Source organism: Paraburkholderia lebeckiae (genome assembly GCF_050436225.1).
Classification (GTDB): domain Bacteria; phylum Pseudomonadota; class Gammaproteobacteria; order Burkholderiales; family Burkholderiaceae; genus Paraburkholderia; species Paraburkholderia tuberum.
The window spans coordinates 4,018,617-4,131,795 of the sequence record NZ_JBNDLU010000002.1; the positions used below are offsets into that span (position 1 = coordinate 4,018,617).

Here is a 113,179-nt window from a genome sequence, read left to right on the forward strand (position 1 = left end):
ACATCCGCCAAAAGATCGCCGAATACGGTCTGACCGCGCAGGATCTCGGTTTTGCGGTCGCCGCCAAGCGCGGCCGCCCGCCCAAGAAGACGCCGCTGCCGGCGAAATATCAGGACCCGAAGTCGGGCAATACATGGAGCGGGCGCGGCAAGCCGCCCAAATGGATCGTCGGCAAGAATCGCGAGCGCTTTTTGATTGGCTCGGCGTGACGCCCGCCCGACCTGATGTGAGACCGGGTGAAGGCGGTTTGAAGGTTTCTTTGCTGTTTGGCTTATTCGCCGCGCGCTAATCCACCGTGGAAGCGCAACCATCCCTGTATTAAAAAAGCCGCCCATACAGGGCGGCTTTTTCGCGTCCGGCAGCCAAAAGACTTCGTTTTTAGCTCGCGCAAACGATTCCGATGCCCGACTCGCCGCTATTGGGCGTTATAGACGAAGGTTCACTGCGCCGCTTCAAAGCGTACCGAAAACGGCCAGCCGTAAAAGCGCCGGCCGTTTTCACGCGCGCCTAGCCGACCGCGACCTGGCGCAATACCGGGCGCCGCGACGTTTCAATCAAGGCGGAATAGCCGTCGACATAGTTCTGCGCCATCGTTTTCGAACTGAAGCGGCGTTCGAACTGGGCGCGGATTTCGGTGCGCGACAGCTCGTCGAGACGCTGCAGAGCCGCTACTGCGCCTTGCACGTCCTCGACGATATAGCCGGTCACGCCGTGGTCGATCACCTCAGGCACGGAGCCGCGGTTGAACGCGATAACCGGCGTGCCGCAGGCCATCGACTCGATCATCACGAGGCCGAACGGCTCGGACCAGTCGATCGGGAACAGCAGCGCCTTCGCGCCCGACAGAAACTCGGGTTTCTGCGCCTCGTTGATCTCGCCGACGAACTCGACATGCGCCATCGACAGCAGCGGCTCGATCTCGCGCTTGAAGTACTCCATGTCGACCTTGTCCACCTTGGCGGCGATCTTCAGCGGCAGACCGCTTTGCGCGGCGATCCTGATAGCTGTATCGACGCGTTTTTCCGGACAGATGCGGCCGAGGAACGCGAGATATTCGGGCTTCTTGTGCGGCTGCGGCGTCAGCAACTGGTCAGGTAGACCGTGATAGATCGTGTTGAGCCAGTTGGCCTGCTGCAGCGGCAGACGCTGCGAATCCGAAATCGACACGACCGGCACATGCGAGAACGCGTCGAACACCGGCTGTAATTCCGGCAGGTCGAGACGACCGTGCAGCGTGGTCACGAACGGCGTGTCGATCGTCGTGAACAGGGGGAACGGCATGTAGTCGAGATGGAAGTGCAGCACGTCGAACTCGTGTGCGATCTTGCGGACCTTTTCCATCATCAGCACGTGCGGCGCCAATGCATCGCGAATCGTCGGATCGAGGCGCAGCGCGCGCGGCCAGCATGCCTCCAGATTGGCGGACGTGACCGAGTCGCCGCTCGCGAACAGCGTGACGTCATGGCCGAGTTCGACAAGCGCTTCGGTCAGATACGACACGACACGTTCGGTGCCGCCATAGAGTTTCGGTGGGACAGCTTCGTAGAGCGGCGCGATTTGTGCGATTCGCATGCGTTTTCTCCTGTGTCGATCGAAGTTGGCGCTGTGGCGCCGACCCAGATCCCATGCGGATTTTTGATACTTACCGGGGCTTCGCACGACGGCTGAATGGCGCGTGGTGCGTATGCCGAACCGGACGGTTGGGCGCGGTTTGCCCCGCCCGAGCGGGCTCCGAAATGACTATCGGGTAATCCCTTAGCCTTCATTATCGGGATCGACGGCGGTAATTCGAGCTATTTTTCAAACGCTTAATGTTGTTACAGCGCGAAACATCGACCGTTACAGCTGCCGCGCAAGGTCGAGCCGCAAACCGTCCCCATAATCGGGAAGCGTAATTCCACCGGCTCAATCAAGGCTCGACAGGCGAAATGCACCATAGCAAACGGCGGGCCCGAGGGTCGGGGCCGAAAAAGGTCTATAACCGAGCCAGATTGCAGCCGGGTGAAAACGTCTTATAATTCTTTGCCACCGTTTAACGGTGCGGCGGTGAGGTTCTGAAAACTCACCATCCGGTACACGCCGCAGCCGTATAAATTCCCAGCGCGCATCGTCAGTCCCGCGCCGCGCATCAATTCATCCCAATTCGTGGCTCGCCGCAACCCGAGTTGTAGGAATAATTCCTACACAAATGACGGATTAATCCGTCACCCAGCTGGGGTGTCTCTCCGATTTTCGGCTGTGCCCCCTTTCGAGACAATGCTTGCAAGACCAGAGACGAGCGGATTCGCGCGGATTCAGCGCGCGCGTTCGAGCAAACGTTTCCGCAAAAAATCGGCCTGACCAGCCGGGCATACGAACGGGGGAAATCATGAGCACGACTAGCCATATGCTCAGTGAGATCAGGGAAGTCAATCTTTCCTATCTGCTGCTCGCCCAGCGTCTGCTGCGCGAAGACAAGCCGATGGGCATGTTCCGCATGGGTATTTCGGACCAGCTGGCCGACGTGCTCGCCAATCTGTCGTTGGCGCAGACCGTCAAGCTCGCGGCGTCCAACCAGATGCTGTGCCGCTTCCGCTTCGACGATCACGCGGTGCTGTCCGCCCTCGCGGACAAGGACAAGTCCAGCGCGATCGCGCAGGCTCATTCGGCGATCCTGATGGCGAGCCAGCCGGTCGAGCAGATCGGCTGATGGCCAGTAAGAGCGTCGTACTCGAAGTCCGGGAAATCACCCTCGCGATCGAGCTGGTCGAACTGGGTGCGCGTCTGCAATTGCTGGAGGCGGAAACCAGCCTGTCGCGCGACCGGCTCGTCAAGCTGTACAAGGAATTGAAAGGGGTGTCGCCGCCCAAGGGCATGCTGCCGTTTTCGACCGACTGGTTCATGACCTGGCAGCCGAACTTTCATTCGTCGCTGTTCTACAACATCTACCGTTTCATGGCCGGTCACGGCGGCTGCCGCGCGATCGAATCGATCGTCAAGAGCTACCGGCTGTATCTCGAGCACGTGCAGTTGCACGACGACGAGCCGGTGCTCAGTCTCACGCGCGCGTGGACGCTGGTGCGCTTCTTCGACTCGGGCATGCTGCAGATGAGCGCCTGCCGCCGCTGCGGCGGCCACTTCGTCGCGCACGCGCACGATCCGCAGCACGGTTTCGTTTGCGGGCTGTGTCAGCCGCCGTCGCGCGCGGGCAAGACGAAGAAGGCGGCGCAAACGCGGGCCGAGCGGCAAATCGCCGTCGCCGGAAGCCCGGCCGAGGTGCCGCAAGTGACCGACGCGCGAGCTCACGAGGCCCGCTGCCCCGCCCCCACGCTCGATACCCCCGTCAACGCCGAAGTCTGAGCAGCACATGCTGAGGCAGAGCAAGCCTCTGGTTTACACCGGACTCGAGCGCCGTCTTTTTCCCCAAAGTTTTCCGCCTCGGTGCCGTAAACCTGACTAACGACGGTAACCGTCGCTTTTTTGTGAGGGCTCGGCAGTGCTGATTTTCGTGGGAACACTCGTGACGCTGTTGTCCGTTTTCGGCGGTTACGCGCTGGAAGGCGGCCATCTCGGCGCGCTGCTGCAACCCGTTGAAGTGCTGATGATCGTCGGCGCCGGACTCGGCGCATTCATTCTCGGTAACGGGATGAAGACGATCCGGGCGACACTGCGCGTCATTCCGACCCTGTTCAAGGGCGCGAAGTACAACAAGGACGTCTACATGGAGCTGATGGGGCTCCTGTACGTGCTGCTCGCGAAAGCACGCAAGGAAGGCACGCTGACGCTCGAAGCCGACATCGACGATCCGTCGAAGAGCCCGATCTTCACGCAGTACCCGAAGATCCTCGCCGACAAGCACATCATCGAGTTCCTGACCGACTACCTGCGGCTGATGGTCGGCGGCAACATGAACGCGTTCGAGATCGAAAGCCTGATGGACGAGGAGATCGAGACGCACCACCAGGAAGGCGAGGCGCCCGCGCACGCGCTGACCAAGGTCGGCGACGCGATGCCGGCGTTCGGTATCGTCGCCGCGGTGATGGGCGTCGTGCACACGATGGCCTCGGCCGACAAGCCGCCCGCGGTGCTCGGTGAAATGATCGCGCAGGCGCTCGTTGGCACGTTCCTCGGCATTCTGCTTTCGTACGGGCTGATCGGGCCGCTCGCCAGCGTCGCCGAGCAGCGCGTGACCGAGTCGACCAAGATGTTCCAGTGCATCAAGGTGACGATCCTCGCGAGCCTGAACGGCTACGCGCCGGCGATCGCGGTCGAGTTCGGCCGCAAGGTGCTGTTCTCGACCGAGCGCCCGTCGTTCGCCGAGCTCGAAGAGCACGTGCGCCGCGTCAAGGCGAAATAAGACGGCGACGGGAACCGAATCGATGAGCAGCAAGGACAAAGACCGCGCAATCGTCGTCAAGCGCAGCGCGCCGAAAAAGTCCGGTCATCACGGCGGCGCGTGGAAGCTCGCGTACGCGGACTTCATGACCGCGATGATGGCGTTCTTCCTGCTGATGTGGCTGCTGAGTTCGGCCTCCACCGTGCAGCTGAAAGGTATCGCCGACTACTTCAACCAGCCGTTGAAGATCACACTGTGGGGCGGCGATCGCAGCGCCGAAGACTCGAGCATCCTGAAGGGCGGCGGTCGCGACATCTCGACCGACGCGCAGGGCGTGACCCGCTCGACCGACGGCAGCAGCAGCCGCGCCGAGCGCACCGCGTCGCACAACGACGACGACTCCGTGAAGCAGCTGACGGGCGCGCTCGAACGCCAGGAACAGGTGCGCCTGCACGACCTGCAGGTCAAGCTGATGGCCGCGATCGAGGCGAACCCGGTGCTGCGCCAGTTCAAGCAGCAGATCCGCATCGACTCGACGCTGACCGGCCTGCGCATCGAGATCGTCGACTCGCAGAAGCGGCCGATGTTCGCAACCGCGCGCGACGTCGTCGAGCCGTACATGCGCGACATTCTGCGCGAGATCGGCCACACGCTGAACGACGTGCCGAACCGCATCATCGTGCAAGGTCACACCGACGCCGTGCCGTACGCGGGCGGCGAGAAGGGCTATAGCAACTGGGAGCTGTCGGCCGACCGCGCCAACGCATCGCGGCGCGAACTGGTCGCGGGCGGCATGGACGAAGCGAAGGTGATGCGCGTGCTCGGTCTCGCGTCGACGCAGAACCTGAACAAGGCGGACCCGCTCGATCCGGAGAACCGTCGCATCAGCATCATCGTGTTGAACAGGAAGTCCGAGGAGGCGCTCGATCACGACGACTCCACGACGACGACCCTGTCGGACGACGCAGCCGGCTCGAAGCCGCTGCTGCAAAAACTTGCGCAGCCGGTGACGGCTGCACCGAAGTTGCCGGCGGCGGCGCCACCGGCCCAGTAACAGACCGCGGCCGCCGGGCCGCGGCGCGCGCCCGACCGGCGCGCACCGCCCGGCGGCCCAGTGTTAAGCGCAGCGAGGTTTTCATGATCAGGCACATCCTGGCAATCGACGATTCGGCATCGATGCGGCAGATCCTCGCCGCGACGCTGACGGGCGCCGGCTATGAAGTCACGCTCGCGGCGGACGGCAACGAAGGGCTCGAAAACGCGCTCGCGATGGCGTTCGATCTCGTGTTGACCGACCAGCACATGCCCGGCAAGACCGGTCTCGATCTGATCACCGCGTTGCGCGGAAATCCAGCCTATCAGGCGACGCCCATCCTCGTCCTCACGACGGAATCGGGCGAACCCTTCAAAGAGGCTGCGCGCGCGGCGGGCGCGACCGGCTGGATCGAAAAGCCGCTCGACCCGGACATGCTGACCGAGCTGGTGGCGGCGCTGGCCGAACCGGACCCGGCTTGATCCGCGCAATCAGCACCTTTAGACACAGTACAGATAGCTCTCGACGCGCCTCTACGGCAGCTCACGCCAGAACAGGCACTCTCGCGGTGAACCAGGCATGACACTCGACATCACACAGTTCTATCAGACGTTCTTCGACGAAGCGGACGAACTGCTCGCGCAGATGGAGCAATTGCTGCTCAATCTCGACGTGGCCCACCCGGACCCCGAAGACCTCGCGGCGATCTTTCGCGCCGCGCATTCGATCAAGGGCGGCGCGGCGACGTTCGGTTTCACCGCGCTCACCGAGACCACGCACATTCTCGAGTCGCTGCTCGATCGCGCGCGCAACAACGAGCTGGTGCTGCGCAAGGACATGATCGACACGTTCCTCGAAACCAAGGACGTGCTGTCCGGCCAGCTCGCCGACTATCGCGCGAGCGCCGAGCCCGATGCGGCGGTGGCGCGTGCGATCTGCGCGAAGCTGGAGCAACTGCACGCGGAAAGCCGCATGGGCGGCGCGCCGGCAGCGGCGGCGAGCGCCGAAACGGCGCCGGCCGTGAGCGCACCCGCGCCCGCAGCAGCGCAGGCGACGGCAACCCAAACAACAACACAAGCAACCGCGCAACAGCAGCAAGGCGGCACCCCGCCCGAGCACGTCGTCGAACAGGCGGTGCAGGCGGCGGGCGAATGGATCGACGGCGAACCGGCACAGACCGGACAAGCCGCGGGCACGGCCGACAGCGCCGGCCCACATATGAAAATTACGCTACGGGGCGTGGGAGAGAAAGACCAGGAACTGCTCACCGAAGAGCTGGGCAACCTGGGCAACATCGTCGGGCAGGTCAAGAGCGGCAGCGATCTGATGCTGTGGCTCTCGAGCGACGTATCTTCCGACGACATCATCGCCGTGTGCTGCTTCGTGATCGACGAAAGTCAGATCACGATCGGCCGTGGCACCGCGCCGGTGGACGACGCGCAGCAGGGCGAACCTGGAACGCCCGACGCTGCCGCTCCGACACCGGCGCAAACTGCGCAGGTCGCGCCCGCCGCTCCCGCGGCGCAAGCGCAGGCGCAGCCGGTCCTTCACAGGGAGCCCGCAGCATCGTCGACCCCGGCGGCCCTCACCGCTGCGGCCGCAAGCGCGCCCGGTCAGGCGGACAGCATCGAGCCGCCGCCAGCGGCACCCGCGGCGGCTCAGGCGGCGGCCAAACCGGCTTCGGCCGCGTCCGCCGATCAGGACCGCAAGGCGGCCCGTCCGGCCGCCGCGGCGGCCGGCGCCGAAGGCAGCTCGATTCGCGTCGGCGTCGAGAAGGTCGATCAGCTAATCAATCTGGTCGGCGAGCTGGTGATCACCCAGGCGATGCTCGCGGAGACCACCAGCACGTTCGATCCGGCGCTGCACGACCGGCTCTTCAACGGCATGGCGCAACTCGAGCGCAACGCGCGCGATCTGCAGGAAGCGGTGATGTCGATCCGCATGATGCCGATGGATTACGTGTTCAGCCGCTTCCCGCGTCTGGTGCGCGATCTCGCGGCGAAACTCGGCAAGGAGGTCGAACTCGTCACCTTCGGTCAGGCGACCGAACTCGACAAGAGCCTCATCGAACGGATCATCGACCCGTTGACGCACCTCGTGCGCAACAGTCTCGACCACGGCATCGAAACCGTCGAGGCGCGGCGCGCGGCGGGCAAGGATTCGACCGGTCAGCTGGTGCTGTCGGCGGCGCACCACGGCGGCAACATCGTCATTGAGGTCAGCGACGACGGCGCGGGCTTGCGCCGCGACAAGATTCTCGCGAAGGCGGCCAAGCAGGGCATGCAGGTCAGCGACACGATGAGCGACGAGGAAGTCTGGAACCTGATCTTCCTGCCGGGCTTCTCGACCGCGGAGCAGGTCACCGACGTGTCCGGCCGCGGCGTCGGCATGGACGTGGTGAAGCGCAACATCCAGTCGATGGGCGGTCACGTCGAGATCACGTCGCACGCGGGCAAGGGCAGCACCACGCGGATCGTGCTGCCGCTCACGCTCGCGATCCTCGACGGCATGTCGGTGAAGGTCGGCAACGAAATCTTCATCCTGCCACTGAACTTCGTGATGGAGTCGCTGCAACCGCGAGCCGAAGACATTTACACGGTCGCCAACGGCGAGCGCGTGGTGCGCGTGCGCGGCGAATACCTGCCGCTGGTCGCGCTGCACGAGGTGTTCAACGTGTCGGATGCGAAGCGGGAGCCGACGCAGGGCATCGTCACGATCATGCAGACCGAGGGACGGCGCTTCGCGATGCTGATCGATGAACTCGTCGGCCAGCAGCAGGTGGTCGTGAAGAATCTGGAAACGAACTACCGCAAGGTGCACGGCATTTCCGCGGCGACCATTCTGGGCGACGGCAGCGTCGCGCTGATCGTGGACGTCGCGGCGCTGAACCGCGAATCGCGTCATGCGCATGGGCATGCGCAGGCGATGAGCCTCGCGTAACGCGCGCAGCAAACGCGGCACTGACAGACATACGCAACACAACTTCAACTCAATTCATCCCAACCGTTTGGGGGCTAACGTGGCAGAAGTCCAATCCATCAATTCGAGCGTCGCAAACGCGAGCGGTACGAATGGCCGCCGCGACGCGCAGGCGGACGCCGGCGGTCAGGAATTCCTCGTCTTCACGCTCGGCGCGGAAGAGTACGGCATCGACATCCTCAAGGTGCAGGAAATCCGCGGCTACGACAACGTGACGCGCATCGCCAACGCGCCCGAGTTCATCAAGGGCGTGATCAACCTGCGCGGCATCATCGTGCCGATCGTCGACATGCGGATCAAGTTCCATCTCGGCCGCGTCGAGTACGACCATCAGACCGTCGTGATCATCCTGAACGTCGCGCATCGCGTGGTCGGCATGGTCGTGGACGGCGTGTCGGACGTGCTGACGCTCGCGGTCGATCAGATCATGCCGGCGCCGGAATTCGGCGCGACGCTGACGACCGAATACCTGACCGGTCTCGGCACGGTCGACGGCCGCATGCTGATCCTGATGGACATCGAGAAGCTGATGACCAGCTCCGAGATGTCGCTGATCGAAACGCTCGGCGCCTGAGCGCAGGCAGTAACGGAACCCGGCACAAGGAGCATCAACATGCTGAGCAGGTGGTCGATCCGCACGTCGCTGACGATGGTGGGGATTCTTCTGGTGACGCTGACCGTGGTAGTCGGCGCGCTCGGGCTGTCCGCGCTGAATCGCGCGAGCGGCTCGCTCGATCGCATCGCGCGCGGCGAACTGGTCGCGATTCATGCGCTCGACGATGCGTCGGCGTATCTGTTGCGTTCGCGCATCGCGATCGATCGCTTCAACACGCTGACGGCCGCCGGTAACGCGGACGAGGCGAAGAAGGCGCTCGACCGCGCGCAGGAGCTGCTCGGCAAGAGCAAGCAGAGCTGGCAGGCGTATCTCGACGCGCCGAAGCACGGTGTCGAGCAGCCGTTGCTCGACGATGTGCTCGCGAAGCACACGACTGTGATGCACGACGGCGTCGACGTCGAATTCGCCGCGTTGAACGCGAACAATCTCGACGCGTATCACGCGGTCGCGGACACGAAGATCAGCCCGATGTTCATCGCCTACGACGCGGCCGCCGCCGCGGTGATCCAGGCGCTGCAGCAGAGCGTGGCCGATCAGGAAACGAGCGCGCAGTCGAACGCGTCGCTGATGATCATGCTGATCGGCGTGACCACGGCGTTCGCGCTGCTGGTGGTGGTCGGCATCCGTTTCGCGCTGCGCGGGCTCATCGTGCAGCCGCTGAACGACGCGACCGCCTGTTTCGAGCGGATCGCCGGGGGCGACCTGTCCAGCCCCGTCGAGGTGTTCAGCAACAATGAAATCGGTCGTCTGTTCGCGGGCATCAAGCGGATGCAGGAAAGCCTCGCGACGATGGTGCGCGCGGTCCGCAGCGGCACCGAATCGATCGACACCGGCGCGCGCGAAATCGCGATGGGCAACACTGATCTGTCACAGCGCACCGAGCAGCAAGCGGCGTCGCTGCAGGAAACCGCATCGAGCATGGATCAGCTGACCGGCACCGTGCGGCAGAACACCGAGAACGCGCGCCAGGCGAGCCAGCTCGCCGTCAACGCGTCGGACATCGCGACGCGCGGCGGCGACGTGGTGAGCCAGGTCGTCACGACGATGCAGGAAATCGCGACCAGTTCGAACAAGGTCGTCGACATCATCGGCGTGATCGAGGGCATCGCGTTCCAGACCAACATCCTCGCGCTGAACGCGGCGGTCGAAGCCGCACGCGCCGGCGAACAGGGCCGCGGATTCGCGGTCGTCGCGGGCGAAGTGCGCAGCCTCGCGCAGCGCAGCGCGAGCGCCGCGAAGGAAATCAAGGAGCTGATCGGCGATTCGGCCGACAAGGTCAAGAGCGGCTCCGAGCTGGTCGGCCGCGCGGGCACGACGATGGACGAAATCGTGCAGGCGGTGCGTCGCGTGACCGACATCATGGGCGAGATCAGCGCGGCGTCGGAAGAGCAGTCGGGCGGCATCGAGCAGGTGAACCGCGCGGTCGTGCAGATGGATTCGGTCACGCAGCAGAACGCGGCGCTGGTCGAACAGGCGGCGGCCGCGGCGGCGTCGCTCGAAGATCAGACGCGGCAGTTGCAGGCGGTGCTGGGCGGCTGGAAGGTAACCGGCACGCCGGCGCGTCAGAGCGCTCCGGCGACGCGTGCGCAGACGCCCGCGCGGCTCGGCAAGGCTGCACCGCAAGCGGCGAGCGCGGCGACTCCGGTGAACCCGGTGGGCGCGAGCAAGGAATCGAAGGCAACCGCGGCGAGCGCGGCGACCCCGACGCAGCACGACGCGGCCGCACGCGTCGAACCGGCATTGAAGCCCCGGCCGGCCGCAGCCGCGGCTCGCGTCACGACCGACCTGGCCACGCGCGCCGCTCCGCCGAGCACGGCGAAGGCGAGCTCGGACGCGGACTGGGAAACGTTTTAGGCAACGGCAGAGTGACATGTGGTCAACCGGCATCGCGCGCGCGGATGGGCGAAGCATCGAAACACGCGCAGCAGCACGCGTGTCGCGAGCCGGCCATACGTCGATGGTACTCGCGGGAGGGCGCGACCCCGCGACGACAATTCCTACCTCCCGGGCAGTCCGGCTGGGAGGCGAGCGTGACGGCTCATATCGCAGACAGGAATTTTGATGATGGCAACGCGCGCAACACAACGCCCCGCGCGGGCAGCACCTGACGGCACAGAGCCGGCCAGGTCCGTCGAGACGGGCCGCGACTTCGAATTTACGGCGGAGGATTTCGCCCGCATCCGCGACCTGATTCATCGCGGGGCGGGCATCTCGCTGTCGGACCACAAGCGCGACATGGCGTATAGCCGCCTCGCGCGCCGCTTGCGGGCGCGCGGCATCGATACGTTCCGGCAGTATCTCGATCTGCTCGAAGCGGAAAACGATCCGGCCGAGTGGGAAGCGTTCACCAATGCCCTGACCACCAACCTCACGGCGTTTTTCCGGGAAGCCCATCACTTTCCGATCCTCGCCGAGTTCGTGCCGCGCCGTGCGCAACCGGTGTCCGTGTGGTGCTCGGCGGCATCGACGGGCGAGGAGCCGTACTCGATCGCGATGACGCTGCTCGAAGCGCTCGGCGACAGCGGCGCGCGCCAGGCGTCGGTGCTCGCGACCGACATCGACACCCAGGTGCTCGCGAAGGCCGAGGCCGGTGTCTACCAGTTCGACCAGGTCAAGCACCTGTCGCCCGAGCGGTTGAAGCGCTTCTTCCTGAAGGGCACCGGCGCGCATGCGGGGATGGTCAAGGTGCGTCCCGAAGTGCGCGCGCTCGTGCGCTTCGAGCAACTGAACCTGACCAATCGCGATTACCAGTTGCGCACGCAGTTCGACGCGATCTTCTGCCGCAACGTGATGATCTATTTCGACAAGCCGACGCAGGCGCAGGTGCTGTCGCGCTTCGAGCCGCTGATGAAATCGGGCGGCCTGTTGTTCGCCGGCCATTCCGAAAACTTCACGTACGTGACGCAAGCGTTCCGGCTGCGCGGCCAGACCGTCTACGAACTGACGCGCGACGCGGGCGGTGCGCGCGCGCCCTCGCGCGCCGACGCGCATGACGCGCATCAATCGAGCGGGGTGGCCGCATGAGCAGCACGCTGCCGATCGCTTCGAACCTGTACTACGACAACCACTTCCAGCGCCCCGGCGTGAAGCTGTTGCCCAACGAGTTCTACACGACGAGCGAAGACATGGTGCTCGTGACCGTGCTCGGCTCGTGCGTCGCGGCCTGCATCCAGGACCGCACCGCGGGCATCGGCGGCATGAATCACTTCATGCTGCCCGACGACGGCGCCGACGTCGCGCAGGCCGCGTCGGACTCGATGCGCTACGGCGCGTACGCGATGGAAGTGCTGATCAACGAACTGATCAAGGCCGGCGGGCGGCGCGAGCGCTTCGAGGCCAAGGTGTTCGGCGGCGGCGCGGTGCTCGCGGGCATGACGACGATGAACATCGGCGATCGCAACTCGGAGTTCGTGCGCCGCTATCTGGCCACCGAAAAGATCCGCATCGTCGCCGAGGACCTGCAGGGCTCGCACCCGCGCAAGGTCGCGTTCATGCCGCGCACCGGTCAGGTGATGGTGAAGAAATTGCGCTTGCAACAGGAAGCGGGCGTCGCCGAGCGCGAACAGGCGCTCGTGCGACAAAGCGCCGAAGCGCGCGCCGAGCGGCTCGCCGCCGCGCGCAAGCGGGTCGAGCTGTTCGCGAAGCCGGCGGCCGCCGCCGCGCGGCCGAGAATCGAACTGTTCGGCGCGAGCCCGCGCCCGACTCATTCCAACAACGCCAGAACTACAGAGGAGGCGTGAGCGCTGTGCAAAAGATCAAGGTATTGTGCGTCGACGATTCGGCGCTGATCCGCAGCCTGATGACCGAAATCATCAATGGCCAGCCGGACATGACGGTGGTCGCGACGGCACCCGATCCGCTCGTCGCGCGCGAGCTCATCAAGCAGCACCACCCGGACGTGTTGACGCTCGACGTCGAAATGCCGCGCATGGACGGCCTCGACTTTCTCGAGAAGCTGATGCGTCTGCGGCCGATGCCGGTCGTGATGGTGTCGTCGCTGACCGAGCGCGGCAACGAAATCACGCTGCGCGCGCTCGAACTCGGCGCGGTCGATTTCGTGACCAAGCCGAAGGTCGGCATTCGCGACGGCATGCTCGACTACTCGGAAAAGCTCGCCGACAAGATTCGCGCGGCAGCCCGCGCGCGCGTGCGCCAGGCCGCGCCCGCGCAGCATGCGGCCACGCAGGCCGCGAATGCGCCGGTCGGCTCCGCGCCGCTCTTCAACAACCCGCTGCTGAGTACCGAGAAGCTTGTCATCGTCGGCGCCTCGACGGGCGGCACCGAAGCGATCCGCGAAGTGCTGGTGCCGCTGCCGCCCGACGCGCCCGCGGTGCTGATCGCGCAGCACATGCCGCCGGGCTTTACGAAATCTTTCGCGCAACGCCTCAATGGTTTGTGCCGGATTACCGTTAAAGAAGCGGAGCACGGCGAGCGTGTGCTGCCGGGGCACGCGTACATCGCGCCGGGCCATGCGCATCTGTTACTCGCGCGGAGCGGTGCGAACTATATTGCGCATCTGTCCGACGACCCGCCGGTGAACCGGCATCGTCCGTCGGTCGATGTGCTGTTCCGTTCGGCCGCGCAACATGCGGGCAAGAACGCGGTCGGCGTGATTCTGACCGGCATGGGGCGCGACGGCGCAGCCGGGCTGCTGGAGATGAAAAAGGCCGGTGCCTACACGCTGGCGCAGGACGAGGCGAGTTGCATCGTGTTCGGCATGCCGCGCGAGGCGATCGCGCTCGGCGCGGCCGACGAAATCGCCGCGCTGCCGGAAATGAGCCGGCGCGTGATGGCGCGTTTGTCGTCGATGGGTGACCGCGTTCAGCGGGTATGATGCGTGCCGGATGGAATGACGTGGCCGAGCGCCGCAACATGGATCAAGCAAAGGGAAAGAAATGGACAAGGGAATGAAGATTCTGGTGGTTGACGATTTTCCGACGATGCGCCGGATCGTCCGCAACCTGCTGAAGGAACTGGGCTACTCGAACGTCGACGAGGCGGAAGACGGCGCGGCCGGTCTCGCGCGTCTGCGCAGCGGCAGCTACGAGTTCGTGATCTCGGACTGGAACATGCCGAACCTCGACGGTCTCGCGATGCTGAAGGAAATCCGCGCCGATGCGAGCCTCGCGCACCTGCCGGTATTGATGGTGACGGCCGAGTCGAAGAAGGAAAACATCATCGCGGCGGCGCAGGCCGGCGCGAGTGGTTACGTCGTCAAGCCGTTCACGGCCGCGACGCTCGACGAGAAGCTCAACAAGATCCTCGAGAAGATGGCGAAAGCCGGGAGCTGATGTGACGCCGCCGACCCAAACGCCTGGCGCCGAAGCGGGCAACGACAGCGGCGACTTCGCGTCGGACCGCATCCTTGCCCGCATCGGACAACTGACGCGCACGCTGCGCGATTCGATGCGCGAACTCGGGCTCGACAAGCACGTCGAGCGCGCGGCCGAAGCCGTGCCCGATGCCCGCGATCGTCTGAAGTACATCGCCAACATGACCGAGCAGGCCGCCGAGCGCGTACTGTCGGCGATCGACGTCGCGAAGCCGATCCAGGAGCAGCTGCAGAAAGACGCGGGCACGCTCGACGCGCGCTGGGAGCAGTGGTACGCGGCGCCGATCGAGCGCGAGGAAGTGCGCGCGCTGATGAACGACACGCGCACCTTCCTGCGCGGCGTGCCCGAGGCGACCGGCGCGACCAACTCGCAGCTGATGGAGATCATGCTCGCGCAGGACTTCCAGGATCTGACCGGCCAGGTGATCAAGAAGATCACCGACGTCGTCTATCTGATCGAGCAGCAGCTGCTCGGCGTGCTGGTCGAGAACATCGCGCTCGAGCGGCGCGAGCAGTTCGCGGCGAACGCCGCGGCTCTCAAGGCGGAGGTGTCGTCGACGGGCAGCCCCGAGCATCTGCTCAACGGTCCGCAGATCAATCCGGAAGGCAAGACGGATGTGGTGCAGGATCAATCGCAGGTCGACGATCTGCTCGCGAGCCTCGGTTTCTGATCGACTGATTCGGCCCGGCAGGCGTGCCGGGCTGCTGGCTTCTCCGCGATTCGCGCCAAACACGCGTTCAATGCGCGCCGAATACCCATCTTCCGTCCGGTTTCCTGTTAGTAATAGGCGGGTAAGTCGCGCGCGCGGGCGCGACTTGCGCCGGCTGAAAGAATCCGCAGGCATACTACGAGGTCAAAGCGGTACGGCACCCGGCTAGCGCGACGCCGGGCGGTCGCGCGGTGAGGCGGACCCCCTCAGCGTTGCGGCCGCGGCGGTGCCGTATCATCTGCCTATAAGCGGCCGCTTCGCCCAATCGGCGAAGCATGCCGCGGCTCGGGAGGAGCTTCTCATGTGGAGTCGTATTGGTCGCGCCGGAGTCACGGCGCTCTTGTTGCCGTGTTCGTTGTTGGCCCTGACGGCCGCGCAGTCCGCCCATGCGGCGCTGGGCAGCGCGCCGCTTACCCCCCCATCCGACGCCTCGGTGTCGTCCCGCGTGGTGCAGCCCGCCAGCGGCGCGGCGCAAAGTGTCATGCGTTCTGAATCGAGCGCGGCATCGTCCACATCCACCACATCCGCTTCCTACACGGTACGCGAGACCACGTTCGGCAACGGCACCGTGGTGCGCGAATATCTGAGCACGAGCGGCGCGGTATTCGGCATTTCGTGGCATGGTCCGCAAATGCCCGATCTCAGTGATCTGCTCGGCAGTTATTTTCCGCAGTACGTGGCCGGCGTGAAGGCAGTTCGGGCCGCGCGCGGCAATGCGCGGGGGCCGGTCGCCGTCGACGACAGCGGGCTGGTGGTGCGTTCGGGCGGCCACATGGGCGCGTTCAGCGGCGTCGCGTGGCTGCCGTCCGCGCTGCCGGCCGGCGTCAGCGGTTCCGACATCCAGTAACGGCGAGGATCACGATGCGAACCATGCTCACGACCGCGAATATCAAAAGCTGGATGCAGGCCGCGCTTGCCGTGCTGCTCACGGCGACGCTCGTCGCCTGCGGCGGAGGCGGAGGCGGCAGTAGTGACAACAACTCAAGCTCCAGCAGTGGCGGCAGCACCTCGAACGGACTGAACGGCGGTTCGCTGCCGGCCAGCCCGACCCAGCAGCCGATCTCCGCGAACGCGTCGAACACCGTGCCGATCACGGTCGGCCGGGGCGCGGCCGGTGTCATCAACATCCCGACCGTCAGCGTGACGATCTGCGCGCCGGGCTCGACCAGCAACTGCCAGACGATCGACAATATCCAGATCGACACCGGCTCGTTCGGCTTGCGCGTGGTCAGCTCCACGCTCAATTCGACGGTGCTCGGCGCACTGCCGGTCAGCACGATTGGCAGCAACGGCGCGCAGCTCGCCGAGTGCGCGACCTTCGCGGACGGTTACACGTGGGGCTCGGTGCGCACCGCGATCGTGACGATCGGCGGTGAAACGACGACCAGCAGCATCCCGCTGCAGATCATCGGCGACAAGTCGGCGAGCACGGTGCCCACGAGCGGCTGCGGCAGCGGCATGGCCGAAAACACGGTCGGCGATCTCGGCGCGAACGGCATTCTCGGCATCGGCACCGCGCTGACCGATTGCGGCAAGACGTGCGAGAACGCGGCGACCTACAGCAACTACTTCGCCTGTCCGAACGGCACGTCGTGCACGCGCACCGCGGTGCCGCTGACGCAACAGGTCGCCAACCCTGTCGCGAACTTCCCGCTCGACAACAACGGCGTGATCGTGCAGATGGCGCCGGTCTCGAACACCGGCCAGGCGTCGGCGACCGGCACGCTGGTGTTCGGCATCGGCACGCAGGGGAACAACCCGCTTGGCGCTGCGCAGGTCTTCACGACCGACGCAGTCGGCGACCTCAACAACAGCACCTTCAACGGCAAGACCGTCCAGGCGTTCCTCGATTCCGGCTCGAACGCGTACTTCTTCAGCGATAGCACGCTCTCGCTGTGCGCCAGCCAATTCGCGGGCTTCTATTGTCCGTCGTCGGCGCAGACCCGCACGGTCACGCTGGTCGGGTTGAACAACGTGTCGGCGGTCGCGAGCATCGGCATCGTGAACGCGCAGACGCTGTTCGCCAACGGCAGCAACTACGCGTTCAACACTCTCGCCGGCCAGATCGGCGCCAATACCAGCTTCGACCTCGGTCTGCCGTTCTTTTACGGCCGCCACGTGTACTACCACCTCGATCAGACCGCGAGCGGCGCGCCTCCTTACGTCGCCTTCTGACGCGACACGTCGATCCAATGCCGGACGGCGCGCGCGTGACAAACGCGCGAGCCGTCCGCTCATCCGTCGAAATACCCCGGTTTCTCCGCCCTTATCCGCCGATCGGCGCTTGCGTCGAGCAGGAATAATCGCTCTCACTGGAAAGAGGCGCCGTGCCTCGGCCGACTGGAGAGCTTTGTGGCAGAGGACAGCGACCTCGAAAAAACCGAATCCGCCACTCCTCGGCGCCTGCAGAAGGCGCGCGAGGAGGGGCAGATCGTGCGTTCGCGGGAACTGTCGACCTTCGCGCTGCTCGCGGCCGGGTTCTACGGCGTATGGGGCATGTCGGGCAGCATCGGCGAGCATTTGCAGAACATGCTGCGTGCGTCGCTCACCTTCAACCACGCGAGCGCGTTCGACACCAGCCGCATGCTGATCGGCGCGGGCACAGCGGGTCGCGAAGGACTCTACGCGCTCGTGCCGATACTCGGCGTCACCGGACTTGCCGCGCTGCTCGCACCGATGGCGCTGGGCGGCTGGCAGCTGTCGGGGAAAGCGCTCGAGCCGAAGTTCAACCGGCTGAACCCGATCGAGGGCCTCGGCCGCATGTTTTCGATCAACGGACCGATCCAGCTCGGCATGTCGCTCGCGAAGACGCTGGTGGTGGGGTTGATCGGCGGCACGGCGATCTGGAATCGCCACGAGCAATTCCTCGCGCTCGCGACGCAGCCGCTCAATCTCGCGCTCGCCAACTCCGTGCATCTGATCGCGGTGTGCTGCGGCATGACGGTGGCCGGCATGTTCGCGGTGGCCGCGCTCGACGTGCCGTACCAGCTGTGGTCGTTCCACAAGAAGCTGCGCATGACGAAGGAAGAGGTGAAGCGTGAGCATCGCGAGAGCGAAGGAGATCCGCACATCAAGGGCAAGATTCGCCAGCAGCAGCGCGCGATCGCGCGGCGCCGCATGATGGCCCAAGTGCCGAAGGCCGACGTGGTCGTGACGAACCCGACGCACTTCGCGGTCGCGCTGCAATACACGGATGGCGAGATGCGCGCGCCGAAGGTGGTCGCGAAGGGCGTGAACCTCGTGGCCGCGCGGATTCGCGAGATCGCCGCCGAAAACAACGTGCCGCTGCTCGAAGCGCCGCCGCTCGCGCGTGCGCTCTATCACAACGTCGATCTGAATCGCGAGATTCCGGGGCCACTCTATGGCGCGGTCGCGGAAGTGCTCGCGTGGGTCTATCAGCTGCGCCGCTTCAAGGCCGAAGGCGGCGACGTGCCGGTCGCGCCGACCGAACTCGACGTACCGCCCGAACTCGACAAGGGCGGCGTATCGGACGAGGACGCCGCCGAGGAAGCCGCCAACACGCTGAACCCGACCGACGACAACCCCAAAGACGCCGCAAGCGACGACAACAACGGAGCCTCCGCATGAACGCTCGCGCCGGTTTCCTCGCCCGACGGCCGGATGCGCTGAGCAGCACCAACCTGCGCGCCCTCGCCGGGCCGGTGCTGATCTGCATGATCCTCGGCATGATGATTCTGCCGTTGCCGCCGTTCCTGCTGGATCTGCTGTTCACGTTCAACATCGCGCTGTCGGTGATGGTGCTGCTCGTCAGCATGTACACGATGAAGCCGCTCGACTTCGCCGCGTTCCCGAGCGTGCTGCTGTTCTCGACGCTGCTGCGGCTGTCGCTGAACGTCGCCTCGACGCGGGTCGTGCTGCTCGAAGGCCATACCGGTCCCGATGCGGCCGGTCAGGTGATCGAGTCGTTCGGCCACTTCCTCGTGGGCGGCAACTTCGCGGTTGGTATCGTCGTATTCGTGATCCTGATGGTGATCAACTTCATGGTGATCACCAAGGGCGCGGGGCGGATCGCCGAAGTGTCCGCGCGCTTCACGCTCGACGCGATGCCCGGCAAGCAGATGGCGATCGACGCCGATCTGAACGCCGGCCTCATCAACGAAGAGCAGGCTCGCACGCGGCGCAAGGAGATCTCGCAGGAAGCCGAGTTCTACGGCTCGATGGACGGTGCGAGCAAGTTCGTGCGAGGCGATGCGGTCGCCGGCCTTCTGATCATGGTGATCAACATCATCGGCGGGCTGATCGTCGGGATGGTCCAGCACGACATGAGCTTTGCCGCGGCGGGCAAGAACTACACGCTGCTGACGATCGGCGACGGCCTCGTCGCGCAGATTCCGTCGCTGGTGATTTCGACGGCGGCCGGCGTGATCGTCTCGCGCGTCGCGACCAACGAGGACATCGGCACGCAGCTGACCGGCCAACTGTTCACGAACCCGCGCGTGCTGATGATCACCGGCTGCATTCTCGTGCTGATGGGCCTGATCCCGGGCATGCCGCACTTCGCGTTCCTGATTCTCGGCGGCGGCCTGATCCAGCTCGGCCGCACGATAAAGAAGCGCACCGAGGAGCGCAAGAACGCACCGGCGCTCGTCGACGTCGCGCCGGCCGCGCTGGCGCCGGTCGAAAACGCCGAGGCGAGCTGGGACGACGTGACGATGATCGACACGCTCGGCCTCGAAGTCGGCTACCGGCTGATTCCGCTCGTCGACAAGAACTCGGACGGCGAGCTGCTCAAGCGGATCAAGAGCATCCGCAAGAAGTTCGCGCAGGAAATCGGCTTCTTGCCGCCGGTCATTCATATCCGCGACAACCTCGAATTGCGGCCGAACGGCTATCGGATCGCGTTGAAGGGCGTCGAGGTCGGCTCGGGCGAGGCGTATCCGGGCCAGTGGCTCGCGATCAACCCGGGCCAGGTATCGGCCGCGCTGCCGGGCACGCCGACCCAGGACCCGGCGTTCGGCCTGCCCGCCATCTGGATCGACACGAATCTGCGCGAACAGGCGCAGGTATACGGCTACACGGTCGTCGATTCGAGCACGGTGGTCGCGACGCACCTGAATCACCTCGTCGTCACGCACGCGTCGGAGCTGCTCGGCCGCCGCGAGGTGCAGTCGCTGGTCGAGCGGATGCAGAAGGACACGGCGTCGCTCGTCGACGATCTGGTGCCGAAGATGCTGCCGCTCACCACGCTGCAAAAGGTGCTGCAGAACCTGCTCGAAGAAGGCGTGCCGATTCGCGACATGCGCACGATCCTCGAAGCGCTCGCCGAACACGCGACCAAGCTCACCGACCCGCACGACCTCACCGCCGCGGTGCGGCTCGCGCTGGGCCGCGCGATCACGCAGCAGTGGTTCCCCGGCACCGCCGACATGCAGGTGATGGGCCTCGACGCGAACCTCGAACGGGTGCTGTCGCAGGCGCTATCGACCGGACCGAACCCGGGCCTCGAACCGGGTCTCGCGAACACGCTGCTCACCGAAACGCAGAAAGCGATGACGCGTCAGCAGAACCTGGGCCTCGCTCCGGTGCTGCTGGTGCAGCACGCACTGCGGCCAATGCTCGCGCGCTTCCTGCGCCGCAGCCTGCCGCAGCTGAAGGTGCTCTCGTATGCGGAAGTGCCCGATACGCGCAACGTCAAGGTGGTCAATCTGATCGGCGCGCACGGCTGACGAAGGTCGCTCGCTCGCGGCTGTCGATACAACGCAAACCGGCGCTCCAATGGGGCGCCGGTTTGCGTTTGCACGGCTCTCCCAGGCTCGTCGAACGATGCGTCTGCCGTGTGTCCATCGCGCGAATTACCCACCTTTAACGGTCTTTATCCATCGATCGTCGCCCGACGCCTTTCGCAATAATTGGTCGCAATGGGAAGCGGTGTATTGCCGGTCCGTCAGTCCGTATACCTCATCGGGGGTCCAGCTTGAACATTCGTAAATTTGTCGGTGCTACCAGTCGCGATGCGTTGCGTCTCGTTCGCGAAGCACTTGGCCCCGATGCGGTCGTGCTGTCGAATCGCACGATGGACGACGGCAGCGTCGAAATCGTCGCGCTCGCCGATAGCGATCTCGCCGCGATCACGCCGAAAGCGCGCGAAGGCGCGCAGGCCGCGGCGCTCGGCACGGGCTCAGGTGCGGCATCGACGTTAGCGCCGCGCGGCTTGTTCGCGGCGCCGACGAATCCGTACGCGAGCGCAATGCCGGACGTGTTTTCGTCGGTGTTCGGCGCGAGCCCGGAAGCGGGTGGTGAAGCGACGCCGGCGATCGAGCCGGCGAATGCGGCTGCGGATTTCATGGCCGCCGCGTTGCCCGGCAATCCGCCAATCGGCCCGGCGATGCTGGGCACGACCGGCGCGTCCGCGGCCATCGCGACAGGCGCCGCGCCCGCCGTGAGCCAGTCGGCCTCCAGCGCGGCCACATCGTTCAACGCACCGGCCACGGGCGCCGCTGCCGCCACGCCTTCCGGCGCAAGCGCCCGCGCCGCGGCCGCGCGCCTGTCGAAAGACATCCGCGCGGATTTGCTGAAAGCTGCCGGCGGGCCGGTACCGCCGGCTATCGCATCGAGCGAAGCCGCCGCGCCGCGCACGATGGCGGAGTCGAATCCGTGGCTCATCGATCACGCGCGCCGCATCGCGGCCGAGCAGCAGCAACAGAGCGGCCAATACAGCGCGCGTCCCGCCGCGATGACGCCCGCCGTCGCGACCGCCAAAGGCCTCGGCAGCGCGGTCGACGCGCGGCCGGCCGCCGTGCCGCCGCTGATCGACACGCCCGACTGGGCGCGCGAAGCCGCCGAAGTCGCCGCGCGCCGCGCCGCTCAGAAGATCGCACCCGTGCCGTCCGCTACTGACGAAAGCCGCACGCCGTCCGCCGTCGCCGAAGCGATCAAGGGGCGCATGGAGCAGGTCGTCAAGGACACCGTGATGAACGAGCTGTCGTCGATGCGCGACATGATGGAAGAGCACTTCGCGGGTCTGCTGTGGGGCGATCGACAGCGCCGCAGTCCCGCACGCGCCGCGCTCACCAAGCATCTGTTCGCCGCCGGCTTTTCCGCGCAGCTCGTGCAGATGCTGGTCGATAACCTGCCCGAAGATGTCGACACAATGGACGGCGGCATGGACTGGGTGCGCTCGGTGCTCGAGTCGAACCTGCCGGTGATGGAGGACGAAGACGCGCTGATGGAGCGCGGCGGCGTATTCGCGCTGATGGGGCCGACCGGCGTCGGCAAGACGACGACCACCGCGAAGCTCGCAGCGCGCTGCGTGATGCGCTTCGGCGCGAGCAAGGTGGCGCTGCTGACGACCGACAGCTACCGCATCGGCGGTCATGAACAGCTGCGCATCTTCGGCAAGATTCTCGGCGTGTCGGTGCATGCGGTGAAGGACAGCGCCGATCTGCAGCTCGCGCTCTCGGAGTTGCGCAACAAGCACATCGTGCTGATCGACACGATCGGTATGAGCCAGCGCGACCGGCTCGTGTCCGACCAGATCGCGATGCTAAGCCGCGCCGGCCAGCCGGTACAGCGTCTGTTGCTGCTCAACGCGACGAGCCACGGCGACACGCTGAACGAAGTCGTGCAGGCGTATCAGCGCGCGCCGGACCAGCAGCCGCTCGCCGGCTGCATTCTGACCAAGCTCGACGAAGCGACCAACCTCGGCGGCGTGCTCGATACGGTGATCCGCTACAAGCTGCCGGTGCATTACGTATCGACCGGACAGAAGGTGCCGGAGAACCTTTACGTCGCGACGAAAAAATTCCTGATCAAGAGCACCTTCTGCATTCCGCGCGACAACTCGCCGTTCGTGCCGCACGACGACGACATCCCCGCTTTGCTGTCCTCGCTGTCCGCACGTTCGACGGCCGAGCTGCACGAGGTTCGCTTTGGATAAGTTCATTTCAGATCAAGCCGAAGGGTTGCGGCGGCTCCTCGCGCGCGGCGGCGCGCGCGTGATCGCGTTGGCGGCTGCGTCGTCGGGCGTCGGCAATACGACCGTGGCGGTCAACCTCGCCGCGGCGCTCGCACAGCAGGGCAAGGACGTGCTGGTGATCGACGAATGCGTCGGTGAGAAATCGGTGAGCGCGATGCTTGGCGGCTTGCGCGGCGCGGGCAACTTCGCGGCGGTGATGCGCGGCGAGAGCCCGGTCGATTTCGCCGCCGCGCGTCACGCGCTCGGCTTTTCGGTGCTGTCCGCCTCGCGCAACAACCGCGAGGGGCATACGGAGGCCGAACTCAGTGCGCTGCTCGGCGGCTCGGCCGATATCGTGCTGATCGACGCGCAGCTCGACGACGAAGGGCATCTGTCGCCGCTCGCGAAGCAGGCGCATGACGTGATGATCGTCGCGCGCATGTCGGGCGAAGCGATCACCGAGGCCTATGCGTGCATCAAGCGTTTGCATTACGCGCACGCGATCGCGCAGTTGCGCGTGCTCGCGAATCACGTGCAAAGCGCCAACGACGCGCAAGCCGCGTTCGCGAATCTCGCCGGCGTGGCCGGCCGTTACCTGACCGTCGCGTTGGAAAACGCCGGCTGCATTGCGGCCGACGTGCGCATCGCACGGGCACTCGAGCTGTCGCGCTGCGTGGTCGACGCGTTTCCGTCGACACCGGCCGCGCGCGACTTCCGCCATCTCGCCGCCGAATTGCAGTACTGGCCGATGCGGCCAGCGATGTCGTCGCAAACGCCCTGGCGGGCGCCTGCGACAGTTACAGCGGCGCACCACGCCGACCAACCGTCCGCGCATCACGCTTAAAACGCGTGCACGAAGGACAAGGGGAGCACGATGTACAACGCTCAGGGAAAGATTTCTCAGGCCGAAGTTTTGACGAAGTACGCACCGCTCGTGCGTCGACTCGGCTTGCAGCTTGTCGCGAAAATGCCGGCGAGCGTCGATCTCGACGACCTGATCCAGGCCGGCATGATCGGTTTGCTGGATGCCGCCGGCCGCTACAAGGAAGACCAGGGCGCGCAGTTCGAGACCTATGCCAGCCAGCGGATTCGCGGCGCGATGCTCGACGAGCTGCGCAGCAACGACTGGCTGCCGCGCAGCCTGCGCCGCACCTCGCGCGAAGTGGAATCAGCGGTGCACAAGGTGGAGCAGAACCTCGGCCGCTCGGCGAGCGAGGCGGAGGTCGCCGAGCACCTGCAAATGCCGCTCGAGGAATATCAGTCGATGCTGCAGGACCTGCATGGCAGCCAGCTGATCTACTACGAAGACTTCGACCGCTCCGCCGACGACGAACCTTTTCTGGACCGCTACTGCGTCGATCATTCCGATCCGCTCTCGGCGCTGCTCGACGACAGCCTGCGCTCAGCGCTCATCGAAGCGATCGACCGCTTGCCGGAGCGCGAGAAGCTGCTGATGTCGCTGTACTACGAGCGCGGCATGAATCTGCGCGAAATCGGCGCGGTGATGGAAGTCAGCGAATCGCGCGTGTGTCAGTTGCATAGCCAGGCCGTGGCACGCCTGCGCACCCGACTGCGCGAAATGGCCTGGGCGAACGCCGAAACGAACTGACGCCACCGCGGCGCAGCACGCCGTCTTTCAAGCGCTGCTTTCAAATGCGGCGGTGCGCCGATGCCGATGCGCGCCTGTGCCGCCTACCGTTGCTCAGGCGTTCGCCATCTCATGCTCGGCGGCGAGCGCGAGAAACGCCGAGCGCGACATACCGCGCGCCTGCGCATACGCGTCGATCTCCTGCACCAGCACTTCGGGCAGCGAGATGTTGATGCGAACCGCCTTCTTCAACGCCGGAATATTGCGCGTCGTCACGAAACCCCATGTGAACCCCGCGAACTCGGGATCGCGCCGATGCTCGCCTAGCGTGAGAGGCTCGGGCAGTGGCAGCCCTTCGTCGAGCAAGGTTTCGAGATGCGATTCGATTGCCTCTTTCGCGTTCACATACGCTTGTTCGAGTGTGTCGCCCGCGGAGTAGCAGCCTGGAATATCGGGCACCACGACGCCGAACGCGTGCGTGTTGTCTCCGGGTTCGATGGCGATCGGAAAGATCAGATGCTTCATTTGAGCCCCGCCTGTTTCAGAATGCTGTTCAGCGTGCCGGCCGGCAAATCTTTTTTCGGATGCGGGACGGTCACGAGCCCCCGTTTTCCCGGGTGCCTGAAATGATGGTGACTGCCCGCTATGCGAACGAGCTGCCAGCCGTTCGCTTGAATCAATTTGACGACCTCGGCACTGTTCATACATCATACCCTCCATTATACACACGCCTACACAAACTAACGAGCAAACAAGATTCCACCCGCCGGATTGCGGCCACGTCGAAGCCGCGGCGTTGGCGAAAGCTCGAACGAAGTCACCATTTCAACGTGACGAGGCGGACTAGCGCCAGCTAGCCGAACGGCTAACGCAGCGCGGAACGGACAAGGAAGTGGGTGGAAAAGCGGCGGGGGAAAACGAAAAAGCCCGTCATCGACGGGCTTTTTCATTCATTTCGTAGATTGCTCCGATTGCAGGCCGGCAGGCGGGCCGATCAAAGTCCCGAATAAGCCGGAACTCGTCCATCCGGCCCGTACAGATTCGTCTTGCGCGGCACGTTGACTTGCAGCGCCTTTAGCGCACGCTCGTTGTAGTCCATCCGCACGCGGATCAGCTCGCCGTTGTTGGTATTGACGCGCCGCGCGCGATCCGCGGCTTTCTGCAGCAGCTTCCATTGCGTCGCGACGCGCGCGTCGGTGCTGGCCGCGAGCTCCATGCCGGACCAGCCGGTCGGAAAGCCGAGTTCGGCCAGATGCGAGTCGCGCGCGGCTTCGAGCCTCGCGAGCACGCCGATCAGCTCGGTTTTCTTCTCCACGATCGCGGGCAACTGCTCCAGCGGCGAGACCGCCGTCAGCGCTTTGGTTTCGAGAGTGAGGATGGAGGCGAATGCCTCGACGGTCGAATATTCTTCGATCAGGGTAGCAACGAGGGCGTCTTTCATATCAACAACTCGCTACGCAGACTGGCTCGCGAACAGCGCGCGAACCGGGTTGGTCGGACGCCGCCCGGCAGATCACCGCGCGGCGAAATGCCGATCAGTTGCCGGTCGACGAGGTTTTGTTCTGCAACAGGTCGCGCGCCGTCTGCAGCACGCCGTCGGCGATCTTGCCGGAGTCGATCTGCAGTGTGCCGTCCTTGATCGCCTGTTTGATCGACTCGACGTGCGCCGTGTCGATGTCGGCCGAGCCGGAGGCCGCGAGGCTGCGCAAATGCTGCGACAGACCCGACAGGCTCACGCTCGTGTCGCCCGACGCGCTGCTCGCGGCCGGCGCGGCCGTGCTCGTCGCGCCCTGCGTGGTGCTGGCTGCCGGCGTGGCTTCGTCGCCCTGCTGCGAACGGGACAAAGCGTCTTTCAACGACGGTAGATTTGAAGAGGTGGTGGGATCGACTTTCACGATTGGCTTCCCTAACGATTTGATCCTGATAACGGCAACCGCTGATCAAAACTTTAGCGCAATCGCTCGACACCCGGCTCGCCGCCAGGTGGCCATCTACCCCTTTCAATCCCCGTCCGTCTGGCCTGGCCACCGGGGGGCCGACCGTTTCGACGGTGCTCGTTGCCGCCAGCCCGCTCACATCTGGATCTCCACCGTGCCGCCGTCCTTGACGATGCCGGAGATGATCTGGCCGTTGGCGGTCTTCACGCGCACCTGCTGGCCCGGCGACGCGTTGTTCATCGCGCTGCCCTCGGACGAGATCGAGAAACCGTCGCCGGCCGCGATGACCCGCACGGTCTGGCCGAACACCACTGCCGACGCGCTCTTCAGCATGTCGCGGCGCAGCGGCATGCCGCCCGCGATCCGCGCGAGCGAGACCGAGCCGACCGCCTGCGACGGGTCGGTGACGATCGCCTGCGGCAGGCCGGTCAGGTCGCCTTCGCGCGCGACGAGGTCGGCGGCCGTGAGCACTTCGCCCGGCGCCATCGCGCGGGCGGCGAGGTAGTAGGTCGCATGCAGCGAGATGCGCGCCTGCAGATAGATGGTCCACGGCCGCTCGCCCGAGCAGCGCACGCCGACCGTCAGCCGGCCCCACAGGCGCGCGCCGGTCGGCATGAACGGTTCGAGCGACGTGCACGCGGCGAGGCCGCGCGGAAACGCGGGCGCGACAGTGATGTCGGCTTTGCCGGGCAGGCCGACGGCCTGCTGTTGCAGGAACGCGAGCGCGCTCGCGTGAATCGCTTCCGGGTCCTGCTGGCCCGGCAGCGGCGCGGCTTGCGCAGCCGCCGCGGCGGTAGCGGTCTGCGGCGTTCTCTGTGCAATGACGGCCGCCGGTTGGCGCGAGCCAGGCGACGCCGCAGGCGCTCTCGCGATGCCGGGATGCGCCGCCTGCGCCGCAGCGGCCGCGATCGGCTTGCCATTCGCGCCGAACACGGGTGGCTCGCCGCGCGCGGCGAGACTGTCGAAACCGTCGCCTTGCGGCGCACTGGCCGCGACCACGCGCTGATTCGCGACGCTGGCGACCGGGCCCGCTTCGACATTGACACGCGCGACGCCCGACGCCCCAGTGCTGGCCGCCGGCGGAATCGTCACGACGCCGGTGGCGTCCGGTTTGAAGTTGGTGCGGATGATTGCAGGCGCGGCGGCAGCGGGCTCGCCCGCGCCCGGAATGACGATCGCGCCGCTTGCGCTCGCGGCGCGCCCGAACGTATCGGTGTCGCGCGATCCGCTCGCGCGGCCGAGCGACTGTGCGGTCGCCGCAGCGAGCGACGCCGCCGACGCGCTGCGCTGCGCCGGCGTCTGAATCCGTTGCGCGAGATCGTTCAGCGCGGCGGGATTTTTCTCGGCGGGCCCGGCAATCACGATCGGGCCGCCCGCATCCTGCGCCTGGGTCGTAGCCGGCAGCAACACGATACCGCCCGCAACCCATACCGCGACGTTGACGGCCACCCGCGTCAGGCAATGCGCAAGGCAACGCGAGAAAGAGCGCGGCACCGGCTGGGCGAGCGCGCCCTCCGAACCATCGACCCGGCCACCTCCCACGCGACGCATCGTCGTGCCGCTCGCCGGCTGCGGCAAGGTGTTGGTGGGCTGGTCCATCGCGGGTCTCCATCGAATGCATCGGTACGCCTTGCATTCTAGTGAGCCCCCCTTTCGCGCAAACGTTGAATAGAAGCCCCCTTTCCCGGTTATTCGTCCGATTGCCGCTTGCGCGCGGCCCATAAGATGCATCACATGCAAAAAGGCCTTCGCACCCGCCGCGTGTCTCTCACGATGCGCACACGGGACGGCCTTGGAAACGTTCTCGGGAGATTCCGATGCTGGACAAGCTCGATGCCGAATTCGCATTCGGCCGGCAGGCGATGGATGTGCGCGCATACCGGCAGGAACTGCTGTCGTCGAATATCGCGAACGCCGACACGCCCGGCTACAAGGCGCGCGATATCGACTTCGCGTCGTCGCTGGCCGGCGCGCTGAAGAAGACGGGCGGCAGCACCGCGGGCCAAGGCGCATCGAACAGCTCGACGCTCGCGATGACGCAACCCGCGGGCGTGACGAGCGGCATGTCGATGAACACGACCGAGGCCGGCCACATGAGCGGCAAGGCCAGCCTGACGGCGACGGGCGGTAGCCCCGACGATTACGGCAACCTGCAATACCGGATCCCGGTGCAGCCGGCGCTCGATGGCAACACGGTCGACGTCGACACCGAGCGCGTGCAGTTCGCCGACAACACGGTGCACTTCGAGTCGGGTATGACGGTCGTGTCGAACCAGATCAAGACGATGCTGTCGGCGATCACGTCGGGCTCGTCGTAAGCCCGGCCCGCCGCACGGCAGGCAAGCAGAGCGCACAGCAGCTGAATAAAGGCAGCACGCACGCACGAACAGAAACGCTACGGGACTTAACGTAAAGCCGGTGCGAACCGGCAGGAGAGGTCAGGAAACATGCCATCCCTGATGAATATTTTTGGTGTCGCGGGCTCCGCGATGTCGGCGCAGTCGGAGCGGCTCAACGTGACGGCGTCGAACCTCGCCAACGCGGACAGCACGACGGGCCCCGACGGTCAGCCGTACAAGGCCAAGCAGGTCGTGTTCGCGGTGAGCCCGCTCGGCGGCGCGCGCACACGCTCCGGCCAGCAGGTCGGCGGCGTGCAGGTGACCGGCGTGGTCGACGATCCGTCGCCGATGAAGACCGCGTACGAGCCCGGCAATCCGGCCGCCGACGCGAACGGCTACGTGACGCTGCCCAACGTCGACCCGGTGCAGGAGATGGTCAACATGATCTCGGCCTCGCGCTCGTACCAGGCCAACGTCGAAACGCTGAACACCGCCAAAACCCTGATGCTGAAAACGCTCACGATCGGAACCTGAGGAGAGAGCCTTGACCACCAACACCACGATCGGCGGCAGCGGCACGACCGTTTCGCAGACGCTGCTCGACACGATGAACGGCACGAGCAGCAGCTCGAGCGCGACCAGCTCGACGAGCAGCACGTCGAGCAGTTCGTCGGGCACTTCGGCGGCGGACCTGCAGAACACCTTTCTGGAGCTGCTCGTCGCGCAAATGAAGAACCAGGACCCGACCAATCCGATGGACAGCTCGCAGATGACCTCGCAGCTCGCCCAGATCAGCACGGTGCAGGGCATCAGCCAGCTCAATACGTCGCTCACCTCGCTGTCGACGCAGCTGTCGGCGGGCCAGCAGTCGCAGGCCGCGCTGCTGATCGGTTCGACCGTGCTGGCACCGGGCAACTCGATCACCGTGGCGAGCGGCAAGACGAACGAGTTCGGCGTCACGCTCGCGAACTCCGTCAGCGACCTGCAGATCGTCGTGAAGAACTCGGCCGGCACGATCGTCAACACGCTCGATCTCGGCAAGCAGTCGGCCGGCACGATTCCGGTTGGCTGGACGCCGACCGATTCCGCGGGCAACACGCTCCCCGACGGCACCTACACGATCACCGCGACAGGCACGATCAACGGCCAGCAGGCGACGGCTACCACGCTCACCGGCGCGACGGTGGAAAGCGTCGTCCAGCAGAGCAGCGGCACGCCGGGCCTCGTGCTGTCGAACGGCTCGACGGTCGACCTGACCGGCGTCGCGGCGATCCTGTAGTCCGGGTCCATTCAGTTACGACTTTACAGATACGGAGTACGTCATGAGTTACCAAACAGGTTTGAGCGGTCTGTCGGCGTCGTCGAGCGATCTCGACGTGATCGGCAACAACATCGCCAACGCCAACACCGTCGGCTTCAAGAGCGGCACCGCGGAATTCGCCGACATGTACGCCAATTCGGTCGCGACCGCGACGAGCCAGCAGATCGGTATCGGTACGCAACTGTCCGAAGTGCAGCAGCAATTCTCGCAAGGCACGCTCACGACGACGAACCAGGCACTGAACGTCGCGATCAACGGCAACGGCTTCTTCCAGATGTCGAACAACGGCACGCTGACCTATTCGCGCAACGGCGTGTTCCAGCTCGACAAGAACGGCTTCATCACGAACGCGCAGGGCCTCGATCTGATGGGCTACGCGGCCAATGGCTCGGGCATCATCAACACCGCGCAGACCGTGCCGCTGCAGGTGCCAACCGCGAACATCGCGCCGCAGGCGACCACCTCGATCACCGCGGGCCTGAACCTGAACGCGCAGGACAACATCATGCTGAGCGCGCCGACGGTGACCAACACCGGCGGCACGGCGCTGACAACGACTGGCGCGACGATCACCGACGCGACTGCGAACACCAACAACGACACCTACTCGATCACCTTCGACGGCGCCGGTGGTTACACGGTTACCGACACGACGGCTGGCACCGCTCCGGTTTCCGGCACCTACACGGCCGGCACGGCGATCACGCTCGGCAATGGCCAGAGCGTGACGTTCACCGGCACACCGTCGGCTACCACTACCTACACCGTCGCGCCAACGCCGACTGCGTTCAACCAGAACGACTCGACGACCTACAACTACTCGACCAGCACGACGGCCTACGATTCGCTCGGCGGCTCGCAGACGGTCAACATGTATTTCGCCAAGACCGGTGCCGGCACGTGGAACGTCTACGCGGGCACCTCGACCGGCACGGCGTCGCTGGTCGGCCAGGCGAGCTTCAATTCGTCGGGCAAGCTGGTCAGCACGACCCAGCCCGTCGTTCCGGCCACCACGCCCGCGACGTACGTTGCCACCCCTACGCTCGGCGGCTTCACCTTCTCGATCCCGACCGCCGATGGTTCGTCGACGCCGCAGAACCTCACGCTGAACATCGGCACGACGACGCAGTACGGCGGCAAGGACGGCGTGAACAACCTGCAGACCGACGGCTACGCGGCCGGCCAGCTCACCGGCTTCACAGTCGGCTCCGACGGCACGCTGACCGGCAACTACTCGAACGGCGAAACCGCGGCGCTTGGCCAGATCGTGCTCGCGAACTTCTCGAACCAGAACGGCCTCGTCGATCTCGGCAACAACGAGTACGGCCAGACGGCTGCCTCGGGCGTCGCGCAGATCTCGACGCCGGGATCGACCAATCACGGCGTGCTGCAAGGCGGCGCGGTCGAGAACTCGAACGTCGATCTGACGAGCGAGCTGGTCAACCTGATCACCGCGCAGCGCAACTATCAGGCGAACGCGCAGACGATCAAGACCCAGCAGGCCGTCGACCAAACCCTGATCAACCTGTAAGCGAACGGGACCTCTTCATGGATCGGCTGATCTACACCGCGATGTCGGGCAGCGCCCAGGCGCTCGAACAGCAGGCGATCGTCGCGAACAACCTCGCGAACGCATCGACCACGGGCTTTCGCGCGCAGCTCGAAACCTACCGCGCCGTGCCGATGTCGTTCGGCGACGGCAGCACGATCAACGACGACACGACCCGCACCTTCGTGCTGTCGTCGACACCGGGCGCCGACTACACGCCGGGGCCGATCCAGCAGACGGGCAATCCGCTCGACGTCGCGATTCAGGGGCCGGGCTGGCTGTCGGTGCAGACCGCCGACGGCAACGAGGCCTACACGCGCGCGGGCAATCTGCACATCGACGAAAACGGCCAGCTCGTGAACGCGACCAATCAGGTCGTGCTCGGCAACGGCGGGCCGGTATCGGTGCCGCCGGGCGCACAGATCACGATCGGCAAGGACGGCACGGTGTCGGCATTGACGCCGGGCGATCCGCCCACCGCTGTGGTCACCGTCGATCAGCTGAAGCTCGTCAATCCCGATCCGCAGTCGCTCACGCGTGGCGATGACGGTCTGTTTCGCACCGCCGACGGCAACCCCGCCGACGCCGATCCGACCGTGACGGTCGCGCCGGCGTCGCTCGAAGGCAGCAATGTGAATCCGGTCAGCGCGATGGTCTCGATGATCACCAACGCGCGCCAGTTCCAGATGCAGACGCAGTTGCTGGAAAACGCCGACAAGAACGATCAGTCCGCCAACCAGCTGCTCAGCTTCAGCTAACGGATTGCCGCGCGGGGCGCCCTACGAGGCGCGCTCCGAGACAGCTTTGCATGGGGCCGGAGCAAGCGCTAAAGCGCCAACTCCGCCCGACATTGGAGAACCATAAGTGAACCGCTCACTGTATATCGCCGCCACCGGCATGAATGCGCAGCAGGCGCAGATGGACGTGATCTCGAACAACCTCGCGAACGTCAGCACCAACGGCTTCAAGGGCTCGCGCGCGGTGTTCGAGGATCTGCTGTACCAGACCATCCGCCAGCCGGGCGCGAACTCGACGCAGCAAACCGAACTGCCGTCCGGCATCCAGCTCGGCACCGGCGTGCAACAGGTCGCGACCGAGCGTCTGTACACGCAGGGCAACCTGCAGCAGACCGGCAACTCGAAGGACGTCGCGATCAATGGCGCGGGCTTCTTCCAGGTGCAGATGCCCGACGGCACGACGGCCTACACGCGCGACGGCTCGTTCCAGACCAACGCGCAGGGTCAGCTCGTCACGTCGAGCGGCTATCAGGTGATTCCGGCGATCACGATCCCGACCAATGCGACCTCGCTGACGATCGGCAGCGACGGCGCGGTGTCGATCACCGTGGCCGGCTCGAGCAATACGCAGCAGCTCGGCACGATGCAGCTCGCGACCTTCATCAACCCGGCCGGCCTCGACTCGAAGGGCGAGAATCTGTTCGCGGAGACCGCGTCGTCTGGTGCGCCGAACGTGTCGCAACCGGGCCTGAACGCCGCGGGCACGCTCAACCAGGGTTACGTGGAAGCGTCGAACGTGAACGTCGTACAGGAGCTGGTGAACATGATCCAGACGCAGCGCGCGTACGAAATCAACAGCAAGGCCGTGACGACCTCCGACCAGATGCTGCAGACCTTGAGCCAGATGCAGGTTTGAGGACTGGAAATTTAAGGCGGTAAACGATGATGTCGCACTCCACTCGCACTCCGGTTCATTCGCGCACGGCCGAGGCGCTCGTGCAGCTCACGCTGCTCGCCGCGCTCGGCGGCTGCGCACTCGTGCCGAAGCAACCGATCACGCAGCAGCCGATGAGCGCGCTGCCGCCGGTGCCGCCGCAGGCGCAGGCGCCGGGCTCGATCTACAACCCGGGCTACGCGGGCCGTCCGCTGTTCGAAGATCAGCGGCCGCGCAACGTGGGCGACATCATCACGATCGTGATCGCCGAGAACATCAACGCGACGAAGTCGTCGGGCGCGAATGCGAACCGCAACGGCAACACGAACCTCAACGTGCCGACCGCGGGCTTCCTCGGCGGACTGTTCGCCAAGACCAACCTCAGCGCGACCGGCAGCAACGGCTTTGCCGGCACCGGCGGGGCGAACGCGTCGAATACGTTCAACGGCACGATCACGGTGACCGTGACCGGCGTGCAGGCGAACGGCAACCTGATCGTGAGCGGTGAGAAGCAGATGCTGATCAATCAGGGCAACGAGTTCGTGCGCTTCTCAGGCGTCGTCAATCCCAACACGATTTCGAGCCTGAATGCCGTGTACTCGACCCAGGTCGCCGACGCGAAAATCGAATACTCCGCGAAGGGCTACATAGACGAAGCGGAGACCATGGGCTGGCTGCAGCGGTTCTTCCTCAACGTGTCGCCGTGGTGATCATGGGTACCGTCTTCAACACGCTGTCGCGCGCGGGCCGCGCACTGATGTTCGTCGCGCTCGCCTGCGCGGCGCTGCCGGCCGCGACGCCAGCGCACGCGGAGCGGCTGAAGGACCTCGTGCAGATCCAGGGCGTGCGCGACAACCCGCTGATCGGCTACGGCCTCGTGGTCGGCCTCGACGGCACCGGCGACCAGACCACGCAGACACCGTTCACGACGCAGACGCTCGCGAACATGCTCGCGAACCTCGGCATCTCGATCAACAACCAGGCGGCGGGCTCCAGCAACTCGCAGTCGTCGCTGTCGAACATCCAGCTGAAGAACGTCGCCGCGGTGATGGTGACCGCGGTGCTGCCGCCGTTCGCGCGGCCGGGCGAAGCGATCGACATCACGGTGTCGTCGCTCGGCAATGCGAAAAGCCTGCGCGGCGGCACGCTGCTGCTCACGCCGCTGAAGGGCGCCGACGGCCAGGTGTATGCGCTCGGCCAGGGCAACGTCGCCGTGGGCGGCGCGGGCGCGAGCGCGAACGGCAGCAGGGTGCAGGTCAACCAGCTCGCCGCGGGGCGCATCACCAGCGGCGCGATCGTCGAGCGCTCGGTGCCGACGGCGGTGTCGCAGGCGGGCACCATGCAGCTCGACCTGAACGACATGGACTACGACACCACGCAGCGCGTCGTCGCGGCGATCGACAACGCGTTCGGCAGCGGCACCGCGACCGCGCTCGACGGCCGCACGATCCAGCTGCGCGCGCCGGCCGATCCGCAGCAGCAGGTCTCGTTCATGGCGCAATTGCAGAACCTCGAAGTGCGGCCCGGGCAGGCCGCCGCGAAGGTCATCCTGAACGCCCGCACCGGCTCGATCGTGATGAACCAGATGGTCACGCTGCAGAACTGCGCGGTCGCGCACGGCAATCTGTCGGTCGTGATCAATACGCAGCCGGTGGTGAGCCAGCCGGGCGCGTTCTCGAACGGCCGCACGGTGGTCGCGCAGCAGTCGCAGATCCAGATGAAGCAGGACAACGGCTCGCTGAAACTCGTGAATGCCGGTGCGAACCTCGCCGAAGTAGTGAAGGCGCTCAACGCGCTCGGCGCGACGCCCGCGGATCTGATGTCGATCCTGCAGGCCATGAAAGCAGCCGGTGCATTGCGCGCCGACCTTGAAATCATCTAAGGAGCACGCGAGATGAATTCGGATACGACCAATAGCGTCAACTCCGCCAACGATCTGACCAGCCGGTTCGCGCTCGACGTGCAGGGCTTCGGCGCACTCAGCGCGCAGGCAAAAGCCTCGCCGCAAGCCGGCATGAAGATGGCCGCGCAGCAGTTCGACGCCGTGTTCACGCAGATGATGTTGAAGAGCATGCGCGATGCGACGCCGCAGGACGGTCCGTTCGATTCGCACGACACGGCGACGTTCACGTCGATGATGGATCAGCAGATGGCGCAGCAGCTGTCGAAGAAGGGCATCGGCGTCGCCGACGCGATGCTCAAGCAGCTGATGCGCAACCAGGGCATGCAGGTGGGTGGCACGAACGGCGCGGGCGCGGCGGGCGGTCTCGCCGGCATGGCCAACGCGCTCGGCGGCGGTAGCGGCGGCGACGAAGGCCAGAGCGCGGCGCTCAACGCGCTCGCGCGTGCCTACGGCAACGCCCAGTCCAACGGCCAGCTCGCGCTCGGCCGCGCCTACTCGGCCAATAGCGCGCTGACGCCGCCGGTGCGCGGCGACGGCAGCTCGTCGAAGGTCGACGCCTTCGTCGACAAGCTCGCCGCGCCGGCGCAGGCCGCGAGCGCGGCGACCGGCATTCCGGCGCGCTTCATCATCGGTCAGGCCGCGCTCGAATCGGGCTGGGGCAAGAGCGAGATCAAGAAAGCCGACGGCTCGGCGAGCCACAACGTGTTCGGCATCAAGGCGGGCAACGACTGGACCGGCAAGACTGTGTCGACGGTCACGACCGAATACGTGAACGGCAAGCCGCATCGCACGGTCGAGAAATTCCGCGCATACGACTCGTACGAGGAAGCGATGACCGATTACGCGAGCATGTTGAAGAGCAATCCGCGTTACGCGCAGGTGATCAATTCGTCGCGCGACGTGAACGGTTTTGCGAACGGCATGCAGCGCGCCGGTTATGCAACCGATCCGCATTACGCGAAAAAGCTGCTGTCGATCATGCACAAAATGAGCTGATTAAAAATAACGCACGCGACGGGCATTAAAGCGGTTTTAAAGGTGTCGGTAAAATCGGCGATAAAGGCAGCAGGAATACCGGCATCGGTAAAAAGCTCCGGCATGGTCCGGGGCGAGCAAGGTCGCGGGAAATAGGGCGGATACGCTTTTAACGTTTGCGCGAAATTTTCCGGCGAATATTTAAATTGCGCCCCTAAATTTTGGCTCGATGTTGCCGCTAACGAGTTAGACCCGATACCGGAATAGCGCTGTAAGGTCCGGTCGAACGCGTGTGTTGCGGCTTTGCATGAAGACCTTCAGAGTCCATGGCTAGGCCCTGGCACGTGCCCGCAAGAACATGCTTACCGGCAAGCCCATGGATATGAACCAGTCGAACGGCCTGACTGACACGGACGGTCAGCCGCACGTCCCGCAAAACGAGAGCGGTTCCGATTTCGGCCGCCGCAATCCGCTGGAAATCGGCGTGCAGCTGCGCAATATCGTCAATCGCGGCGATTTCCTCACCGTCGAATATGCGGGCGGCCAGATCGTCACGCGCCTGCTCGACGTCGACGTGCGCGAGCGCACCTTCACCTTCGATTGGGGCGCGCTTGCCGATCAGAACAAGGAGCTGCTCAACGCGCCGCGCTGCCAGTTCCACGCGTCGCCCGACGGCGTGCGCGTCGAGTTCACGACGCCGACGCCACGCGAGACGCGCTTCGAGGGAATGCCGGCGTTCGAGGCCGACTTCCCCGAGGTGCTGTTCTACGTGCAGCGCCGCGAGTACTTCCGCGTCGCCGCGCCGATTCTCGACCCGTTCATGTGTACGGGCCGCCTGCCCGACGGCGACACGTTCCGCTTCGAGGTGCACGACCTGTCGCTCGGCGGCGTCGGGATGCGCACGACCGACCTGCGAGTCGCCGAGCTGCCAATGGGCGCGCGCCTGATGGACTGCGAGCTCACGCTCGGCGCGCTCGGCCGTCTGTCGCTCGATCTGCAACTCGTGTCGCATCGCTCGCTCGCGCTGCCGAACGGCACGCAGCGCTATCAGCTCGGCTTCCGTTTCCTGTCGCTGCCGGGCAGCGCGGAAAACACGCTGCAGCGGCTGATCACGCAGCTCGAAATGAAGCGCCGCTCGCTGGCGCGCTGAGCGGCGAGCCAATGCGCGGTGCCGTGCGCTTGACGCCTGGCACTGCGCGAACGCTTTGGCCGACGAAGCAAACGTTGCACTCGCGTCGGAGGCAATAGCGCGGCAACGTCGCGCAAACGAAGTGGAATGGCCCTCAATTTTTCGCACGGTGGGCCGTTAAAGAGGATGTTCCACTAACGCGGTGGCATGTCTGCGATGCCGCCATTCAGGATGACGCATGTCCAGCAATCTGTTGAATATCGGCCTTAGCGGACTCAACGCGGCCCAATGGGGTTTGACGACGACTGGTGAGAACATCAGCAACGCGTCGACACCCGGCTATACGATGGAAACCCCGGTGTATTCGGAGACAGGCGGCACGTATACCGGCTCCGGCTACCTGCCGATGGGCGTCTCCACCGACACCGTGACGCGCGCGTACAGCCAGTACCTGACGACCCAGCTGAACGACGCGCAGTCGTCGAGCAGCGCGCTCACCGCGTACAACACGATGATCACCCAGCTCAACAACCTCGTCGGCAGTCCGACCGCCGGGATTGCGAGCGCGATCAGCGGTTACTTCACGGGGCTGCAGAACGTCGCCAACAACGCGTCGAGCGTGTCGACGCGGCAGACCGCGATCAGCGACGCGCAGACGCTCGCGAACCAGATCAACGCGGCGGGCCAGCAGTACGACCAGTTGCGCTCGAGCGTCAACACGCAACTGAGCAACTCTGTTACGCAGATCAACACCTACACCGCGCAGATCGCGTCGCTGAATACGCAGATCACGCAGGCGAGCAACCAGGGCCAGCCGCCGAACCAGCTGCTCGACGAACGCGACCAGGCGGTGTCGAACCTGTCCCAGCTGATCGGCGTGTCGGTCGTGCAGGACAACGGCAGCTATAGCCTGTTCATGTCGAGCGGACAGCCGCTCGTGCTGGCCGGCAACAGCTTCAATCTCGGCACGGCGACTTCGTCGGGTGATCCGAGCGAGCTGTCGGTCCAGTATCTCGGCCAGGCCGGGGCAAAGCCGACACCGACGCCGCAGACGCTGTCCGACACGAGCGTGTCCGGCGGCACGCTGGGCGGACTGCTGCAATTCCGCTCGCAAACGCTCGATCCGGCCGAGGCGCAACTCGGTGCGATCGCGACCAGCTTCGCCGCGCAGGTCAATGCGCAGAACGAACTCGGCCTGACGCTTAACGGCACCGCGGGCGGCGCGCTGTTCACGGTCGGCTCGCCGACCGTGTACGCGAACTCGCAGAACACCGGCAACGCTACGCTCGGTGTCTCGTTCGCCGACGCGACCCAGCCGACCACGGGCGACTACACGCTGTCGTACGACGGCAGCAGCTACACGCTGACCGACAACCAGACCGGCAGCATCGTCGGTTCGGCGGCGAACCTGACCAACCCGATCGGCGGCCTGCAGTTCTCGGTCGCGAGCGGCACGATGAAGGCCGGCGACTCGTTCTCGGTCGAACCGACCCGCGGCGCGCTCGACGGCTTCGCGCTGACCACCACGTCGGCGTCGGCAATCGCGGCCGCCGCGCCGGTGCTCGCGTCGGCGTCGACGTCCAACACCGGCACCGGGACGATCACGCAAGGCACGGTATCTGCCGGCTACAGCGCGCCGACCAGCACCTCGACGATCACTTACACCGCGGGCACCGGCCTGACCGGCTTCCCGGTCGGCTCGGTGGTGACAGTCGCCGGCTCGCCGTCCACGCAGTACACGATCAGCGCGGCGACGACCGCGGTGCCGTACTCGCCGAGCTCGGGCGCGACACTGACGATCACCAACCCGAGCAATTCGGCGAGCGCGGGCGTGATGAACAACGTGACGGTCACGATCAGCGGCACGCCCGCCAACGGCGACTCGTTCACGATCGGACCGAACACCGGCGCGACCAACGACGGCCGCAACGCGCAACTGCTGTCGAACCTGACTTCGGCGCAGGTGCTCAACGGCGGCACCTCGACGCTGACGGGCGCGTACGCGAGCTACGTCAACAACATCGGCAACCAGACCACGCAGATCCAGACGTCGGCGACCGCGCAAAGCACGCTCGTCACGCAGATCACGTCGGCGCAGCAGTCGGTGTCGGGCGTCAATATCAATGAGGAAGCGGCCAACCTGCTTCAGTACCAGCAGCTCTATCAGGCCAACAGCAAGGTCATCCAGACGGCGCAGACGCTGTTCCAGACTTTGCTTGGCATCTTCTCGTAAGGCGTTGAACCATGCGAATTTCGACCCAGCAGTACTTCAGCATGAACGTCGCGAACATGAGCGATCAGCAGGCTCAGTTGTCGCAGATCTATCAGGAAATCTCGAGCGGCCAAAGCCTGACCACGCCCGCCGACAATCCGCTCGGCGCCGCGCAGGCCGTGCAGCTCAGCTCGACGGCGTCCGCGCTGTCGCAGTACACGACGAACCAGAACGCGGCGCTCACGTCGTTGCAGGCCGAGGACTCGACGCTCTCCACCGTCATCACGACGTTGCAAAGCGCGAACACGTTAGGTCTGCGCGCCGGCGACGGCGGTTTGAACGACGCCGACCGCACGGCGATCGCCGCGCAGCTGACCACCCTGCGCGACCAGCTCGTCACCTACGCGAATTCGACCGACAGCTCCGGCAATGCGCTGTTCGCCGGTTTCCAGAATTCGACCCAGGCCTTCACGACCGATGCTGCCGGCAATGTCACCTATACGGGCGACACGGGCACGCGCACCGTGCAGGTCACCGATAGCAACGCGGTCTCGACCGGTGACAACGGGTTGTCGGTGTTCATGAGCGTCGGCGCGACCAATGCGCAGCCGATCGCCTCGGGCGACCCGGCCAATACCGGCAGCGGCGTGATCGGCGCGGTGTCGGTCAACGATCCGACCAACGCGGGGAACGCCGACTCGTACCAGATCCAGTTCACCGGTAGCGGCAGCTCCCTCACCTACACGGTCACTGACACGACGACCGGCGTCGCGGGTACGGTGCAGCCGTACACGGCGGGCTCGAGCATCACGATCGCGGGCCAGACCGTCGAAATCACAGGCACGCCGGCCGCCAACGACAAATTCACGGTGCAGCCGGCCAACCAGGCGGGCACCAACGTGTTCGCGAACCTGAACGCGATGATCGCCGCGCTCCAGCAGCCGGTGAGCGGCAACCCCGCGGCCTCGGCGAAGCTGCAGAACTCGTTGAATACGGGCCTGTCGCAGCTTGGCAACACGCTGAACAACGTCACCGCGGTGCAGGCATCGGTCGGCGGCCGCGAGCAGGAAGTCAAGGCGCTGCAAACGGTTACGGAGACCAACTCACTGCAAACGCAAAGCGATCTCGCGGACCTGACTCAGACCGACATGGTCTCGACGATCAGCAAGTACACGATGGAGCAGGCGGCCTTGCAGGCTTCGCAGCAAGCTTTCGTGCAGATCCAGAACATGTCGCTGTTCCAGTACATCAACAGCTGATGCCGCTCCGGCGGCGCAATAAAGAAACCGGCGCGAGCCGGTTTTTTTATGTCCGCGATTTTCGGCGTTATCCCAGCGCCGCCGCGACCCGTCCCATCTCATCGATGCCGCTATCGAACAAGTGCACGAAGAACGGGATCATGTTCGGCAGCATCAGCTGCACGAGCAGCAGGCCGACCAGCATCGTCAGCGGAAAGCCGATCTGGAACACGCCGATCTGCGGCGCCGCGCGATTGAGAATGCCGAGCGCGAGGTTCGCGATCAGCAGTGCGACGACGACCGGCAACGCAAGCAGCAGCCCCGCCGAGAAGATCGAGCCGCCCCAGTTCGCGAGCGTCTGCCAACCGTGCGGCGCAAGCAGGTTCGCCGACACCGGCACCGACTGGAACGTCGTCACGAGCGCGGCGATCATCTGCAGATGACCATCGACGGCGAGAAACACCAGCGTCGCGATCGTCGTCATGTAGCGTGAGATCACGACGCCCGAGCCGGTCGCCTGCGGGTCGAAGAAGGTCGCGAAGCCAAGGCCCATGCCGAGGCCGATGAAGTAGCCGGTCGCGTCGATCGCCTGGAACACGACCTGCATCGTCACGCCGAGCGCGATGCCGATCAGGAACTGGTTGACGAGAATCCACACGCCGGCCGCGGAAAACACGGTGACCTGCGGCAGCGCGCCGATCGTCGGGGCGACGATGATCGTCGTGAACGCGGCGAGACCGATTTTCACGCGCGAGGGCAGCGACGTGTTGCCGAGCACCGGCGCGGTCGCGATCAGCGCGGCGATGCGCGCGAACGGCCACAGGAACGCGGTCAGCCAGACGTTCAGTTGCGCGTAGGTGACCGTGAACATGGAGTGGGGAGAGCGGACGTGCCAGCGGCGCTCAGTTGACGAGCGTCGGAATGCTGGTGATCGTGTGGCGCAGATAGTCGAGCATCGTGGTCAGCATCCATGGTCCGGCGATCACCAGCGTGAGCGCGATCGCGAGCAGCTTCGGGATGAACGACAGCGTGCTTTCGTTGATCTGCGTGGCCGCCTGGAACAGGCTCACGACCAGACCGACGACGAGCGCGACGAGCAGCAGCGGGGCGGCCAGCACGAGGCTGACGTACATGGCCTGGTGGGCCAGCGTCATGACTGCTTCGGGTGTCATCGTGAGTGCCTGAAGAACAAGGAGTGGAAAAAATATCAGACGAAGCTCTGCGCGAGCGAGCCGAGCAGCAACTGCCAGCCGTCGACGAGCACGAACAGCATCAGCTTGAACGGCAGCGAAATCGTCGCCGGCGACACCATCATCATGCCCATCGACATCAGCACGCTCGCGACCACCATGTCGATGATCAGGAACGGAATGAAGATCGTGAAGCCGATCGTGAAGCCGGTCTTCAGCTCGCTCGTCACGAACGACGGCACCAGCAGCGATAGCGGCACGTCTTCGGGCCCCTGCATCGGCGCCGCGTGCGAGATGCGCGCGAACAGCGCAAGGTCGCTTTCGCGGGTTTGACGCAGCATGAAGGTCTTGAACGGCGCGACGCCGCGCGCCACCGCCTGATCCATCGACATCGTGCCTTCGGAGAACGGCTTGTAACCTTCGTTATAGGCTTTATCGAGCACCGGCGACATCACGAACAGCGTCAGAAACAGCGCGAGACCGACGAGCACCTGGTTCGGCGGCGTCGTGGTCGTGCCGAGCGCCTGGCGCAGCAGCGACAACACGATCACGATGCGCGTGAAGCTCGTCATCATCAGCACCGTCGCGGGCAGGAACGACAGCATCGTGAGCAGCAGCATCGTCTGCACGCTCAGCGAGTAGGTCGTGCCGCCGTTGGGGCCGGGGCTCGTCGTGAACGCCGGCAGGCCGGCGGTCTGCGCGAAAGACAGCGTCGGCAGCGCGAACAGCAGTGCCGGAAGCGCGAGTTGAAGCGCTGCGGGGAGCGCCCGCCCCGCACGGCGCGTAAGCGTGAAGAACCAACCTGACTGCCTGAAACTGACCTGCATTACCGATCCCCGCCGCCGTGCGCGTTGAAACGTTTGCCCACTTCGCTTTTCAGGGCGTCGCGAAAGCGTTGACCAAAGGTGCCGGAAAGCGGTGCTGGCGAAGCGGCAACCGTATCGGCCGAGACGGAACCCGCCGGCATCGTATGCAGCAGCCGCACGTTGCCGGGCGCGGCGCCGAGCACGAGCCACGTATCGCCGATCTCGACGACCGCGACGCGTTCCTTGCCACCGAGCGAAGCGCCGCCGACCGTCTTCACGAGGCCGCCGCGCTGGCCCGGTTGCAGGCCGAAGCGTCGCGCGAGCTAGGCGCAGCCGAACACGAGGCCGATCACGACCGCCAGCCCGACGAAGGTTTGCAGGACCGCGCCGACGCCGAGCGCCGGCACCGCGCTACCCGCGCCGACACCCGAGGCGATCTTCGCGGCGTTGTTGACCGCGTTCATATCGGCGGCGTGCGCGACGGTGGACGCGAAAAGCGACGCGAGCAGCACGCCGCGACCTGCCAAACGGTTCATCGATTGAGTTTCCGGATGCGTTCGGACGGCGTGATGATGTCGGTCAGCCGGATACCGAACTTGTCGTTGACGACCACCACCTCGCCCTGCGCGATCAGGCAGCCGTTGACGAGCACGTCCATCGGCTCGCCGGCCATGCCGTCGAGTTCGACGACCGAGCCCTGCGCGAGCTGCAGCAGATTGCGGATCGCGATCTTGGTGCGGCCGAGTTCGACCGTCATCTGGACGGGAATGTCCAGGATCATGTCGATGTCGTTGTGCGTCGAGGTCGGCGCGGCCTTCGACAGCGGCTGGAACACGGCGCCCGCGGCCGGGTTGATTTCGTCGTTGCCGTTCTGCTCGGCGAGCGCACTTGCCCAGTCGGCCATCGCCGCGTCGTCTTCCGCGGCGGACAGCTCGCCGGCGGCGAGTTGCTCGGCTGCCGCGAGATCGGTCTCGGGCTTTGCGTTCAGGTCACTCATATCCACCTTCCTTCATCGTGTCGGCTGCGCTGATCATCTTCTGGACCCGCAACGCGTACTGACCATTGAAAATTCCGTAGCCGCATTCCATCACCGGCACGCCGTCTACTTTCGCGGTGATGTGCTCGGGGATGTTGATCGGCAGAACATCGCCTTTGCGCATGTTCAGGATCTGTTCGAACGTGACCGGCACCTGCGCGAGATCGGCGCTCAGCTGCACTTCGGCGGCTTGCACCTGCTGCGACAGCACGCGCACCCAGCGTCGGTCGACGTCCACCGCCTCGCCCTGGATCGGCGACGAGAGAATGTCGCGGATCGGCTCGATCATCGAGTAGGGCATGCAGATGTGCAGCGTGCCGCCCGTCGAGCCGAACTCGATCGAGAACTGCGTGACGATGACGATTTCGTTCGGCGTCGCGACGTTGGCGAACTGCGTGTGCATTTCCGAGCGCACGTATTCGAACTGCAGCGGACGCACGCTCTTCCACGACGCCGCGTAGTGCTCGAACGTCAGATTGAGCAGCTTCGTGATGATGCGCTGCTCGGTCTGCGTGAAATCGCGTCCTTCGACGCGCGTATGGAAGCGGCCGTCGCCGCCGAACAGGTTGTCGACCACGAAGAACACGAGGTTCGGGTCGAACACGAACAGCGACGTGCCGCGCAGCGGCTTCACGTGGACCAGGTTCAGATTGGTCGGGATCGGCAGGTTGCGCGTGAACTCGCTGTACTTCTGCACCTTCACCGGGCCGACGGAAATCTCCGCCGAGCGCCGCATGAAGTTGAAAATGCCGACGCGCAACAGGCGCGCGAAGCGGTCGTTGATGATTTCGAGGCCCGGCATCCGGCCGCGGACGATACGTTCCTGCGTCGCGATGTTGTACGGGCGCACGCCCGTACGGTCGTTTTGCTCGGATTCCGTGTCGGATTCGCCGGTGACGCCCTTCAGAAGGGCATCGACCTCCTCCTGGGACATGAACTCTTCGTGGCCCATTTCTTATTCCTCGTGCGTCCCTTGGCGATTGATGATGGCAGCGCTAAACAACGTCACGTCACTGCACGACGAATTCAGTGAACAGCACGTCCTGCACGCGGATCGGTGCGACGCCCTTGTCGATCGGCTCGGTGATCAGCGTCTTCAGCTCTTCGGCGAGCGCGCGCTTGCCTTCGAGCGGCGCGAGTTCTTCGGGGTGCTTGTTCGACAGCGCGAGCAGGATGCGGCTGCGCACTTCCGGCATGTGATCGGTGAGCGCCTGCTGGGTGACGGCGTCGCCGAGCTTCAGCGTGAGGCCGATGCGCAGGAAGTGTTGCTGGCCGTCGTCCGATTGCAGGTTGACGGTCATCGATTCGAGCGGGAAGAACAGCGGCACGGCGGATTGCGCCGGCGCGGCTTCGGCCGATACGGCGACGGGTGCGCGCTTCGACAGGAAGAACCACACGCCGGCACCGGCAGCGCCCGCGGCGATCAGCGCAATGAGGACGATCAGGATGATGCGCTTCAGGGGGCCCGGCGAGGCGGGCGCGGCTTGTTGCGGGGCGGTCGTGGTTGCCATTTGGGTTGCCAGCTTGTTGCTGGCCTAGTAAGGGTTAGGGTGATTGTTGTTGATTTGCCTGCGGCGCTATGGGTCGAAAAGAAGGGCTATTTCTGGCTATTTCTGGCCGTTTCTGGTTTTTGGGTTTTTTTTTGTCGTTGTTCTGGCTTTGTTGGCCTTTCCTTGCTGACTTATCGGTCTATTAGCGTTGCCCCTGTGCGGGGCGGCACCTACTTTCTTTGCTGCTGCAAAGAAAGTAGGCAAAGAAGACAGCTCAAACCGCCAACTCTTAAGCGGGTCCCTCGGTCTGCATCAGGTAGTGGTGCATCTGGAATCCGTGCTCCCGCACATTCGGCGCCAGTGACAAGGCTGTCATTCTTCCGGCGGCGCTACGCGCGCCGAAACCCCGCTCAAAAACCACTGGTTGTTTCGGCGCATCGCCGAGGCGCAGCCGAGGGTCCCCGCTGCGCGGGCAAAACCATTGGTTTCCCAGGTAGACCCGTCCGCGACGCACGTAGTGCGGAGTGGGAGGGATGACGGCTTTGTCACGAACGGGGAATGTGCGGCGGCCCGGATTCCAGATGCACCACTACCCCTTCCAAGCCAGGGGACCCGCTTAAGAGTTAGCGGTTTGAGCTGTCTTCTTTGCCTACTTTCTTTGCAGCAGCAAAGAAAGTAGGTGCCGCCCCGCACAGGGGCAACGCTAATAGACCGACAAGACAACAAGGAAAGGCCAAAAAAGCCAGAACAACGACAAAAAAAGCGCCCCGCCTCGCTTCAGGCAAACGTATCGACCAGTCCAACCTGCTGCCGCACGGCAACACTCCCGATGGCATCGCTGGAGCCGTCCCCTGCAAAGGCGCCCCCACCACTGCCCCTCTTCCCATTCCCCCCACCCGCGCCAGCGCCCTGCTGTTGTTGCCCGCTTTGCCGCGCAAACCCATCACTCACACTCGCACTGCCAAGCCCAATCCCATTCGACTCCATCGCCTCGCGAAGCTTCGGCAACGCCGCCTCGACCGCCTCCCGCACCGACTGGTGCTGCGAAACGAACAGCGCATGCGCATGGTTATCCGCCACCTGCAACACGACCTGCAACGGCCCCAGATCCTTCGGATTGAGCGTCAGCTCAGCACTCTGCGAATGCGCATTCGACAAAAACACCACCTTCTGGCTCAGCGCGTCTTCCCAGTCGCTCGTGCCGACTTGCGGCGTCAACGCATTGGCGGCGGCGGCCGCGCTCGCATTGCCCGTACTCTGCGCTGCCGCCGTCGTGCCCGCGGCGTTCGCTGCCGCCTGCGTCGCGGCCAGCGCGGCGTTCGCCGCCTCGGACGCGCTGCGCGCCGATGCGAGGTTGTCCGCCTGGCCGCTCGTCGCGGCCGCGGCGCTCAACGCATCGGCGGCCGACTTCGCGGCCGACGGATCGGCCAGCGCGGTCGCGGCGGCCGTCGCCGTCGACGTCGTGTGGGTCGTCGAGGCGCCCTTGCCGTTGCCGAACAGGCCGCTCGCGAGTGTCTTGTCGTCCGTCGTGCCGTTCAGGCCGTTTTTCGTGTTGCCCAGGCCGCCCGCCGCGCTCGCGGCTTTTGCGGCCGCGCCGGCAGCAAGCGCGGCCGCGGGCACCGCGCCCTGGCCGCTCGACAGCGCGGACAGCGCACTCTGCAACGCATCCTGCAGCGACTTCGGATCGACCGCGCCTTTCCTGCTTGCCGCGGTGGCCGCGAGCGCGCCCGTGGCCGTGCCGGCCAGCGCGCTCACCGCATCGGCGGCGGAGCTTGCGGCATCGGTCGTGGTGGTGGCGCTCGAGTCGGCGTTATTGGCGACGGCTTGTGCCTGCGCTTGCGCCTGAGCCTGGGCGGTAGCCGCAGCGGCGGCGAGCGCGCCAGCGTCGGTTTGCGCCTTGGTGTCTTTCTGCCTGGCTTGCGTCGCGGTCGTCTGGCTGTTCGATGCCTGCTGCGTTGGTGTCGTCGACGCCGTGGACGACGGCGATGACGCGCTGCTGCTGGCCGCGTTGCTCGCTGTGCCGTTGCCGTTCTGGCTACCGCTCGCGCTTTGCTGCGAGGAAGCGGGAGCGGGTGGCGGCGCACTGGGCGCGCTCGACGCCGAGGCATGCGACGCCGTCGCTGAACTGGTCTGCTGTTGATTCGCGCTGTTCTGCTGGTCGATGCTTTGCTGCAAGGTCTGCGCGAACGGGCTCGAGCCCGCGGCGTTCGCGGCCGCGCTGCTCGACCCATTGCCGCTCGTGTCGAGCAGCGTGCTCAGTTGGGAGCCGATCTGTGAAAGAAGCGACATAACGAATCCTGTGAATCGGTCGAACGGGTGTGCCGTAGGGCGTTAGCCGCGAGGCAAGGCCTCACGCGCCGTCGGCTCGCATGCGCAGACTCCGCGCGGCATATTCGTCGGCGTCGCGCTGTTCGCGCCGCGCCGCAACCTTCGCCTCGGCCGCCTCGCCGCGCGCCTGCAGCACTTCGTACGAGCCGAGCTTCTGCTTGTGGCGCTGCCAGTCGGGCTTCGCCGCCTCGAGGCGCGCGCTCGCCGCCGCCAGCAGGCTGCGCTGCTGCTCGATCGCGGCATCGAGCGTGTCGATGAACGCCTGGAAGTTGCGCATGTTGCCGGCCGGCATGCCCGACTGCGCGCTCTCCATGAAGCGTGCGTAGTATTCGTCGCGGTACTGCACGAGCGCATCGAGTTGCGCCTGTACGTCGTTGCGCTCGCGCTGCGCGCGGCCGAGCCGCTGCGCGGCGGCGTCCACGTCGTCCTGCGCGAGACCGATCAGCGTCTTGATCGGAAAATGTTTCGACATCGTCAGCCTCCTCGGCCCTAGGCAAACAGCGCGTTCAGCATGTCGATGCTCGGCTGGAAGTTCGCGCACTCGCGAAAGCCTTGCTGCAGGAACGCTTCCATCCGCGGATACAGCGCGATCGCGCGATCGAGCACCGCGTCGCGCCCGCTCGAATACGCGCCGACGTTGATCAGATCGCGGTTACGCTGATAGCGCGACAGCATCTGCTTGAACATACGCGTTTTATTCAAATGGTTATCGTCGATCAGCGCGGTCATTGCCCTGCTAATCGACGCTTCGATATCGATCGCAGGGTAGTGGCCGGCTTCGGCGAGCGAGCGCGACAGCACGATGTGGCCGTCGAGAATCGCGCGCGCCGAGTCGGCGATCGGGTCCTGCTGGTCGTCGCCTTCGGTGAGCACCGTGTAGAAGGCGGTGATCGAGCCGCCGCCCGCCGGTCCGTTGCCGGTGCGCTCGACGAGCGCGGGCAGCTTCGCGAACACCGACGGCGGATAACCCTTGGTCGCGGGCGGCTCGCCGATCGCGAGCGCGATCTCGCGCTGCGCCATCGCGTAACGCGTCAGCGAATCCATTAGCAGCAGCACGTGCTTGCCCTGATCGCGGAAGTATTCGGCGAGCGAGGTCGAGTACGCGGCGGCCTGCATCCGCAACAGCGGCGACACGTCGGCCGGCGCGGCGATCACGACCGAGCGCGCCAAACCTTCCTCGCCGAGAATCTGTTCGATGAACTCCTTCACTTCGCGGCCACGTTCGCCGATCAGGCCGATCACGATCACCTCGGCGCTGGTGTAGCGCGCCATCGTGCCGAGCAGCACCGATTTACCGACGCCCGAACCCGCGAACAGCCCCATCCGTTGACCACGACCGACGGTCAACAGCGAGTTGATCGCGCGCACGCCGACGTCGAGCACCTTGTGAATCGGCTCGCGATTGAGTGGATTGATGACCGGCGCGGACAGCGGCGCGTCCTTTTGCGTGCCGAGCGGCCCGAGCCCGTCGAGCGGACGGCCGGATGCGTCGAGCACGCGGCCGAGCAATTCCCAGCCGACCGGTAGACGCTTCGCGCCCGCGAGCGGGTCGGCGATCGGCGCGCTTTCGAGCGGAAAGACGCGCGCGCCGGGCAACAGGCCGATCACTTCGGTGGTCGGCATCAGGAACAGCTTGTCGCCGGAGAAGCCGACCACTTCGGCTTCGGCCATCGGCAGCGAACTGCCGGGCGGCAACTCGATCATCACTTCGGCGCCGACCGACAGACGCAGGCCGACCGCTTCGAGCACGAGACCGGCCGCGCGTGTGAGACGCCCGCACGCGCGCAGCGGCTTCGCGATCGCGTTGCGCGCGCGCAGCGCGTCGAGCTGGCCGCGCCATGCCTGCATGTGCGGATTGATGTCGAGCGCGGGATCGTAGGAAGGCGCGTGCGGAGCGTGAGCGGCGGAAGCACTGCGCGCGGCGTGGTCCGTCGTGGCGGACTCGCGGCTCGCCGCCGCGCCTGTCGCTGGATGTGCGCTCGCAGGAGCGAGCCATGCCGCATCCGGGGGCTCCGGAATACCAGCCGACTCGACATCGGCCAGCGCCTCGGCGCCGAACGACGCCAAGGCGAGCTCGCGTTCGAGCGGCGTCAGATCGCTCGCGCGGATCTCGTCGAGCGTCGGCTTCACCACGTGCTCACCTTGCCGAGCGCGGCGGCGACGCGCTGCCAGCGCGTGTCGATGCCCGCGTCGACCTCACCGGTGCCGGCCTGCGCGCGGCAACCGCCACGCTCGACCGATGCATCGGTGCGCACGGTCCAGCCGCGCGTTTGCAATTCTTCGAGCAGATACGCCTCGACGACAGGCAGATCGGCGGGACTCACGATCAGCGCCGGCGCGCCGGCGAGCGCGGGCTCGGCCGCGAGTACCTCGCGCGCGGCCGCGATCAGTGCGGTCGGGTCGTGCTGCACGTGCTGGCGCACGACCTGCTGCGCGATGTCGAGCGCGAGTGCGATCAGCGTTTCGGAGATCGCGTGCTGCGCGCCATCGAGCGCGCGCTTGAAGGTTTCGGCGAGCGCGGCGAGCCGCATCGCTTCCTCGCGCGCCTCGGTCTGGCCTTGCGCGAAACCCTGCGCATGCCCCTGGTCATAGCCCGCCTGATAGCCGAGCGCCTGGCCGGCCACATGACCGGACGCGACGCCCTGTACATGGGCGGCTTCGCGGCGGTGCTCGAGTTCGGCTTCGAACGCGCGCTCGTCGAACTCGGGTTCGGCCGGCGGCGGCGCCGGCGGAGCCGGGTCGAACGACGCCATCTCCCAGCGCTGGTAGGCCGAGAGGCTTTCCTTTGCCGGGGCGTTCGGATCAGACATAGGCGTCTTCCGCCTTGCCGCCTAGAACGATCTGCCCGCTCTCGGCCAGGTTGCGCACGATCTGCAGGATGCGGCGCTGCTGCGTCTCGACTTCGGACACGCGTACCGGGCCGCGCGCGTCGAGGTCTTCGGCGAGCAACTCGGCCGCGCGCTGCGACATGTTCGACAGGAACTTCTGACGCAGCGCGGGCGCCGCGCCCTTCAGCGAGATGATCAGCGCTTCGGATTCGACTTCCTTCAGCAGCAGCTGGATCGCGCGGTCTTCGAGGTCGAGCAGGTTCTCGAACACGAACATCTGGTCGATGATCTTCTGCGCGAGCTCGGCGTCGTACTGGCGCACGTTTTCGATGACGCCTTCCTCGTGGTTGCTCGACATGAAGTTCAGAATCTCGGCCGCCGTGCGGATACCGCCCATCGGGCTGCGCTTCAGGTTGTCGCTGCCGGACAAGAGGCCGGTCAGCACGTCGTCGAGCTCGCGCAGCGCGGCCGGCTGGATGCCGTCGAGCGTCGCGATCCGCAGCAGCACGTCGTTGCGCAGCCGGTCCGTGAAACAGCCGACGATCTCCGAAGCCTGATCGCGGTCCAGATGCACGAGGATCGTCGCGATGATCTGCGGATGCTCGTTCTTGATCAGTTCCGCGACCGCCGCCGAATCCATCCACTTCAGGCCTTCGATGCCGCTCGTGTCGCTGCCCTGCAGGATCCGGTCGATGATCGCGCCGGCCTTGTCGTCGCCGAGCGCCTTGGTCAGCACGGAGCGGATGTAATCGCTCGAATCGAGCGACATGCCGGTGTGCTGCTCGGCCTCGCGCACGAACTCCTGCAGCACCTCGTCGACCTGCTCGCGGGTGACGTTCTTCAGCGCGGCCATCGCGACGCCGATTTTCTGAACCTCACGGGGGCCCAGAAACTTGAACACTTGCGCCGCCTCTTCCTCGCCGATCGACATCAGCAGCAGCGCGCTCTTCACTACGCCTTCAGCGCTCATCGGACACCCAGTTCTTGACGACGGTTGCTACGATCTTCGGATCCTGACGCGCGATGCTGCGCGCGAACTCCAGGTTCCGCTCGTATTTGTGCTTCGCGTTTTCGAGCGCGAGCTTCTCGCTATCCGCTTCGATTTCGACCACCGCGCCATCGCGCTCCTCGGCCGGGATGCCGTCGAGCAGCACCGGTTCGTCGGGCGCCATCAGCGCGGCGACCGGCTCGGGCGGCGGCGGGAAGGCGCGGCGCAACGCCGGCTTCACCATCACGAAGTAGAGGAACAGGGCCACCGCGCCGATGCCGAGGTACGTCGCGATCTGCTTGTACAGCGCGAGCATGTCGGGCGTGCGCCACCACGGCAGGTCGGCGTTCGGGTCGAGCTCGGTGGTAAACGCGCTGTTGACCACGTTGACCGAGTCGCCGCGCGACGCGTCGAAGCCCATCGCGTCCTTCACGAGCTGAGTGATCTGCGCGAGCTTGTCGGCGCTGACCGGCTGCATCGTCACGTGACCCTTCGGATCGACGACCCGCAGATAATTGACGACCACCGCGACCGACAGCCGGCGGATGCCGCCCATCGGCTGGTCGACGTGGCGCACGGTCTTGTCGAGCTCGTAGTTGGTGGTCGAATCCTTGCGGTCGCTGACCGGCGTCGTGGTGACCGAGCTCGCGCCGTTGCCGGCCACGATCGGCGCGGAGGCCGGCTGCGGCGGCTGGTTCGACAGCGCGCCCGGCACCCCCGAGGCGCCGCCTTGCGACATTTCAGTGGCGCTGCTCGACTGCTGGCTGCGGATCGCGGCCTGCCGCGGATTGCCGTTCGGGCCGTAGTTCTCGGAGGTCTGCTCGCTGTGCGAGAAATCGATATCGGCGCTGACCTGCGAGCGCGCGTTGCCGGCGCCGAACAGCGGCGCGAGGATCGTGTCGATGCGCTGCTGGGTGTTGCGCTCGATCTGCTGGCGGAACTTCAGCTGGGTCGCATCGAGCCCGCTGCCATTGGCGGGCTGCGTGAGCAGGTTGCCGTCCTGGTCGAGGATCGTCACGCCGCGCACCGGCATTTCCGGCACCGCCGAGGCCACCATGTGCGTAATCGCGACGACCTGCCCTTCGTCGAGCACGCGGCCCGGGTACAGGTTCACGAGCACCGCCGCCGACGGCGCTTCCTTGTCGCGCACGAACACGCTCGGCTTCGGAATCGCGAGATGCACGCGCGCCGATTTGACGCTCGAGATCGCTTCGATCGTGCGTTCGAGTTCGCCTTCGAGCGCGCGCTGATAGTTGATCTGCTCGTCGAACTGGCTGATGCCGAATTTCTGGTTGTCCATCAGCTCGAAGCCAACCGAGCCACTCTTCGGCAGCCCCTGCGATGCGAGGCGCAGGCGCATCTCGTGGACCTGCTCGGCCGGCACGAGGATCGCGCTGCCGCTTTCGGACAGCTTGTACGGAATATTGGCCTGCTGCAGCGCGGTGATGATCGAGCCGCCGTCGCGGTCGGACAGATTGCTGTAGAGCACCTTGTAGCTGGGCGCGCGCGACCACAGGAACAGGCCGGCGACGACCGCCACCAGCAGCGCGACCGCGAACACGAGCGGCGCGCGCGGGTTGCCGCGCATCTGCGCGAGTCCGGACAGACGCTGGCCGAAATTGCCGCCGATACCTCCCAGGCCGCCGAGGCCACCGAGGTCGGCCGTGCCGCCGGCCTGGCCGCTACTGGCCTGACCGGCAGCGGACTGCGCGCCGGCGAGCCCCATACGGGCGTCGGGGTTGATCAACGAGTTGGCTGACGAATCCATGCGTCGGGTTTCTCCGGGAAATGCCTTGGCGTTCTGCCGTGATGCCGCGCCGGGGCTCGGCGGACGGACAGAGACTTTCACTTTTGAAATTATCCGCAGCGCCGCTCAACCCGATTGCTTGAATAGAGCCGGGTTTTCCCTCTAGTTTCGGGACTTTCCGCGAGGAGCCGCTGCTATGCTTTCGTCCAGATCGGTACACCGTCCGGCGGTCCGATCGCACATCCAACGGAGATAACATGACCATGCCCGTGAACGCGCTATCGTCGGCGCTGCAGCAGATGCAGGCGATGGCGGCGCAGGCGGCCGGCGACGCGACCCCGGCGGCGGAGCAATCCGGCGCGGCGACGCCCACCAACTTCGCGGCGGCGCTGAAGGCCTCGCTCGACAAGATCAGCGGCGACCAGCAGAAGGCGATGGGCGAGTCGCAGGCGTTCGAGCTCGGTGCGTCGAACGTGTCGCTGAACGACGTGATGGTCGACATGCAGAAGGCCAATATCGGTTTCCAGTTCGGCCTGCAGGTGCGCAACAAGCTGGTCGCCGCGTACAACGACATCGCGCAGTTGTCGATCTGAGCGGGATCGCGCAGGTCTGCCTGAAAGACTGAATGAAGGTCCACACGAGTCCGGTCCGACGATCCGGCACGCCGCTGCCGGCGCTTGCGCCGGCGGCTTCGTGCCGTGTTTCCCGTGCCCGCCCAGCGGCGCCTTCGATCCTCCTTACACCGGACTAAAGCTTTGTCGTCGCGCATCCGATAACCCAAGTACAGGTCAGCAACCGGCGCGGCGACGCGCCGCGCGGCCACGCCACGACATAACCGCAGCCAGTATCAGAGGAGGAGCGCCGATGTTTTCCCAAGGACACGCTGGAGCCAACGCGTATGCGCGTGTCGGCATCGAGACATCCGTGATGGGCGCAAGTCCGCATCGTCTGATCGTGTTGCTGTACCAGGGCGCACGTCAGGCGATCGCGCAAAGCCGCATGCATTTGCAGCAGGGCAACGTGGCCGAGCGTGGCATGGCGATCAGCAAGGCGATCCGGATCATCGAAAGCGGGCTGCAGCAGTCGCTCAACCTCGAGGTGGGCGGCGAAATCGCCGAACGGCTCAATGCTTTGTACGACTATATGGCGCGTCGACTGTTGCAAGCCAATATCAATCAGAGCGAGGCGATGCTCGTGGAGGTGGACCATCTGCTCGCGACGCTTGAAGAGGCATGGATCGGGATAGCCCCGCAGATCGCGCGGATGGCAGCACAGCCAGCCGCGGAAAGCCTGAGATGACATCGAACGCAGAATATTTTGCCCGCTACGAGGCGGTTGCCGCGCTGTCCTGCCGCATGCTGATCGCGGCCCGTCGCGCACTGTGGAACGACCTGGCGCGCTTGCAGGAAGAGTATCGGCAGCTCGTCGAAGCGCTGCGCGAAGCCGACGTGGGCGTCAAGCTCGACGAGGCCGAACGCCTGCGCAAGTACGCGCTGATCCGCCAGATCCTCGCCGACGACGCGGCGATCCGCGACCTCGCGAATCCGTGCATGGCGCATCTGTCGGCGCTGTTCGCCGGCCGGTCGACGCGAGTGCTGAAGGAGTTGTACGGGGCGCGCTGAGCGCGAGCGGGCGCCACGCCGCACGCGTCTGAAGGATCGGAGCAATCAGAGCATCGCGCGCGTTGCCGCCGATGCGACCAAGGAACCGGCATGAACGGAATCGATTCGGCCCTCGCTTCGGTGCTGTCGAGCCGGGTCGACAGCCTGCTCAGCATCGCGCCGGGAACCGCGACCACCTCGCAGACCGGCGCGGCCGGCGTCGATACCGCGGTTCCCGCGGCGCCTGGGAACGTGACGCCCGCGCCCCAGTCGTCCGCGCAAACCGCGCTATCGGCCGTCGCGCTGACGCTGAATGCGATTGCGCACTCAGGCGGCGAGGCCACACCGGCGGTGCTCGGCCGCGCGCCGATCTGGGCGGCCGCGCCGGCGCTCGACGTCGCCATCGAAAGCTTGCCGCTGACCGACGCGGCGGGCGCCGCACCAGTCAATTTCGCTGCCGGCGATTCCGCCGCTGCTGCCAACAGCAATACCAATCCCAACGCTGCCGCCAACGCAACCGCGGCCGCCACCGCGAGCGTGGCGGCGACCGAAGTGCCGGTCGCGGCGCTCGCGGCCGCGCTGCAACAGACGGTCGCCGACACCGGCCTGTTCTACGAGGCGCATCTCGCGGCGTGGCTGGTCGGCCAGCGTTCGCCGGCGCAACTGGCGAACGAGGCGCAGAACCAGCTCGTCGCGGATTCTCAATTGCCTCCCGACTGGAGCGCCGACGCTGGCGACGCGAGCGCGCGGTCCGCTTCGGCGAACGGCGCCCCTGAGGCAACGCCACGCGGCGCGCCGAACGTTGCCGGGAACAACCCTGCCATGCACGCGATGCCGTCGATCCTGACCGCGCAGGCCGCGCGACTCGTCGCGGGTGAGCTGCTGGCCAGCTCGGTGTCCGACCTGAATGGCCAGTCCACACACGCGGGGCTGCACAGCGCGGCGTCCCAGGCGGCCGATGCAGGCTCGTCGCAGAACGCGCAGGCGATGGCGGCGGCGGTGCATCCGGCGACGGTGCCGCTCGTGCGCCAGCAGCTCGATCTGCTCGCGACCGGACAGTTCCGCTGGACCGGCGAGGCGTGGCCCGGCGCGCGCGTGGACTGGACGATCGAGCAGGATGGCGACGAATGGGACCGCAGCGGCGGCGGCCTCGCGAGCGAGGACGACCAGCCGTGGCGCACGCGCCTGACGCTGTCGCTGCCGACGCTCGGCACCGTCGATGCCGAACTGACGCTGACCGGCACGCGGCTGACCGCGCGCGTGCAGGCGAGCCCGCGGGGCGCCGCGCGGCTCGCGACGCAGGGGGACGGTTTCCGTCAGCGGCTCGCGGCGGCGGGGATCGAGCTGCAGGGATTGACGATTCGCGAGATCGGCGGCGGTGTGCCTGGCAATACTGCGGCGGGCACCTCCGCGGCGGGTGCGCAGGCCGCGGGCGCGTATGCACGGTCGGCGTCGGCGGCCGTGGCCACGTCGGCGTCGGGCGCTGCATCGCACGACGACTTCGATTGGGATATCTGATGAGCCGCACCCATCGTCGCAGCGCGGCTGCGCTTGTTTATGACGCTCATGGCGGTGAGCCCGCCCCGCGTCTGGTCGCCAAGGGATATGGGCTGCTCGCCGAGATGATCGTGCAGCGCGCGAAGGAGGCTGGGCTGTATGTGCATGAGGCGCCCGAGATGGTGTCGCTGCTGATGCAAGTCGATCTGGATGCGCGGATTCCACCGCAGCTTTATCAGGCTGTCGCCGAGTTGCTGGCCTGGTTGCATCGGCTCGAGAGTGGGGCTGATGCTGAGCCGGGCGATGGCGCTGGCGCGCCGGATGTGGTTGATGTTGTTGCTACTGATGTGCCTGGCGGTGGTAGTACTGCGGATCACTGAAGGTGTGTGGTTGCCCTTTGGCAGGGCGGGCGCTTTTTTGTCTTTGTTCTGGCGGTGTTGGCCTTTCCTTGCTTTGTTGTCGGTCTATTAGCGTTGCCCCTGTGCGGGGCGGCACCTACTTTCTTTGCTGCTGCAAAGAAAGTAGGCAAAGAAGACAGCTAAAACCGCAAGCTCATAAGCGGGTCCCTCGGTCTGCAGAAGGTAGTGGTGCATCTGGAATCCGTGCTCCCGCACATTCGGCGCCAGTGACAAGGCTGTCATTCTTCCGGCGGCGCTACGCGCGCCGAAACCCCGTTCCCAAACCACCGGTTGTTTCGGCGCATCGCCGAGGCGCAGCCGACGGCCCCCGCTGCGCGGGCCAAACCATTGGTTTCCCAGGCAGACCCGTCCGCGACGCACGTAGTGCGGAGTGGGAGGGATGACGGCCTTGTCACTAACGGGGAATGTGCGGGGGCACGGATTCCAGATGCACCACTACCCCTCCCAAGCCAGGGGACCCGCTTATGAGCTGGCGGTTTTAGCTGTCTTCTTTGCCTACTTTCTTTGCAGCAGCAAAGAAAGTAGGTGCCGCCCCGCACAGGGGCAACGCTAATAGACCGACAAGACAACAAGGAAAGGCCAAAAAAGCCCGAACAACGGAAAAAGCCCCGCCCCGCACAGGGGCAACGCTAATAGACCGACAAGAATGCAAGGAAAGGCCAACAAAGCCAGAACAACGGAAAAGGCCTCACCCCGCCCAGGGGCTAAATCAGAACCTCATCATCAACTTCAACACCGCGTTCACGCGTCTACCGTACGGTGGCGAGATCAACCCGCGCGCATTCAACCGCGCCTGCACGAGCACGGGCTTCATCTTGGAAAAAGTAACGAACCCCTCATACCCGTGGTAAGCCCCCATCCCACTCGCCCCGACCCCGCCGAACGGCAAACTCTCACATGCCAGATGCATCAGCGTCTCGTTAACCGCCATGCCGCCGGCGATCGTTTCATGCGTGACACGCTCAACCGTCCGCGCATCGTCGGCATAGAGATAAAGCGCCAGCGGCCGCGGCCGCGCATTGATCCACGCGATCGCGTCGTCGAGCGTGTCGTACGGCACGAGCGGTAACAGCGGCCCAAAAATCTCCTCCTGCATCAGCGCGCATTCGTCCGGCGCGCCAGTCACGGCGATCAGAGGAAAGCGCCGGCTCGCGGCATCGGGCGTCGCGTTGGTCAGCGCATGCAATTGCGCGCCCGCGGCCCACGCTTCGTCGGCGAGACGTTCGAGCCGCTCGAAGTGCCGCGAAGAAATGATCGACGTGTAATCCGGGTTCTGCGCGAAGTCCGGATACATCCTCGCCATCCGCACGCGCGCCCGTTCGATGAACGCCTGCTCCTTGCCGCGCGGCACCAGCACGTAGTCAGGCGCCACACAGGTCTGCCCCGCGTTCAGCGTCTTGCCGGCGATCAGATTGTCGACCGCGTTGTCGAAACGCGCATGCGCGCCGATCAGCGCCGGCGACTTGCCGCCGAGTTCGAGCGTGACCGGCGTCAGATGCTGGGCCGCCGCGCGCATCACTTCGTGACCGACCTTCGTCGAGCCGGTGAACAGCAGATGATCGAACGGCAGCGCGCTGAACGCGGCCGCGAGCGCCGCATCGCCGTTGACGACCGCGACGTGAGTGCGCGCGAACGTCTGACCGATCAGCAGCTCGAATAGCGCCGAGGTGCGCGGCGTCAGCTCGGACATCTTGATGATCGCTCGATTGCCGGCCGTCAGCGCGCTGATCAACGGGCCGACCGCGAGCAGCACCGGATAATTCCACGGCACGATGATGCCGACCACGCCGAGCGGCTGCGGCACCACCTTCGCGCGCGCCGGCAGCAGCCACTTGTTGGTGCGGCGGCGCTGCGCTTTCATCCAGCGCTTGCCGTGACGCAGCGCGGCGTCGATCTCTTCCTTCACGAGCAGGAATTCGGCGAGCAGCACTTCTTCCTTCGCGCGATTGCCGAAGTCCGCGTGCATCGCGTCGGCGAGCGCGTCGCGATTGTCGAGCATCAGCTTGCGCAGCGCACGCAGATGCGTCGCGCGCGTGTCCCACGACGGATACGGCGCGCGCAGATACGCATGACGTTGATCGCGCAACAGTGCTTCGAGCGCGGCGACCTCCGGCACATCGTTCTTCATGTGAGTCCACTCCCAGATGGATGAACGTGCGCGTCGAGCGCGCTTATATTGGTTTGAGGTTGAGTCGGAGTTGCGAGCGGTGCGCTCGGGGTTTGCGCGCCCGCCGCGCTTACCCGGGAAAGGCGCGCTTGACGATCGCCGCATGATCGAACGTGGCCGGCAGCGTGCCGTACACGCGGCCGCTTTCGCCGCAGCCGTCGGCGAGACGCGTCGCGATGAACGCGTCGGCGACCCCGGCGGGCGCGTGCTGCGCGAGCAGCGTCGCCTGCGCGATCAGCACGATCTGCTGCGCGATACGTCGTGCCGACGCCTCGCGCTGTTCGGCCGGTCCGTGCAGCGTCGCGGCGAGGCGCGCGAGTGCCGCGCCCAACGCCGGATGCGCGCGCGCGACGTCCTGCCAGGCGGCGAACAGCGCTTGCGCGGCCTGCGGCTCGCGCTCCATCGCGCGCAGCACGTCGAGGCACATCACGTTGCCCGAGCCTTCCCAGATCGAGTTGACCGGCGCCTCGCGATAGAAGCGCGCCATCGGCCCGGTTTCGACGTAGCCGTTGCCGCCCCAGACTTCCATCGCCTCGCCGGTGAATTCGAGCGCGCGCTTGCAGACCCAGTACTTCGCGGCAGGCGTAACGATGCGCCGCCAGGCGCGTTCGGCCGATGAAGCCGACGACGCGTCGGCGGATTCCTCGAACGCGCGCGAGAGACGCATGAACAGCACCGTAGCCGCTTCGGATTCGAGCGCGAGATCGGCGAGCACGTTACGCATCAGCGGCTGCTCGGCAAGGTGCCGGCCGAACGCGCTGCGATGCCGCGCATGATGGACCGCCTGCACGAGCGCGGCACGCATCAGCGCGGCGCTGCCGATCACGCAGTCGAGCCGCGTGTAGCTCGCCATTTCGATGATGGTCGGCACGCCGCGTCCTTCGTCGCCGATCATCACGCCGTACGCGTCGAGAAATTCGACTTCGCTGCTTGCGTTGGAGCGATTGCCGAGCTTGTCCTTCAGACGCTGGATCTGCACCGCGTTCTTGCTGCCGTCCGGCGCGAAGCGCGGCACGAAAAAGCACGACAGCCCCTCGTGCGTGTCGGTGCGCGCGAGCACCAGATGCGCGTCGCACTGCGGCGCCGAGAAGAACCATTTATGACCGACGAGCCGGTAGGCGCCGCCGCGTCCGCCGGCACCGTCGAACGCATGGGCGTGCGTCCGGTTGCTGCGCACGTCGGAGCCACCCTGTTTCTCGGTCATGCCCATGCCGATCATCGCCGAGCGCTTTTGCGTGAGCGGCACGTCGCGCGGATCGTGCTCGCGTGTGTACAACTGATCGCGCAGCGTGCCGAACAACGTGGATTCGCGCCGCAACACCGGAATGCTCGCGAATGTCATCGTCAGTGGGCACAGCGAGCCGGATTCGATCTGCGCATGCATGAAGTAGCCGGCGCAGCGCGCGGCCATCGCGCCGCTTCGCGGCTCGGCGAACGGAAGCGCTTGTAGCCCTTCGCGGCGCAGCAGCGCGAGCAGTTCATGCCACGCGGGATGGAACTCGAGTGCGTCGATGCGCTCGCCGCGCGGACTATGCGTGATCAGCTCCGGCGTATGGCGGTTGGCGAGCTCCGCGAGCGCGAGCGTGTCGGGCGTCGTCAGCGTCGCGCCGTGTCGCAGCAGCGCCTCGCGATGCCAGCTCGCACCGTCGCGATCGACAGCCTCGCTCAAAGCGGCGTCGCTCGCGAACAGGTTGTAGTCCGCGAGCGGCGGTGCCTGATTCGTCACCTCGTGAGTCTGGCCGAAGCCGTGCCGTTCCATATGCTGTCTCCGTGCCTTCACTATTGTGCGCCGCTTTGCCGACGGCATCCGCGATGCGCTTCGACGCATCTGTTCGAGCGCCGCGCGTGATGCCGCATGCCGGACGGTGGGCGCGCGTCGCGCCATGTCTGGAAGCCGCGCGCGGGACGTGCGCGCCTTTCATCATAGGGGCGCGTTTGCCGCCGGCGTTTAGAGGATTCGTTCTGTCAGGAGGCCGCCGCAGCCCCAATACGCTCCCTACAATGCGCAGAAAACACACGTAGACAAGTGTGCACGAGACAGGGTCCGCGAGCAACGCGGCCCATCAGGAGGAGCGCATGCAATATGACTACATCGTCGTCGGTGCGGGCTCGGGCGGCTGCACGCTCGCGAGCCGTCTCGCCGATAGCTGTCCCGACGCGACCATCGCGCTGATCGAGGCCGGTCCGCATACCGGGCGCAATCTGTTGGTGAACATGCCGGTCGGCGTCGCGGCCGTGGTGCCGAACAGACTGAAGACCAACTACGGCTACCTGACCACGCCGCAACCGGGGCTCGCCGGTCGCCAAGGGTATCTGCCGCGCGGACGCGGTTTCGGCGGATCGAGCGCGATCAACGCGATGATCTACACGCGCGGCCATCCGCTCGATTACGACGAGTGGGCGCGGCTCGGCTGCGACGGCTGGTCGTGGGCCGAGGTGCTGCCGTATTTCCGCCGCGCCGAAGACAACGAGCGCGGCGCCGATGCGTGGCATGGCGAGGCCGGTCCGCTGACCGTGTCCGATCTGCGCTTCAGGAATCCGTTTTCCAGGCGCTTCGTGCAGGCCGCGCTCGAAGCGGGCTACCAAGCGAACGACGACTTCAATGGCGCGGACCAGGAAGGCATCGGCTTCTATCAAGTCACGCAACGTGACGGGCGCCGTTGCAGCGTCGCGCGCGCGTACATCTACGACCGGCCGCGCGCGAATCTGCACACGATGGCCGACGCGACCGTGCTGCGCGTCGTGTTCGACGGCAAGCGCGCGAGCGGCGTCGAAATCGTGCGCGGCGGCCGCACCGAAACGCTCGCGGCGCGCGCCGAGGTCGTGCTCGCCGCTGGGGCGTTCAACTCGCCGCAACTGTTGATGTGCTCGGGCATCGGGCCGGCCGCGCATCTGCGCTCGCTCGGCATCGACGTGCTGCACGATGCGCCCGAGGTCGGCCAGAACCTGATCGATCACATCGATTTCACAATCATCAAGCGCGTGAGGTCGATCGAGCCCACCGGTTTTTCGGTGCGCGGCATCGCGCGGATGCTGCCGCAATTCGTGACCTTCATGCGACATGGGCGCGGCATGCTGTCGAGCAACGTCGCCGAGGCGGGCGGTTTTCTGAAGAGCCGGCCGACGCTCGCGCGGCCCGATCTGCAACTGCATTTCTGCGCGGCGATCGTCGACGATCACAACCGCCATATGCACTGGGGCCACGGCTATTCGCTGCATGTATGCGTGCTGCGTCCGCATAGCCGCGGCACCGTGACGCTCGCGAGCGCCGATGCGCGTGTCGCGCCGCTGATCGATCCGCGCTTTCTGAGCGATGCGCGCGATCTCGATCTGCTCGTCGAGGGCGTGAAGATGGCGCGGCGCATTCTCGGCGCGCCGTCGCTCGCGCTGCACGGCGGCGAGGAGTTGTACACGCGGCCGGGGCAATCGGATGCGGAGCTGCGCCGGACGATCGCCGAGCGCGCGGACACGATCTATCACCCGGTCGCGACCTGCCGGATGGGCGGCGATGCACGCTCGGTCATCGAGCCGCAATTGCGCGTGCGCGGCGTGACGGGGTTGAGGATCGTCGATGCGTCGGTCATGCCGACCCTGATCGGCGGCAACACCAATTCGCCGACGGTGATGATCGGCGAACGGGCGGCGGATTTGATCGCGACGAGCCGGCGAGACGGAGCGGCCAGGTCGGCGACGGTGACGCCCCCGAACGCAGGTGACGTGCCGGCGCAGGCGGTTTGATCGCCGTTTGCAAGGAGGTCGGCAAACGCGAGCGGCGTAACGCGGCCGGACGCCGCCCGTCACTCGCCTGAGGGTGGCAGAGCTCCTTGCGGCGCTGCGATTCCGTTAAAGCCGATCCCCGGTCCGAGTATGAAATCGTCGCTGGCGTGTGTCGGCAGCGTTTCGCGCGCGACGTCGAGCCATGCGCGCGCCGCGTGCGACAGATAGCCGTTGCGGCGCCAGCCGATCGCCATTTCCCATGGGATCTCCGGTTCGACGACCGGGCGGCAGGTGAACTGCGCGGGATCGAGCCGCCGGCAATAGGGCGCGGGCAGCAGCGCGATGCCGACGCCAGCCAGCACCAGCGCCGCCATGAAGTCCCAATGCGCGCTGCGTCCGACGATCGCGGGCGCAAATCCCGCCGCGCGACACGCGTTCAACACGACGTCGTTCAGCGCGAGGCTTTCGCCGTAAAACACGAACGGCTCATTGGCGAGTTGGGCGAGCGGCACCTCGTTCAACGCATCCCAGCGCGAGCCGGCGCGCGCGACGAGCCACAACAGCTCGCGCGACATCGGCAGCACGTCGATGTTGTCGGGGTCGACCGGCTGCAACACACCGCCCAGTTCCAGTTCACCGTTGATCAGCGCGGATTCGATCGCGCGCGAGCCCTGCTCGAACAGCTTCAGCTCGATCTTCGGATAGCGCTGGCGGAACGCGGCGATTGCGGGTGTGAAGAGCGCACCGCCCATCGGCGGAATGCCGATTGCCAGTTCACCGCGCCCGAGCGTGTCGAGATCGTTCAGCTCGGCCTGCAATTGCGCGTGCGCGGCGAGCACGTCCTGGCCGCGCTGATAGACGATCCGGCCCACGTCGGTGAGAACCATCTGGCGGCCGTCGCGCAGCAGCAGCGGCGAGCCGATTTCGTCTTCCAGCGACTTGACCATCTTGCTGATGGTCGGCTGCGTGACGAACATCTGCTCAGCGGCGACGGTGAAGCTTTGTCGACGGACCACTTCGACGAAATAGCGCAGCGCGCGGAGTTCCATGGGCGTGGCCTCCAGAATTCCAGTTTGGAATGGTCTCGATGATTGTAAGTCATTTTGTTTATGGCGCGGCTGGCCCCATACTAAGTGCCTTCCACGCCAGCCAGGGGATTTCATGTCCGCGCCAGTTTTCGCCCGTTCCGCGCGTCCCGCCGGTGGCGGTTCAAGTGGGGACGCGGGTGGCTGCGGCCGTGTCGCACGCATCGCCGTGCAAAGCGCCGCGATCGCGGCGCTGTGGATCGGCGCCGATTTCATCGTGCGGCGGCTGCATCTGCCGGTGCCGGGCGGCGTGGTCGGCCTCGTCGTGCTGCTCGCGCTGCTGTTCTGCGGCGGTATCGCGCCGCGCTGGGTCAAGGCCGGCGCGGACTGGCTGCTGTCCGACATGCTGCTGTTCTTCATTCCGGCGGCGGTCGCCGCCGTGCAATACGGCGGCCTGTTCCGCGCGGACGGCTGGCGCCTCGCGCTGGTGGTGATCGCCGGCACGCTGATGGTGATGGTCGCGGTGGCGTTCGCTGTCGATCAGGCCGCGCGCGTCGAACGGCGTTTCGCGCTGCGCCGCGTGCGGGTTGCGCGTAAGGCAGGCAGTCTGTCGCGCGAGTGCCGATGAACCCGCTCCCGTTTGCTTCGCTGTTGGCCGACGACGCCTCGCGCCTGATCGCGGCCGGCTGCCTCGTGCTGACGATTGCGCTGTACTTCGCGTCGAAGGCGCTGTATGCGCGCGTGCGCTCGCCGTGGCTCACGCCGATGCTGACGGTGCCGGCCGCGCTGGTCGCGATCGTCGTACTCGCGCACATTCCGTATTCGCTTTACTTCGAGGACACGCGCTGGCTGATGTGGCTGCTCGGCCCCGCGACGGTCGCGTTCGCCGTGCCGATCTACGAGTACCGCGCACTGTTGAAGCGCCACTGGATCTCGCTGACCGTCGGCGTGACGGTGGGCATTCTGGTCGGCGTCGGCGGCTCGCTGATGCTCGCGAAGCTGCTGCACCTGTCGCCAGACTTGCAGCGCAGCCTGATGACGCGTTCGGTGTCGACGCCATTCGCGCTCGCGGTGTCCGACAGGATTCACGCGCCGAAGGACCTGACCGCGCTGTTCGTGATCGCGACCGGCGTCTGCGGCATGCTGTTCGGCGAAATCGTGCTCGCGTTCGTGCCGCTGCGCACGCGGCTCGCGCGCGGCGCGCTGTTCGGCGCGGCCGCGCACGGCGTCGGCACCGCGAAGGCACGCGAGCTCGGCAGCGAGGAGGGCGTAGTGTCCAGCCTGACCATGATGATCGCCGGCGTCGCCATGGTGCTGCTCGCACCGATACTGGGGCTGCTGCCGATCTGAACCAGCGCGCTGCCGCACCATCCGGCGCGCGCCGAAGTCATCTCGATTTGCTACAATCGCCGTTCGTCTTCGAGGAGCGTTGCGACGGGTACCGCGAATCCGCATTCGCCGGCCGCCCGCCAGGCTCGAAGGCTTCAATTGGCAGCACGGAACGCGCTTGCGCGATTCCGAACGCTGCCTCAAACCGCGCTCACGTCACATTTCTAGTCAATTTCTTAGAAAGGAGGGCGTGATGAACGCCGCAGTCATCGATTCCCAGAACCAGGATTACGTTGTCGCCGACATGTCGCTCGCCGCTTGGGGCCGCAAGGAACTCACGATCGCCGAGACCGAAATGCCCGGCCTCATGCAGACCCGTGATGAGTACAAGGCGCAGCAGCCGCTGAAGGGCGCGCGCGTCGCCGGCTCGCTGCACATGACGATCCAGACCGGCGTGCTGATCGAGACGCTGACCGCGCTCGGCGCGGACGTACGCTGGGCCTCGTGCAATATCTTCTCGACTCAGGACCATGCCGCCGCCGCGATCGCGCAGGCCGGCACGCCGGTGTTCGCGTTCAAGGGCGAATCGCTCGATGAATACTGGGAGTTCTCGCACCGCATTTTCGAATGGCCGAACGGCGAGTTCGCCAACATGATCCTCGACGACGGCGGCGACGCGACGCTGCTGCTGATCCTCGGCTCGAAGGCCGAAAAAGACCGCTCGGTGATCGGCAAGCCGACCAACGAGGAAGAAGTCGCGCTGTACAAGTCGATCGCCGCGCACCTCGAGATCGACCCGACGTGGTACTCGAAGCGCCTCGCGGCGATCAAGGGCGTCACCGAAGAAACCACCACCGGCGTGCACCGTCTGTATCAGATGGAGAAGGAAGGCCGCCTGCCGTTCCCGGCCATCAACGTCAACGACTCTGTCACGAAGTCGAAGTTCGACAACCTGTATGGCTGCCGCGAGTCGCTCGTCGACGGCATCAAGCGCGCGACCGACGTGATGATCGCGGGCAAGATCGCGGTCGTGGCCGGTTACGGCGACGTGGGCAAGGGCTGCGCGCAATCGCTGCGCGGTCTGGGCGCGACCGTGTGGGTCACCGAAATCGATCCGATCTGCGCGCTGCAAGCGGCGATGGAAGGCTACCGCGTCGTGACGATGGAATACGCGGCCGACAAGGCCGACATCTTCGTGACCGCGACCGGCAACTACCACGTGATCAACCACGATCACATGAAGGCGATGCGTCATAACGCGATCGTCTGCAACATCGGCCACTTCGACTCGGAAATCGACGTCGCGTCGACCCGTCAGTACCAGTGGGAAAACATCAAACCGCAAGTCGACCACATCATTTTCCCGGACGGCAAGCGCGTGATCCTGCTGGCCGAAGGCCGCCTCGTGAACCTCGGCTGCGCGACGGGCCACCCGTCGTTCGTGATGTCGAACTCGTTCACGAACCAGACGCTCGCGCAGATCGAACTGTTCACTCAGGGCGCGAAGTACGAAAACAAGGTGTACGTGCTGCCGAAGCATCTCGACGAGAAGGTCGCGCGTCTGCATCTGGCGCGCATCGGCGCGAACCTGACCGTGCTGTCCGACGCGCAGGCCGGCTACATCGGCGTCGACAAGAACGGTCCGTTCAAGCCGAACCACTACCGCTATTAAGCACGCGGCCGTCCGCGGCTCCATGCGCGCATTCGCGCGCCCGGCCACGCGGGCGGCACTAGAAGCTTGACGGTCCGATCTCGGGGCGGCGCGCAATGCGCCGCTTTGTTCGCCAGCGCCGCTTTTCGTTTGCTGGACATCTTCTCCGCAAAGGTGCTTACAAGGAGTTCTACATGACCGTGCTGCTGACCTGGCTCATCAACGCGCTCGCGCTGCTGATCATCACCTACATCGTTCCGTCGATTCATATCCGTAGCTTCGGTACCGCGCTGATCGTCGCGATCGTGCTCGGCCTCATCAATACGGTGCTGCGGCCGCTGCTGATCCTGCTGACGCTGCCCGTCACGATCCTCACGCTCGGACTCTTCATTCTGGTCGTCAATGCGCTGTGCTTCTGGCTGTGCGCGTCGCTGCTGAAGGGCTTCGAGGTGTCGGGCTTCTGGTCGGCGTTCTTCGGCTCGATCCTGTACAGCGTCGTGTCGTGGCTGCTGTCCGCGCTCATTTTCGGCAACCGCAGTCTCGCTTGACCTTTTTGACCATGAATCCGATCGAACTCTCATTCGAATTCTTCCCGCCGAAAACGCAGGAAGGCATCGACAAACTGCGCGCGACGCGCGCGGAACTCGTGTCGCTCAAGCCCAAGTTCGTGTCCGTCACGTTCGGCGCCGGCGGCTCGACCCAACAAGGCACGCTCGATACCGTCGTCGATATGGCGAAGGAAGGTCTCGAAGCGGCGCCGCATCTGTCGTGCATCGGCTCGTCGAAGGAAAGCCTGCGCGCGATCCTTAACGAGTACCGCGCGCACGGGATCCGCCATATCGTCGCGCTGCGCGGCGATCTGCCTTCGGGCATGGGCGCGGTCGGCGAGCTGCGCTACGCGTCGGAGCTCGTCAGCTTCATCCGTGCCGAGTTCGGCGACTGGTTCTGGATCGAGGTGGCGGGCTATCCGGAATACCATCCGCAGTCGCGCTCGCCGCGTCACGATCTCGAAAACTTCGCGCGCAAGGTGAAAGCCGGCGCGAACTCGGCGATCACGCAGTACTTCTTCAACGCGGACGCGTACTTCCGTTTCGTCGACGATGCGCGCCAGCTCGGCGTCGACGTGCCGATCGTGCCCGGCATCATGCCGATCACGAACTTCTCGCAGCTGATGCGCTTCTCCGAAATGTGCGGCGCCGAAGTGCCACGCTGGATCGCGCGCCGGCTCGAAAGCTTCGGCGACGACCGCGAGTCGATCCGCGCGTTCGGGCTCGACGTGGTGACGGATCTGTGTCAACGGCTCGTCGATGCGAAGGTGCCCGGTCTGCACTTCTATACGCTGAACGCGGCCACGTCGACCAAGGCGATCTGCGAAAGGCTCGCCGTGTAACTGCAATGCCCGCGCGGCCGCGACGGCCGCGCGGACCCCGCCAGTCTGGCATGGGTCGCAAATTTGTCCCAAATAGCGTGGTAAGTCCCTGTTGAAGCTCATTTTTGGGCTGTCTATCATCGAAACGCAGCCAACCCGGCTGCTGTGCGGAGGACGATATGACAGTGACAAGAAAGACTGCGGCACACCGACGGTTCGCGCTTCACCCGTTCTGCCTGCCGGCTCTCGCCGCGCTCGCGGTCGCCACCAGCGGCCTCGTGCCCGCCGCGTCGCAGGCGGCCACGCTGCCCGACAAGACGCTGGTCTTCTGCTCCGAAGGCAGCCCGGCGGGCTTCGATACCGCGCAATACACGACCAGCGTCGAGTTCAGCGCCGGCTCGTACACGGTCTATAACCGGCTCGTCGAATTTGCGCATGGCAGCACGGACATCGAGCCGGGTCTCGCCGAAAAGTGGGACGTGTCGCCCGACGGCCTTACCTATACGTTCCATCTGCGCCACGGCGTCAAATTCCAGACCACGTCGTACTTCAAGCCGACCCGCGAATTCAACGCGGACGACGTCGTGTTCACCTACGAGCGCATGCTCGATCCCGAGAACCCGTTCCGCAAGGCGTATCCGGTCAATTTCCCGTACTTCAACGACCTCGGTCTCGCGAAGAACATCGCGAAGATCGAGAAGGTCGATCCGTACACGGTGCGCTTCACGCTGAAGGAAGTCGACGCGCCGTTCCTGCAGCAGATCGCGATGCCGTTCGCGTCGATCCTGTCGGCTGAATACACGGATCAGCTGCTCAAGGCCGGCAAGGCGTCCGATATCAACCAGTACCCGGTCGGCACCGGTCCGTTCATCTTCCGCAGCTATACAAAGGATGACACGATCCGCTTCGACGGCAATCCCGACTACTGGAAGCCAGGCGTCGCGAAGGTCGGCAAGCTGATCTTCGCGATCACGGTCGATCCGGCCGTGCGCCTGCAAAAGCTCAAGCGCGGCGAATGCCAGGTGATGTCCTATCCGCGCCCGGCCGACATCCCCACCGTGAAGGCCGACGCGTCGCTCGCGATGCCGAGCGAAGTGGGCTTCAACCTCGGCTATATCGCGTACAACACAACCAAAAAGCCGCTCGACAACGTGCTCGTGCGCCGAGCGCTCGACATGTCGGTCAACAAGAAGGCGATCATCGAAGCGGTCTACCAGGGCGCGGGCCAGGCCGCGACCAACCCGATGCCGCCGACGCAATGGGGTTACGACAAGAACCTGAAGGACGCGCCGTACGACGTCGACAAGGCGAAAGCGCTGCTGAAGCAGGCGGGCTACCCCGACGGGTTCGAGCTGACGCTATGGGCGATGCCGGTGCAGCGCCCGTACAACCCGAACGCGCGCCTGATGGCCGAAATGCTGCAGTCGGACTGGGCGAAAATCGGCGTCAAGGTCAACATCGCCACGTACGAGTGGGGCGAGTACATCCGCCGCGCGCATGCCGGCGAGCATCAGGCGATGCTGATCGGCTGGACGGGTGACTACGGCGACCCTGACAACTGGCTCGGCGTGTTGCTCGGCTGCGACGCGGTCAACGGCAGCAACTTCTCGAAGTGGTGCTATAAGCCTTACGACGATCTGATCAAGCAGGGCCGCAGCACCACCAACCTGGCCGATCGCACCAAGGCCTATACGCAGGCTCAGGAGATCTTCAAGGACCAGGTGCCGTTCACGCCGATCGCGCATTCGACCGTCTATCAGCCGATCAGCAAGAACGTGACGGGCTTCAAGATCGATCCGTTCGGGCCGACGCAATTCCTGGAAGTTGGGGTGAAATAAGCGGGCGCGGCGCGTTTTTTGCGCCGCATTCGTCACCGGGCGGCTCGAATGGGCCCGCCCGGCCCGTGACAAAACCGTGGCAAAACGTTTGCACGAAGTGTTTCCTGTCGTCAACGGAGGGATTTTGCTCCGCTTGGTCGCCGGCCCAAGCTCAAGTAATATCCCGCTACGCCGGCGCAAGCCGGCCCCGAACCTGGAGGAAACATGAAGCAAAACAATCTGTTGCGCGTCGCGCGTAGATCCACGCTCGTCGCTGCCGCAGCGGCATCCCTGCTTGGCGTCACGAGCGCGCAGGCTGCTGGGATCCCGAACAAAACCCTTGTTTACTGCTCGGAAGGCAGTCCCGCGGGTTTCGATCCGGCCCAATACACGACGGGCGTCGACTTCACGGCCAACACGTTCACCGTCTACAACCGCCTCGTCGAGTTCGAGCGCGGCGGCACCAAGGTCGAGCCCGGCCTCGCGGAGAAGTGGGACGTGTCGCCCGATGGCAAGACCTACACGTTCCATCTGCGTCATGGCGTGAAGTTCCAGACCACCTCGTTCTTCAAGCCGACGCGCGAATTCAACGCGGACGACGTGGTCTTCTCGTTCCAGCGCATGCTCGACCCGAACCAGCCGTTCCGCAAGGCATATCCGGTGCAGTTCCCGTACTTCACCGACATGGGCCTCGACAAGCTGATCACGAGCGTCGAGAAAGTCGACCCGTACACGGTCAAGTTCACGCTGAAGGAAGTCAACGCGCCGTTCATCCAGAATCTGGCGATGGAATACGCGTCGATCCTGTCGGCTGAATATGCGGATCAGCTGCTCAAGGCGGGCAAGGCCGCCGACATCAATCAGTTCCCGGTCGGCACCGGCCCGTTCATCTTCCGCAGCTATACGAAGGACGCGACGATCCGCTTCGACGGCAATCCCGACTACTGGAAGCCGGGCGCGGTGAAGATCTCGAAGCTGATCTTCTCTATCACGCCGGATGCCGGCGTGCGCGTGCAGAAGATCAAGCGCGACGAATGCCAGGTGATGAGCTATCCGCGCCCGGCCGACATCGCGCCGCTGAAGGCCGAGCCGAACATCGACATGCCGTCGCAACCGGGCTTCAACCTCGGCTATCTCGCGTACAACGTGACGCACAAGCCGGTCGACAAGCTCGAAGTGCGTCAGGCACTCGACATGGCGATCAACAAGAAGGCGATCATCGACTCGGTCTACCAGGGCGCGGGCCAGCTCGCGACAAACCCGATGCCGCCGACGCAATGGTCGTTCGTCAAGAACCTGCCGGCCGCCTCGTACGATCCGGCCAAGGCGAAGGATCTGCTGGCGAAGGCGGGCTACCCGAACGGCTTCGACCTCACGCTGTGGGCAATGCCGGTGCAGCGCGCGTACAACCCGAACGCGCGTCTGATGGCGGAAATGATCCAGGCGGACTGGGCGAAGATCGGCGTGAAGGCGAAGATCGTCACGTACGAATGGGGTGAGTACATCAAGCGCGCGCACGCTGGCGAAGACGACACGATGCTGATCGGCTGGACCGGCGACAACGGCGATCCGGACAACTGGCTCGGCACGCTGCTCGGCTGCGAGGCGATCAACGGCAACAACTTCTCGAAGTGGTGCTACAAGCCGTTCGACGATCTGATCCAGAAGGGCCGCACGACTTCGGACGTGGCGACGCGCACGAAGATCTACGGCGACGCGCAGCATATTTTCGCGCAGCAACTGCCGTTCTCGCCGATCGCGCACTCGACCGTCTATCAGCCGGTCAGCAAGAAGGTGGTCGACATGCGCATCGAACCGCTCGGCTACGCGCGCTTCGACGGCGTCAGCATCAAGTAATCCGTAAAGTTCAAAAAGTACGCCGCAACACAGTACACTTTTCGCACGGTTAGAAAACTGGTCGAAATGGTCCGGCGACCGGGGTCACGAGCCCTCGTCGCCGGTTGCGTTTTTTCATCACCAGTACCATGGGAGCGAACCATGTTCCGCTTCGTTTTGCGCCGCATCGGCATGGTGATACCGACGTTCATCGGCATCACGATCCTCGCGTTCGCGCTGATTCACCTGATCCCGGGCGACCCCATCGAAGTCATGATGGGCGAGCGCGGCGTCGATCCGGCCATGCATGCGGCCGCGATGCACCGCCTCGGGCTCGACGAGCCCTTGCCAATGCAGTACTTCCACTACATCGTCCGTGCCGTGCACGGCAACCTCGGCACGTCGATCATCACCAACACGAGCGTGATGGGCGAATTCCTCGCACGCTTTCCCGCCACCGTCGAACTGTCGCTCTGCGCGATGCTGTTCGCGCTGATCGTCGGCCTGCCGGCGGGCGTGTTCGCGGCGCTGAGGCGCGGCACGGTGGTCGACCACGGCGTGATGGGCACCGCCCTGACCGGCTACTCGATGCCAATCTTCTGGTGGGGCTTGATCCTCATCATGGTGTTCTCGGTCAAGCTCGGCTTGACGCCGGTGTCGGGCCGCATCGCGGTCGAATACGACATTCCGCACGTGACCGGCTTCATGCTGATCGACTCGCTGATGTCCACCGACGAAGGCGCGTTCAAATCCGCACTCAGTCACCTGATCCTGCCCGCGATCGTGCTCGGCACGATTCCGCTCGCGGTCGTCGCGCGCATGACGCGCTCGTCGATGCTCGAAGTGCTGCGCGAGGACTACATCCGCACCGCGCGCGCGAAGGGGCTGTCGCCGGGACGCGTGATCGTCGTGCATGCGCTGCGCAATGCGCTGATTCCGGTCGTCACCGTGATCGGCCTGCAGGTCGGCACACTGCTTGCGGGCGCGGTGCTGACCGAAACGCTGTTTTCATGGCCGGGCATCGGCAAGTGGCTGATCGACGCGATCGGCCGGCGCGATTATCCGGTCGTGCAGGGCGGTATCCTGTTGATCGCCACGCTGGTGATCGTCGTGAACCTCGTCGTCGATCTGCTGTACGGCGTGCTGAACCCGCGCATCCGCCATACGAGGTAAATCACAATGGCTGATATCCAAAACACCGTCCCCCAAGCGGTCACCCCGCCGAGCGGCCGCGCCATCGCGGCACGCGAATTCTGGGCGAACTTCTCGCGCAACCGCGGTGCGGTCGGCGCGGGCATCATCGTGCTGGTGCTGGTCTTCATCGCGATCTTCGCGCCGCTGATCGCGCCGCACAGCCCGATCGAGCAATACCGCGACTCCGTGAAGATCCCGCCCGCATGGCTCGACGGCGGCAACTGGAAGTTCATTCTCGGCACCGACGAAGCGGGCCGCGACATCCTCTCGCGTCTGATGTACGGCGCGCGGCTGTCGTTCTGGATCGGCTTCGTCTCGGTGGTCCTCGCGCTGATTCCGGGCGTCGTGCTCGGCCTCGTCGCCGCGTTCTTCGAGAAATGGGCCGACACGCCGATCATGCGCATCATGGACGTGCTGCTCGCGCTGCCGTCGCTGCTGCTCGCAGTCGCGGTGGTCGCGATCATCGGTCCGGGTCTCGTCAACACGATGCTCGCGATCGCGATCGTCGCGCTGCCGGGCTATGTGCGTCTGACGCGCGCGTCCGCCCAGGGCGAGTTGCAGAAGGAGTATGTGACCGCTTCGCGGGTCGCGGGTGCGAGCACGTTGCGGCTGATGTTCTCGCAGGTGCTGCCGAACTGCACCGCGCCGCTGATCGTGCAGGCAACCCTTGGCTTTTCGTCGGCGATTCTCGATGCCGCCGCGCTCGGCTTCCTCGGCCTCGGCGTGCAGCCGCCGTCGGCGGAGTGGGGCGCGATGCTCGCGTCGGCGCGCGATTACATCGACAGCGCATGGTGGATCGTCACGATGCCCGGCCTGTCCATCCTGATCTCGGTGCTTGCGATCAACCTGCTCGGCGACGGGCTGCGCGACGCGCTCGACCCCAAACTGAAACGGATGGCCTGATCATGAGCAATCTACTGACCATCCGCAATCTCGCGGTCAACTTCGGTGGCCTGCCCGCGGTCGACCGCATCAATCTCGACGTCGCGCCGGGCGAAGTGGTCGGCGTGGTGGGCGAATCGGGCTCGGGCAAGAGCGTGACGATGATGGCGCTGATGGGCCTGATCGACGCGCCCGGCAAGGTTACCGCCGACGAAATCACGTTCGACGGCAAGAACCTGCTGAAGGCCTCAGCGAAGCAACGCCGCAAGGTCATCGGCAAGGACATCGCGATGGTGTTCCAGGACGCGCTGACGAGCCTGAACCCGAGCTACACGGTCGGCTATCAGATCAAGGAAGTGCTGAAGCTGCACGAAGGCCTGCGTGGCGCGGCGCTGGAAAAACGCGCGCTCGAACTGCTCGACCAGGTCGGCATTCCCGATGCAAAAAACCGTATCGGCTCGTTTCCGCATCAGATGTCGGGCGGCATGAACCAGCGCGTGATGATCGCGATGGCGATCGCCTGCAACCCGAAGCTGCTGATCGCCGACGAGCCGACCACGGCGCTCGACGTGACGATCCAGGCGCAGATCATGGAATTGCTGATGCGCCTGCAGAAGGACCGCGGCATGGCGCTCGTGCTGATCTCGCACGATCTGGCCGTGGTGTCCGAGGTTGCGCAGCGCGTCGCCGTGATGTACGCGGGCGAGGTGATCGAGACGAACAAGGTGCCGGACATCTTCGCCGCGCCTCATCATCCGTACACGGAAGCGCTGCTGGCCGCGATTCCCGAGCACAACGTGGGCGCGGTGCGGCTCGCGGCGCTGCCGGGCATGGTGCCGGGCCGCGACGACCGGCCCAAGGGGTGCCTGTTCGCGCCGCGCTGCAAGTACGTGATCGACGACTGCATGAAGGCCCGCCCCGCGCTCGCGCCGCTGCCCGCGCACGCCGAGCTCACGCGCGTGCGTTGCATCAAGCCGCTGAACCTCGAGAAGGACGCCAACGTTCACACGCAAGGAGGCGCCCGATGAGCGCAGTACCCGAAACCCGTCGCCAGTCGGATCGTACTGGCGATCACGTGCTCGTCGCCGACCAGCTCGCGCGCTACTACACGGTCAAGCGCGGCATGTTCGCGCACGGCACGGTGAAGGCGCTGAACGGAGTGTCGTTCGCGCTCGAACGCGGCAAGACGCTGGCGGTAGTCGGCGAGTCCGGCTGCGGCAAGTCGACGCTCGCGCGTCAGCTGACGATGATCGAAACGCCGAGCGCGGGCCGCCTGCTGATCGACGGCGAGGACGTGGCCGGCGCGAATCACGAGAAGATCGCGGCGCTCAGGCGCCGCGTGCAGATGGTGTTCCAGAACCCATTTGCGTCGCTCAATCCGCGCAAGACCGTCGAGCAGACGCTCGGCGAACCGCTCGCGATCAACACGCAGATGAGCGCGACCGAGCGCGCCGAGCGCATCGCGCAGATGATGCGCACGGTCGGCCTGCGGCCCGAGCACGCGAAGCGCTATCCGCACATGTTCTCCGGCGGCCAGCGTCAGCGTGTCGCGATCGCGCGCGCGATGATCCTTGATCCGCAGATCGTGGTCGCCGACGAACCGGTCTCGGCGCTCGACGTCTCGATCCAGGCGCAAATCCTGAACCTGTTCATGGATCTGCAGGACGAGTTCAAGACGAGCTATGTGTTCATCTCGCACAACCTGTCGGTGGTCGAGCATATCGCCGACGACGTGATGGTCATGTACTTCGGCGGCGTCGCTGAACTGGGCGACAAGCAGCGCATCTTCTCGAAGCCGCGCCATCCGTACACGCGCGCGCTGATGTCGGCGACCCCGTCGATCTTCGAGGCCGACCGCACGATCAAGATCAAGCTGCAAGGCGAAATGCCGTCGCCGCTGAATCCGCCGTCGGGCTGCACGTTCCATCAGCGCTGCCCGTACGTGATCGACCGCTGCCGCGGCGAGGAGCCGAAGCTGCGAGAAGTGGATGGCCGCCTGGTCTCCTGTCACCGCGCTGAAGAGGTGGGGGACGTGGATGCCTGATGTGGTGGCGGCGCGTCGTCTTGCGCGCCGCTTGTGTGAGGGCGGCTGGATAGCCGCCTTCGCGCGGCGCCGCGGGGCGCGTGCGCTGGGAGGCGCCGCGCCCTGCGGCGCATTTGCTGGAAGGTTCGCCGGCAAGTTTTTTCGCACGTTTCTCTGCGCGTTTGTTCATGCGCTCGCGCGCGCCTTTTTCTCCGTATTTCTTCCCGCGTCGCTGTCCGCTTTATTTCGCGTAGGCTGCGTGCTGTCGGTCGGCGCGGCCGTACCCTGCATCGCTCACGCGGCCGGCGCGGCGGCCAAGGCGCCAGCCCCGGCGGCCCGTCCTGCCGTCACGGTGCCAAGCCCGCCACCGCCGTCGATTGCGCCGCCCCCGGTCCCCGGCACCACGGCGAGCGGCCCGGTGCGCCAGCAACCGGCGCGCATGCCGTTCTATGTCGCGACGCGCGGCAGTACGACGATCTACGTGCTCGGCACGCTGCACGTCGGCGATCCCGCCGACTATCCGGCGGGGCAGCCGTTCCGCGCGCCGATCCTCGCGGCGCTCGCCGCGTCGCCGACGCTCGCGCTCGAACTGTCGCCCGACGAGCTGCTGGTGTCGCAGGACGACGTGTCGAAGTACGGCGTGTGCAAGCACGACTGCCTGCCGGGTCTGCTGCCCGAGCCGCTGTGGCACAAGCTCGCGTTGCGGCTGCGCGGCAACCCGGCCGCGCTCGATGCGATCAAAAAGATGCGGCCGTGGCTCGCGTCGCTGGTGGTCGAGACCTACGACTCGCTGTCTGCGGGTCTGCAAACGGAATACGGCACCGAAGCGCAATTGCAGAACGTCTATCTGAAGACGCGCGGCAAGATCGTCGGACTCGAAACGCTCGCGCAACAGATGCGCGCGTTCACCGGACTGTCGGCCGCGCAGCAGCGTGAGATGCTCGCGCAGGATCTGGTGCAGACGCCCGCGCAGAACGTCGAGGACGTGCGCACGCTGCATCGGCTGTGGCGGGTCGGCGATGCCGATGCGATCGCCGCGTGGCAGGCTGCCAAATCGGAGAAGCTCGCGCGCGACCCGCGCGTCTCCAATTCGATCGACAACCGGATCGTCTACGAGCGCAATCGCCGCTTCGTCGCGAGGATGCTGCAACTCGCCGCGCCGAACAAGCCGCTGTTCGTCGCGATCGGCGCGCTGCATCTGGGTGGGCCGAAGGGCGTGCTGCAGCTATTGCGGCGGCACGGCTTCGTGGTCGAGGCGGGTTGATCGGCGCAAGACCGTTTGCGTCTGCTCACATGCCGGTTGTCAAAACGACGCGCTTGTCAGCAGCCCTACAAAAACATCAAGAAATTCAACAGAAAGATATTGATCACCAGCAGCATCAACGCCGTCGGAATCTGCACCTTGATCACCGCATTCTTGTCGGGTAATTCGAGCAGCGCAGCCGGCACCATGTTGAAGTTCGCGGCCATCGGCGTCATCAGCGTGCCGCAGTAGCCGGAGAACATGCCGATCGCGGCCATCACGGCCGGGTTGCCGTGGAACACGCCGACGAGGATCGGCACGCCGACGCCGCCCGTCATTACCGGAAACGCGGCGAAGCCGTTGCCCATCACCATCGTGAACAGCGCCATGCCGATGCAGTACACGGCCACCGCGACGAAGCGGTATTCGAGGCTGATATACGACGTGGTCACGTGCGCGACCGCCTTGCCGACGCCCGCGTCCGAGAACACCAGACCGAGCATGCCGAGCATCTGCGGCAGCACCGCGGCCCACGACAGCGCATCGACGAGGCGGCGCGCTTCCTTCATCGACTGGCCGACCGTGTCGCGCGTGATCACACAGGCGATCGCGAGCGCGATCACGCAGCCGAGACCGAAGCCGATCAGCGTGACGTTGGCCTTCTCGATCAACGGCACACCGCCGAACACGAGATGGCTTGCCGCGAGCGTGATGATCACGGTGACGACCGGAATCGTCAGCGCCGGCACGAACAGCTTGTTGCGCAGTCGCGCGGCGCTCGTCTGACGTGCTTCGAGCGACAGCGTCTTCGGCTTGCCCGCGGTGACGCCGCCGAAGCCCGCGATCAGCGCCATCGCGATCACCGCGACGCCGACCACGGCCGGCGGCAGCCGGTCGCCGATCAGGAAGATCAGCGCGTAAAGAATCCAGAAGCCGCCCGCGGTGAGGCGGCGCGGATGCTCGCGGTCCGTGACGATCATGCCGCCGACGATCAGCAGCACGATGCCGAGCAACCAGAACAGATAGGTGATCGTGAAGGTCATGCTTCGTCTCCGGTAGCACGCGTGGCCGACGACGGCGTCGATGCGGCGGTCGCCTTCGCGGTCGACGTGCCGCCCGGCGCCTTACCGCGCAATTCACGCTCGAGCCGCCGGTCGAGCAGCCAGAGCCGGAAGCCATGCACGATGAACGCGCTGATCGCGGTCGGGATTCCCCACACGGCGACGTGAATCGGCTCGACGACGATGCCCGCTTCCTTCAGGAAAGTCGTCATCAGCACGATCGCGCCGAACGCGACGAAGATGTCCTCGCCGAAAAAGAGGCCGACGTTGTCGGTTGCGGCCGAGAACGCGCGCAGCCGGAAGCGCACCGCGTCGCCGATCTTGCCGAAGCGGTTCTCGGTCGCGCCCTCGGCCATCGGCGCGATCAGCGGACGCACCATCTGCGGATGGCCCCCGAGCCCGGTCAGGCCGACCGCGGCGGTCAGCTCGCGCACGAGCAGATAGACGATCAGCAGACGTCCGGCGGTCGCCGCCTTGATGCTGCTGATCCACGCCTGCGCGCGCTCGCGCAGGCCGTGTCGTTCGAGCAGGCCGATCACAGCGAGCGGCAGCAGGATGATCAGCGGGATGTTGCGCGTCTTGATGAAGCCGGTGCCGATCAGCGCGAGGATTTTTTCCGGCGGGAAATGCGCCGCGAAACCGGTGACGATCGCGGCGACGGCCACGATCAGCATCGGATTGAAGCGCAACAGAAAGCCAACGATGATGACGGCCACACCGATGAGCGGCCATAGACTGACAGTTGTCTGCATCAGGATCTCCAAGAGGTCATTCAACTTCGCCGCCGGTGGCGGCTGACGTGAACCGGAGCGTGCGGCCTCATGCGCCGGCTTGCTACCACGGCTCTGCGGCCGCGTCGAACTCTCTTTACCTGCCCCGTGAATGCGCGTCGGCATCCGTGGGTTTGCAGCGGGCATCGCGATTGATGCCGCGGCTGGCAAGCGCCCCGCATGGGTGCGGGGCGCTGGATCGGTCACGCGCGCCGGATCGGAGCGACGCGCGCAGTGGGTAGGACGGTGAGGCGAACGCTCAAGCGCGCGCGGCGCCCGCCGCGTGCACTTCGATGCCGGCGTCGGCGAGCGCGCCGCGAATGCGTCGCGCGAACGCGAGCGCATGCGGGCCATCGCCGTGCAGGCAGATGGTCTGCGCGTTCAACGGCACCCACTGTCCGTCGACGGCCTTCACGCGTTGCTCGCGGATCATCGCGAGCGTGCGCGCGAGCACTTCGTCCTCGTCGTCGAGCAGTGCGCCCGGCTCCTTGCGCGGCACGAGCGAGCCGTCCGCGCGATAGCCGCGGTCGGCGAACACTTCCTCGATCGCGGTCAGGCCCGCGTTGCGCGCGGCGCTCACGAGCCCGCTGTTGGCGAGTGCGAACACCGCCACGGACGGATCGAAATCGTGCACCGCGGAGACGATCGCGTCGGCGATCTTCGCCTCGCGTGCGGCCTGGTTGTACAGGGCGCCGTGCGGCTTCACGTGCGCGATGCGCCCGCCCTCGGCCTGCGCGATCGCCGACAGCGCGCCGAGCTGATACAGCACGCCCGCGTAGATCTCGTCCGCCGGCAGATCCATTTCCTTGCGGCCGAAATTCTCGGGATCGTTGAAGCTCGGATGCGCGCCAATCGACACGCCTTTCTGCACGGCCCAGCGCACGCAGTCGCGCATCGCGTTGGGGCCGCCCGCATGCCAGCCGCATGCGATGTTGGCCGAACTCACGAGGTCGAGCAGCGCCTCGTCGGAGCCGCAGCCTTCGCCGAGATCGGCGTTCAGATCGATTTCCATGGGGATTCCTTTACTTAGGGTCACAGCGCCGCGGGCGCCGCCTGGCGCACGCAACGCTCTTCATGCATCGCGATCGCGGCATCGATCTGCCGCAGATACGTGCGTTCTTCCAGCAAAGCCTGGCGCGCTTCGTAAGGCGTCGTCGGGATGAAACGGACAGCACCGTTCAGGCGCACCTGCGCGAGCTTCCACAGATCGGCCTGAATCACCGCGCCGATCTTCGGATAGCCGCCGGTGGTCTGCGCGTCGCTCATCAGCACGATCGGCTGACCGTTCGGGGGCACCTGGATCGTGCCGGGCAGCACCGCGTGCGACAGCAGGTCAGTCTTGTGCGTGCGCTTCAGCTCGGTGCCGGCAAGGCGATAGCCCATGCGGTTGCTGTTCGGCGTCACGAGCCACTCGTCGGACCAGAACGACTGCTGTGCATCCGCGGTGAAGCTGTCGTATTCGGGGCCGCGCAGCACGCGGATCGGTATGGCCCACGGCACGCCCGACGGATGACGACCGCGCCGCAGCGGCTCGTTGACGAGCACGAACTTGCACCAGGCGGGCGCCTTCACGCCGAACTCGGGCGCCTCGGGCGTGAAGCCGAGGTGGCCGCGCTGCTGCGGCGCGCCGACCGGCAGACGGTCGCCGTCGTTGAGCGCGCGGCCGCCCAGTCCGCCGAAATGGCTGGCGAGGTCGGTGCTGCGCGAGCCGAGCATCGGCAGCACGTCGATGCCGCCCGCCACGCAGACATAACCGCGCATGCCGCGCTTCGCCGCGTGCAGCACGAGCTCCTGGCCAGCCTGCACGGGCAGACTCCAAAACGAATAAACGGGTTTGCCGTCGAGCGTCGCGCCGAACTCGGTGCCGGTGATCGCGACGCGCGTCGCGCGCAAAAAGCGCAACGCGGTCGGGCCGAAGGTGATTTCGAGGCCGGCCGCGTCGGGGCGGTTGCCGACCAGCCGGTTGCCGACCTCGAGCGACAGGCGGTCGAGCGCCCCCCCCATCGCGACGCCGAGATGCCGATAGCCGTGGCGGCCGAGGTCCTGGATCGTGGTCTGGAGACCCGCGCGGATCACGTCGATCATGCGTGCATCCCCGCGATCGTGAAGCGCACCCGGTCGCCGGGCTGCAGCAGCGTGGGCGGCCGGCGCGCCGGATCGAACAGCGGCACCTCGGTGCGGCCGATCAGCTGCCAGCCGCCCGGCGACACCGCCGGATAGATGCCAGTCTGCTCGCCGCCGATGCCGACCGAGCCGGCTGGCACCTCGAGCCGCGGCGACGCGCGGCGCGGCGTGTGCAGCGCGGTGTCGAGCCCACCCATATAGGCGAAGCCGGGCTGGAAGCCGAGAAAGAACACCACGTAGGCACCCCCCGCATGACGTTCGACGACCTCGCGCGCGCTCAAGCCCGTATGTTCGGCGACCGCCTGCAGATCGGGGCCGAATGCGCCGCCGTACTGCACTGCAATCTCGACGTCGCGCCCGGGCGCGACGGCTTTGGCCGCTGCGTTCCAGGCCGTCAGCAACTGCTCGCCGAGCGCGTCGGCGTCGGTCGAGAGCGGGTCGAACACGAGCGTCAGATTGTTCATGCCGGGCACGACTTCGAGCACGTTCGGCCAGTCGCGCGCTGCTTCGGCCGTAGCCCACACGCGCTGCTGGCACTCCAGCGTGGCGGGCGGCGGCGCTTCGCAGACGAGCGCGGCATCGCCGAGGGGAAAAATTCGTGGTTGGCTCATTGACTGGGCGGCCCGGATCGAATCGGAGGATGAGGCGGACAGCGCGGTGCGTTGGCGCATGCCCGGCACGGAGTCGGCGACATTTGAAGCGTACATTATCAATAAAATATCGACGAAATACCAATAAGCGTATTTGCCAGGCTCGTCGGCGGCGGGGCATCGTCGTACACTTGCGACACTTTTCCAGCCCATTTTCGTCACGGGAACCTCGTATGACGCGTCATCCCACCAAGATCGTTTCGTCGGAACACCTCGTCTCCGAAAGCAGCGCGGAACTCTCGGAACTCGAATACGCGCTGATCATGGCGGGCAATGCGTTCAACCGCTGGATGGTGCGCTGCATGTCGGCGGCCGGCGACAAGGACATGACCGCGATCGAGGTGTCGCTGCTGCACCACGTGAGCCATCGCGAACGCCGCAAGAAGCTCGCGGACATCTGCTTCGTGCTGAACATCGAGGACACGCACGTCGCGACGTACGCGTTGAAAAAGCTCGTAGCTAGAGGGTACGTAAAAAGCGAAAAGACCGGCAAGGAAGTGTTCTTTTCCGCAACCGACGCGGGCCGCGAACTATGCCTGAAGTACCGCGAGGTGCGCGAAAACTGCCTGATCTCGACGCTCAAGGAAAGCGGCCTGACCAACCAGCAGATCGGCGAGGCCGCGCAGTTGATGCGCAATGCGTCGGGCCTGTACGACACGGCGGCGCGCGCGGCGGCTTCGCTGTAACGACGAAGCACCGCGCAAGCGCCGGCGCGTCACACGCCGCGCATCGCGCGTTCAGCCCGGCAGCGCCGGATGAAACCCCGCCTCTGTGATTATCAGATCGAGCGCAATGTCATGCGCCTCGCGTTCCAGCGTGTCGGTGCGGCACGCTTCGTACGCGATGCCGACCGTGATCGGCTTGTGCGCCGCCGGCCAGCCGGCCAGCGTGCGGTCGTAATAGCCGCCGCCGTAGCCGAGGCGGTAGCCGTCCGAGTCGAAACCCACGCAGGGCACGAACAGCAGCTCGGGCAGCACCACGCGCCCCGAGGTGGGCTCGGCAATCTTGTGATGGCCGATTTTCATCGGCGTCGCGGGCGTCCAGGCATGGAATTCGAGCGCCATGCCACGTTCTTTAATGATTGGCAGACTGGCTTCGTGGTGCGAGTCCGCGGCAAGCCAGATCGCAATCGCCCCGCGCGCGTCGAACTCGCCGGCAAGCGGCCAGTAGAATCCCGCGCTGCGTACCGCGTAGTGCTTCAGCGCGTCGAGCATCCGACGCCCGAGCGCGGCATTCTTCGCCGGCTCGGAAGCCGCTTGCAGACGGCTTTCCAGCAACATCCGGCGCAGCGCCTTTTTCGTTGCCGGGACAGGGTTGCATGCTATGCTTGGGTCCAATTCGCGCTCCAGAAACAACGATGTCAAAACGCCTTTTTCGAGTATATCGCGCGATCAGTATCGCGCTTGCCGCAGCGGCACTCGTGGCCTGCAGCACTGCTTCGGCCGTCAAGCCCCTTCCACTCTCGCAACTCACGAACGACGACCAGATTTTCGTCCAGCTTCGCGAAGCCTCGCGTACTAACGACGCGGCGCGCGCAGCTCAGCTCGCGAGCATGATCCCGAATTATCCGGCGCCCTCGTATCTGGAGTACTTCCAGATCAAGCCGCAACTGTTCGATTCGACCGGCCATGCGCGCATCGACGCGCCGGACGCGCCCGTGCTCGCGTTCCTGCAGAAGTACGACGGCCAGGCGATCGCCGATCGCATGCGCAACGACTACCTGACGGTGCTCGGCACGCGTCACGACTGGCGCAACTTCGACCAGCAGTACGCGAAGTTCGTGCTCGACGACGACACTCAGGTCAAGTGCTACGCGCTCGAATCGCGCGCGTCGCGCGGCGAGAACGTCGCGGACGCGGCGCGCGCGCTGCTCGTCGAGCCGAAGTGGTACGGCGACGGCTGCGTCGATCTGATCACGGTGCTCGGCGTGAACCACCAGTTCAGCGCCGACGACATCTGGGCGCAAATTCGTCTCGCGTACGAGCAGAACTACACGAGCACCGGCAGCAAGCTCGTCGACGCGCTCGGCGACCAGCCGCCCGACCCGGTGCTGTTCAGCCAGGCGACCAATACGCCGCCGCTATTGCTCGCGCGCGGCGTCGGACCGGATGCGCAATCGCATCAGCTGGCGCTGCTCGCCATCACGCGCATGGCGCGCAATGATCCGGCCATGGCCGCGGCCACGTTCGCGTCGGTCGCGCCGTCGCTGAATTCGCCGGAGCGCGCGATCGGCTGGGGCACGATCGGCTATCAGGGCGCGCTCAAGCAGATGCCTGGCGCGGTCGACTGGTTCCGGCTGTCGGCGAACGCGCCGCTGTCGAATCCCGCGTATGAATGGCGCACACGCAGCGCGCTGCTCGCAGGCGACTGGAACATGGTGCGCTGGTCGATCGAGCAGATGCCCGAGTCGCTGCGCAAGCAATCGTCGTGGGTGTACTGGCACGGACGCGCGCTGAAGCAGGCCGGTGACACTGCCACGGCCAGTCAGGAATTCCAGTCGATCGCGTCGAACTTCAACTTCTACGGCCAGCTCGCGCTCGAAGAGCTCGGCCAGAAGATCACCGTGCCGCCAAAAACCACCGTGACCGACGCTGAAGTGCAGCAAGCCGGCACCACGCCGGGCTTCGATCTCGCGCAGCGCTTCTATGGGCTGAACCTGCGGCTCGAAGGCAATCGCGAGTGGAACTGGCCGTTGCGCAACATGTCCGACCGGCAACTGCTCGCCGCCGCCGAGTACGCGCGCCGCATCGAGCTGTACGACCGCACCGTCAACACTGCGGACCGCACGAAGAGCGAGCACGATTTTTCGCTGCGCTATCTATCGCCGTTCCGCAACATCGTCGAGCAGGACGCGCAGTCGAGCGGGCTCGACGTCGAGTGGGCGTACGGGCTGATTCGCCAGGAGTCGCGCTTCATCATCAACGCGCGCTCTGAGGTCGGCGCGGGCGGACTGATGCAGCTGATGCCCGCAACCGCGCAACTGGTCGCGAAGAAGATCGGTCTGGGACCGGTGTCGCGCGAGCAGATGAACGACATCAACACCAACATCCTGCTCGGCACGAACTACCTGGCGATGATCTACAATCAGTTCGACGGGTCCGCCGTGCTGGCCACCGCTGGCTACAACGCAGGTCCGGGCCGTTCGCGCAACTGGCGGCAGTCGCTGCAGCGCCCGGTCGAAGGCGCGGTCTTCGCCGAGGCGATTCCGTTTCAGGAAACTCGCGACTACGTGAAAAATGTGTTGTCCAACACGGTCTACTACGCGGCATTGTTCGAAGGCCGTCCGCAATCGCTGAAGGCGCGCCTGGGTTACATCGCACCGTAAGCGCCTTGGCGCCGCAATCTCGCTTCGAGGTTGCGGCGCGCTTCGCCAGCCGTTGCCGCGGCTTCCATCAGGGAGTCGAAAATGCGACATCAAGCCATCGCGGTCATCGGCGGTTCAGGGTTTATCGGCAGCTACCTCGTCAACGCGCTTGTCGAGACGGGCAAGGACGTGCGCGTCGCCACACGGCGACGCTACAACGCGCGCCATCTGACCATGCTGCCGATCGACGTGCTCGAAACCGACGTGTTCGATCCGGTGCAACTCGCGCGCTTCGTCGAGGGCGCGGATTGCGTAATCAATCTCGTCGGTATCCTGAACGGCAAACGCGGCAAGCCCTACGGGCGGGAGTTCGCGCATGCGCACGTCGAGCTGCCGACGCGCATCGTCGCCGCCTGCGAAGGCAAGGGCGTGCATCGGCTGATTCATCTGAGCGCGCTAGGCGCCAATCCGAACGGCCCGAGCATGTATTCGCGCTCGAAGGCCGACGGCGAGAAAGCCGTGCATGCGGCCAACGTCGCGTGGACGATCTTCCGGCCGTCGGTCGTGTTCGGACCCGAGGACGCGTTTCTGAACAAGTTCGCGTTCCTGCAGCGCGTGTTTCCGGCCATTCCGCTCGCGATGCCGGACGCGCAGTTCCAACCGGTCTATGTCGGCGACGTCGCGAAGGCGATCGTCAACGTGCTCGATCTCGATGGCGCGAGCGGCCGCACCTACGAGCTTGGCGGCCCGACCGTCTACACGCTCGAAGATCTGGTTTCATACTGCGGCGACGTGATCGGCAAGCATGCGCGCATCATCCGTCTGCCCGAGCCGCTCGCGCGCCTGCAGGCGTTGAGCTTCGAAATGGCGCCGGGCGAACCGGTGATTTCGCGCGACAATCTCGATTCGATGAAGGTCGCCAACATTCTGAGCGGGCCGCTCGCGCCCGAACTCGGACTCGAACCGGTCAGCCTCGAAGCGATCGTGCCGACGTACCTGACCGGTGCTGCCTCGGGTTCGCGACTCGACACGTTCCGCGCCAGCGCCGGACGCTGAAGCCTATTTCCCTCTACCCGATAACCAGTATGAAACTGCTGATTGGTGACAAGAATTATTCGTCGTGGTCGATGCGTCCGTGGCTGCTGCTCACGCACTTCGGCATTCCGTTCGACGAGGAACTGATCCTGCTGTACGAAGCGGACACGAATGCGAAGATCCGCGCTCAGGCGCCGCGCGGACCGGGCAAGGTGCCATGCCTGATCGACGACGCCGGGCAGGCCGTGTGGGATTCGCTGGCGATCGCCGAAACGCTCGCCGAGCGCTTCCCGCAACACGCGCTGTGGCCGCGAGACGCGGCGGCGCGCGCGCATGCGCGCAGCGTCAGCGCCGAGATGCATTCGGGGTTCGGCGAGTTGCGCTCGAAGATGTGGATGAACATCCGTGCGTCGTTCCCGGGCAAGAACGCGACGCCGGGCGCGCTCGCCGATATCGCGCGGATCGAGACGATCTGGCGCGACTGCCTCGAGACCTACGGCGGTCCGTACCTGTTCGGCGAATTCGGCATTGCCGACGCGATGTTCGCGCCGGTCGCGATGCGCTTCAACACGTGGAAGCCGGCGTTGTCGGAGACCGCAGCCGCCTATGTCGAGCGGCTCACCGAGCTGCCCGCGGTCAATGCATGGATCGACGCCTCGCGCCGCGAAACGCACGCGATCGCCTATCAAGACGAATGCCCATGAATATCTATGCAGTAGGTGGCGCGGTCCGCGACGAGCTGCTCGGCGTGCCGGTGCAGGACCGCGACTACGTGGTGGTGGGAGCGACACCCGAGCAGATGGTCGCGCAGGGCTATCGGCCGGTGGGCAAGGATTTTCCGGTATTCCTGCACCCGCAGACGCACGAGGAGTACGCGCTCGCGCGCACCGAGCGCAAGACGGCGGCCGGCTATCACGGCTTCCAGTTTTTCTATGCGCCCGACGTGACGCTCGAAGAAGACCTCGCGCGCCGCGATCTGACGATCAACGCGATGGCGCGCGAGGTGCGCCCGGACGGTGAGCTGACCGGCCCGGTCATCGATCCGTTCAACGGCCAGGCTGACTTGCAGGCGCGGCTTTTTCGCCATGTCAGCGCCGCGTTCCTCGAAGATCCGGTGCGGATTCTGCGCATCGCGCGTTTCGCGGCGCGTTTCGTCGATTTCACGGTCGCGCCGGAAACGCTGGCGCTGATGCGCGAGATGGTCGCTGACGGCGAAGCCGATGCGCTGGTGGCCGAGCGCGTGTGGCAGGAGGTGTCGCGCGGGTTGATGGAGAAGAAGCCGTCGCGGATGTTCGGCGTGCTGCGCGACTGCGGCGCGCTCGCGCGGATTCTGCCGGAGATCGACGCGCTGTTCGGCGTGCCGCAGCGCGCCGACTATCACCCCGAGGTCGATACCGGTGTCCACGTGATGATGGTGCTAGACCATGCCGCGCAGCAGGGCTACACGCTGCCGGTGCGCTTCGCGGCGCTGACGCACGACCTCGGCAAGGCGACCACGCCCGAGGACCTGCTGCCGCGGCACATCGGCCACGAGGGCCGCAGCGTCGATCTGCTGAAGCCGCTGTGCGAGCGGCTGCGCGTGCCGAACGAGTGCCGCGATCTGGCGGTGCTGGTCGCGCGCGAGCACGGCAATATCCATCGCGTGATGGAGATGGGGGCGGCGGCTCTGGTGCGCCTGCTCGAGCGCAGCGACGCGATCAGGAAGCCGGCGCGCTTCGCCGAGGCGCTGCAGGCCTGCGAGTCGGATGCGCGCGGGCGGCTCGGTTTCGAGATGAGCGAGTACCCGCAGGCCGAGCGGCTGAGGCTTGCACTGGTGGCCGCGCGAGGCGTGGATGCAGGGGCAGTGGCGCAGCGGCTCGCCGATGCGCCGGCCGGCATCAAGGACGCCGTGCATGAGGAGCGCGTGCGTGCGGTAGAGGCTGCCCTGGCTTGAAGTCGCGCGGGCGAAAAGTAGCGCGCGACGGCGCCTACAACACCCGCGCCAACAGCGACAACAGCATCGACAGCACCAGCGTCGACATGAACGGAAACGGATACTCGCGGCCGAACAGCCGCAAGGTCACGTCGCCGGGCATACGGCCGATGCCGAGCTTCCTCAGCCACGGCCAGCACGACGACAGCACCGCGACGGCGACGAAGGTAGTCAAAAGCCAGCGAATCATCGCGAGTCCTCGAGCCAGAGCGGATTCACAATCACAGCGTATGCGAACGATCGCCGCCCGAAAAGGCACGCAGCGTATCGTCGAGTCCGCGCGAAAACGCGATCACCTTGAAGAGCTCGCCCATCTCCGCCTCGGACAGCAGCTTCTGTACCGCGTTGGCGGCGGGAAGAAAGCGCGCGGCGTCGGCGGGATCGATTTCGCCGAGCACCTCGGTGACGCCCGCGTTCAGGAGGAAGCGCGCTTGCGATGTGAAGCCGAGCAGGTCCGCGCCGGTCTCGACGCCCGCCTCGGCGATGCCGGTGAATTCGACGTGCGCGGTGATGTCCTGCAGACCGGGGTACAGGAACGGGTCGCCGTGCGCGCGGTGCCGGTAGTGGCACATCAGCGTGCCCTGCGCGCGCTGGTCGTGGTAGTACTCGTGGCGCGGAAAACCGTAGTCGATCAGCAAGATCGCGCCGCGCGCGAGCATTGTGCAGATGGTGCGCGTGAAGGCGCGCGCGGCTTCGTGCGTTTCTGTCACGTAGTCGTCGCCGGCCGGGTCGCGGGTCGCATCGATTTCGGTCAGCAGCGCAAGGTCCGCGGCGGCCGCGACGGGGCGGTCGTCGAACGCGAAGGCGCCGTCGCGCCACACCACGCCGCGCTCGCGCCAGACACCGCCGTTTTGCGCGAAGAGCCGCACCGGCATCGCATCGAGCACCTCGTTGCCTATCACCACGCCTTCGAAGCGCTGCGGCAACGCGTCGAGCCAGCGCACTTTCGCGAGCAGCGCGGGCGCGGCCACCGCGATCGTTTCGCGCTGCCGCTCGCGCAGCTCACCCGATAGATCGATGATCGAATAGCTGTCGAACTCGGCGCCGAGCGTGTCGAGCGCATTGAGCAAGCCCGCGGCGAGCTTGCCGGTGCCGGCGCCGAACTCCATCACATCGCGCGTGCCACTCGCCTCCAACGCTTCGGCGAGCGGGCGCGCGAGCGTCGCGGCGAACAGCGGCGACAATTCCGGCGCGGTGACGAAGTCGCTGCCGTCGTCGGCGCGCAGGCCGAATTTACGCGCACCGCCGCTGTAGTAGCCGAGCCCCGGCGCGTACAACGCGCGCTCCATGTAGCGGTCGAACGGCAGCCAGCCGCCGGCCGCGTCGAGCTGCGCGCGGATTTCGGCGACGAGCGCGTCGGACTGCGCGAGCGCGCTCGGGCCGGGAGCAGGTAAACTGTCGGGTTGGTGAGCTTTGGGATTCATCCCCGCATTGTAAATGGCTCCTTTACGATTTGCCGGGACAGTGGAGGATAACTGACGACAACAAATTCAACGGGTTACGCTAACCGTGTTTGAATTTCTTATCGCCGTGTTTCATGAGTTTTCGCTGCCGTTGTGCCGTCAGTGTGCCAGGGCGCCCGTCGTTGCGCAAGAACGCCGTTGGGAGCACGCGTCTGCTTGAACTCGTTAGAATGCGTTTAGCTTTCGCACGCCTGGCCAAAGTTATTTGGCCATTGAAGGTCTGATGGCACCCTGGTAGCATAACCATACGACCGAAAAACCGGCCAAAAACTGGTTTTCGGCTCGCCGCTCGCGCCGCAGCGCATGCCTTAGCAAATCTGCCGGAAATTTGCTGGGTTTTCCTCTCAATTTCCCCTTCTGATCTAACCCAAATGTCCGATGCCGCCAGGCAGGCGTTGCTGCGCGCTTACCTTTTGCATTTTCAGGACTTAATCCATGCCTGCTATTCCGACCACGATTGAGAGCACCCCGACTACATTTACTCCGGCTTTTACCTTCGTCCCTCAGATGAGTGAGTTCGATGACATCTGGAGTTGCTGCGCCATGATTTCAGGCAAGACGATCGAGCAGGTGCGCGAAATCGCCGTTACCAAGCTCAAACACCCGGCGCGAGGGCCGTTCTATTACGGCGAAACTCATATTGCGGCACTACTCGCCCAACTGGAATTCGTCGGGAGTGTATATAAAGAGATCTCCAAGGTATCGGATATTCCAGATTTAGCTCTTATTCTTGTGAATTTCCACGAGGATATGCAATGCGGACGACATATCCTCTTTCACCGGGGGCGGGCGTCGCACACCTCTGGCACGAGTATCGAATACGCCATCGATCCATCCGTTGGATGTGTACCGGCCGAGCGCATTCGCAATAACTTCAAGAATATCGCCGGCCATTGGGTAATAGGCATCCATTCAATGAACATCAAAACCGGGACCGGCAAATAGCCGAAGCCGATACATCGTCGGCAGGGATAAACAGCTTAGCGGCCGCTAGGCGACCTTTCAGCGGCAGGTTCGGTAGCGGTCGCTGGCTCGCTAAACTCGAGTAGCGCGGACGGCGGCACGCCAAGCGTATGCGCCAGTACACAAATGTTGATGAGCGCGATGTTGCGCTTACCTCGCTCGACCTCGCCTAGATACGAGCGGGCGAGGCCGCTTTCCAATGCGAGTCTCTCCTGCGACCAGCTACGGCCCTTGCGTAGCTCGATCAGGCGCTTTCCGAATAGCGAAAGGGGATCGTAATCCATCGGGGATTCATGTTGAAAGAGCCCTTAGCGTATGGGTTTGACCGGTGTAGGGACACGCTCTATGATTACCCGCGCTATAAGTGACATTGATGCAATCAAGGCCATTGCGAGAGTCGTTATGGCCGCGTGGAATCGGTTGCGGGGCTGAGCCCGCCGACGGACTACGCCGGGGTGTCCGGCGAGTGCTAATTCGAGAGCACTTGCCGGGATGGCATACAACAAAACTTTCAAGAACATGCACAACAACAAGTCATTAACAAGTCTTTGCTGCATCGCGCCCGTTCTGGCATTCGTGCTTCTCGCCGGCTGCAACAAGGTAGATACGTCAAAACCCAATAACGACGTATCTACGTCACAGCCCAGCGGCGCCATAGATACGTCGAAGCCCAACAATAAGGAGATCGAGGCCGCGATTCACGACCTTTACGGCTCGTGCCCGTTATGGGCGGTCAGAAACGTGCGGCGTATCGACGGTGCGCCGGCAGGCGATAAGCAGTCGTACGCGATCGCGAGCAACTTCGTTTTGGTACTTAAAGATCCAGCACAGTTGCAGCGGTATGTCGTGCAACCAGGCGGAAGAGTGCTCACAAGCGTCGAGGAGCTCTCTGGTTTCACTAATAGCCCGGCAACCAGTTCGGATTTCAAGGACTGTAATCTCCGAGCTATAGGGCTGATGGCGCTCAATACCCCTAATCACCACATAGCCGCGGCTTATCAGGTGCAGGAAGCCGACCTTTTTGTGCAAAGCGAGCGCGGTTGGCACCTGCTGTACACCAACACTACCGGCATCAACTTTTCGAGAGAGACGGCCGAGGCTCAGGATATTAGGGATGTCGAGCCCATCGTTTTGACGGAAGGAGAGGCGGCATCGCCTGTCGTATCCTCGAATACTTCGACTGCGAAAGTACCCTCCGGCCAGTCTGGGTCGAACGCGACGCAATCGAGTTCGGCCGAGGTCAACCCAGGCGCATCGACCCGTGAGAATGCCGGCGATCGCAACGTCTTTCATCGGCTGAACCTCCTGGTTCTGTCGCTGCTCAGTCATGGCAACCGTGCGGATAAAGGGGCCAGTACCAGCAATCCGCCGGTTGCCACAATTGCGACAACTGGCAGCGAGCCGGCTGCGGCCAGCGCCGTGCCCGACGTCGCCAGCAATCCGGCACCTGCGGACAATGTAGTTCCGGCACCCGTGTCAGCTCCAGCATCACGGCAAGCCGCCACCAGTGCCGCGTCTGCTGTGGCTCTGTCGGTAGCTGAACCGGTATCGATAGCGGCTCAGCCTGCCGCTGCTTCGGCCGCGATGCGTGGGGATGACGCCGGTGCACCGCTACCAACACAGGCCAGCGCGTACGCCGATCAGGCTGCCAAGCTACAACTGCTGTTGCGGAAGGCGCGGGCCGAGTTCAACCGCATGCAGTACCGGAGCGCCGTGGCGACGACCGAGGCCATCCTGCTGCTCGATCCCGCCAATACGCAGGCGCAGCAGCTTCGGGCCAGGGCGTTGCGCCTTGAGCAGGAGTCAGCGGTCAAAGCATCGCCGCCTCCTGCAATTACGGCGGCGCAAACCCAGACGCCGACATTGGCGACAACCACGACTCCTGCGCCGCAGCCCGTGAGTCGAACGCTGGTACCAGCGGACCTCGAAGGCGACTGGCACGGTACCTATGCATGCGGTCCATACAGCGGCGCGGGCTTGGTGCCCGATTCGGATGCATGGACTCATCGCGTCAAGCTGACCATTCGTAACGGACGAGGGCAGCTCGTGCGTCAATCGCACGGCGAGCATCCATACCGCGAGGTTCTCACGGGTACGGTCGGCCCCGATCTGACCTTGCAGCTAAGCGGCACCGGGCAGTACGCCGATGCTGAGCATGCGTGGACTACTGCCTTCAGCGGGCGATTTGTCGGTACGACGGAGCGGCCGGCGTTTCAGGCCGATGGCGCATTGACGAACTGGCGTGGCGATAAGACCCGCACGTGCCACCTTGTGCTGGGTCACTAACCGCTCACATTATCTGGCTGACGCGCTGCTGTCCGGCGACGTGTCGCGAACAATTAGGAGATCACCTTCATGGCATTTTGTGAACAATGCGGGACGCAGTTCGGCGCGAGCGCGGCCTTCTGTAGCAACTGCGGCAAGTCGGTCGCGATCCTCACGTCGACGCCGCCCGTCTCATCTCTGGGCCAGCCGGTGCAGCAAGCTCGGACTGCACCGGCGCAGGCTACTGACAATCTGGCGGAGCCGTCAGACAAGTGGCGGCGGCGCTTCGCTGCCATCGAGAAGGCGGGCGGTGAGCGGGTTCGGTGGTGGCGCTGGCCGGAGGCGAAGCAGCTCACCGGCAAGGAGAGACGGCTGATTACCGCGAACCTGTGGGCGTTCGTGTTCGGGCCTTTCTACTACCTGTATCTCGGCATGTGGCGCAAGGCCATCACGCTATCGCTAGCCGCGCTCGTGATCGGCGTCATCCTCGGCATGGGCGGTGACGCACTGAACGTGCCCATCGACAACTTTCTCTGGATCGTCTCGGCCGTCATGTTCAAGCAATGTGCGAACGTCGATTACTACCGGAAGACCGTGCTCGGCCGGAAGGAATGGTGGTGATGGGCACGGTCTGACCGCGATTCTGAATTGGAGTCGCCTGCATGATTGATACACATACAGCTTGACACCCGGCGCACCGCGCCTCCCATCGACGCCGTTACAGCTCGACCGAGTACCTGCCGCAAAAGCCAGAGCGCGATGCTCTGGCTTTTTGCATTTATGGACCCGGTTGCCGTGGCGGAGAGTCCTTCGCTTCACTGGAGAGAAATCTCATGACCCGCACGAACCCGGATGAAAACCCCCTTCAACAGCCGTCTAGCCTAGGCGTGCTCCTGCCAGCGCGGCCGCTTTTCAGGCTTGGCCAGATCGTGGCGACGAGGAGGGTATTGACCCATCTAGAGCACCGCGGTATCGCTGCGGACCCGTATCTCAGGCGTCACGTTCGCGGCGATTGGGGCATGGTGCCGCCAGAGGACGCGCGCGCGAACTGCCTTTCTGTCGAACACGGCGCGCGCATCCTATCGAGCTATGACATTGCAGAAAAGCGTGTATGGATCATCACGGAAGCGGATCGCAGCGTGACGGCGCTCCTGTTTCCAGAGGAATACTGATGGAAACCTTCCCCGTCTCGCCCGCCGCAGCTTCCATGCGCCTGATCCGGCGACCGCTGCGTGACCTGCTTCGGCAACTGCCGTCCTTGCCCATTACGGTGTCCGGCGAGCCCGACTATGCAGAGGCCGATCCCGACCTGCTGGTGAGCCTCGCGGAGTCCGCCGAACTTGCGTTGCAGATCGTGCATGGCGGGTTCTCGTCGGTCGCGTTGCTTCAGGCAAGCACGGCGCAACAGATTGCAGACGGCGAAGTCAGCGCGGAGCACGCGGCAGCGTTGGGCCGGTTGCTCGTTGAGCTGGGCGAATTGCTCTCGCCCGCTCATGGCCTGTCGATCGAGTGCCGGCGCTACACCGCAGACTACGTGGGAAAGGGGGCGGACCATGGCGACTGATATATGCCTCCATGCTCGCAGAAGGCCAATCCGCCTAAAGAATCTCGCCGATCCCATCGAGCGGAGATACCAGAAGAAACGTCGCCGGAGCGAGAAGTCCCCAGCTCGCAGTCTGCACAAGCACAACGACCGCTCGCGCTTCGAGGCCAGTGCATCTGAAATACGCGACCAGCACGAACAGTACGTCCAGCGGCGCAGAGTTTTTATGACGTGGAAAGAGCGTCACGCTGAAACGCTCGGCGCAATGATCCCGGTCAGGCGCACCCGGATCGACGTGACCGTGCGCTTTGACAACCTCAACCCGGCGGTGTCGTTCTCCATTTCGGCGAACAGTATCCGCATTGCTATTTTCCTCGCCGGTCGATCCTGCGATTTGCGTTTCTTCGACTCGGACCCGCGCCGTGTGGCGGGGGGCTACGTCGACGACTCGCTGCTACCTGAGTACGTAGTCGTGCATTCAACCCGGCAAGCACTGTGGCACTGCGAAGTCTTCGATCCTTTCCTGCGGTGGTTTGAGGACCAATTCGCGATGGCGACAGAGTGGCTATCGCGGAAAGACGAGCACAGTGACGCCCCCCACAAATCGAGATATTCATGAGCATGATTTCATACCTGCGCGTATCAACGGCAGGCCAAACCGTCGAAAACCAGCGTCAGGCGATAGCGACCGCAGGTTACGAGATTGATCGGGAATTTACGGACGAGGCAACGAGCGGCACGACTGCTGCCGACAGTCGCAGCGGGTGGGCTGCTTGCGCCGGATACCTCCGTGAAGGCGATATCCTCACTGTCTACGCGCTCGACCGACTTGGCCGGAGCGCCGTTGACGTGCTATCGACTATCAATACGCTGGATGCGCGGGGCGTGCGGCTGGTTATCCTCCTTCAGAATTTCGACACGGGCACGCCCGCGGGCAAGCTGGCGTTGACCATGTTCGCGGCGTTCGCCGAGTTCGAGAACAGCATCCGAAAGGCGCGGCAGCGAGAGGGAATCGCCCGCGCCCGAATGGAAGTCGGGAAATATCAGGGCCGCAAACCCAAGCTCACAGCCGAGCAGCAGGCCGAGTTGCGACGGCGGTTTGATACCGGTGAGAACCGCAGCCAGCTCGCCCGAGAATTCGGGATTGACCGCGTGACAGTGCACAGGTATTGCGCGGCCACAGGCAGTTGACAACATTAAGTGGACAGAGGAGCGGGTGCATTGACCGATCGCCACTTCGCTTCTGCAGACTTTTCGGCCTCTTCGGGGTACGTACCGCTCGTAGCCGGCGGGCATGGCGACGAGGCGCTGGTCAAGTACCCGGCTCTGCCGGTAGTCGACATCCTCGATGTAGGCGCGCGAGTTCTAGAGCTTCGCCGCGCGCAGCACGCGTTCAAGCCGTCGCGTGTCACGCTAAACCGCTGCGCGTCGGCGTTCGGCGAGCTCCTCGACAGACAGTCTAGCGCTAGCCGACAGAGCGGACTGCTCTGAAGGGCACAGGCCATGGCGTTTAGCGTCAGAAGTGTCGTGAGCTGAAAAGCACAGCTGTTCGTCGTGGATGCGGGCGGTGGCTGAGTCTCACCTCCCGTTGCTAGCATTCGTAGCGAGGTCCGCGACGGTCAGACGAATGGCCTATCGTGCCTCTGGCGGTGCAGTCCAGCCAGACATTTCCTCGGTCAGGACGAAGCGAAGATCGGACGCCGACATCGCCCTGGCTTGCGATGGAATCCATTTCATTTTGTGGACAAGATAGAAGTGAATTGCGTCCATCCCGTTCAATTCCTTGTAACCCTCGCGCTGAGCAAGCGTGTCCCCGAAAACCTCCAGCATGTAGGCCAGTTTCCCATCTGTGTCATGCAGATTTTTCAAAATTTCATATCGGTTTTGGCTCATTCAACTTTCTCTCGTTTTCGCGGCTAACTGGACAAAAGTCTGACGCGAGGTTTATGAATCACTTCAGGGATTCTTTCAGGGCATCATTCAAGTCGTCAACGTGGATGGCCGTAGGATTTCCAGTCTTCATTTTCCATACGGTGTAGCCACCCTTGACCGCCTTGCCACGCAATTCGGTCTGCGTGCCTTCACTGATGAACCGCACCTGGATCTTGGTCTTTCCGCCGTCTTGGATGTCGAAGAGCTTACGCGCCACGGCGTCGGACAGAAGATGGCCGCCCTTTGTGTCCAAGCAATAAATCAGGTTTTTCTTCCAGACGATGAAGTCCGGATAGAAGGAAGCAGTGTCGCCTTCGGAGAGCAAGGGGATCGAAAAGCCGCCCGCGCTCGGATTGCGGTGCCACGTGAAGCCGCTCGCGTCGATTGCCTGAGCGAATGCCAATTCAAATTTGTTGAACCCGTGATAGCGCTCATAGAGGCCATTCGCGAAAGCCGTTCCCGCTTTGGGAACCCGCATGGTTCCGAACGGGAAATCGTTTTCGCTGGCGTAGACCAATTCCGAATGCTGGAAATAGGTCTTGACGATGTTGGCTGCCAAAGATTCGGCGGCCTTGTGAGCGTTGCTTTGCGCCTGCACTCGCACGTCAAACTTTGTCCCTTTTAGATTGGTGGCGGCCAGGGCTCGGTTTGAGCGACTGCGTAAGGCATTGTTCACAAGCCAACGAAGTCGAACAGGGTTCGTTTGTCCTTGCGCAATCCAAGAGGTGGGCTCATCTTCACCATTCAACTTTTTTAGATCGACAAGTTTCTTGGCAGCATGAGCTTGGGCGACTGTGTCGACGCTGCTCTCGTCGAAAGTGAAGAATTGGGACACGAGCTCCCCGATCTTCTTCGCGGCGGCGTCTGCTTCAACGCGGACGGGGCTAAGAGAAACCACCACATCCTCTTTCGGCTTGACGTCCGCCGCGCCCGAGTTGCCGCTGCCGAAGTTGCTGATGATCTCAATTGGCGCGCCTTCTTTTTGCAGTTTCTTTTTGACGGCGTCGATGGCCTCCACAAAGACGCTCTGCTTGTCCACGCGAAGGAAGAAGTGGGCGGAGTTGAGTAGCGCGGTGTCGTAATGCGTCGCGTTGTATTGGCGCAAGGCGCGTCCGATGATCTGCTCGACTTGGATCGGTGACCCCATGCTCTTGTCGATATAAGCAAGGTAGCAAGCCGGGTCGTCCCATCCCTCTTGCAGCGCGAGGTTGAAAATGATGTGCTGGTAGTCGCCGGCCGTGAAGTCGTCGAAGTCGCCTTCGCCTTTCGAGAACAGGTTGACTTCGTCAGGCTTCGTGCCTTCCGCAAAAGCAAGGTTCGCGTAGATGGCGATTGATTTCGGATCGGTACCTTTCTTTTCGACCAGATAACGCCAAATTCGGATCGGCGGTGCTTGGCGCTGCTGGAAGGGTAGGCCGTGGTCATCTTTCTCCCCATCATCACCGACGTTCGTTTTGGAGACGTAGATTGCCTTCGGTTTAAATCCCAAGCCGCGCGAGTCGATTTCCTCTTGCAAAACTGCTAGGCGGTCAGTCAGCTCGTCGAGGCAATGCTCCATCGCGGCCGTCGTGCCGTCGAACTGAATGGCCCGCTTGACGAGCTGGGCGTCGACGACGTCTTCGCTGTTCACGGTCGTGGTGACGAACCGTCCGGCGTCGGGCTCGCCATGCTCGTCTACCGCGCGCAATTCCTTGAAGGCGGCCACATCGCCGGCCGCGTCGTCCACCCACAGCTTGATGTGCTGAATGACCGATTTGTTGAACGCGTCCGGCAGCTTCAAGGTCGCCGACGCCAGCAGGTAGGCGTCTGGTTCCAACTCGGCGAGCAGTTCCGTTTGTTGAGGCGAGAGATTGTGCCCTTCGTCGTAGACAATTAGGAGGGGGCGGCGCTTTCCGTTGTCGGACCGCTCGATGAGCCGCTCCCACGGCGACTGTTTGCCGAACAGGTCTTCGTCCTGCTTGTAGATGTTCAACGCGCCTTCGGCTTGATCTTTGTTGTTGAAGAGACCGGTGGTGGAGAGCACAAGCAGAGGCGTTGATCCGTCCGAGATGAGGCTAGGGGACAGTTGCCCGACGTTGATCACATTGAAGCCGTCAACGATCTCGCTGTATTTGCCGCCAGAGAAATTCGTGTAGGTTTGGGCCACGACCGATTTCGCCTTGGACATCCAGAAGACGATCGGCTCGGAGGAGAAATGCGCGCGCATAAGTGCAACCGCTTGCGCGAGCATCGGGGTTTTTCCGGAGCCGGTTATTGCAGAAAGGGCCTGAAAAAACGGGCGCGGTGTCTTACCCTTCCACGGACGGTCCGGATGGTTTGCGAAAAAAGCGTAGCGGTCGGCAATCAGTTGCGCGGCGTGGGTTTGAAATACTTTTAGGTCAAGCATCAACCGCATCCTCGGCATCTTCGTTGTTGTAGGAATCAGAGCGCGGGTCAAAGCCAATCTGCTCCAAAACAGCGTCAGGTATCTTATAGAACTCGATCCCGGTGCCCGTGTATGTCGCGATCGACGCGTAAATATGGTAGCGGGCCGCGAGACCTGCTTCCTTCGCTTCCGTCACAATTCGTTTGAAGGCATCGCGATTCAACAACGAGTCCTCGTCTGGCGAATCCCATATTAGGAAAAAACCCTCGTTTTTTGGATTCACCGCGAACAGATGGCGATGTGTCCCGCCGGGCAGTCGTTGGAGATACGATCTGGCCTTCTCCGCCTTGTTCCAATAACTTGTCAGCAGGAGGTCGATCATTTCCTCGCGGGCAAGCGCGTTCACGGCGTCCGCATCGATCTTTCCTCGTTGCAATTCGATGAAGCGAAAACCGGCCGGCATAGGCGTGCGCTTCCCACTCGCCCAATCTCCCGTGACCACTCGCTTCACGCGCTCGGCGGTCAAGGTTTTTGCGTAGTGATCGCCCCTTTCGGTGTTGCCTTGCTCTATCAAAATGAAGCGGCGATTCGCATCGCCTTCGGCGTTCAATTCCAACACTGCTTGCCCTGTCGTCCCCGAGCCTGCGAATGGATCGAGAACGATGCCGTTTGGACGGCACCAGATTTGAATGATTTTCTTAATCAGCTTCAACGGCTTCACGGTCTTGAATTCGTGCCCCTTGCCGACCACTGCGTCAAGTTCGCTTACCCCGGTTTGGCTGTGTCCCGATTCTTCGTGATCCCACGACTGGCTTTCGATATTGAGCGGCTCTTCGTAGTCTTCGTCGGCCCAATAGGTCATTGGAACTTTGCCCTTCTTGATCTCTTTCAGGTAACGCTTCAGACGCGGGCCCCCCAGCCCTTGGCTGGTGAAAATCAATCGTGGCCACTGCTTGGCCTCGTATTTCGCCTCAGCGGCCTTCTTCGCCTTGGCCAGCAAAGCGGCGGGCCCTGCCGGCGCACCATCGGCGAACTTGCTGCCCCTGATGACCAACGCTTTGACCTTCACGGTCTTGCCCGTCTTCTCGTCGACAAACTCGTTGCCGTCGTCAATCCACTTTTCTTCGTATTCGGAGCCCCAAGCCTGAAGCCATTCGCGCATACGAGTTTTTTCATTTCGCCAATGCGAGCCTTCAGGCGGGTAAAACAGTTCGCCTGTGAATGGACTTTGGATGGCGTAGACCATCTTCGGATGAGTGTCGGAGCCCGTGCCCGCCGGATTGTCGGATGCCCAATCGCCCTCGGGGTCGTCGTCGATGTTTGTGTATCGGGCGTTCATCTCCTCGGTTCTGTCGAGCAGGCCGGTTTTTGAGCGATCACTGTTTTTCGAATACACGAGCACGTATTCGGTGGCCGACGACAGTCCACCGCGCTTCCCGCCAGTATCGCTTTTCGGCGAGTACGCTTTTTGCCAATTGATGATGCCGACGCGATTATCTTCCTTGAAAATTTCGTCCATGAGCATCCCGAGGCGATAGAGCTCGCGATGGTCGATGCACACCGCAATCACCCCCCCTGGCTTTAGCATTTCGCGCATCATCCAAATACGCGGCGTCATGAATTTGAGCCACTTGCTGTGACGTGAACCGTCGTCTTTAGCAACCAGTTCGCCGAGGTCAGGGTCGTTGGGATCTTTGTCCCATTTGTCGTTGTAACGGAAGTCTTCGCCCGTGTTGTAGGGCGGATCGGTGATGATCAAATCCACCTGGCCGCGATGTTTATAAAGCGTGACCATAGTGGACAGGTTCTCGCCGTCCCAGATTTCATTCTGAGATTGGCGTTCTTCGCTGCCGACCGAAAATTTCTTGACGATCTTGCTGAGTTTGGGTTTCACCAAACGAATGATTTGCCACGGAGCCGTGCGGCCCGTGTAGCTCATTACGATGCCGTTTTTGCCGGCCTCTTTCGCCGCTGCGTCTTGTTCTTGCAGCAAGCGGATGAGAGCGGAACGGGGCAGTTCTTCAAAGTCCATCGGCAACCTGAATCGGAAAGGCGGGGCGAGCACGCGGCCGCCGAAAATTTGGCCGTATATAGGGCGAGCGTAGCATTGTAGCTGCCGGCATCAATGCAGCCCAAGCTTACCGAGCGCGAAATAGACGAGCAAAGTCGTCGGTTTGGCACGAGGGCGTATCAATGGCGTGTGTACGCACCGTGCCAAAGACGCGCCCAAGTATATACTGTACAAATAGACAGGTGTTTTTTGAAGACGCGCGTAGGGTGGCGTCTCGGCAGGCCGAGTTGGCGAAGCGGTGATGCGGTAATTCCGGCGATCAGCGCGGGTCTCGCCGTAGAGGTTGCCTGAATTGGTCATTTGTCACCCCGGCGGGGCGCGTTGCGGATTACGTATTGGGTGGCGGCGCAACGCACGACGACCGCTTTCGGCGCTATGGCCACACCAAACGGCAGACTTCGGGACACGACTAGGGTGCTTTTCTCTGTCGGCAGCCCGTGAGCTGATCTCCTGTAGTATGACGGACCGGTGCCGGGCAGCCACCGTCCTGGCCGGGAATCACACGGAGAACAAACTACATGAATCGGGATCGGTACCTGGCCAAATCAGCTGGTGACAACATCGATGGCACGCGTGCGGGCCTTGCAAAGTTTCTACAATTGCTTGACCAACACCGCGAAGGCGTGATCGTTGTTCCTAGCATGGATCAAGTGAAAGACACGTTGCTCGCAGATGTGCTCAATGCCGCGAACCCCGCGCTTGCAGACACACTATTCCGCAAGCGAGAGTATGTCTTTAGCGATGGCTCACGGATCCAAGTGTGCTCCCAGCAAACACTCAAGAACTTCCGTCGCTCGCCGCTGTACCTCGTGCTCTGGGGCTCACACTATACGATCGATGATGTCGAAGCGTTTGATCGGTGGGGAGCGGTGGTATTCGTAGCGTGGCAAAGCATAGACTATCAGGCATGGCTACAGAATCATGACAATGTTTCCGTCATCTATGACGACAGGAAGCCGGATCCCTCGATCTGATGCCCCCTCGGCGCGGCCTATCACCCCATGAGTACAGTAGCCCCCCGCACTGAAACGACGGAACAGCACAGCGGATTGAGTGACCGGTTCTTGCGTCCATTGCTGAACGCATGGGGCAGGCTCCTCGGCTTCATCTGCCGAGGATGACGCGCTAGTGTCGTCGTGCGCCGAAGGCGGTCGCCAAGGAGACCGCCGGCGACTAGGCGGGCTGTTGCCTTTGTCGCCACAACACCAGGGTGACGCGGCGGCCGGGCTCACCACGCGAACGCGGATCCCGGACGGCACAGCGGAGGCGTCGAAGCACGAAAGCAACCCGAGTGGGCCATGATTCTGCGAATAAACGGCCAACGACGATGGCGCAGCTCAGCGCGCGGCCGGCGAGGCGGATTCCTTGGGCAGGGTAGCCTCGGCCATACCAATCGCGTTGAGGTCGAATCGGAGTCGATATTCGAAGAGCGAGACATTCGGCACGACGGCGATCGCTTCGCGCAAGCTCCCGTTAATCGAGCGCGCGACGATGACTCCGCTCACGGCCCTACCGCGCGCGAGATTCAGCGACACCCAGCCCATATAGCTCGTGATCTGGCCAATGGCTCTGTCCGGCGCCTCGCCTCGCTTCAACTCGAAGACCACGAAATTGCCGTCGTCGTCGATGGCGAGAATGTCGATCCGCCGGCCACTGCTCGTGGGGTACTCGCGGCCGCCTGATACGCCGTCGGAATAGAGATGCAGGCGCTTGCCACTGACGGGAATTGATTCGAGGTTGTCGGCGATGAACTCTTGCAACTGCCGTTCTAGGTGGAAAACGGTGTCGGCGAGCGACTCGGTGTCGTCACCGGATTCGGACAGTGACTCGGTGTCGCCGGTTATGTCGCCTAGGAGTTCTTCGGCCTGGCCTGCTTCGCCCGGACGCTGGATGCGCACTTCCGCCGATGTTTCGACTACGCTCCACCCCATTTTTTCGAAGCCTCGGCGCAACCGCTGCGAATTGTCGCCGCCACTGGCCGCCGCAGACATCCCGGCCGGCGTTTGCTCGGGGTGCAGCCGGCACCACTTCTTCATTTCGTGCACTTGCACGCCGCCGTCGGGCATCGCCTCGACAATCGAATAGCGCTTCGGGTTTTGTCGTTCCATACGCGGTTTCTCTTCTCGGCGAGGCAGTGCCTCCGTTATGGGGTAGCTCATTCTAGCGGACAGTGCCCGGCTCGAAGCGACCAACTCGGTGCGAGCGCGAGAGTGCGCTTCCGTGAACGACATGGCCGTTGCCGATGGGGTCGCCTACCGCCAAGGCGCCCAGCGGTAGTAGCCATTGCATTTGGCTAAACGCCATCGCCACGTCTGAAACCCCGACAGATCCGTATCGAAAACTGTGGCGTAATGCGACAAAGCCATAGCGAAATGACGACACACCTTTTTGCAACGGCGCGCCACCCACGACAAACATGAGAAACTTCGGGGGCGCGGTCGGCGCGAGTCATGCGGCTTATTTCCGGTGGATGCCGAACTGTGGGTCCCACAGTCGTTCGCGCTGGATGTATTCTTTCCATCGGGCCAGCCATGCATCGCGCGCCCCATCATCTCGAAACTCTGGCTCCACACCATCCCGAATATAGCCGAGGCCGTTTTTCAACTCCACGATAATGGCTGGGGCCGTCGCATCGCAAAGCACCAGATGCCGAAACTCGCCCGGAATCCGCCAACGTTTGTCGTAGCAAATCTGTCGACCTACTGATTTCAGCTTGTCGGCCAGCCCCGCAGCACGCGGATCAATGTCAGGGCCGCCCGCAGCGAGGATTTCTTTGCGGTGCCGCGTGAACGTCCCAGCAGACAGTGACTGCGCAACGAATTCCCCGGCGTCGTAAAGAGCCAACGTCTGTGCAGCGGCTGCGCCGAGTAGGCTCGGATCGAATCGCCGCGCTTCGGAATCCAGACCGGCGCGGCGCCAAAATTGGTCAATCGCAGTTCGCAGCGATTCCGATGACCACGCGTTGGGATGGGACAGTCCAAGCTCGGCGAGCGTATCGGGGCCGAAAATGATCTCGTTGCGACCGTGGGTTTCGATCACATCATGAAGCCGCGTCACACAAGATTTGATCTCCGGCGCGACGGCATATTTGCTCTTGCCCCGGTTGGTTCTTGCCATGATCTGGTCGTATTTCGGGTACTGGCGAAACTCGTCGCCCGTCTTCAGCGTAACAAGCAGGCTGCACGCCTTGTTCTTCTCGCGGAACTCCACGTGACGAACAGACATATCGTGGCGGCTGCTAAGCGAACGCAGACCTTCGAACGCTTCACGGGTTCGTTTCATCAGGTTCCTCTGCGCATTCCTGCTATTCGTCTGCGTGTGCCATGTCAACTCCAGCAAATCGGTCCGGGTATGCTTCATGAAATACGCCACCTCGTCCTCCGAAAATCCGCAGACAGTAAGTGCGATCTTCGTCAGCGTCGCCGCGCACTCCATTTCCAGTCGAATATCAGCGAGGCCCGCATGAGCATAGTTTTGGCCGATGGTCGCAGATGCCAACGGAATCTTCACTGACGCTACTGCGAGCGGCTTTCCTCCAGCGTTCTCGATCCAGTACCGGACTTCCATTTGCGCGCCGGTGAGCGGGCTGCTGACGAACGTGGCAGTGGGCTTGACTTTATGGCTGGAAAGTCGACGGACGCCAACATGTGCAAGACGCTTCCCGTGGTGGTCTTGAGGTGTGCCGAGTGGGCCTTCGACGATAATTAGGTCAATCATGGCTGCAAAAAGCGAGTGTATTTTAGTAGTGCACACGCCATTGCTTTAACCGCAGACGTGTGTGCGTGGGGTGACTGCAGTGCAGTTCGCCAGTGAGGTCTTCGGTGCCTCGGTCGGCTGTCGCTTACCAATCTGCTTCGGGGCAGGGGAGCCGTCGGAACGGCGCAGGATCGCAATCGAAGCGCCCGCAACCACAACGTTCGGCGAGGAGCCAGTCGAGGCCGATATCTGCCCACTGGTCGGGGTGCGGAAAATGGAATTGCAGAAGCCCTTCCTCGTTTAGAACGCCAACGAAACGGTTCTGAACCTTACCCCACAAGGCGATAACGCATTGGGGGCCGCTTTTCAGCGTGTGCTCGATCACATCACCCGCTTTCTGCAAGTTGGGGCGCCACGAGTCGCGCTCGTGGTGCAACTGAACCATCGTCATCATGACGCGCGCAAGAGCGGTTTCGGGCATCTTCGGAATCGGCTTCAGTCGGTATTGGGTTCCAGACGCGACGAATATCGCAGACAGTCCTTGGCAGACCAGCGTGGCATCGTGCTGGAACGAAAACCCGACGCGTTCGTCGTCCGAGAAAAGGCGAAGCTGTCCGTTCGCCTGATCCCTGTGCGAGGAATTTTGAGGCCGGGCTGTGTTCTGAGTTTGAGTCAGCCGCTTTTTGTCGAGCACCATAGTTGAATCCTTTATTGGGGTTTCTGTGACCGTCTATTGCCACTCGTGGCGCCAGGCACGATCTTGAAACGTCGGCAATCGACATAATTGGATCGCTATGCGCGTAGCCACCCTGCCGGACCTATCGGGTTATTGACCTTGCAGCCACCGTTCCAATTGCTCCGCATCGATCAGTACGCGGCGCGCACCTTGGGGGCGAACAATACAAGCCAGAAAGCCATTGGATTTCAGCCCGCTTTTGGGATGCTTCGCATACTGCTCGGCTTGGAAAACAAGATGCCGCAGCGCGCCTTCCGTGTAGGGATAGCGTTGGGCGGTTGTTTTGATCGTGAGCCAACGGCGGCTTTCCAGTGGCAAAGGCCCCGCCTCAGCTTTAGGCTTGGCGTGGCGGCACTTGCGCGGCTTCTGGCAGGGCGGCGTATCTTCTGCCAACCCGGCTGGGGGACTTGTTGCCGGAGTCTGGTCCGCGTGATTGGCCGCGGTTTTCCGTGCCTCGGCCTGCTTGACCTCGCCCTCAGCCCGGGTGGCGAGTGCGTGCGAGCGTGGTTGGCCGGGAAGGATCAGCACCAACTGGCCGTGCTTTACTTCCCACGTCGGGCCAGACCAGTATTGCACTGGCTGGCGTTTGGACCGCGTCGGGTCAAATCCAACCTTCTGGATGGCAGGACAGAAAGCGTCATTGCGCGAGCCAATCTGCCCGGTCACCCTTGGCGAACGGCCGGGTTCGGCAGGGTTCTTCGAAAGCGAAGATGCGGGATGTTGTATGTCCATCGATGCTCCTGGCAATGTTGGAAACGGCGGTTGATGCCTACGGCCAATCCGTATTCCATCGCAACTGACGAGGACAAAACAGGGCAAATAAGGAACAACGATGAAAAGGGTTTGCTGCGAGTGATTTATACCGCCGCACTAAAAAAATGTCGGCAAATCAAGGGGATGGAGGATTCCGTGATTACGCTGCGCTCGCTGATGATTTTGGGGGGAATAAGAAAGCCCCAGAAAATCCGGTTACGGGTGCTGCGCGCGGGCCGTGCAGTGTTACTGATGAGTACAGTAGCCCGCGGACAGGCCGATAGCTTGGAGGATTAATGAGGCGGCTTACCGCATCCGAGTAAGCGGCTAGCATTGGGATGAGCTTGAAGAGGATGATCCAGTCGAGGGATTGTTGGCTGGTCGCGGCGATCTGATCTGTCGGCGGCCGATGCCGCTCAATTAGGATGATGTCTCGCCAGTGACAAGATCGCCGGGCGCTGCGCCGATCATGAATGTGTACTGGTGCATTGCAAGGTTGATACCCGTTCGGAGCGCATCCTTGCACGTTTCGAAGTCAGGCGCAGGGCCTTTGGGAGCATGCTGCCATCCGCTCTCCCCCCAGATACATTTATGGTAAGGGTCAGCCGCATCGTAGATTGCCTTTGCGATGCGGCCCGCCCCGGTCGGAGAGGTCGCTCGTTTAGGAAGTACGAGTTGCAATTCAAGCATGCAGAGTGCCCGCTTTAACCAGAACTCCTTCGGGTTCGCTGTACCTGCCCTTTGCCGTATCGAATTGGCGAGGCGTTTTGAAGGTCCGAGCCGTTGTTGAACGGCATATAGTTGCGCTCCGATTATCTCGAACTGCCGGGGTAGATGATGGGCGACGTCAATCAATACGACGTGCCAGTTCTGCCACGCGCTCGCAGGCTCCCGGGCCAGATCGGAGAGTTCCTTTCGTATTGCGTTGAACGGAATTGTTGCGGTCCGATTCGGTAGGAATGGAAACACCTGCGGTTCAGAATCAGTGGGAACACGGTCCGCGACGTGCAGCAAGGATGTCCGGCACAGTAATTCCTGGAACTGTTGTGCAGCCTCCTGATTCGCGTGTAGCTGCGGTTTGATGTTGGCATCGAGACTAACCGCAAAAGCCATCTCGGATTGGCGCGTAAACCCGGCCAAAGGAAATGGCGTGATAGCCGGGGCATTGATGTTGCGAATGAGTTTCCGGTCTTTGTCACGCATTTGGAGCACGCGTTGCGGAGGAAGATTGTCGATCCTGCCGAAACTGATTACCCTCTCGCCGAGATCGTTGCAGCTTTCGATCTGCCCGTAAACGACGGGAGATTCTATGAACTTTGCTTGGCCCGTGTAGCCAACAGAAATACGATTTCCGAGTGGACTAATTTTCCATACGCTCTCGCGTCCCGCGAAAAACGGCATGCCAATCTCGTAAATCGGATCGGTGAGGTTAAAAAACCATGACTGTCCCGTAGCCAACTTAGGAAGTGTCCGCTCGGACGGATCAAACCAGTCCCCGATGCCGTAAAGACGGGTACTGTCGAAGTCTCGTACACGGAGGTCACGTAGCTTGATATCGGGACGGGTTTCAAGAAACGCGCTGAGAGCGACGGGTTCCGCGTGCGGCCACTTGCACTGAGGCCCCAAGACCTTGCCGTTCTGGCTGTAATATCGAACGTCGAGTTCTTTAGCTCGCTCAAACCATTCGCTATCTTGCCAATGTTGCGGACTTGGTTTTTTGGGGTCTTTTAGCCATGCCGGCTGATCTCGGAGAAGCTCATAGTCTCGGCGATATCCAGGGTTGAGTCGAAGGAATTTCCACGCCCATTCGTCACCAGTCATCTCCAATTGTTTTTTATCAAGGGCAAACGGGTATTTGCCTTGATCGAGTGGAATGCTTAGAAGGAAGCTGGTTTGAGTGGTCATCGCCGATGTTTGAGGTGTTATGCCACGTCTGGCGATGCTTGATCGTCCTTCGGCTTCGACTCCGTGCCGAAGCGGGCCGCATTGACGCGCGTGAGCACGCTGGCAATGTGATCCTTCCCGAAGTGTGCGTAGCGCTTCACCATGTTGAGGGTTTTGTGCCCGAGGATTTCGGCGATCTCAGGCGCGGTCGCACCGCCCATCGCAAGATAACTGGCTGTCGTATGCCGGAGGTCGTGAAACCGGAAGTCTTCGATGCCAGCTTTACGTCGCGCAGCATCCCACGCCGGGCGGATATTCATCGGCTGGTCGGCCCGGCGGTCGCTCGGAAATAGCAACTCGCCCGGTTCGGCTCGGCCCGCGTTGGTCCTCGTAAGCCCGGCGTTCATGCGTTTGATTTCCAGCAGCGCCACGCCGGTCAGGGGGACACCACGCCGCTCTCCATTCTTGGTGCGGTTCAGAAGAATGAGTCCATAATCGCCGTCTTGATCAGGCAACGTGATGTCACGCCAGCGCAGATGCATGATTTCGCTGTACCGCATGCCGGTTGAGATCGCGGTAACGACGATGACATGCAGGTAGCGGCTCGTGGACTGCCCTGTGGCAGCCAGAAGCCGCTCGCGCTCGTCGTCGCTTAGATGGCGCACGCGTTCGTTATTGACGCGTGGTTTGGCGACCCGGGACATCGGCGAGGTTTCGAGCCATTGCCATTCCTTCACAGCGACGCTCAGCACATGCGAAAATGTCGCGAGGGAGCGAACGACAGTGGCGGCCGCACGCGTCCCGCCGTTGGGAGTGGGGATGCTGGCGAACTCGTCGCGGCAGGAGCCGATCAACGCGGGCGTGAGCTCGGCGAGACTGTACGCGCCAAGCCGGGATGCCCACCAGTCGAGGACTCGGCCTTGATCTGCCTCGCGTTGTGGCTTGCGGGTAAGTAGGACCTCCTTGCGATACCTGTCGATCATCTCATGCACGGTATGGCGCTCGGCTTCGACGCGCTGCATGTAGCGTCCTGCTCGTAAATCGGCCTCCACCTGCGCAGCCCACTGCTTTGCGAGGGTCTTGCTGTCGAAACTTCGGGTCTGTGGGGGAAAGCCTTTCAGCCGGATCTGGACGTGGTATGACTTGTTTCCTTGTGCGTCCTTGCGTTCACGGATCGTTGCCATATTATTTTTTACCCCGCCATCGTCAGGCTGAAAGCCTCGCGGCAACCATGTTCGATTGTCGCTGGTTGTCGTGGTGCTTTATACCAGTTGTGCCAAGAGTGTGCCAGAAGGCGGAAAGAGCACTCAAAAATTCGGTTAAAATGCTGATTATTATGAATTTTATTCGGCGTAGTGGATTTCATTGTAAATGACCGTTTCTCCGGACATCGCTGCCCGCGCGGCTGAACTGCCGCCCGAAACGCCCCGCGTCGTGCTGATTACGGGCGCCGCGCGCCGCATCGGGCGCGCGCTCGCACTCGGCTTCGCCGCGCGCGGCTGGGACGTGGCCGTGCACTACGGTGCCTCGCGTGAGGACGCCGACGAAGTGGTCGCGCAGATCGTCGCGCTGGGCCGCCGCGCGGTCGCGCTGCACGCCGAGCTCGGCGACGAGGCGCAGGTCGCCCGGCTGCTGCCCGACTGTGCCGCTGCGCTCGGGCGGCCGTCGTGCATCGTCAATAACGCGTCGCGCTTCGAGGAAGACACGGCGCGCGACGTCGGCTACGAGTTGCTGCTGAAGCTGACCGCGATGAACGTCGGCGCGCCGCTCGTGCTCGCGCGCATGCTTTACGAAGCGATGCCCGATGCGGCGTTGCGCGACGAAAGCCAGCGCGGCGTCGTCATCAATGTGCTGGATCAGAAGCTGTACAACATGAACCCGGACTATCTGTCGTACACGCTGTCGAAGGCGGCGCTGCAGACCGCGACGGTCGCGCTCGCTCAGGCGCTCGCGCCGAAGCTCCGGGTGGTCGGGCTCGCGCCCGGGCTGACCATGCAGTCGGGCGACCAGACCCAGCACGGGTTCGAGGCCGCTCACCGTATGACGCCTCTTGGCCGTGCGTCGCGGCCCGAGGATATCGTCGCCGCCGCGCTGTATCTCGCGGATGCAGCCGGCGTTACCGGAACGACGCTGGTGGTCGACGGCGGGCAGCATCTCGTGCCGCTGCCGCGCGACGTGATGTTTTTGACGGGCGCCTGACACGCGCGCGTGGCCGGCCTTCGAGGCGGCCATCGCGTGTGGCGAAGCGCCCCTTTGCGTGCCCCGCACGCTTTTTTGGACTGGAACGAACATGTTTGCCGCTCTTTCGCACCCCCGGCTCGCAGATTGCCGCCGGCTTTTTCTGCGCAATTACGAAGTGCACATCAATATCGGCGTGCACGACTTCGAAAAGCGCGGCGAGCAGCGCGTCGTGATCAACGTCGAACTGTTCGTGCCGCTCACGATGTCCACGCCGGTGCACGACAAGCTCACCGAAGTGGTCGACTACGACTTCATGCGCTCGACGATCGCCAGGCGCGTCTCGCAAGGCCATATTCATCTGCAGGAAACGCTGTGCGACGACCTCGTGCGCGCGATGCTCGAACATCCGCAGGTGCGCGGCGCGCGCGTGTCGACCGAAAAGCCGGACGTGTATCCGGACTGCGATGCGGTCGGCGTCGAAGTCTTCCGCATCAAGGAGGACTGAGCGATGAACGCACCGGAAATGCTGAACGCAGGCAACCAGGCCGCCGAGGCCACCGCGGCACCGAGCGCCGCCCGCGCCTCGAAATCGCCGCTCACGCGCCGCGAGCAGAAGGAAGCGTACGAGAACAACAAGCTCTTCAAGCGTCTCGCGCGCCAGGTCGGCCAGGCGATCGGCGACTACAACATGATCGAGGACGGCGACAAGGTGATGGTGTGCCTGTCGGGCGGCAAGGACAGTTACGCGATGCTCGAGATCCTGATGCGGCTGCGCGAGCGCGCGCCGATCAATTTCGACATCGTCGCGGTAAACCTCGACCAGAAGCAGCCGGGCTTCCCCGAACACGTGCTGCCCGAGTATCTGACCCAGCTCGACATCCCGTTTCACATTGAGAATCAGGACACCTACAGCATCGTCAAGCGGCTCGTGCCGGAGGGCAAGACCACCTGTTCGCTGTGCTCGCGGCTGCGGCGCGGCATCCTGTATCGCGTCGCCGGCGAGCTCGGCGCGACCAAGATCGCGCTCGGCCATCATCGCGACGACATCCTGCAAACGCTGCTGCTGAACCTGTTCTATGGCGGCAAGTTGAAGGGCATGCCGCCCAAGCTGCAATCGGACGACGGCAAGAACATCGTGATCCGGCCGCTCGCCTACGTGAAGGAAACCGATCTGGAGAAGTACGCCGAGCTGCGTGAATTCCCGATCATTCCGTGCAATCTGTGCGGTAGCCAACCAAACCTTAAGCGCGCGGAAATGAAGGCGCTGGTCCGCGACTGGGAAAAGCGTTTCCCGGGCCGCATCGAGAACATGTTCAATGCGTTGTCGAACGTGGTGCCGTCGCATCTGATGGATCACCAGCTGTTTCCGTTCGCGGGGCTGCGCGCGACCGGCGAAGCCGACCCGCAAGGTGACATCGCGTTCGACGAAGAACCATGCTCGAGCGGCGACGAAGGCGCGCCGCTCACCAGTGCGAAGACCATTTCGCTGGTCCAGTTCGACGACCTGTAGCGAGCGAAAAGTGCCTGTTCCGGCGGCATTCCGGCGCTTTTCCGCTGGCTTGCAAGCCCTGCCGAGGCCGCGTTTGCGGCCTTTTTTGCAGGTGCAGCATGATAGAATCGTCCGCTCCAAACTCGTCTATTTGCCGACGCCATGAACATCGTCATTTTGGCGGCAGGTACCGGCAAGCGCATGCGGTCCGCGCTTCCCAAGGTGCTCCATCCTCTGGCCGGCCGGCCGCTCCTCGCTCATGTCATCGACACAGCCCGCGCGCTGAAGCCCGCGCGCCTGATCGTCGTGATCGGCCACGGCGCCGAAGCCGTGCGCGAAGCCGTCGCGGCGCCCGATGTCCAGTTCGCGGTGCAGCAGCAACAGCTCGGCACCGGCCACGCGGTGCAGCAGGCGCTGCCGCTGCTCGATCCTTCGTTGCCCACGCTGGTACTTTATGGCGACGTGCCGCTCACGCGCGCGCAAACGCTGCGCGCACTGACCGGGCGTGCCGGCCAGGACGGCTACGGCGTGCTCACCGTCACGCTCGACGACCCGACCGGTTACGGCCGCATCGTGCGCGATCAGCACGGCAACGTGCAACGCATCGTCGAGCAGAAGGACGCGAGTCCCGAGCAGCTGAAGATCGCCGAAATCAACACCGGCATCATCGTCGCGCCGACCGCGCGCCTTGCCGGCTGGCTCGCGGCGCTCAGAAACGACAACGCGCAAGGCGAGTTCTATCTGACCGACGCGGTCGAAATGGCGATCGAAGCCGGCCTCGAAGTCGTCACCACGCAGCCCGACGACGAGTGGGAAACGCTCGGTGTCAACAGCAAGCAGCAGCTCGCCGAGCTCGAGCGGATTCATCAGCGCAATGTCGCCGACGCACTACTGGTCGCGGGCGTGACGCTCGCCGACCCGGCGCGCGTCGACGTGCGGGGCACGCTCGAATGCGGCCGCGATGTGTCGATCGACGTCAACTGCGTGTTCGAAGGCCTTGTGACGCTGGCCGACAACGTCAGCATCGGGCCGAACTGCGTGATTCGCAACGCGAGTATCGGCGCCGGTACGCGCGTCGATGCGTTCACGCACATCGAAGGCGCGGAAGTCGGCGCGAAGGCCGTTGTCGGTCCGTATGCGCGCTTGCGCACAGGCGCGGCGCTGCAAGACGAGTCTCATGTAGGGAACTTCGTCGAGATCAAGAACGCGGTGCTCGGTCATGGCTCGAAGGCCAACCACCTCACCTACATCGGCGATGCGGATGTCGGCGCGCGCGTGAATATCGGCGCGGGCACGATCACCTGCAACTACGACGGCGCCAACAAATTCCGCACCGTGATCGAGGACGACGTGTTCGTCGGCTCGGACACGCAACTGGTCGCACCGGTGCGCGTGCAGCGCGGCGCGACGATCGCGGCCGGCACCACAGTGTGGAAGGACGTCGCCGCCGACGTGCTGGTGTTGAACGATAAAACCCAGACAAGCAAGACGGGCTACGTGCGCCCTGTCAAAAAGAAAAGCTGATCGATACGGCGTGCCCACGAGGCGCGCTCACTGAATCCGGCACTGAAAAGGAATACACCATGTGCGGCATTGTCGGCGCGGTTGCGCAACGTAATATCGTTCCCGTCCTGATCGAAGGACTGCGGCGCCTCGAATATCGCGGCTACGATTCGTGCGGCGTCGCCGTGCTCGGCGTTCGCGGGCCGAGCCGCGCGCGCAGCGTCGCGCGCGTGGCCGACCTCGAAGGCCAGGTGCGCGACAGTCACCTCGAAGGCGTGACGGGCATCGCGCATACACGCTGGGCCACGCATGGCGCACCGGTCACCGACAACGCGCACCCGATCTTCTCGCGGGATGCGCTGGCGTTGGTACACAACGGCATCATCGAAAACTACGAGACCTTGCGCGAAATGCTGCGCGGCAAGGGTTACGAGTTCGTCTCGCAGACCGACACCGAGGTTATCGCGCACCTGA

Annotated in this window: 110 protein-coding genes, 1 pseudogene and 1 riboswitch (2 of these 112 only partly in view); of the genes and pseudogenes, 71 read left to right on the plus strand and 40 right to left on the minus strand. The window is 64.3% G+C overall.

Going from position 1 to position 113,179, the window contains the following annotated elements; genetic code table 11:
- Positions 1–209 carry the 3' portion of an H-NS histone family protein gene (locus OKW45_RS33060; RefSeq protein ID WP_013090908.1) on the plus strand. The gene continues 94 nt to the left of window position 1, outside the view, so only the last 209 of its 303 coding nucleotides appear in the window; its start codon lies off the left edge, out of view; its stop codon occupies positions 207–209.
- A 298-nt stretch (positions 210–507) separates the two neighbouring features.
- On the opposite strand, the gene OKW45_RS33065 is transcribed toward OKW45_RS33060, so the two are convergent.
- Positions 508–1,572 carry a glycosyltransferase family 4 protein gene (locus OKW45_RS33065; protein ID WP_018418794.1) on the minus strand — a complete coding sequence of 355 codons (1,065 nt, stop codon included), beginning with the start codon at positions 1,570–1,572 and terminating at the stop codon, positions 508–510.
- 796 nt (positions 1,573–2,368) lie between these two features.
- Between OKW45_RS33065 and flhD the strand changes: the two genes are divergently transcribed.
- From flhD to OKW45_RS33165, 20 genes are all read left to right on the plus strand, one after another.
- Positions 2,369–2,689: a flagellar transcriptional regulator FlhD gene (gene flhD / locus OKW45_RS33070; protein ID WP_026225512.1), complete on the plus strand. Its 321-nt coding sequence runs from the start codon at positions 2,369–2,371 to the stop codon at positions 2,687–2,689.
- On the plus strand, positions 2,689–3,339 hold the full coding sequence (gene flhC / locus OKW45_RS33075; RefSeq protein ID WP_429473073.1) for a flagellar transcriptional regulator FlhC: 651 nt from the start codon (positions 2,689–2,691) through the stop codon (positions 3,337–3,339). The genes flhD and flhC overlap by 1 nt, the downstream gene beginning before the upstream one ends.
- 136 nt (positions 3,340–3,475) lie before the next feature.
- The gene (gene motA, locus OKW45_RS33080; protein ID WP_018418791.1) at positions 3,476–4,336 is read left to right on the plus strand and encodes a flagellar motor stator protein MotA; all 861 of its coding nucleotides are present in this window, start codon (positions 3,476–3,478) and stop codon (positions 4,334–4,336) included.
- A gap of 22 nt (positions 4,337–4,358) precedes the next feature.
- Positions 4,359–5,369: a flagellar motor protein MotB gene (gene motB, locus OKW45_RS33085; RefSeq protein WP_018418790.1), complete on the plus strand. Its 1,011-nt coding sequence runs from the start codon at positions 4,359–4,361 to the stop codon at positions 5,367–5,369.
- Positions 5,370–5,452: 83 nt separating this feature from the next.
- Entirely contained in the window at positions 5,453–5,830 is a 378-nt protein-coding gene (locus OKW45_RS33090; RefSeq protein WP_018418789.1) for a response regulator, read from the plus strand.
- Between the two features lie 97 nt (positions 5,831–5,927).
- Positions 5,928–8,288: a chemotaxis protein CheA gene (gene cheA / locus OKW45_RS33095; RefSeq protein WP_429473074.1), complete on the plus strand. Its 2,361-nt coding sequence runs from the start codon at positions 5,928–5,930 to the stop codon at positions 8,286–8,288.
- Positions 8,289–8,367: 79 nt separating this feature from the next.
- Positions 8,368–8,901 carry a chemotaxis protein CheW gene (locus OKW45_RS33100; protein ID WP_018418787.1) on the plus strand — a complete coding sequence of 178 codons (534 nt, stop codon included), beginning with the start codon at positions 8,368–8,370 and terminating at the stop codon, positions 8,899–8,901.
- A 39-nt stretch (positions 8,902–8,940) separates the two neighbouring features.
- Positions 8,941–10,797, plus strand: a complete 1,857-nt coding sequence (locus tag OKW45_RS33105) for a methyl-accepting chemotaxis protein (RefSeq protein WP_429473075.1) — start codon at positions 8,941–8,943, stop codon at positions 10,795–10,797.
- 207 nt (positions 10,798–11,004) lie between these two features.
- The gene (locus OKW45_RS33110) at positions 11,005–11,967 is read left to right on the plus strand and encodes a CheR family methyltransferase (protein WP_018418785.1); all 963 of its coding nucleotides are present in this window, start codon (positions 11,005–11,007) and stop codon (positions 11,965–11,967) included.
- On the plus strand, positions 11,964–12,683 hold the full coding sequence (gene cheD / locus OKW45_RS33115; RefSeq protein WP_018418784.1) for a chemoreceptor glutamine deamidase CheD: 720 nt from the start codon (positions 11,964–11,966) through the stop codon (positions 12,681–12,683). The genes OKW45_RS33110 and cheD overlap by 4 nt, the downstream gene beginning before the upstream one ends.
- Positions 12,684–12,688: 5 nt before the next feature.
- The gene (locus tag OKW45_RS33120) at positions 12,689–13,777 is read left to right on the plus strand and encodes a protein-glutamate methylesterase/protein-glutamine glutaminase (RefSeq protein WP_026225511.1); all 1,089 of its coding nucleotides are present in this window, start codon (positions 12,689–12,691) and stop codon (positions 13,775–13,777) included.
- Between the two features lie 61 nt (positions 13,778–13,838).
- Positions 13,839–14,234 (plus strand): chemotaxis response regulator CheY, encoded by a 396-nt coding sequence (cheY, locus tag OKW45_RS33125; RefSeq protein ID WP_018418782.1) that lies wholly within the window; start codon positions 13,839–13,841, stop codon positions 14,232–14,234.
- A gap of 1 nt (position 14,235) precedes the next feature.
- A complete protein-coding gene (gene cheZ, locus OKW45_RS33130; RefSeq protein ID WP_018418781.1) occupies positions 14,236–14,946 on the plus strand; it encodes a protein phosphatase CheZ in 711 nt (236 codons plus the stop codon).
- A 340-nt stretch (positions 14,947–15,286) separates the two neighbouring features.
- On the plus strand, positions 15,287–15,832 hold the full coding sequence (locus OKW45_RS33135) for a DUF2844 domain-containing protein (RefSeq protein WP_429473076.1): 546 nt from the start codon (positions 15,287–15,289) through the stop codon (positions 15,830–15,832).
- Between the two features lie 14 nt (positions 15,833–15,846).
- Positions 15,847–17,160, plus strand: coding sequence for a DUF3443 domain-containing protein (locus OKW45_RS33140; protein ID WP_429473077.1), 1,314 nt, complete (start codon positions 15,847–15,849; stop codon positions 17,158–17,160).
- Between the two features lie 177 nt (positions 17,161–17,337).
- Positions 17,338–18,573, plus strand: a complete 1,236-nt coding sequence (gene flhB, locus OKW45_RS33145) for a flagellar biosynthesis protein FlhB (RefSeq protein WP_429473078.1) — start codon at positions 17,338–17,340, stop codon at positions 18,571–18,573.
- Positions 18,570–20,672 carry a flagellar biosynthesis protein FlhA gene (gene flhA, locus OKW45_RS33150; RefSeq protein ID WP_429473079.1) on the plus strand — a complete coding sequence of 701 codons (2,103 nt, stop codon included), beginning with the start codon at positions 18,570–18,572 and terminating at the stop codon, positions 20,670–20,672. The genes flhB and flhA overlap by 4 nt, the downstream gene beginning before the upstream one ends.
- Positions 20,673–20,920: 248 nt before the next feature.
- Complete coding sequence (gene flhF, locus OKW45_RS33155; protein ID WP_429473080.1) at positions 20,921–22,882, plus strand: flagellar biosynthesis GTPase FlhF; 1,962 nt, start codon at positions 20,921–20,923, stop codon at positions 22,880–22,882.
- The gene (locus tag OKW45_RS33160) at positions 22,875–23,744 is read left to right on the plus strand and encodes a MinD/ParA family ATP-binding protein (RefSeq protein ID WP_018418775.1); all 870 of its coding nucleotides are present in this window, start codon (positions 22,875–22,877) and stop codon (positions 23,742–23,744) included. The genes flhF and OKW45_RS33160 overlap by 8 nt, the downstream gene beginning before the upstream one ends.
- 30 nt (positions 23,745–23,774) lie before the next feature.
- Positions 23,775–24,509: an RNA polymerase sigma factor FliA gene (locus OKW45_RS33165; RefSeq protein WP_018418774.1), complete on the plus strand. Its 735-nt coding sequence runs from the start codon at positions 23,775–23,777 to the stop codon at positions 24,507–24,509.
- Between the two features lie 93 nt (positions 24,510–24,602).
- On the opposite strand, the gene OKW45_RS33170 is transcribed toward OKW45_RS33165, so the two are convergent.
- The 5 genes from OKW45_RS33170 to flgA form a co-directional block, all read right to left on the minus strand.
- A complete protein-coding gene (locus OKW45_RS33170) occupies positions 24,603–25,013 on the minus strand; it encodes a type II toxin-antitoxin system HicB family antitoxin (protein ID WP_429473081.1) in 411 nt (136 codons plus the stop codon).
- The gene (locus OKW45_RS33175; protein WP_018418772.1) at positions 25,010–25,192 is read right to left on the minus strand and encodes a type II toxin-antitoxin system HicA family toxin; all 183 of its coding nucleotides are present in this window, start codon (positions 25,190–25,192) and stop codon (positions 25,010–25,012) included. Before OKW45_RS33175 ends, OKW45_RS33170 begins: the two co-directional genes overlap by 4 nt.
- A gap of 290 nt (positions 25,193–25,482) precedes the next feature.
- Positions 25,483–25,929: a flagella synthesis protein FlgN gene (locus OKW45_RS33180; protein ID WP_018418771.1), complete on the minus strand. Its 447-nt coding sequence runs from the start codon at positions 25,927–25,929 to the stop codon at positions 25,483–25,485.
- Between the two features lie 94 nt (positions 25,930–26,023).
- The gene (gene flgM, locus OKW45_RS33185) at positions 26,024–26,383 is read right to left on the minus strand and encodes a flagellar biosynthesis anti-sigma factor FlgM (RefSeq protein ID WP_018418770.1); all 360 of its coding nucleotides are present in this window, start codon (positions 26,381–26,383) and stop codon (positions 26,024–26,026) included.
- A 177-nt stretch (positions 26,384–26,560) separates the two neighbouring features.
- A complete protein-coding gene (gene flgA, locus OKW45_RS33190; protein WP_429473082.1) occupies positions 26,561–28,024 on the minus strand; it encodes a flagellar basal body P-ring formation chaperone FlgA in 1,464 nt (487 codons plus the stop codon).
- Between the two features lie 218 nt (positions 28,025–28,242).
- Between flgA and flgB the strand changes: the two genes are divergently transcribed.
- The 12 genes from flgB (at position 28,243) to flgL (ending at position 40,783) form a co-directional block, all read left to right on the plus strand.
- Positions 28,243–28,743 (plus strand): flagellar basal body rod protein FlgB, encoded by a 501-nt coding sequence (flgB, locus tag OKW45_RS33195; RefSeq protein ID WP_429473083.1) that lies wholly within the window; start codon positions 28,243–28,245, stop codon positions 28,741–28,743.
- Between the two features lie 129 nt (positions 28,744–28,872).
- Positions 28,873–29,298, plus strand: coding sequence for a flagellar basal body rod protein FlgC (gene flgC / locus OKW45_RS33200; RefSeq protein ID WP_026225509.1), 426 nt, complete (start codon positions 28,873–28,875; stop codon positions 29,296–29,298).
- 10 nt (positions 29,299–29,308) lie between these two features.
- Positions 29,309–30,043, plus strand: a complete 735-nt coding sequence (locus tag OKW45_RS33205) for a flagellar hook assembly protein FlgD (RefSeq protein ID WP_018418766.1) — start codon at positions 29,309–29,311, stop codon at positions 30,041–30,043.
- Between the two features lie 43 nt (positions 30,044–30,086).
- A complete protein-coding gene (locus tag OKW45_RS33210) occupies positions 30,087–31,616 on the plus strand; it encodes a flagellar hook protein FlgE (protein ID WP_429473084.1) in 1,530 nt (509 codons plus the stop codon).
- A 17-nt stretch (positions 31,617–31,633) separates the two neighbouring features.
- Positions 31,634–32,392, plus strand: a complete 759-nt coding sequence (gene flgF / locus OKW45_RS33215; RefSeq protein ID WP_018418764.1) for a flagellar basal-body rod protein FlgF — start codon at positions 31,634–31,636, stop codon at positions 32,390–32,392.
- A 106-nt stretch (positions 32,393–32,498) separates the two neighbouring features.
- Positions 32,499–33,287, plus strand: a complete 789-nt coding sequence (gene flgG / locus OKW45_RS33220; protein WP_018418763.1) for a flagellar basal-body rod protein FlgG — start codon at positions 32,499–32,501, stop codon at positions 33,285–33,287.
- A gap of 29 nt (positions 33,288–33,316) precedes the next feature.
- Positions 33,317–34,015 carry a flagellar basal body L-ring protein FlgH gene (gene flgH / locus OKW45_RS33225; protein ID WP_026225508.1) on the plus strand — a complete coding sequence of 233 codons (699 nt, stop codon included), beginning with the start codon at positions 33,317–33,319 and terminating at the stop codon, positions 34,013–34,015.
- Positions 34,016–34,017: 2 nt separating this feature from the next.
- Complete coding sequence (locus tag OKW45_RS33230) at positions 34,018–35,187, plus strand: flagellar basal body P-ring protein FlgI (RefSeq protein ID WP_026225507.1); 1,170 nt, start codon at positions 34,018–34,020, stop codon at positions 35,185–35,187.
- 12 nt (positions 35,188–35,199) lie between these two features.
- Positions 35,200–36,204, plus strand: coding sequence for a flagellar assembly peptidoglycan hydrolase FlgJ (flgJ, locus tag OKW45_RS33235; protein WP_429473085.1), 1,005 nt, complete (start codon positions 35,200–35,202; stop codon positions 36,202–36,204).
- A 355-nt stretch (positions 36,205–36,559) separates the two neighbouring features.
- The gene (locus OKW45_RS33240; RefSeq protein WP_429473086.1) at positions 36,560–37,333 is read left to right on the plus strand and encodes a flagellar brake protein; all 774 of its coding nucleotides are present in this window, start codon (positions 36,560–36,562) and stop codon (positions 37,331–37,333) included.
- A gap of 217 nt (positions 37,334–37,550) precedes the next feature.
- A complete protein-coding gene (flgK, locus tag OKW45_RS33245; protein ID WP_429473087.1) occupies positions 37,551–39,545 on the plus strand; it encodes a flagellar hook-associated protein FlgK in 1,995 nt (664 codons plus the stop codon).
- An 11-nt stretch (positions 39,546–39,556) separates the two neighbouring features.
- Positions 39,557–40,783: a flagellar hook-associated protein FlgL gene (flgL, locus tag OKW45_RS33250; protein WP_429473088.1), complete on the plus strand. Its 1,227-nt coding sequence runs from the start codon at positions 39,557–39,559 to the stop codon at positions 40,781–40,783.
- 67 nt (positions 40,784–40,850) lie between these two features.
- Here the strand turns inward: flgL and fliR are convergent, their stop codons facing one another.
- The 13 genes and pseudogenes from fliR to fliF form a co-directional block, all read right to left on the minus strand.
- A complete protein-coding gene (fliR, locus tag OKW45_RS33255; protein ID WP_429473089.1) occupies positions 40,851–41,633 on the minus strand; it encodes a flagellar biosynthetic protein FliR in 783 nt (260 codons plus the stop codon).
- Positions 41,634–41,664: 31 nt separating this feature from the next.
- Positions 41,665–41,934 carry a flagellar biosynthesis protein FliQ gene (fliQ, locus tag OKW45_RS33260; RefSeq protein WP_026225505.1) on the minus strand — a complete coding sequence of 90 codons (270 nt, stop codon included), beginning with the start codon at positions 41,932–41,934 and terminating at the stop codon, positions 41,665–41,667.
- Between the two features lie 35 nt (positions 41,935–41,969).
- On the minus strand, positions 41,970–42,779 hold the full coding sequence (gene fliP / locus OKW45_RS33265; RefSeq protein WP_429473090.1) for a flagellar type III secretion system pore protein FliP: 810 nt from the start codon (positions 42,777–42,779) through the stop codon (positions 41,970–41,972).
- Positions 42,779–43,294 (minus strand): annotated as a pseudogene (gene fliO, locus OKW45_RS33270) (flagellar biosynthetic protein FliO). The gene fliP and the pseudogene fliO overlap by 1 nt, the downstream one beginning before the upstream one ends.
- Positions 43,291–43,755, minus strand: coding sequence for a flagellar motor switch protein FliN (fliN, locus tag OKW45_RS33275; RefSeq protein ID WP_018418752.1), 465 nt, complete (start codon positions 43,753–43,755; stop codon positions 43,291–43,293). The pseudogene fliO and the gene fliN overlap by 4 nt, the downstream one beginning before the upstream one ends.
- Positions 43,748–44,746 (minus strand): flagellar motor switch protein FliM, encoded by a 999-nt coding sequence (fliM, locus tag OKW45_RS33280; protein WP_018418751.1) that lies wholly within the window; start codon positions 44,744–44,746, stop codon positions 43,748–43,750. The genes fliN and fliM overlap by 8 nt, the downstream gene beginning before the upstream one ends.
- Before the next feature lie 58 nt (positions 44,747–44,804).
- Entirely contained in the window at positions 44,805–45,305 is a 501-nt protein-coding gene (gene fliL / locus OKW45_RS33285; RefSeq protein ID WP_429473091.1) for a flagellar basal body-associated protein FliL, read from the minus strand.
- 756 nt (positions 45,306–46,061) lie between these two features.
- Complete coding sequence (locus OKW45_RS33290; protein ID WP_429473092.1) at positions 46,062–47,573, minus strand: flagellar hook-length control protein FliK; 1,512 nt, start codon at positions 47,571–47,573, stop codon at positions 46,062–46,064.
- 61 nt (positions 47,574–47,634) lie between these two features.
- On the minus strand, positions 47,635–48,084 hold the full coding sequence (gene fliJ / locus OKW45_RS33295) for a flagellar export protein FliJ (RefSeq protein WP_018418748.1): 450 nt from the start codon (positions 48,082–48,084) through the stop codon (positions 47,635–47,637).
- 17 nt (positions 48,085–48,101) lie between these two features.
- A complete protein-coding gene (fliI, locus tag OKW45_RS33300; protein WP_429473093.1) occupies positions 48,102–49,745 on the minus strand; it encodes a flagellar protein export ATPase FliI in 1,644 nt (547 codons plus the stop codon).
- A complete protein-coding gene (fliH, locus tag OKW45_RS33305) occupies positions 49,739–50,422 on the minus strand; it encodes a flagellar assembly protein FliH (RefSeq protein WP_429473094.1) in 684 nt (227 codons plus the stop codon). The genes fliI and fliH overlap by 7 nt, the downstream gene beginning before the upstream one ends.
- Positions 50,415–51,410 (minus strand): flagellar motor switch protein FliG, encoded by a 996-nt coding sequence (gene fliG / locus OKW45_RS33310; protein WP_018418745.1) that lies wholly within the window; start codon positions 51,408–51,410, stop codon positions 50,415–50,417. Before fliG ends, fliH begins: the two co-directional genes overlap by 8 nt.
- Complete coding sequence (gene fliF / locus OKW45_RS33315) at positions 51,400–53,196, minus strand: flagellar basal-body MS-ring/collar protein FliF (RefSeq protein ID WP_429473095.1); 1,797 nt, start codon at positions 53,194–53,196, stop codon at positions 51,400–51,402. The genes fliG and fliF overlap by 11 nt, the downstream gene beginning before the upstream one ends.
- A 236-nt stretch (positions 53,197–53,432) precedes the next feature.
- Between fliF and fliE the strand changes: the two genes are divergently transcribed.
- The 5 genes from fliE to OKW45_RS33340 all read left to right on the plus strand — a co-directional run bounded on the left by fliE (position 53,433) and on the right by OKW45_RS33340 (position 56,653).
- Positions 53,433–53,768 (plus strand): flagellar hook-basal body complex protein FliE, encoded by a 336-nt coding sequence (gene fliE / locus OKW45_RS33320; protein ID WP_018418743.1) that lies wholly within the window; start codon positions 53,433–53,435, stop codon positions 53,766–53,768.
- A 271-nt stretch (positions 53,769–54,039) separates the two neighbouring features.
- Positions 54,040–54,474: a flagellar export chaperone FliS gene (fliS, locus tag OKW45_RS33325; protein WP_429473096.1), complete on the plus strand. Its 435-nt coding sequence runs from the start codon at positions 54,040–54,042 to the stop codon at positions 54,472–54,474.
- On the plus strand, positions 54,471–54,797 hold the full coding sequence (locus OKW45_RS33330; RefSeq protein WP_018418741.1) for a flagellar protein FliT: 327 nt from the start codon (positions 54,471–54,473) through the stop codon (positions 54,795–54,797). The genes fliS and OKW45_RS33330 overlap by 4 nt, the downstream gene beginning before the upstream one ends.
- A gap of 90 nt (positions 54,798–54,887) precedes the next feature.
- A complete protein-coding gene (gene fliK, locus OKW45_RS33335) occupies positions 54,888–56,294 on the plus strand; it encodes a flagellar hook-length control protein FliK (RefSeq protein ID WP_429473097.1) in 1,407 nt (468 codons plus the stop codon).
- Complete coding sequence (locus tag OKW45_RS33340) at positions 56,294–56,653, plus strand: EscU/YscU/HrcU family type III secretion system export apparatus switch protein (protein WP_429473098.1); 360 nt, start codon at positions 56,294–56,296, stop codon at positions 56,651–56,653. Before fliK ends, OKW45_RS33340 begins: the two co-directional genes overlap by 1 nt.
- Positions 56,654–57,401: 748 nt before the next feature.
- Here OKW45_RS33340 and OKW45_RS33345 read toward each other — a convergent pair.
- Both OKW45_RS33345 and OKW45_RS33350 read right to left on the minus strand, forming a co-directional pair.
- Positions 57,402–58,820, minus strand: coding sequence for a coniferyl aldehyde dehydrogenase (locus OKW45_RS33345; protein ID WP_429473099.1), 1,419 nt, complete (start codon positions 58,818–58,820; stop codon positions 57,402–57,404).
- Between the two features lie 109 nt (positions 58,821–58,929).
- Complete coding sequence (locus tag OKW45_RS33350; protein WP_429473100.1) at positions 58,930–60,618, minus strand: isovaleryl-CoA dehydrogenase; 1,689 nt, start codon at positions 60,616–60,618, stop codon at positions 58,930–58,932.
- Positions 60,619–60,935: 317 nt separating this feature from the next.
- On the opposite strand from OKW45_RS33350, the gene OKW45_RS33355 reads away from it, so the two are divergent.
- A complete protein-coding gene (locus tag OKW45_RS33355; protein WP_429473101.1) occupies positions 60,936–62,597 on the plus strand; it encodes a GMC family oxidoreductase in 1,662 nt (553 codons plus the stop codon).
- 59 nt (positions 62,598–62,656) lie between these two features.
- Here the strand turns inward: OKW45_RS33355 and OKW45_RS33360 are convergent, their stop codons facing one another.
- Positions 62,657–63,625, minus strand: a complete 969-nt coding sequence (locus OKW45_RS33360; protein WP_429473102.1) for a LysR family transcriptional regulator — start codon at positions 63,623–63,625, stop codon at positions 62,657–62,659.
- 112 nt (positions 63,626–63,737) lie between these two features.
- Between OKW45_RS33360 and OKW45_RS33365 the strand changes: the two genes are divergently transcribed.
- From OKW45_RS33365 to OKW45_RS33420, 12 genes are all read left to right on the plus strand, one after another.
- Entirely contained in the window at positions 63,738–64,229 is a 492-nt protein-coding gene (locus OKW45_RS33365) for a CidA/LrgA family protein (protein WP_429473103.1), read from the plus strand.
- Positions 64,226–64,951, plus strand: a complete 726-nt coding sequence (locus tag OKW45_RS33370; RefSeq protein WP_429473104.1) for an LrgB family protein — start codon at positions 64,226–64,228, stop codon at positions 64,949–64,951. The genes OKW45_RS33365 and OKW45_RS33370 overlap by 4 nt, the downstream gene beginning before the upstream one ends.
- 65 nt (positions 64,952–65,016) lie before the next feature.
- Positions 65,017–65,150, plus strand: a riboswitch (S-adenosyl-L-homocysteine riboswitch).
- Positions 65,151–65,183: 33 nt separating this feature from the next.
- Positions 65,184–66,602 carry an adenosylhomocysteinase gene (gene ahcY, locus OKW45_RS33375; protein ID WP_429473105.1) on the plus strand — a complete coding sequence of 473 codons (1,419 nt, stop codon included), beginning with the start codon at positions 65,184–65,186 and terminating at the stop codon, positions 66,600–66,602.
- Between the two features lie 173 nt (positions 66,603–66,775).
- Complete coding sequence (locus OKW45_RS33380) at positions 66,776–67,129, plus strand: phage holin family protein (RefSeq protein ID WP_018418731.1); 354 nt, start codon at positions 66,776–66,778, stop codon at positions 67,127–67,129.
- 11 nt (positions 67,130–67,140) lie between these two features.
- Positions 67,141–67,971, plus strand: coding sequence for a methylenetetrahydrofolate reductase [NAD(P)H] (gene metF, locus OKW45_RS33385; RefSeq protein ID WP_184009087.1), 831 nt, complete (start codon positions 67,141–67,143; stop codon positions 67,969–67,971).
- A gap of 158 nt (positions 67,972–68,129) precedes the next feature.
- The gene (locus OKW45_RS33390; RefSeq protein WP_018418729.1) at positions 68,130–69,788 is read left to right on the plus strand and encodes an ABC transporter substrate-binding protein; all 1,659 of its coding nucleotides are present in this window, start codon (positions 68,130–68,132) and stop codon (positions 69,786–69,788) included.
- A gap of 204 nt (positions 69,789–69,992) precedes the next feature.
- Positions 69,993–71,624, plus strand: a complete 1,632-nt coding sequence (locus OKW45_RS33395) for an ABC transporter substrate-binding protein (RefSeq protein ID WP_429473106.1) — start codon at positions 69,993–69,995, stop codon at positions 71,622–71,624.
- A gap of 141 nt (positions 71,625–71,765) precedes the next feature.
- Positions 71,766–72,776 carry an ABC transporter permease subunit gene (locus OKW45_RS33400; RefSeq protein WP_018418727.1) on the plus strand — a complete coding sequence of 337 codons (1,011 nt, stop codon included), beginning with the start codon at positions 71,766–71,768 and terminating at the stop codon, positions 72,774–72,776.
- A 6-nt stretch (positions 72,777–72,782) separates the two neighbouring features.
- Positions 72,783–73,700 carry an ABC transporter permease subunit gene (locus OKW45_RS33405; protein ID WP_018418726.1) on the plus strand — a complete coding sequence of 306 codons (918 nt, stop codon included), beginning with the start codon at positions 72,783–72,785 and terminating at the stop codon, positions 73,698–73,700.
- A 2-nt stretch (positions 73,701–73,702) separates the two neighbouring features.
- On the plus strand, positions 73,703–74,707 hold the full coding sequence (locus OKW45_RS33410) for an ABC transporter ATP-binding protein (protein ID WP_429473107.1): 1,005 nt from the start codon (positions 73,703–73,705) through the stop codon (positions 74,705–74,707).
- Positions 74,704–75,723, plus strand: coding sequence for a peptide ABC transporter ATP-binding protein (locus OKW45_RS33415; protein ID WP_018418724.1), 1,020 nt, complete (start codon positions 74,704–74,706; stop codon positions 75,721–75,723). The genes OKW45_RS33410 and OKW45_RS33415 overlap by 4 nt, the downstream gene beginning before the upstream one ends.
- Positions 75,716–76,966 carry a TraB/GumN family protein gene (locus tag OKW45_RS33420; RefSeq protein WP_429473404.1) on the plus strand — a complete coding sequence of 417 codons (1,251 nt, stop codon included), beginning with the start codon at positions 75,716–75,718 and terminating at the stop codon, positions 76,964–76,966. Before OKW45_RS33415 ends, OKW45_RS33420 begins: the two co-directional genes overlap by 8 nt.
- Before the next feature lie 65 nt (positions 76,967–77,031).
- Here the strand turns inward: OKW45_RS33420 and OKW45_RS33425 are convergent, their stop codons facing one another.
- From OKW45_RS33425 to pxpB, 5 genes are all read right to left on the minus strand, one after another.
- Complete coding sequence (locus OKW45_RS33425) at positions 77,032–77,988, minus strand: DUF979 domain-containing protein (protein ID WP_018418722.1); 957 nt, start codon at positions 77,986–77,988, stop codon at positions 77,032–77,034.
- Positions 77,985–78,758, minus strand: a complete 774-nt coding sequence (locus OKW45_RS33430; RefSeq protein WP_018418721.1) for a DUF969 domain-containing protein — start codon at positions 78,756–78,758, stop codon at positions 77,985–77,987. Before OKW45_RS33430 ends, OKW45_RS33425 begins: the two co-directional genes overlap by 4 nt.
- A gap of 277 nt (positions 78,759–79,035) precedes the next feature.
- Positions 79,036–79,788: a 5-oxoprolinase subunit PxpA gene (gene pxpA / locus OKW45_RS33435; RefSeq protein ID WP_018418720.1), complete on the minus strand. Its 753-nt coding sequence runs from the start codon at positions 79,786–79,788 to the stop codon at positions 79,036–79,038.
- Between the two features lie 20 nt (positions 79,789–79,808).
- Positions 79,809–80,861 (minus strand): 5-oxoprolinase subunit C family protein, encoded by a 1,053-nt coding sequence (locus OKW45_RS33440; RefSeq protein WP_429473108.1) that lies wholly within the window; start codon positions 80,859–80,861, stop codon positions 79,809–79,811.
- Positions 80,858–81,511 (minus strand): 5-oxoprolinase subunit PxpB, encoded by a 654-nt coding sequence (gene pxpB, locus OKW45_RS33445; protein ID WP_429473109.1) that lies wholly within the window; start codon positions 81,509–81,511, stop codon positions 80,858–80,860. Before pxpB ends, OKW45_RS33440 begins: the two co-directional genes overlap by 4 nt.
- A 212-nt stretch (positions 81,512–81,723) precedes the next feature.
- On the opposite strand from pxpB, the gene OKW45_RS33450 reads away from it, so the two are divergent.
- Entirely contained in the window at positions 81,724–82,236 is a 513-nt protein-coding gene (locus OKW45_RS33450) for a winged helix DNA-binding protein (RefSeq protein WP_018418717.1), read from the plus strand.
- Between the two features lie 51 nt (positions 82,237–82,287).
- On the opposite strand, the gene OKW45_RS33455 is transcribed toward OKW45_RS33450, so the two are convergent.
- The gene (locus OKW45_RS33455; RefSeq protein ID WP_018418716.1) at positions 82,288–82,830 is read right to left on the minus strand and encodes a 5-formyltetrahydrofolate cyclo-ligase; all 543 of its coding nucleotides are present in this window, start codon (positions 82,828–82,830) and stop codon (positions 82,288–82,290) included.
- Positions 82,831–82,907: 77 nt separating this feature from the next.
- On the opposite strand from OKW45_RS33455, the gene OKW45_RS33460 reads away from it, so the two are divergent.
- The 4 genes from OKW45_RS33460 to OKW45_RS33475 all read left to right on the plus strand — a co-directional run bounded on the left by OKW45_RS33460 (position 82,908) and on the right by OKW45_RS33475 (position 87,822).
- Positions 82,908–84,875: a lytic transglycosylase domain-containing protein gene (locus OKW45_RS33460; protein WP_429473111.1), complete on the plus strand. Its 1,968-nt coding sequence runs from the start codon at positions 82,908–82,910 to the stop codon at positions 84,873–84,875.
- Between the two features lie 81 nt (positions 84,876–84,956).
- Positions 84,957–85,910, plus strand: a complete 954-nt coding sequence (locus OKW45_RS33465; RefSeq protein WP_429473113.1) for a complex I NDUFA9 subunit family protein — start codon at positions 84,957–84,959, stop codon at positions 85,908–85,910.
- A gap of 29 nt (positions 85,911–85,939) precedes the next feature.
- Positions 85,940–86,593 carry a glutathione S-transferase family protein gene (locus tag OKW45_RS33470; RefSeq protein ID WP_429473114.1) on the plus strand — a complete coding sequence of 218 codons (654 nt, stop codon included), beginning with the start codon at positions 85,940–85,942 and terminating at the stop codon, positions 86,591–86,593.
- A complete protein-coding gene (locus tag OKW45_RS33475; RefSeq protein ID WP_429473115.1) occupies positions 86,590–87,822 on the plus strand; it encodes a multifunctional CCA addition/repair protein in 1,233 nt (410 codons plus the stop codon). Before OKW45_RS33470 ends, OKW45_RS33475 begins: the two co-directional genes overlap by 4 nt.
- A 34-nt stretch (positions 87,823–87,856) precedes the next feature.
- Here OKW45_RS33475 and OKW45_RS33480 read toward each other — a convergent pair whose 3' ends face one another.
- Together OKW45_RS33480 and OKW45_RS33485 are read right to left on the minus strand one after the other, a co-directional pair.
- Entirely contained in the window at positions 87,857–88,051 is a 195-nt protein-coding gene (locus OKW45_RS33480; protein ID WP_018418711.1) for a DUF2905 domain-containing protein, read from the minus strand.
- A gap of 31 nt (positions 88,052–88,082) precedes the next feature.
- On the minus strand, positions 88,083–89,285 hold the full coding sequence (locus tag OKW45_RS33485) for a class I SAM-dependent methyltransferase (RefSeq protein ID WP_429473117.1): 1,203 nt from the start codon (positions 89,283–89,285) through the stop codon (positions 88,083–88,085).
- 474 nt (positions 89,286–89,759) lie between these two features.
- Between OKW45_RS33485 and OKW45_RS33490 the strand changes: the two genes are divergently transcribed.
- Positions 89,760–90,269: a hypothetical protein gene (locus OKW45_RS33490; RefSeq protein ID WP_429473118.1), complete on the plus strand. Its 510-nt coding sequence runs from the start codon at positions 89,760–89,762 to the stop codon at positions 90,267–90,269.
- Between the two features lie 35 nt (positions 90,270–90,304).
- Here OKW45_RS33490 and OKW45_RS33495 read toward each other — a convergent pair whose 3' ends face one another.
- Positions 90,305–90,571, minus strand: a complete 267-nt coding sequence (locus OKW45_RS33495) for a helix-turn-helix domain-containing protein (protein ID WP_429473120.1) — start codon at positions 90,569–90,571, stop codon at positions 90,305–90,307.
- A gap of 208 nt (positions 90,572–90,779) precedes the next feature.
- Between OKW45_RS33495 and OKW45_RS33500 the strand changes: the two genes are divergently transcribed.
- From OKW45_RS33500 to OKW45_RS33530, 7 genes are all read left to right on the plus strand, one after another.
- Complete coding sequence (locus tag OKW45_RS33500; protein WP_429473122.1) at positions 90,780–92,573, plus strand: hypothetical protein; 1,794 nt, start codon at positions 90,780–90,782, stop codon at positions 92,571–92,573.
- 69 nt (positions 92,574–92,642) lie between these two features.
- Positions 92,643–93,173: a DUF2628 domain-containing protein gene (locus tag OKW45_RS33505; protein ID WP_429473123.1), complete on the plus strand. Its 531-nt coding sequence runs from the start codon at positions 92,643–92,645 to the stop codon at positions 93,171–93,173.
- A 212-nt stretch (positions 93,174–93,385) separates the two neighbouring features.
- Complete coding sequence (locus tag OKW45_RS33510) at positions 93,386–93,724, plus strand: hypothetical protein (RefSeq protein WP_429473124.1); 339 nt, start codon at positions 93,386–93,388, stop codon at positions 93,722–93,724.
- Complete coding sequence (locus OKW45_RS33515; protein WP_429473126.1) at positions 93,724–94,116, plus strand: hypothetical protein; 393 nt, start codon at positions 93,724–93,726, stop codon at positions 94,114–94,116. Before OKW45_RS33510 ends, OKW45_RS33515 begins: the two co-directional genes overlap by 1 nt.
- A complete protein-coding gene (locus tag OKW45_RS33520) occupies positions 94,106–94,714 on the plus strand; it encodes a hypothetical protein (protein ID WP_429473127.1) in 609 nt (202 codons plus the stop codon). The genes OKW45_RS33515 and OKW45_RS33520 overlap by 11 nt, the downstream gene beginning before the upstream one ends.
- On the plus strand, positions 94,711–95,286 hold the full coding sequence (locus OKW45_RS33525; protein WP_429473128.1) for a recombinase family protein: 576 nt from the start codon (positions 94,711–94,713) through the stop codon (positions 95,284–95,286). Before OKW45_RS33520 ends, OKW45_RS33525 begins: the two co-directional genes overlap by 4 nt.
- A gap of 30 nt (positions 95,287–95,316) precedes the next feature.
- Positions 95,317–95,586, plus strand: a complete 270-nt coding sequence (locus tag OKW45_RS33530) for a hypothetical protein (protein WP_429473129.1) — start codon at positions 95,317–95,319, stop codon at positions 95,584–95,586.
- Positions 95,587–95,727: 141 nt separating this feature from the next.
- Here the strand turns inward: OKW45_RS33530 and OKW45_RS33535 are convergent, their stop codons facing one another.
- Genes OKW45_RS33535 through OKW45_RS33545 form a run of 3 tightly spaced genes read right to left on the minus strand, consistent with a single transcriptional unit; the run spans position 95,728 to position 100,424 of the window.
- Positions 95,728–95,988, minus strand: a complete 261-nt coding sequence (locus OKW45_RS33535) for a hypothetical protein (RefSeq protein WP_429473130.1) — start codon at positions 95,986–95,988, stop codon at positions 95,728–95,730.
- Positions 95,989–96,046: 58 nt separating this feature from the next.
- A complete protein-coding gene (locus OKW45_RS33540) occupies positions 96,047–98,413 on the minus strand; it encodes a DEAD/DEAH box helicase family protein (RefSeq protein ID WP_429473132.1) in 2,367 nt (788 codons plus the stop codon).
- Entirely contained in the window at positions 98,406–100,424 is a 2,019-nt protein-coding gene (locus OKW45_RS33545) for a site-specific DNA-methyltransferase (protein WP_429473133.1), read from the minus strand. Before OKW45_RS33545 ends, OKW45_RS33540 begins: the two co-directional genes overlap by 8 nt.
- Before the next feature lie 557 nt (positions 100,425–100,981).
- On the opposite strand from OKW45_RS33545, the gene OKW45_RS33550 reads away from it, so the two are divergent.
- Entirely contained in the window at positions 100,982–101,437 is a 456-nt protein-coding gene (locus tag OKW45_RS33550) for a hypothetical protein (protein ID WP_429473134.1), read from the plus strand.
- A gap of 363 nt (positions 101,438–101,800) precedes the next feature.
- Here the strand turns inward: OKW45_RS33550 and OKW45_RS33555 are convergent, their stop codons facing one another.
- The 4 genes from OKW45_RS33555 to OKW45_RS33570 all read right to left on the minus strand — a co-directional run bounded on the left by OKW45_RS33555 (position 101,801) and on the right by OKW45_RS33570 (position 105,627).
- Positions 101,801–102,571 (minus strand): endonuclease NucS domain-containing protein, encoded by a 771-nt coding sequence (locus OKW45_RS33555; protein WP_429473135.1) that lies wholly within the window; start codon positions 102,569–102,571, stop codon positions 101,801–101,803.
- Positions 102,572–102,920: 349 nt separating this feature from the next.
- Positions 102,921–104,180 (minus strand): hypothetical protein, encoded by a 1,260-nt coding sequence (locus tag OKW45_RS33560; protein ID WP_429473137.1) that lies wholly within the window; start codon positions 104,178–104,180, stop codon positions 102,921–102,923.
- Between the two features lie 124 nt (positions 104,181–104,304).
- A complete protein-coding gene (locus OKW45_RS33565; RefSeq protein WP_429473139.1) occupies positions 104,305–104,856 on the minus strand; it encodes a hypothetical protein in 552 nt (183 codons plus the stop codon).
- A 129-nt stretch (positions 104,857–104,985) separates the two neighbouring features.
- Positions 104,986–105,627 carry a hypothetical protein gene (locus OKW45_RS33570; RefSeq protein ID WP_429473141.1) on the minus strand — a complete coding sequence of 214 codons (642 nt, stop codon included), beginning with the start codon at positions 105,625–105,627 and terminating at the stop codon, positions 104,986–104,988.
- Positions 105,628–105,660: 33 nt separating this feature from the next.
- Here OKW45_RS33570 and OKW45_RS33575 point away from each other — a divergent pair, with 33 nt between their 5' ends.
- Positions 105,661–105,945 carry a hypothetical protein gene (locus OKW45_RS33575; protein WP_429473142.1) on the plus strand — a complete coding sequence of 95 codons (285 nt, stop codon included), beginning with the start codon at positions 105,661–105,663 and terminating at the stop codon, positions 105,943–105,945.
- 123 nt (positions 105,946–106,068) lie between these two features.
- On the opposite strand, the gene OKW45_RS33580 is transcribed toward OKW45_RS33575, so the two are convergent.
- Together OKW45_RS33580 and OKW45_RS33585 are read right to left on the minus strand one after the other, a co-directional pair.
- Complete coding sequence (locus OKW45_RS33580; RefSeq protein WP_429473143.1) at positions 106,069–107,553, minus strand: hypothetical protein; 1,485 nt, start codon at positions 107,551–107,553, stop codon at positions 106,069–106,071.
- 17 nt (positions 107,554–107,570) lie between these two features.
- Positions 107,571–108,716, minus strand: a complete 1,146-nt coding sequence (locus OKW45_RS33585) for a tyrosine-type recombinase/integrase (protein ID WP_429473144.1) — start codon at positions 108,714–108,716, stop codon at positions 107,571–107,573.
- A gap of 187 nt (positions 108,717–108,903) precedes the next feature.
- On the opposite strand from OKW45_RS33585, the gene OKW45_RS33590 reads away from it, so the two are divergent.
- The 5 genes from OKW45_RS33590 to glmS form a co-directional block, all read left to right on the plus strand.
- Positions 108,904–109,731, plus strand: a complete 828-nt coding sequence (locus tag OKW45_RS33590; RefSeq protein ID WP_018418709.1) for an SDR family oxidoreductase — start codon at positions 108,904–108,906, stop codon at positions 109,729–109,731.
- A 91-nt stretch (positions 109,732–109,822) separates the two neighbouring features.
- Entirely contained in the window at positions 109,823–110,218 is a 396-nt protein-coding gene (locus OKW45_RS33595; RefSeq protein ID WP_018418708.1) for a dihydroneopterin aldolase, read from the plus strand.
- Positions 110,219–110,221: 3 nt separating this feature from the next.
- Positions 110,222–111,223 (plus strand): tRNA 2-thiocytidine(32) synthetase TtcA, encoded by a 1,002-nt coding sequence (ttcA, locus tag OKW45_RS33600; protein ID WP_018418707.1) that lies wholly within the window; start codon positions 110,222–110,224, stop codon positions 111,221–111,223.
- A gap of 141 nt (positions 111,224–111,364) precedes the next feature.
- Positions 111,365–112,726 (plus strand): bifunctional UDP-N-acetylglucosamine diphosphorylase/glucosamine-1-phosphate N-acetyltransferase GlmU, encoded by a 1,362-nt coding sequence (glmU, locus tag OKW45_RS33605; protein ID WP_429473146.1) that lies wholly within the window; start codon positions 111,365–111,367, stop codon positions 112,724–112,726.
- Between the two features lie 59 nt (positions 112,727–112,785).
- Positions 112,786–113,179, plus strand: partial view of a glutamine--fructose-6-phosphate transaminase (isomerizing) gene (glmS, locus tag OKW45_RS33610; RefSeq protein WP_018418705.1) — the 5' portion only. It continues 1,424 nt past the right edge of the window; 394 of the gene's 1,818 nt are visible here — the first part of the coding sequence; it begins with the start codon at positions 112,786–112,788; its stop codon lies beyond the right edge, outside the window.

Coding starts and splice junctions, on each gene's coding strand:
- metF (WP_184009087.1), top strand. CDS start 67,141: ATGAATCCGATCGAACTCTCATTCGAATTCTTCCCGCCGAAAACGCAG.
- flgH (WP_026225508.1), top strand. CDS start 33,317: ATGTCGCACTCCACTCGCACTCCGGTTCATTCGCGCACGGCCGAGGCG.
- OKW45_RS33345 (WP_429473099.1), bottom strand. CDS start 58,820: ATGAAGAACGATGTGCCGGAGGTCGCCGCGCTCGAAGCACTGTTGCGC.
- OKW45_RS33090 (WP_018418789.1), top strand. CDS start 5,453: ATGATCAGGCACATCCTGGCAATCGACGATTCGGCATCGATGCGGCAG.
- OKW45_RS33180 (WP_018418771.1), bottom strand. CDS start 25,929: ATGAAAGACGCCCTCGTTGCTACCCTGATCGAAGAATATTCGACCGTC.
- motB (WP_018418790.1), top strand. CDS start 4,359: ATGAGCAGCAAGGACAAAGACCGCGCAATCGTCGTCAAGCGCAGCGCG.
- fliP (WP_429473090.1), bottom strand. CDS start 42,779: ATGCAGGTCAGTTTCAGGCAGTCAGGTTGGTTCTTCACGCTTACGCGC.
- fliQ (WP_026225505.1), bottom strand. CDS start 41,934: ATGACACCCGAAGCAGTCATGACGCTGGCCCACCAGGCCATGTACGTC.
- flhC (WP_429473073.1), top strand. CDS start 2,689: ATGGCCAGTAAGAGCGTCGTACTCGAAGTCCGGGAAATCACCCTCGCG.
- fliH (WP_429473094.1), bottom strand. CDS start 50,422: ATGTCTGATCCGAACGCCCCGGCAAAGGAAAGCCTCTCGGCCTACCAG.
- flgK (WP_429473087.1), top strand. CDS start 37,551: ATGTCCAGCAATCTGTTGAATATCGGCCTTAGCGGACTCAACGCGGCC.
- OKW45_RS33460 (WP_429473111.1), top strand. CDS start 82,908: ATGTCAAAACGCCTTTTTCGAGTATATCGCGCGATCAGTATCGCGCTT.
- OKW45_RS33590 (WP_018418709.1), top strand. CDS start 108,904: ATGACCGTTTCTCCGGACATCGCTGCCCGCGCGGCTGAACTGCCGCCC.
- OKW45_RS33560 (WP_429473137.1), bottom strand. CDS start 104,180: ATGATTGACCTAATTATCGTCGAAGGCCCACTCGGCACACCTCAAGAC.
- fliN (WP_018418752.1), bottom strand. CDS start 43,755: ATGAGTGACCTGAACGCAAAGCCCGAGACCGATCTCGCGGCAGCCGAG.
- OKW45_RS33365 (WP_429473103.1), top strand. CDS start 63,738: ATGTCCGCGCCAGTTTTCGCCCGTTCCGCGCGTCCCGCCGGTGGCGGT.
- OKW45_RS33340 (WP_429473098.1), top strand. CDS start 56,294: ATGAGCCGCACCCATCGTCGCAGCGCGGCTGCGCTTGTTTATGACGCT.
- fliG (WP_018418745.1), bottom strand. CDS start 51,410: ATGAGCGCTGAAGGCGTAGTGAAGAGCGCGCTGCTGCTGATGTCGATC.
- OKW45_RS33175 (WP_018418772.1), bottom strand. CDS start 25,192: ATGAACAGTGCCGAGGTCGTCAAATTGATTCAAGCGAACGGCTGGCAG.
- OKW45_RS33370 (WP_429473104.1), top strand. CDS start 64,226: ATGAACCCGCTCCCGTTTGCTTCGCTGTTGGCCGACGACGCCTCGCGC.
- fliF (WP_429473095.1), bottom strand. CDS start 53,196: ATGGATTCGTCAGCCAACTCGTTGATCAACCCCGACGCCCGTATGGGG.
- OKW45_RS33450 (WP_018418717.1), top strand. CDS start 81,724: ATGACGCGTCATCCCACCAAGATCGTTTCGTCGGAACACCTCGTCTCC.
- OKW45_RS33480 (WP_018418711.1), bottom strand. CDS start 88,051: ATGATTCGCTGGCTTTTGACTACCTTCGTCGCCGTCGCGGTGCTGTCG.
- fliJ (WP_018418748.1), bottom strand. CDS start 48,084: ATGTCGAAACATTTTCCGATCAAGACGCTGATCGGTCTCGCGCAGGAC.
- OKW45_RS33500 (WP_429473122.1), top strand. CDS start 90,780: ATGGCATACAACAAAACTTTCAAGAACATGCACAACAACAAGTCATTA.
- OKW45_RS33515 (WP_429473126.1), top strand. CDS start 93,724: ATGGAAACCTTCCCCGTCTCGCCCGCCGCAGCTTCCATGCGCCTGATC.
- OKW45_RS33495 (WP_429473120.1), bottom strand. CDS start 90,571: ATGGATTACGATCCCCTTTCGCTATTCGGAAAGCGCCTGATCGAGCTA.
- fliE (WP_018418743.1), top strand. CDS start 53,433: ATGACCATGCCCGTGAACGCGCTATCGTCGGCGCTGCAGCAGATGCAG.
- OKW45_RS33485 (WP_429473117.1), bottom strand. CDS start 89,285: ATGAATCCCAAAGCTCACCAACCCGACAGTTTACCTGCTCCCGGCCCG.
- OKW45_RS33135 (WP_429473076.1), top strand. CDS start 15,287: ATGTGGAGTCGTATTGGTCGCGCCGGAGTCACGGCGCTCTTGTTGCCG.
- OKW45_RS33580 (WP_429473143.1), bottom strand. CDS start 107,553: ATGACCACTCAAACCAGCTTCCTTCTAAGCATTCCACTCGATCAAGGC.
- OKW45_RS33210 (WP_429473084.1), top strand. CDS start 30,087: ATGAGTTACCAAACAGGTTTGAGCGGTCTGTCGGCGTCGTCGAGCGAT.
- OKW45_RS33470 (WP_429473114.1), top strand. CDS start 85,940: ATGAAACTGCTGATTGGTGACAAGAATTATTCGTCGTGGTCGATGCGT.
- glmU (WP_429473146.1), top strand. CDS start 111,365: ATGAACATCGTCATTTTGGCGGCAGGTACCGGCAAGCGCATGCGGTCC.
- OKW45_RS33540 (WP_429473132.1), bottom strand. CDS start 98,413: ATGCTTGACCTAAAAGTATTTCAAACCCACGCCGCGCAACTGATTGCC.
- OKW45_RS33110 (WP_018418785.1), top strand. CDS start 11,005: ATGATGGCAACGCGCGCAACACAACGCCCCGCGCGGGCAGCACCTGAC.
- fliM (WP_018418751.1), bottom strand. CDS start 44,746: ATGGGCCACGAAGAGTTCATGTCCCAGGAGGAGGTCGATGCCCTTCTG.
- OKW45_RS33400 (WP_018418727.1), top strand. CDS start 71,766: ATGTTCCGCTTCGTTTTGCGCCGCATCGGCATGGTGATACCGACGTTC.
- fliR (WP_429473089.1), bottom strand. CDS start 41,633: ATGTTCACGGTCACCTACGCGCAACTGAACGTCTGGCTGACCGCGTTC.
- OKW45_RS33390 (WP_018418729.1), top strand. CDS start 68,130: ATGACAGTGACAAGAAAGACTGCGGCACACCGACGGTTCGCGCTTCAC.
- OKW45_RS33170 (WP_429473081.1), bottom strand. CDS start 25,013: ATGAAGCATCTGATCTTTCCGATCGCCATCGAACCCGGAGACAACACG.
- OKW45_RS33165 (WP_018418774.1), top strand. CDS start 23,775: ATGTACAACGCTCAGGGAAAGATTTCTCAGGCCGAAGTTTTGACGAAG.
- flhA (WP_429473079.1), top strand. CDS start 18,570: ATGAACGCTCGCGCCGGTTTCCTCGCCCGACGGCCGGATGCGCTGAGC.
- flgL (WP_429473088.1), top strand. CDS start 39,557: ATGCGAATTTCGACCCAGCAGTACTTCAGCATGAACGTCGCGAACATG.
- flgC (WP_026225509.1), top strand. CDS start 28,873: ATGCCATCCCTGATGAATATTTTTGGTGTCGCGGGCTCCGCGATGTCG.
- OKW45_RS33565 (WP_429473139.1), bottom strand. CDS start 104,856: ATGGTGCTCGACAAAAAGCGGCTGACTCAAACTCAGAACACAGCCCGG.
- pxpA (WP_018418720.1), bottom strand. CDS start 79,788: ATGGAAATCGATCTGAACGCCGATCTCGGCGAAGGCTGCGGCTCCGAC.
- OKW45_RS33140 (WP_429473077.1), top strand. CDS start 15,847: ATGCGAACCATGCTCACGACCGCGAATATCAAAAGCTGGATGCAGGCC.
- OKW45_RS33105 (WP_429473075.1), top strand. CDS start 8,941: ATGCTGAGCAGGTGGTCGATCCGCACGTCGCTGACGATGGTGGGGATT.
- OKW45_RS33555 (WP_429473135.1), bottom strand. CDS start 102,571: ATGGAACGACAAAACCCGAAGCGCTATTCGATTGTCGAGGCGATGCCC.
- OKW45_RS33405 (WP_018418726.1), top strand. CDS start 72,783: ATGGCTGATATCCAAAACACCGTCCCCCAAGCGGTCACCCCGCCGAGC.
- fliK (WP_429473097.1), top strand. CDS start 54,888: ATGAACGGAATCGATTCGGCCCTCGCTTCGGTGCTGTCGAGCCGGGTC.
- fliL (WP_429473091.1), bottom strand. CDS start 45,305: ATGGCAACCACGACCGCCCCGCAACAAGCCGCGCCCGCCTCGCCGGGC.
- OKW45_RS33510 (WP_429473124.1), top strand. CDS start 93,386: ATGACCCGCACGAACCCGGATGAAAACCCCCTTCAACAGCCGTCTAGC.
- OKW45_RS33065 (WP_018418794.1), bottom strand. CDS start 1,572: ATGCGAATCGCACAAATCGCGCCGCTCTACGAAGCTGTCCCACCGAAA.
- OKW45_RS33535 (WP_429473130.1), bottom strand. CDS start 95,988: ATGAGCCAAAACCGATATGAAATTTTGAAAAATCTGCATGACACAGAT.
- OKW45_RS33355 (WP_429473101.1), top strand. CDS start 60,936: ATGCAATATGACTACATCGTCGTCGGTGCGGGCTCGGGCGGCTGCACG.
- ahcY (WP_429473105.1), top strand. CDS start 65,184: ATGAACGCCGCAGTCATCGATTCCCAGAACCAGGATTACGTTGTCGCC.
- OKW45_RS33570 (WP_429473141.1), bottom strand. CDS start 105,627: ATGGACATACAACATCCCGCATCTTCGCTTTCGAAGAACCCTGCCGAA.
- OKW45_RS33575 (WP_429473142.1), top strand. CDS start 105,661: ATGCCTACGGCCAATCCGTATTCCATCGCAACTGACGAGGACAAAACA.
- OKW45_RS33360 (WP_429473102.1), bottom strand. CDS start 63,625: ATGGAACTCCGCGCGCTGCGCTATTTCGTCGAAGTGGTCCGTCGACAA.
- OKW45_RS33440 (WP_429473108.1), bottom strand. CDS start 80,861: ATGATCGACGTGATCCGCGCGGGTCTCCAGACCACGATCCAGGACCTC.
- flgA (WP_429473082.1), bottom strand. CDS start 28,024: ATGGACCAGCCCACCAACACCTTGCCGCAGCCGGCGAGCGGCACGACG.
- OKW45_RS33410 (WP_429473107.1), top strand. CDS start 73,703: ATGAGCAATCTACTGACCATCCGCAATCTCGCGGTCAACTTCGGTGGC.
- flgJ (WP_429473085.1), top strand. CDS start 35,200: ATGAATTCGGATACGACCAATAGCGTCAACTCCGCCAACGATCTGACC.
- OKW45_RS33415 (WP_018418724.1), top strand. CDS start 74,704: ATGAGCGCAGTACCCGAAACCCGTCGCCAGTCGGATCGTACTGGCGAT.
- OKW45_RS33525 (WP_429473128.1), top strand. CDS start 94,711: ATGAGCATGATTTCATACCTGCGCGTATCAACGGCAGGCCAAACCGTC.
- OKW45_RS33595 (WP_018418708.1), top strand. CDS start 109,823: ATGTTTGCCGCTCTTTCGCACCCCCGGCTCGCAGATTGCCGCCGGCTT.
- ttcA (WP_018418707.1), top strand. CDS start 110,222: ATGAACGCACCGGAAATGCTGAACGCAGGCAACCAGGCCGCCGAGGCC.
- OKW45_RS33350 (WP_429473100.1), bottom strand. CDS start 60,618: ATGGAACGGCACGGCTTCGGCCAGACTCACGAGGTGACGAATCAGGCA.
- flhD (WP_026225512.1), top strand. CDS start 2,369: ATGAGCACGACTAGCCATATGCTCAGTGAGATCAGGGAAGTCAATCTT.
- OKW45_RS33545 (WP_429473133.1), bottom strand. CDS start 100,424: ATGGACTTTGAAGAACTGCCCCGTTCCGCTCTCATCCGCTTGCTGCAA.
- OKW45_RS33395 (WP_429473106.1), top strand. CDS start 69,993: ATGAAGCAAAACAATCTGTTGCGCGTCGCGCGTAGATCCACGCTCGTC.
- fliS (WP_429473096.1), top strand. CDS start 54,040: ATGTTTTCCCAAGGACACGCTGGAGCCAACGCGTATGCGCGTGTCGGC.
- OKW45_RS33240 (WP_429473086.1), top strand. CDS start 36,560: ATGGATATGAACCAGTCGAACGGCCTGACTGACACGGACGGTCAGCCG.
- OKW45_RS33520 (WP_429473127.1), top strand. CDS start 94,106: ATGGCGACTGATATATGCCTCCATGCTCGCAGAAGGCCAATCCGCCTA.
- OKW45_RS33550 (WP_429473134.1), top strand. CDS start 100,982: ATGAATCGGGATCGGTACCTGGCCAAATCAGCTGGTGACAACATCGAT.
- pxpB (WP_429473109.1), bottom strand. CDS start 81,511: ATGAGCCAACCACGAATTTTTCCCCTCGGCGATGCCGCGCTCGTCTGC.
- cheD (WP_018418784.1), top strand. CDS start 11,964: ATGAGCAGCACGCTGCCGATCGCTTCGAACCTGTACTACGACAACCAC.
- flgB (WP_429473083.1), top strand. CDS start 28,243: ATGCTGGACAAGCTCGATGCCGAATTCGCATTCGGCCGGCAGGCGATG.
- OKW45_RS33585 (WP_429473144.1), bottom strand. CDS start 108,716: ATGGCAACGATCCGTGAACGCAAGGACGCACAAGGAAACAAGTCATAC.
- OKW45_RS33505 (WP_429473123.1), top strand. CDS start 92,643: ATGGCATTTTGTGAACAATGCGGGACGCAGTTCGGCGCGAGCGCGGCC.
- OKW45_RS33330 (WP_018418741.1), top strand. CDS start 54,471: ATGACATCGAACGCAGAATATTTTGCCCGCTACGAGGCGGTTGCCGCG.
- flgF (WP_018418764.1), top strand. CDS start 31,634: ATGGATCGGCTGATCTACACCGCGATGTCGGGCAGCGCCCAGGCGCTC.
- OKW45_RS33380 (WP_018418731.1), top strand. CDS start 66,776: ATGACCGTGCTGCTGACCTGGCTCATCAACGCGCTCGCGCTGCTGATC.
- OKW45_RS33455 (WP_018418716.1), bottom strand. CDS start 82,830: ATGTTGCTGGAAAGCCGTCTGCAAGCGGCTTCCGAGCCGGCGAAGAAT.
- cheA (WP_429473074.1), top strand. CDS start 5,928: ATGACACTCGACATCACACAGTTCTATCAGACGTTCTTCGACGAAGCG.
- OKW45_RS33420 (WP_429473404.1), top strand. CDS start 75,716: ATGCCTGATGTGGTGGCGGCGCGTCGTCTTGCGCGCCGCTTGTGTGAG.
- OKW45_RS33465 (WP_429473113.1), top strand. CDS start 84,957: ATGCGACATCAAGCCATCGCGGTCATCGGCGGTTCAGGGTTTATCGGC.
- OKW45_RS33475 (WP_429473115.1), top strand. CDS start 86,590: ATGAATATCTATGCAGTAGGTGGCGCGGTCCGCGACGAGCTGCTCGGC.
- OKW45_RS33430 (WP_018418721.1), bottom strand. CDS start 78,758: ATGCAGACAACTGTCAGTCTATGGCCGCTCATCGGTGTGGCCGTCATC.
- OKW45_RS33490 (WP_429473118.1), top strand. CDS start 89,760: ATGCCTGCTATTCCGACCACGATTGAGAGCACCCCGACTACATTTACT.
- OKW45_RS33425 (WP_018418722.1), bottom strand. CDS start 77,988: ATGACCTTCACGATCACCTATCTGTTCTGGTTGCTCGGCATCGTGCTG.
- OKW45_RS33290 (WP_429473092.1), bottom strand. CDS start 47,573: ATGTCGCTTCTTTCACAGATCGGCTCCCAACTGAGCACGCTGCTCGAC.
- cheY (WP_018418782.1), top strand. CDS start 13,839: ATGGACAAGGGAATGAAGATTCTGGTGGTTGACGATTTTCCGACGATG.
- OKW45_RS33230 (WP_026225507.1), top strand. CDS start 34,018: ATGGGTACCGTCTTCAACACGCTGTCGCGCGCGGGCCGCGCACTGATG.